Consider the following 103517-nt stretch of genomic DNA (forward strand, 5'->3'; position numbering starts at 1 on the left):
GCAAACAAACGCGCCTGCGCCAAGCCTGAGCTCGATGTCAAATTTCTTTCCGAGTCCCATCGCGTTATCGCCCAAAATACCGTATTCGCGCGCCTGCCCTATTGCCACTTCGAGGCGGTGCACCGCAATGGGATATTCGGCGCGAACGTATATGTATCCTTTTTCCGCTCCGATTGCGTAGCCCGCAATCATCATAGCTTCTATTACCGAATGAGGGTCGCCTTCGAGCACAGACCTGTCCATAAACGCGCCCGGGTCGCCCTCGTCTGCGTTACAAACAACATACTTCGTATCCGACACGGAGTTGTGAGCAAATTCCCACTTTGTTCCCGTAGGGAAACCGCCGCCGCCGCGTCCTCTCAGTCCGCTGCGCTTGATTTCGTCTATAACTTCGAGCTGCGACATTGTTGTCAGCACTTTCTCATAAGCCTTGTAGCCGTCGCGCGCAAGATATTCGTCGATATTTTCGGGGTCGATAAGTCCGCAATTTCTGAGCACAACGCGTTTTTGACTCTTATAAAACGAAGTTTCGTTTATCGCCTTATGCGCGCCGTCGGCGTCTTTTTCGCTGTGCAAAAGCCTTTCTACGGGTTTGCCGCCCTTTATGTGTTCGAACACGATTTCGCGCGCGTCTTCGGGTTTCACATGCTGGTAAAACGAACCTTCGGGATACACAACCACAATAGGACCTTTCGCGCAAAGTCCGAAGCAACCCGTCATAATGAGTTTAACTTCTTTATCGAGCCCCGTTTCAATAAGCGCGGCTTTAAGTTCTTCAACTATCTTTTTGCTGTTACCCGAAGTGCACCCCGTGCCTCCGCAAACGAGTATGTGAGCGCGCACGTCGGCGTCGGGAACAACTCCGTCGAATATCGCGCGGTTGCACAAACAGTTTTTCATGCGTTCGCGTATTTCCTGCAACTCTTGCAAAGTTTTCATAATATATCTGCTTCCTCCGTTACTTTTCGCGTCAGTCGTTATATTTTGCGAGAATCTTGTCTACGTCGTCAACCGTAACTTTGCCGTACACTTCTTCGTTTACGGTGAGCACGGGAGCGAGTCCGCAACAACCTATGCAACGGGTTGCGTCAAGAGTAAATTTGCGGTCGGGCGTGGTTTGCCCCGCGTCGATTCCGAGCTTTTCTTTAAACTTATTTAAAACGTCGCCGCTTCCTTTAACGTAGCAAGCGGTGCCCAAACAAATCCCTATAGTGTATTTGCCTTTGGGGTTAAGATTAAATTGCGAATAAAACGTGGCTATACCGTATATTTCTTCAAGCGGTACGTCGAACTTATCCGCTATGCGCGTTTGCACCTCTATGGGCAAATACCCGTAAATTTCCTGCGCTTTTTGCAAAGCTTTCATAAGAGGACCGGGAACGTTTTCAAGCTCCTTTAAAACCTCGTCGAACGCTTTGTCTTGCTCCGCCGTGCCGACAAAATTGTTACTCATAGTGACCTGTCTTCTCCTGATTAGTTTTTTAATATGCGCTTGCCGCGCTTTCGCAATAAAAAAGGCGCTGCAATGACGGCGCCCTTCCCATCATTTGCCATAAGTCCGAAAACACACAGCATTGATTAAATCATAACACAAACGGAGTTTTTTTTCAAGTATTTACGACATATTTTTTAATTTATTCGCAAATTCGTTCGTTTCTTTGCAAATTTTGACCGCCGTTTCGCACAGGGCGTATTTTACCGCTTGCGGAATGTTTCCGTCCGAACGCGCCAGAACGTCGAGCGACGCGCCCACCGACGTAAAAAGCGCGCTCAAATAATCGCTTGCGGCGGCGTCGAGCGCCTTACATTCTCTTGCGTATTCCTCGCACGCCACGCTCATTTTAAGAGCGGCGTATTGAGCGGCGGCTTCCGATATTTCCTTTGTGTCGGTTTTAACCGATATCGAATACAATTCGTCGAAAAGCGCGGCGGGACGGGCAAGCAAATCTTTTAAAAGCGTCGCGTTTTTCTTAGGTTTGTCTATTGCTATTTTCGGACAAGACACCGAAAAGACCGACGCGGTTTCGCCCTCGCCAGTAAGCCGTTCTTTAACCGAAACGGCGTCCGACTTATTTGCGTAACAACTTGCCGCAACGTTATATTTCTCGGCGCCGTGCAAATATCCCGCGCCGCCGGAATTTACAACCGCTTCGGCGCGCGAAGAAGCTTCGCTGAGTTCGGAATATTCGCCCATAGAAACAAACCAAAATTCGCGCGCGTCTACCGTAATCTTTCCCGCAGCGCGCGAAAACCACAAAATAACACCTACCGCTATTAAACTGAGCACCACCGTAACCGCAACTATTCTGCCCCAATACACCTTTCTTACGGTGCGCTTTTTAGTTATGATATAAGGTTCGTTGTCTTGCATATCGTCTCCCTTTGTGGTATAATAACGTTAGAGGGCGTATAAAAGCGCTCTAACGAGAAATTATTACTCCACTACTTACAAATATTCACGGAGAAGCACCGATATGCAATATCATATTCAAACCGACCCCATTTGGGAAGCGTTCAAAAGCGGATGCGACTGTCCTCTTTGCGAAATTTACGCTGCAAGCGAGGCGCGCCTTGTGGGGCAATACCTCGACGAAGCGGTTATGGCTCCCGAGTTTCGGGTGGAAGTAAACAAATACGGATTTTGCCGCGAGCACATAAGAAAACTGTTCGCGGGCAAAAACAAACTCGGGCTCGCTTTGCAACTGCACACTCGAATGCTATCGGTGCGTTCCGTTATTTCGCCTTGCAAATCGTATAAGCAAGCGGTTAAACAGGCCGACGAACTCGAAAAAACGGCGGATACCTGCGTTATATGCCGCACGGTAGACGAAATGATGCTCCGTTATGCGCGCACAATAGCTCAAATGTTTACCAACGAAGAAGAATTCCGCAACGTTTTTTCCAAAAGCAACGGATTTTGTATTCCGCATTACATTCTGCTTTTGCGCGAAAGCAACAAAGCGGGCGGATTAACTCAAAAATATCTTACCGAACTGACATATTTGCAAAACCGCTCGCTCGACCGCACGGCAAACGCTCTCGAACGATTTACTAATATGTTCGACTACAGAAATGCGGGTAGCGCCGTTAAGCCCGACCCCGAAACCGTTCCCGCCGCAATCAAAAAATTAAAAGGACGTGTTTTATAACGAACTAAACAGAATACGTCTTAAGCTCTTCGGCAATAGTTACCGACTCTAACGGCGAAACGTATTCAAGCTCGGGATTTAAATGCGACGCTATTACGGGCACAGATAAAGTTCTTGACAAATACGCGGCGTCCGCGAGCGAAAGATGGGGCGCCGACGAATTTTTTTCTTTTCCGCAATCGAGTAGCAAAAGGTCGCTCCCTTCCGAAAATTTGCAAAGTTGAGAGCAAAACGATGTATCGCCGCTGTAAAACAGCGTTTTTGTTCCGTCGCTTATTTTAACGGCGTAACTTTCAAGCGGGTGTTGCATTTTTTCAAAATTCAATTCGAACTCCCCTATTCGAATTTTCTCACGAAGAGGCACGGCTTCGAATCCTTCGAGGTCGGCAATTAAACTTTTTTGAAAGCAATCGGTTTGAGGAAACACAAGCGGCAAAGACATTCCTTTCGCTTTTAAACAATAGCTAAGCGGCAACAAATCGCAAATATGATCGTAATGCAAATGACTTAAAATTACGGCATTCACCGCGTTAAGTTCAGTAAAATTCAACAAGCGCCCAAACGCGCCGCTTCCGAAATCGAGCGCTATGCAAGTGCTTTCGCCTTTCACCAAATACGACGACGTTCCGCCGCCCTTTTTAGGATAAGGTCCGTATTTTCCGAGTATCGTAAGTTCCATTATTTTCTCCTTAAATTATTTGCAAACGTACATTTTTAAGTTGCCATTTCACAGTTTTTCGATTTTGTCAAGAGGTTTTACATAAATTTTTTTGAAAATATTTTTAAATACCTATTGATTTTTGCCTTTTTGTAGGCTATACTATATGTGTAAGGAAAAGAAATACATTTTCCTGCGATGTGCGACGGTATGTGTAATATTTAACCACAGAACTTATAAGGGATTGCTTGTATATGCGCAATATGTCGGGCCGCAACCGCGAATTTATTCGAACAACGGTTTTCCTCCAAATTCCAACTCGGAGCAAACAGCGGAAGACAGACGGCGCAATCGGCTTGCCCACCTGCCAAACGGCGGGTTAGAGTTAGCATACCGACGGCATACGCGGGTTTCCCACTGAGGACTGCAAACATAAAATTTGCAGTCCTTTTTTTCGGTTTTTTCGCTCACGCTTGCAAACGCCTTTTACACGAAACGCAATTTTTACACAGCGCGCAAACCGCTGAAATATCCCCTAACCTTTTCGAGCAACCCTTCGTCGTTGCAACCGCCGAGAAACCGCGCAACGTATTCGCGCTCTATTGCGTCGGCGGGAACACCGCGCCCGCACGCGATTTCGGCGTGTTTTAAAAACACTTCTTCGCCGTCGGCAAGTTCGGCGTACTTTTTCATTGCGGCTTCCGCTTTTTCATAGTCGCCGCTCTCTATAAAACAATCTATAAGCGAAGCTATAACGGCATCGTCCTCTTTAAGCGCAAGCGCCGACGCGATATAACGTTCGGCACGAGAATATTTTTTCTCTTCGAGCAACGCGAGTCCCGCCGCAAAAATATAGTAAGCGTCGTCGGTTTTTCGCAACTGCTTTATATACTTTTTGGCAAGCTTTTTGTTTCCTTCGGCAAGCGCCGCTCGAATCAACATGCAACAATATTGCGGAGTGTCGTTTATATGCTGAATAAGATATGCGTAATCGGTTACGGCGTCGGCATATTCGCCCATTTTAAAATACGATTCCGCTCTAACAAGATAACCGTATTCGGTTCGAGGGCGCCCCTCTATATAACGCGTCGCCCATTTTACAACGTTTTTAAAATTGAATAGCAAGCTATCGAGCGCTATGAGTTTTTCGAGCGCCGCAGGATAGTCGGGATTCACGTCGAACGCCTTTCGAGCCGCATTGTACGCAGCCGAAAAATTATTGTCGGCAAGGCAAATTTCGGCGCGTATGTCGTAATACACCTCGCTCGCTCTTCCTTCCAAAAGATATGTGTCGAGCACGTCGAGCGCTTCTTTGTGCCTACCTAAAAACGTCAGGCACAGCGCTTTGTCGAGGATAGACTCGTTAAGTTTGTAAGTGCTTATCAGCACATCGAGGTCGGAAACAGCTTTTTCGTATTCCTCGCATGCCATATAAATTTCGCTTCGCTTTAAATATGCGGTAGGGTCGGAAGGACGCACCGCCGCCATTTCGTCGGCAACGGCAAGCGCTCGGCGGTATTCTTTTCCGTCGCGATAAATATCTATTAACCCCGAATATGCTCCGCTGTAAAAAGTGTCGGAAAAATTTTTGGCTTCTTCGTATAGCCGCACGGCTTCTTCCGTTTTTCCCGATTCTCGGCAAATCGACGCCGCGTTGTCGTATAGCGACCAAGCGTGAGCCAAAAAGTTGGTTTCCGCTATTGTCGAACGTCCAACCGCTATCGCTTTCAAATAGTCGCAAAGCGCTTCGTCGAATTTTCCCGAAGTATGATACGAATATCCTCTGCGCGAATATGCGTTGAAAAGGGTCGCCATGTCCGCGTCGGCGCTCTCTATAACGCCTGTGTATTTTAAAATGCTGTTTTCTGCGTCGCTCTTTTTAGGGTCGGGCACATATAGCTCTTCTACGCCCACGTCGAATTCAAATTCGACCGTTTCGGTATCTTCGGACGGCGGATAGTCTACCATAGCGAAATCGCAAATAACGCCCGTAGGAGTTCCCTTTTCGTCGCACCCTATAAACGCCTTATATGTTCCCTCTCCCCACCCCGTGTTAAACACAGGAAGTTTCAATTCTTTAACGTCGCAAACCTGCGCGCAGCTTCCGTCCATATTCACGGCGCCGTCGAGAGGATGAAAAGTTTCTTCGCCGTCTTTAACAAGCTTAACGAATTCGTTGAGTTCTTTTTTGTCGCAAAGCGCTCCGAACCCGCTGCCGATTACCGTTCCCACAATTTCGTTCGGATTACGCAATTTAAGAATCTCGCGCTCGTCGGTAAACGCAAGTTTCCATTCCCGCGAATTTCGGGCGAAACCGCCGTCAAGCCCCGCAAGCGCCACTCGCTTTCCGTTGCTCGTTGACACCAGCATCATAAACGGACGGTATTTTCCTTTAACGAATTTAACTGTGAACGGCTTGCCGCCGCTCGGGCTGTAAGGGTCGAAAAAACAGACTTCTCCGGTTGAAACCTCTATAGGCTCGCAATCCACGCGCTCAAGCTTATAGCCGCTCAAATCGCCGCCCGAAAGCACGGCGGAATAATCCGTCTCACCGAAAAGTCTGTTTTTAAATATCCTCTCAACTTTTTTCATAATATATTTTTAGTTAAAATATATCCTTAAATCTTTTCATTGCCTCCGCAGTATTCTTTTCGTCGTTAAACGCGGTTAAGCGGAAAAATCCTTCGCCGTTGCGCCCAAACCCCGCGCCCGGAGTGCCGACAACGTTGGCGTTATGAAGCAATCGGTCGAAAAACGCCCAACTGTCGGCGCCGCACTTAAACCAGATATACGGCGAATTAACTCCGCCTGTATGATACACGTTCATGCTTTTGAGCGTGTCGGATATTAGAGCGGCATTTTTTTTGTACGATTCTATATTCTTGCGTATTTGAGCTTTGCCCTCTTTGCCGAAAACAGCCTCAGCCATGCGTTGAACAACGTAAGACACGCCGTTAAACTTTGTGGACTGACGGCGCAACCACATTTTGTTCAATTCTCCGAGAGCGTGCGGCACAATAGTGTAGCCGCAACGGGTGCCCGTGAAGCCCGCCGTTTTACTGAACGAGCAAAACTCGACCGCGCATTTTTCCGCGCCTTTAACTTCGAAAATAGAGCGGGGCAAATTTTCGTCTCCCACAAAAGCCTCGTATGCCGCGTCGAACAGAATAACGGCGTTGCACGAAAGCGCGTAGTCCACCCATACGGCGAGTTGCTCGCGCGTGTACACAGCGCCCGTAGGATTATTCGGCGAACATATATAAATTATGTCCGCTTTGGTTTTTCCGTCGGGAAGAGGTAAAAAACCGTTACCCTCGTGCGCGTCGGCATAAACTATTTTTCTGCCCTGCATAACGTTTGTGTCAACATACACGGGATAAACGGGGTCTGGCACAAGAACGGTGCAATCTTCCGAGAATAAATCGAGAATGTTTCCAACGTCCGACTTTGCCCCGTCGGACACGAACACTTCCGTTTCGTCAACGCTTATGCCGCGCTCGCGGTAAGCGCCCGCAATAGCTTCCGTAAGAAACGAATAGCCGCGATACGGTCCGTAGCCTCTGAAAGTTTCTTTAACGCCCATTTCCTCTACGGCTCGCTTCCCCGCTTCCACAACCGCAGAGCAAAGCGGAAGCGTTACGTCGCCTATTCCGAGCTTTATAATATTTTGAGCGGGGTGCTCCTTTTTATACGCCGCAACGCGGTTTTCTATTTCGGCAAAAAGATAACTGTCTTTTAAATCGGCAAAATGCTTGTTAAGTTTCAAAACTCATTTCCTCCGCATTTTTTATTTATGCGCATTCTCGCGGCGCGTGCCGCAAAAAGTTATTTGCTTTCCTTATTTTTGAGCGAAGCCGCTATAAACTCCACAAACAACGGGTGCGGGCGGTGCGGGCGCGACTTAAACTCGGGATGGTATTGCACTCCCAAATGGAATTTCTTTCCGGGAATTTCCACAGCTTCCACAAGAGTGCCGTCGGGGCCCGTTCCCACTATGTCAAGTCCCATATTTTCGAATTTTTCGCGGTAGGCATTGTTAAACTCGTATCTGTGGCGGTGTCTTTCCATAATACTCGGCTGTTTATATGCGCGGCTTAAAACGGAACCGTTTTTAATAACGCATTCGTAAGCGCCGAGACGCATACTGCCGCCCGTGTTTTCGTAGCCTATTTGCCCTTCCATAATGTCTATAACTTTGTTTTGCGACTCCATGTCGAACTCGCGGCTGTTGGCGTCGGCAAATCCCGCGACGTGACGGGCGAAGTCTATTACGGCTATCTGCATTCCGAGACATATTCCGAAATACGGCACGTCGTTTTCACGGCAATACTGCGCGGAATAAACCATGCCTTCTATTCCCCTGTCGCCGAACCCGCCCGGCACTATTACGCCGTCGCATTCTCCGAGAATTTCGCGGGCTGTGGCGGGCGTTATCTTTTCGGCGTCGAGCCAACGCAAATCTATTTTCGCGCCGTTTTCTATGCCAGCATGAGTGAGCGCCTCAACTATCGAAAGATAAGCGTCGAACATTTTAACGTATTTGCCAACAAGCCCTATGGTTACCGTTTTATTGCGAGAATGGGCTTTTCTGAGCATTTCTTTCCACACGGTAAGGTCGGGCGGATTGTCGTCGAGCCCGAGCTCGCGCGAAACGATTTCCGAAAATTTGCTCTCTTCGAGCATTATGGGAGCCTCGTATAAAATCGACACGTCGCGATTTTCTATAACGCAATCGGGCGGCACGTTGCAAAACATCGATATTTTTTTACGCGCCGATTCGTCTATCGGGCGGTTGCAACGCAAAACCACAAGATTGGGCGATATTCCCAAACTTTGCAGTTCTTTCACGCTGTGCTGAGTAGGTTTGGTTTTCATCTCGCCGCTCGAACTTATAACGGGAGCAAGCGTGACGTGAATAAACAAACAGTTTTCGCGCCCCACTTCGTTGGAAACCTGCCTAATCGCTTCCAAAAACGGCAGACTTTCTATGTCGCCCGTTGTGCCGCCTATTTCGGTTATAACGACGTCGGCGTTTATTTTTTTGCCAACCGAATAAATGAACTTTTTGATTTCGTTCGTTATGTGCGGAATAACCTGCACCGTCTCGCCGTTATAAACGCCTTTGCGCTCGTTGTCGAGCACGTTCCAGTAGACCTTGCCTGTTGTAAGGTTGCTGTACTTATTCAAGTTTTCGTCTATAAAGCGCTCGTAATGCCCTAAGTCGAGGTCAGTTTCGGCGCCGTCTTCGGTAACGTAAACTTCGCCGTGTTGATACGGGCTCATTGTTCCAGGGTCCATGTTTATATACGGGTCAAGCTTTTGAGCTATAACCTTTAAACCTTTGGCTTTAAGCATCATTCCTATGCTTGCCGCAGTTATGCCTTTGCCGAGCCCCGACACTACGCCGCCCGTAACGAAAATATATTTCTTTATCATAAACGCACCACTCCTTTGAAAATCTCGCAAGCCTCGCCCGTCATAAACACGGTTTCGTCGGTATAACGAATTGAAAGTTCGCCGCCGAGCAAACGCACCGACACTTCGGCATCCAAATCGCAATGCCCGCCGAGCACCGCCGCGACCACCGCCGCGCAAGCGCCCGTGCCGCACGCGTATGTCTCGCCCGAACCGCGTTCCCACACTCTCATTTTAAGATGGGTTCGGTCTATAATCTGCACAAATTCCACATTCACGCGCTTGGGAAACAACGGGTCGCATTCTATTGCTTTTCCTATTGCCGCAACGTCCACCTGCCCCGCGTTTTCAACAAACAGCACGCAGTGCGGATTGCCCATAGAAACGCAAGTTATTTCGTATTCCGCGCCGCCGACTTTCACTTTGCGCGCAACAATTTTATCGCCGTCGAGTTTTACGGGAATTTTAGACGGAGCAAGCGCGGGCGCTCCCATGTCTACCTTAGCGGAATTAACGTGCCCGCCGCGAACGAACAGCCATAGTTTTTTAACGCCGCTCTTTGTTTCGATTGTAATTTCGCGCTTATCGCCTATTTTACCGTAATCGTAAAGATATTTCGCCACGCAACGAATGGCGTTGCCGCACATCATGCCTTCGGTGCCGTCGGAATTGAACATGCGCATTTTCGCGTCGGCAATAGCCGACGGGCAAATGAACACGGCTCCGTCGCCGCCGACTCCGAAGTGGCGGTCGCTGAGGTTTACCGCAACCGATTCCATATTGGTTATATTGCGGGTTAAACAATCGATGTATATATAATCGTTTCCGCACCCCTGCATTTTGATAAAATTGAGTTTCTGACGCTCGGTGCGCATATCGTTTATATTCACAAGCTCGGTGTTATACGCCGAATAGCGCGATTTAAGCGAGAACGCAAGCGCCTTTGCTGTGTCTATACTCGTAAGACACGGCACGGCGAGCGAAACCGCTCTTCTTCTTAAACGCACGTCGTCTTCGGTGGGGATTCTTCCTTTTGTGGAAGTGGAAATAAACAAGTCTATTTTGCCGCCCGAGAGAAGAGTCATTGTATTGTTCTCGGCGCACTCGCTTATTTTCTTAACTTCGGTTACGGGGAAGCCGCTTTTTCTTATAACCTGCGCGGTGCCTTCGGTTGCGTAAATTTCGTAACCGAGCTCGCTGTATGCCTTTGCCACGTCGGCGATTTCGGGTTTGTCGGTATCGCGTACCGAAATAAGAATTCCGCCCGATTTCTGCATTTTGTAGCCCGCCGCAAGCAACCCCTTGTAAAGCGCTTCGTCGAGCGTTTTGCCTATTCCGAGCACTTCGCCCGTAGACTTCATTTCGGGTCCCAAGTGAGTGTCGAGGTCGGCAAGTTTTTCAAAACTGAAAATGGGAACTTTAACCGCCACATAAGGCGACGTTTTATACAGCCCCGTGCCGTAACCGAGCTTATTCAGTTTTTTGCCGAGCATACAAAGCGTTGCAAGCTGAATCATGGGAACGCCCGTAACTTTGGAAATATACGGAATTGTTCTCGACGAACGCGGATTAACCTCTATAACGTAAATACGGTTGTCGGATATTATATATTGAATATTCACAAGCCCTTTGGTGTTGAGAGCTTTGGCAAGCTTGTGAGTGTATTCCACCAACAGTTCGCGCATTGCGTCGGTAACGTTATGCGCGGGATAAACCGCAATGCTATCGCCGCTGTGAATACCGGCGCGCTCTATGTGCTCCATAATGCCGGGAATCAAAATGTCGTCGCCGTCGCAAATGGCGTCCACCTCTATTTCGGTGCCCATAATATACTTGTCGATTAAAATGTTGTTGTCTTCGTTTTCGGCAAGTATTATTTTCATGTATTCTTTAATGTCGGATTCGGAGAACGCTATTATCATGTTCTGCCCGCCGAGCACATAGCTGGGGCGCATAAGCACGGGATAGCCGAGCGACGCGCCCGCCGCGAGCGCCTCTTCGGTAGTTTTAACCGTAACGCCCTTAGGACGCGCTATTTGCAACTCTTCCAAAAGCGCGTCGAACCGTTCGCGGTCTTCGGCTCGGTCTATACTGTCGGCGGACGTACCCAAAATGCGCACGCCGTGAGCGCTTAAATGCTTTGTAAGTTTTATGGCCGTTTGCCCGCCGAACGCCACCACAACGCCGTAAGGCTTTTCGGTTGCTATAACGTTGTCAACGTCTTCGGGTGTGAGCGGCTCGAAATACAATCTGTCGGCGGTGTCGAAGTCGGTGGAAACCGTTTCGGGGTTGTTGTTCACAATGGCAACTTCGTAGCCCGCTTCTTTTAAAGCCCAAACGCAATGAACGGAAGCGTAATCGAATTCTATTCCCTGCCCTATGCGTATGGGACCCGAACCGAACACTATAACGCGACGCTTGTTCGACTTGCGCTCCGCCATAAAAGCCGTCGCCTCGTTCTCCGAATCGTAGGTGGAATAAAAATACGGAGTTTCGGCTTTAAATTCGGCGCCGCAAGTGTCAACCATTTTATATACGGCGCGAGCGTGCTTAGTCTGCTTTTTGCCCGTTATCGCCTCAATCGCCTTATCGGGATACCCTAATCTTTTCGCTTTAATATAAGTGTCGGAGTCTAAAACCTTACCCGCAATGCTCTTTTCGAAGCGCACAAGATTGCCTATTTTATTTAAGAACCATTTGTCTATTTTGGTTTTTTCGGCAATCGCGTCTACCGTGTAACCGCGCCATAGCGCTTCGAACAGCAAAAACAGTCGGTAATCCGACGCGGGCATAAGCCCGTTAAACACTTGCTCGTCAGTCCACTCGTCAAAACGGTCGGACTTTAAGGTGAGAAGATTTTCGGCGCCGCGCACCGCTTTTAGAAGCGCCGCTTCGAAATACGGCGCTATTGCCATAACTTCGCCCGTAGCTTTCATTTGAGTGCCCAAAGTGCGCTTTGCGTAAACGAACTTGTCGAAAGGCCATTTTGGAAGTTTAACCACCACATAGTCGAGAGTAGGTTCGAAACACGCGCACGTCTTTTTCGTTACGGCGTTCGGAATTTCGTCAAGCGTGTAGCCAAGCGCCAAAAGCGTAGCCACTTTCGCTATGGGGTAGCCCGTCGCCTTACTTGCGAGAGCGGAGCTTCTGCTAACTCTCGGATTAACTTCTATAACGGCGTATTCGAAACTGTTGGGGTTGAGCGCGAACTGACAGTTGCAACCGCCCACCACGTCGAGCGCGGAAATTATATTGAGCGCCGCGCTTCTAAGCATCTGAAATTCTTTGTCGGCAAGAGTAACGGTAGGCGCCACAACTATGCTGTCGCCCGTATGTATGCCCACAGGGTCGAGGTTTTCCATACTGCAAACGGCAATCGCGTTGCCCGCGTCGTCGCGCATAACCTCGAATTCGATTTCTTTCCAACCGTAAATGCTCTTTTCAACCAAAACCTGACCTATGGGGCTGAGTTCCAAGCCGCCTTTGGTAATTTCGCGCAACTCGTTCTCGTTTTCGGCAATGCCTCCGCCCGCGCCGCCCAACGTGAACGCGGGACGAATGATAATCGGATACCCTATTTCGCTCGCGAACTTTACAGCCGATTCCACGTCGGTAACAACGAGCGACGGAACGACGGGCTGCCCGATAGAAAGCATAGTGTCTTTAAACATTTGACGGTCTTCGGCGCGGTCTATTGTGTCAACCTTCATGCCGAGAAGTTTAACGCCCTTGCTTTCCAAAAATCCCGATTTTGCAAGTTGCATAGAGAGCGTAAGTCCCGTTTGTCCGCCGAGCGACGGCAAAAGGCTGTCAGGCTTTTCAAGCTCTATAATGCGCTCAAGCGTAGTAAGATTAAGCGGCTCGATATATATAGAATCTGCCATAGCTTTGTCCGTCATGATAGTGGCTGGATTGCTGTTCACGAGCACAACTTCAATTTTTTCGGCTTTAAGCGTTCTGCACGCCTGCGTGCCCGCATAGTCGAATTCGGCCGCTTGCCCGATTGTAATCGGACCTGAACCGATTACCAAAACCTTTTTTATATCCTTATTCTTAGGCATGTTTCTCTCACGTCTCCTCGTTATTGTTTTCGGTTGCGGTTTTGCCCGCAAAGCGCTTACGCCGCGTTCATTCGCTCATCAGTTCCATAAAGCGGTCGAAAAGAAAGTTTGTGTCGAGCGGACCGCCGCACGCTTCGGGGTGGAACTGCACGGAAAACGCGGGAATAGCGGAATAATCTATTCCCTCCGCAGTTTTGTCGTTCGCGTTCGAGTAGCGCAATTCAGCGTCGGCGGGAAGCGTATCGCGCACAACCGCATAGCCGTGATTTTGGCTGGTTATGTATGTGCGTCCCGTAACTGAATCGCGCACAGGCTGGTTTGCGCCGCGATGCCCGAATTTCAACTTCGAAGTGCTTGCGCCTCTGCTCAGCGCCAACAGTTGGTGCCCTAAGCATATTCCGAATGTGGGAATACGGTATTCGTTCACTTTTTTGAGTTCGGCGATTATATCGGTGTTGTCGGCAGGGTCGCCGCCGCCGTTTGTAAGCATAATTCCGTTGGGTTTAAGCTCGGCAATACGCTCCGCCGATGTGTGCGCGGGAACGCGAATTACCGTGCAATCGCGTTTTAACAACTCGCGCTCTATATTGCCCTTCGCTCCGAAATCCCAAAGCACCACTCTTTTGCTTCCGCTTCCGAGCGTTCGCTCTTCTTTGCAAGTTGTGCTACTAACCGCATCTTTCACTCTGTACGCTTTCAGTTCTTTGAGCTTTTCGGGCGTAAGCGTCTTTTTGGAAGTAATCGTTCCGTTCATAACGCCTTTCGACCTTATTTTTTTTGTGAGCGCGCGAGTATCGACTCCGCATATTCCCACAATGCCGTGTTTCTTCAAAAAAACGTCGAGTTCGCTTTCTTTACGGAAGTTGCTTCCCTCAAAACATTCCTCGCGCACAACGTAACCTTTCAGCGCGGGCGCGTCGCTTTCGGAATCGGCTTCTATGGCGCCGTAATTGCCTATAAGCGGAAATGTGTGCGCAACTATTTGCCCGTAATAACTCGGGTCGGTGAGCGTCTCCATATAACCTACCATAGCGGTGGTAAAAACCACCTCGCCAACTGTTTCGCCGTCGGCGCCTATCGCTTCGCCCTCGAACACACTGCCGTCCGACAGAATCAAATATCTCTTCATGCTCTTCTCCTTAAATACAGCCTCTTAACTCGTTGAACTCTCAAACATTTTTTAAACGTAAACTACGCAAAATAGCCGCGTTTTAGCCGCTTGCTCTTTTATACGTCGTCGAACGTGTGCTTGCCGCTTCCCACTACGGGAATGGGATATTCCCCCGTAAAACAGCCGCTGCAAAATTTAACGCCTTTTTCTTTTCCTATTGCCACAAGATTGTTTAAATCCAAATACTCCAAACTGTCGGCGCCTATTTTTTTGCAAATTTCTTCCACCGAAAGATGATTCGCAATTAAATTTTCGACGCTGTCTATATCTGTGCCGAAATAACAAGGGTGTTTAAACGGCGGGCTCGAAATTCGCAAATGAATTTCCTTAGCGCCCATTTGCCTGAGCGGGGCGAGCATACGGGCGCTCGTGGTGCCGCGCACAATGGAATCGTCTACGAGAACTATTCTTTTGCCCTCTATTTGTGCTCTCAAAGGATTTAACTTAACGTTCACCGTCCGCTCCCTCATTTTTTGCGACGGCTCAATAAAACTGCGCCCCATATATCTGTTTTTCACAAACGCGGGCGCATAAGGTATTCCCGATTCCAAACTATAACCGAGCGCCGCGTCAAGCCCACTGTCGGGCACGCCGCACACTATATCCGCCTCAATAGGCTTTTGGCGGTACAGGGCTCGTCCCATAGTAAGTCTCGACTCATACACGCTCATGCCGTCTATAAACGAATCCGAACGGGCTATGTATATCATTTCGAACACGCACAAACCTCTGCACGACAAATCTTTTTGCCGCATGTTTTTTTCTTTGCCGAACCTGTCTATGCTTATCAGTTCGCCGGGCTGCACATCGCGCACAAATTCCGCGCCTATGCAGTCGAGGGCGCAACTCTCGCTTGCGAACACCGTTGCGGAACCGAGCTTACCCATGCAAAGAGGACGGAAACCGCATTTGTCTCGCGCCGCAATCAATTTTTCAGGCGTTGCTATAACGAGCGAAAAAGCCCCTTCAAGAATGTTCATAACGTTAAGCACAGCTTTTTCTATATTGCGGCAACAAATCATTTGCTCTATTAAAAGCATGTTTATAATTTCGGAATCGTTTGTGGTGTGAAACACCTTTCCGCCTTGATTCACCATTTCGCTTCTGAGCTTTGCCGCGTTGGTTATATTTCCGTTATGCGCGAGCGCGCATGTAAGTTGCGAATGAACGGTTTCTATCGGTTGGGTATTCTCCACCGTGTTGTTTCCCGTAGTGGAATAGCGAACATGCCCTACGGCAACGTTAGTAGACGGAACGTGCCGCAAAAAATCTCCGAATATGTCGTTCACAAGCCCAACGTTTTTATGGCAAATAAGCGTGTCGTCGGTGTAAAACGTGGCAATGCCGGCGCCCTCTTGTCCTCTGTGTTGCAAAGCGAGCAGAGCGGACGCAGTCAAGCCCGCAGCCTGTATCGGCTCGGGACTTATTATTCCGAATATTCCGCATTCTTCGTTAATCTTTCTCATAATCGTTATTGTTAAACCTCGTAGGTTTTGAGTATGTCCATAGCCACTTCGGCACGCGTTCTGCGCATGTCCATAGCGCGTTTTTCTATGTGCTTGTGTGCCTGTTCTTCGGTAAAACCCATGTTTTGCATTAAAACCAGTTTAGCTCTGTTTATCAGTCTCATGTCGTCGAGCTTTTTTAAAAGGTCCCGCTTTTCTTCCACAAGTCTCGCTATCCGTCTGTTGGTGGCGTGCACCATTTTAATCGCTTGAAATAACGCGACGTGGCTCAAAGGTTTTCCGAGCACTATTATTCCGTCGTCTTCAAGTCTTCTGGCTATGTCGTCGCTATACAGACCCGCTTCGATAAGAATAACTCCGCCCCCGCGCGACGCGAACCCGCGCGCAAGTTCTCCGCTTCCCGAAAAATTGTCGGCGTAAACTATGGTAAGCCCGAAAGCTCTTTCGCTTGCCATTCTTTTAGCCGAAACGGCGTCGAAAGCAAGGGCGATATTTTCGGCGCCCGCCCTCTTTGCCGCCGACGCAAGAGCGGAAGATATTTGTTTGTTCGTCGCCACAATCAGCGCGTTCATTCGGCGTCTCCTCCGTAGGAACAACCCATTAAAACCGCGCGGCGCTCTGCGAGCGCGATTTTTGCACGCACACTTTTCATACGCTTATCTCTACGGATTTTTAGCCTTCCGCTCGGCTCTGAGTTCGCGCACATATTCGGAAAGTATTTCCTTAGGTATAACGGAACCGAGCCACTCCGACTTTTCGGCGCAATCGAGCGCGGCGGAAAGATTTCGAGGCAAATCCGAAACTTCGGCAACCGAACGGAGTTTCAGTTTTTTCTCTATACCGTACAGCCCCGCTTCGAGCAACAACGCGAACGCAAGAAAAGGATTGCACATGCAGTCGGCGCTGTTCACCTCTATGCCACGCCTGCCGTCCGCGTAATTCAAAACCCTTATGCCCGAAGCGTTGCCGCGCCGTTCGCTGTCGTGAGCGGGCGCTCTCAACTCGTCTAACAACACATAACTTTCGGCGGTGGAATACAGCACGGATGTTATGTCGTTCGCCTTAGAAAGAACTCCTTCCGAAAAAGAATCGAGCATCGCGGGCGCGGCGGGTTTATCGCCTATTCCGCGCAAAGTCAAAGTAATTCTAAGCCCGCTTCCCGCGCTGTTTTCGAGCGGCTTCGGCTCGAACGTAGCGTACATTCCGTTTAGTCGGCATACATTGCGCACCGCCGACTTAAAGTACAAAAAGTTTTTCGCGGCGCTCGAAGGCTCGGTAGGCATAAAGTCTATTTCGTTCTGTCCGGGTCCTTCTTCGTGATGGCTCGCCGTGGGTATTATCCCCATGTCTTCAAGATTAAGAATAATGTCGCGGCGCACGTTTTCGCCCTCGTCGTAAGGCGCGCAATCGAGGTAACCCGCTCTGTCTATCGGCACGGTTGTGGGCACGCCGTCGGAATCGAGCTTAAAAATATAAAACTCGCAATCGGTGGCAATTTCGCACGTTAGCCCGAGTTTATGCAACTTTTGGTTCGCCGCATCGAGAAGATGCAAAGTGTCGCCTTCATAAAAAGAGCCGTCCGGACGCTTTATATACGCAAGCAAGCTGATTACTTCTCCCATCTGCGGACGCCACGGGAGCACCGAAAGCGTTTTAGGGTCGGGGAAAAGAAGCAGGTCGCCCGCGCAATTCGTAAAGCCCCGAACGGCCGACGAGTTGAACAGGTATCCGTTTTCGAAAATCAACGGCAGTTGTTGCGACACCAGCGAAACGTTTTTATGCCGCCCGAATAAGTCGCAAAACGTGAGCTTAACGAACTTGACGTCGTTTTCTTCAACGTATTGCAATACTTCTTTCGCAGTACACTTCATACGGTTCTCCTCTAAACATAAAACGTGCGTCCGTCATTTTCCATATCCGCCGACAGACGCCATTATATTTTTTTCAGACATATTTATATTACTATATACCGCCCGAAAAGTCAATCAATCAACCCGAATTTATCGCAATATTAAAAAAGTATTCCTACGTTTGTAGGATATTTGAAAATCCGCAAACAGTTGTAGGAAAATATATATAAAGAGCATAATATTTTAAGGAGTATTGAAAATGAAAATTCCCACAATCAAATTCACGGAAAGATTCAACGAATATATTACTCATAATAACTTAACGATACGGCAAGTGGAACAGCAAACCGAAATCCCCAACCAAACGCTTTCGGCGTGGCTTTCGGGCAAGCGTATTCCGAACGCCTATTCTCTTTACGTTTTAGCCGACTACATGGGCTGTTCGGTCGATTATCTTTTGGGAAGAGTAGACGACGAATTCAGATAAACGGAAAGCCCCGCCGCTCCGACGGGACTTATTCAACCACATAATTTATGCGAACATTTTTTCCACTTGCTCGAACACCGCTTTAAAAATCTTTTCGTTTTCTTCGGGCGTTGAAGCCGCAGTAATATACAGCTTTATAAGCGGTTCCGTGCCCGACGGGCGCACGATTAACTTACTGCCGTTTTCAGCCTCGAAAGACAACACGTTCGACTTCGGCAAATCCGCTTCTGTTTGCGTAAGATAATCCACCGTTTTCACTATTTTGCTGTCGCCGAGTTTAGCGGGAAGATTTTTACGCAAGTCCGACAGAAGCGCGCGCATCTTGGCGTTTCCTTCGGCTCCCGGATATTCGTAAGACTTCAACTTATGTTCGTAAGTTCCGAATTTAGCGTACAACTCCTCTATGCGGTCTACAAGCGTTTTTCCCTCTTTAAGATAGTGCGCCGTCATTTCGGCAACCAACATACTTGCAACAACCGCGTCTTTATCGCGCACATAGCTACCCGAAAGATACCCGTAACTTTCTTCGAATCCGAGCACAAAACGGTTTTGTTCCCCTTTGCTTTCGAGCTCTCCTATTATTCCGCCTATATATTTAAAGCCTGTAAGCACGCTGTAAAACTCGGCGCCGTATTCCTTAGCCACTTTTTCGGCAAGCCCGGTAGACACGATTGTAGACACAATTACGGGCTTAGGCGGAAGAGTTCCGTTTTTCTTTTTGCAACAAAGAATATAATCGGTTAAAAGCACGCCTATTTCGTTGCCCGTCATAAGTCGGTAATTTCCTTTATGACGCACCGCAGTGCCTATTCTGTCGGCGTCGGGGTCGGTAGCAATCAAAATGTCGCTTCCCTTTTTTTCGGCAAGCGCAAGTCCGAGTTTGAGCGCTTCCGCCTTTTCGGGATTGGGATAACCGCATGTAGTAAAGTTGCCGTCCGGCATCGACTGTTCGGAAACAACGTCGATTTGCTCAACGCCCGCGCGCCGTAAGATTTCGGGAACAAGTTTGTAGCCTGTGCCGTTAAGAGGCGAATACGCCACTTTTAAACCATTTGCCGAACCCGTAGACTGCGCCGCAACGCAAGCAAGATATTTTTCGGTAATTTCTTCGGACGCGTATTCAATGTCTCCTCTTTTCAGATACTTTTCGAAAGATTCCGTTTTAACGTCGAAAGGTTCAACTTTATTTATATACTCAATCATTTCCCGAGCGGGCTCGTCGGTTAGTTGGCAGCCGTCTGAACCGTAAACCTTATAGCCGTTGTATTTTGCGGGATTATGACTCGCCGTAATCATAACGCCTATGTCGGCGCCGGTCTCGCGCGTTAAAAACGAAAGAAACGGAGTGGGCATTAGTTCGCGCGTAACTATGGCTTTAATTCCGTTCGCCGCCATAACGCAAGCTACTTTTTCTTTAAACAAATCGGAATTTATACGACTGTCGCACGACACGGCTACCTTGCGCTGTCCGCAAGCGCGCATACGCTCGGCAATTCCCTGCGTAACTTTCGCTATGGTTAAAACGTTAAGGCAATTAGTGCCCGCCCCCAACTCGCCGCGCAATCCGCCGGTTCCGAATTCCAAATCTTTATAAAAAGCGTTTTCTATTGCGCTCGGCTCGTTTTTCATACTTTCGAGCTGCATTTTAATTTGCGCGTCGGTTACCCTCTCACACCACATCTTATATTTTTCGGTTGCGTTCATATTTGTTTGTCCTCCCTTTTATGTTTATAAACAAACGGCTTTCGCTATGCCGTTTCTTCATACAACGTATACAGCGACTTATAAAGTCCGTTCAAAGCCATAAGCTCGGAATGTGTGCCGCTTTCGGTTATTCCGTTTTCGGTTATAACGTGAATTTTGTCGGCGTTGCGAACGGTTGTAAGCCTATGCGCTATTATTATGCTCGTTCTGTTTTTGCACAACTCGCCGAGCGACTTTTGCACAACTCTCTCGCTTTCGTTATCGAGAGCGCTCGTCGCTTCGTCGAGAATAAGTATCGGCGGGTTTTTAAGGAACAGCCGCGCTATGCTTATGCGTTGCTTTTGCCCTCCCGAAAGCCTTACTCCGCGTTCGCCGCAAGGCGTGTCGTAGCCGTTTTCAAGATTTTCTATAAACTCGTGCGCTCCCGCCGCCGTTGCCGCAGCTATTATTTCGGCGTCGGTAGCGTTCGGCTTTCCGTACAAAATATTTTCTTTCACCGTTCCGTTAAAAAGATAAACGTTTTGTTGAACTATTCCAACATTGCGCCTAAGTTCTCCGAGCGATATTTCGGTTACTGGCGTGCCGCCGATTGTAACGGCGCCGCCCTGAACGTCGTACAGGCGCGGAATCAGATTCGCTATTGTTGTTTTACCCGCGCCGCTCGGCCCCACAAGAGCCACGCTTGTGCCGCTTTTAATGCGCAAATCAAGCTTACTCAAAACTTCCTTTCCCTCTTCGCTATAAGAAAACGTCACATTTGTAAGTTCCACGTCGCCGCCGTAATCAACGTCTGACGCGGGAGAAACGGGCTCGGCAAGCTCTACGGGAACGTCCATAATTTCGATAAAGCGATTAAACCCCGATTTTCCCGTCTGAAACTGTTCGATATACGTTATAATCGTGTCTATCGACGAATAAAGCGTTTGTACGAACAAAACGTAAGTCATAAGGTCCACCCAGTTCAATCCGCCAATGCCGTTAGCTATAAACAACGTGCCCGCCACTATGGTTATAATATACAGTAATCCCGTAGAAAGAGTTACTTCGCTGAAAAACAGCCCCATGAGCTTATACGAGCGCTTTTTTATATCAACAAACTCTTTGTTGTCGCGCTCGAACTTTTGCATTTCGACGTTCTCGTTCGCAAACGAACGCACAACAGAAATGCCCGAAAGAGAATCCTCTATGTTGGAATTTATTTCTCCCACCTTTTTGCGTCGCGCGCGGAAATTCGCTTCGAGTTTGCCGTTAAGCACGAACGCAAGCAAAACGAACAACGGCATAGCCGCAAAAATAATTAAAGTGAGCCTCACGTTAATAAACATGAGGTAAACGAAAATCCCTATAATGCGCACCGACGCGATAAACAATTCTTCGGGGCAATGGTGCGAAAATTCGGTAATATCGAACAGGTCGTTATTTACCCTGCTCATAAGGTCGCCGACCTTGTTTTTATCGTAAAACGACGCGGGCAATACCATTAGTTTGCCGTAGAGCTCTCTACGCAAATCCGCCTCGAACTTTGTGCCCATAATGTGCCCGACTGTAATCATAAAATATCTGCATGCCGTTTCTATAAGTTTTACGCCGAGCATAATTCCGCCCACGCCGAGCACAGTTGAAACATGCACACCGCCCGCCGCTTCGAATCTTCCGAGCAACTCGCGCACGAGAACGGGAAAAGCGAGCCCCGCAACCGAATACAAAAGAGCGCACAACAAATCAAGCGCAAGCGTACCTTTATACGGCGCGTAATACGGTACGAATCTTTTAATAAAGCCCTTTTTGTTTTTCAAAGATTTTATGCCCGCTTCGCTTATTGAACGAACTATGCGAAAAATTCAATTTCCGCCTTGCGTCCGTTTTTTAGTATACACCATAACTTAGCGGTTTGTCAAGACAACAATTTAAAACGCAAGCAGACAAACGAGCATTGCTGCCACTATATCCAAAAAAGCTAAAAAATACACCGCAATAAATTTCGGTTTTCTGATTTTATGGCGGAACGCAATCATTCCCAACATACCGCCTATGCCGCCGAACAACAGCGCGAGCGTTAAAAGGCACGCCTCGCTAATGCGCCAACCGCCGGTAACGGCTTTTATTTTGTCGGCTCCGTAAACCGCGAAAACGCACAAATTCCATAAGCCCAAAATAAGCAAAAACCAAAACATATCTTACCAATCCTGCCTTCTGAGCGACTGCGACTTAACGTCGTCGTAAAAATCGAAATACTTTTTCTTTAACGCGTCAAGCTCTTCGAGCTTGTATCCGAGCATTTCTTCGAGCTCTTCGGGCGCAAAGTCCGACATCGAAACTTCTCCGTCGTATTCTTCGAACAACCGCATCAAATCTCTTTCGGTCATAAAGGTAACTACTTCCTTTCAAATATTCCGAAAAAGATTATAACACGCTATACAAACAAATGTCAAACGCATAAACCGCGAGAAAAATCGAGCTTTTGCGGCAATATAATAAAATAGTAACTCAACCGAAAAATTCGCTTTCGAGCATTGCGCACAAGCAATGATAAATCGGTAAATGCAATTCCTGCACCGCGTAAGTTTCGGTTTCGGGGACAATCAAAGCAACGTCGGCAACGCTTTTAAGTCTGCCGCCGTTGCCGCCGCCGAGAAATAACACGCTCATTCCCTTAGCCTTTGCCGCAAGCGCGGCAAGCACGCAGTTACGGGAATTTCCGGAAGTGGAAATTGCAAGCAAAACATCGCCGAGCTTTCCGAGCGCCGACAACTGTTGAGCGAACGCCGCCTCAGGATTTTTGTCGTTAGAAAACGCGGTTAAAAACGCGGTATGGCTGCAAAGCGACACCGCAGGCAAGCCGCCTTCGAGGTCGCGCGCCAAAATAGCACCGTCCTCTCCTAAATTTAACAGGGCGTCAACGTATTCTTGCGGCAAAGCGCGCTTTATGCGAAAACTTTTAAGAAGCTCGCCAACTATATGCTCGCAATCGGCGGCGCTTCCTCCGTTGCCGCACAAATAAAATCTGCCGCCGCTTTTAAAACATACACAAAGCGTTTTAAAAGCATTTTCAACCGCCGATTTCAACGATTCGGAAAGACAATATTTTTTAAAAGTATCGTTTAGTATTTTTTCGGTTTCGGTTTTCATTCTTCAAGTTCTCCCGAAATAAAAGCTTCCGCAACCGACAGCGCGGCATAATCGCCCACGTTTTCGCCGAGTGCCGCAGGTAAAATTCTGCAAACTTCAACGGCGCAACCGAGCGCCTCTCTTTTTACCGCTCTTAGCATTGCGTTTTCCATAAACTTTCGCGCGCGCATATACACTCCGCCGAGCACAATCGCTTCGGGGTTTAACATATCGATTATAACGCTTAAACCTCGCCCCAACATGTCGCCGCTTTTGCGAAAAATTTTTTTAGCGAAACGGCAGCCGCATTCCGCCGCCTCGTATAAACTTTTTGCGGTTACGCTTGCGAACCCTCCCGCCGCGCGCACAAATTCGGGAAGTTCCCTTTCTCGCTTTCCCATAATTTCCGCAAGGCGGGCAATTCCGCCGCCGCTGCAAAACCCTTCGAACGAACCGTTCTTACCGTAGCCGCGCGGCCCCGACCTTTCGAGCCTTATGTGCCCGACTTCGCCCGCATTGCCGTTCGTCCCGCCGTAAAGCTTACCGCCGAGTATGAGCCCGGCGCCGAGCCCCGTACCGAAAGTGAGAAACACCATATTGCGGGCGCCTTTGCCGGCGCCGAAACGCCATTCGGCAAGCGCGCATGCGTTGGCGTCGTTTTCCAGCCGCGAACGCAACCCGTAACGCTCGCGTAAATATTCAACAATATTAAATCCGTGCCAACCGCAAAGATTAGGCGGCTGAAGAATTTTCCCGCTTACCGAATCGAGAGGTCCGCCGCAACTTATCCCCACGCACTCGCACCTATATAAACGCAAAAAATTTTCGATTTGCGGCGCAAGTTCTTCGAGCGTGACGCGCGGCGAAGTTTTTGTTTCGGTCTGCGCGCGCCCGAGAAGTTCTATTTTATTACCGTCCGACGCACCCGCGCTTACAGCGCATTTAGTGCCGCCTATATCGAGTCCGAGCAAAAATTTGTTTTCAGGCTTCACGCTTTCTCCCCTCGTTTACTCGCTCCATTCGTCGGCAAAAGTTTTAACGGTTATATCGCTTTTATTTATGGGGAAATCCGCCTTAACCGTAACTACGCGTTCGTCGCCCTTTTCCATATCGAAATAATTGTCGTCGAGCACAACTTCGCAAAACGGCAAATCAATAAACACAGAACGAGCAAACTCGTTCGCTTTTATCTTCAAAGTTACCGCATTTTCGCTTTGTTGTTCTGCACAAACGGTTAAATCCGTTTTAAACGTCAAATCTTTCCATAAGTCGTAAAAATACAAGCTCTTATCCCAAACGCCGTCGCCCTCGATTTGAGCACGCAAATATCCGTTTTTGACGCTTTTATCAACGCTTATGCCGCTCAAAGTATAAACCGAATTGGCTTTCACCGTTATTTGCTTTTTATTTTTGCCGTAAGATTTTCCGCAAAGGCAAGATTGCCCGTATTCAAGGCGCAAGTTTAAATCGCGGCGCAAATCGTTCGCCACGCTCAAATTTATTTTTTCTCCGTCGAACCAAAAGAAAACGTGCGCGGGTTTGAACGCCGCTTTTTGGGCGTAAAACACAGGTTTCTTCTCGCCGTAAAAATCTATAACCGACCAAGTGCCGCACCCCCAAATGTCGTTATACATCCAGTTGAGAATGCCGTTGCACCTTTCGCTCGCCCTTGCGTATTCGATTTCGGAACGCATGATTTCGGAATGAACGCTCATAGCCTTTTTAACGAATTCGGGCAATGTTTCGGTTTTTCCGAACAACGCTTCCGACAACCTGAATTCTTTGGTTATAAAAGTTTCTTCCGGAACGCAAGCGTAAGGATTAAGCATAAAGTGCTCGTGCCAAACTTCGTTCACAGGCCAAAGCTTTTCGACGGGAATGAATTTTTTCAAACTGCGAACGCGGCAAGGTCCCAAAATAGCGCATTCCGTAGTGAACGGACTTTTGTTCTTGGCAAGATATTCGCGGAAAAACGGAATACGGTCGTCTATTAAAGCGGGGTCGTAGCAAGAAGTGTGCAAATCGCCCGAAGAATAGTCCATGTCGATATCCGTGCGACTGTGCGGGCTGTTGGGAACATACGCCGAATTGCGCGTCAGTTTTGCGTGCAGTCCGCGAAGCAACACTTCCCAAATATATTCTCCGTATTGAGGTCCCTTGCAGTCGAGAAATTTGCGACGTTCGTTTCCGCCGCACCACACGGCAATGCAAGGGCGATTTCTCAGCCTAATAAGCTGTTGCTCCGCTTCTTTATAAACCGTTTTTCTGAATTGAGAATCGTCGTCGGGCAAATCGGAACAAGCGAACATAAAATCCTGCCACACCATTATTCCCAGTTCGTCGCACAAGTCGTAGAATTTTTCGCTCTCGTATATTCCGCCGCCCCACACACGCAAAAGGTTATAGTTTGCCTCGTTGGCGGCTTTTATTAAGCGCTCGTACACAGAATCGGTAATAGTGCCCGTCATATTGCTTGCGGGCACCCAATTGGAACCTTTGCAAAAAATATCGGTGCCGTTCACATTCAACACAAAAGAAAGCGATTCGGAATCGAGCGGTTCTTCCTTTATAGTTACCGTGCGGAACCCGAATTTGCCGCTTTTGCTCGAAACCGTTTTGCCGCCGCGCTTCAATTCTATGGAATAACTGTAAAGATTTGCGTCGCCGTATCCGTTCGGCCACCACAGTTCTGCATTTTCCACAGCAACGTTTTGCAAAACGAACTGACCGCAAACTTCGGTTTCGAGTTCGTAATATTCTTTTAAATCGCAATTAGGGCGCTTACTTACGCGCAAGCAAAGCGAATAATCTTTCGGCTTATCTTTAAAGCTGTCGTCAAGACGGGTTATAAACGTGGCATTTCCTAAAACATCGCACGTTATTTCGGCGTCGGAAATATTGCAATAATCGCCGCTCACCAAATAAACGGGTTTGTAAATTCCGTAGCCGGGAAAATCGGGCGCCCAGTCCCACATAAAATGACACGAAGGCTTTCTGTAATATATACGGTTAGGGTGAAAAATCGACATATATTTCTCGTTCTTGCGAGAGTCGTATACTTTGTAAGGCGATTGCATTTTCACCGAAAGAACGTTGTCGCCGCTTTTGGCGAAACGTTTAACGTCGAAATCGTAACGTAAATACATGTTGTCGGTTGCGCCCACACGTTCGCCGTTTAAGAAAATTTCCGAGAAAGTATCGACGCCCTCAAAACGAAGTTCGAGCCGCTCCGCCGAAAGTTCGCTTTCCGAAATCGAAAATACGCAAGTATACTCCCACTCGGAATTAAGAATAAAACCGAGCTCTTTAAAATTTACGCCGAAAAGCGGGTCGGGTATTTTGCCGCATAAATACAAGTCGTTCGTAATGTCGCCGGGAACGTGTGAAGCATATTCGCCATGCGTTTCGTTTTTCACAGTCCAGCCGTCAGAAAGTCGCTTAATTGTTTCCATGTTATTTCCTTTAAAATCAGTTATTCAGTAAGTTTATTATTCGCTCCAACTCGGCGTTGGAAAGACGGTTGTTGCTCATCGTAACGGTTTGCCTGAGTTGCAAACTTTCCGCCACTTTTCTGAAAAACACGTCGCCCGTTATATGTCCGTCGCGTATGTCGAAGCTATAATTTTCGTCGTCGGTAATGCAACCGCATATCGCCTTGTTAAGTTCTTTTTTAACGATTGCCGCGCCCTTTTCAGTTCGTATTATTTCGCCAACGGTAGTATAGCGGTCAACTTTCGAACCGTTAGTAAGCGTTAGCTCCGCCGAAAGTATTTCACTCTCGGCATTGCGGCAAACGCATACCCCAAACCTCCCTTCGGGCAGTTTAAAGGCGTTATTATGCGTGTCGTAATACATAAATTCGCGCGTATCTATTCTAACGGCAACTTTTTTACGCTCGCCCGCGCGCAAAAAAAGCTTATCGAACGCAACGAGTTTTAGTACGGGCATGCCGCTTTCACCGCGAGTTTTAAAGTAAATTTGCACAACCTCTTTGCCGTTACGCGAGCCGATGTTCTCGATAAAAAATTCCGCCGTTACAAACTTTGTTTTTCCGTCCGCTCGGCACACGTCGAGCGTTAAATCCGAATATTTAAAGTTTGTGTAACTTAACCCGTAGCCGAACGGAAAAACCGTTTTCACTCCTTTGCGTAAATAGTAACGGTAACCAACGTTAACCCCCTCGCCGTAGCTTATAACGTCGCTATTTTCCTCTCCGTAACACGGGCTGTCTTTCAGCTCGGCAATAAAACTTTCGGCAAGTCGTCCGCTCGGATTCACCTTGCCCGTAAGCACGCGCGAAAGAGCATTTCCGAAAACTTCGCCCGCATAATAAGTTTCCAAAACGGCTTTCGAGTTAGCCGCCACCTCGCGTAAATCGAGCGCCGAACCGTTGCAAAGCACGCACACCGTGTTTTTATTAAATTGAGCGCATAGCGTCAAAACCGAACAGTCCGCAAAAATATTGTCGCGGTCGTAACCCTCGCTGTCGGGGCTTGTGCCTACAAACGCTATAACGGCGTCATACTCTGCCAGACATACGCCTGGCTTTTCTATGTAATCGCACTTGGCAAACGCTTCTTGCAAAGAAGAAAACACAGTTTTCGCGCCCGACGAATTTACTTCGGCGCAGCCGCCGCCCTGCGAAAGAGACGAAAGCGCAAGGCTTCCCACAACCGCTACGCGAGAAGTTTCGCAAAGCGGCAACAATCCGTCCGCATTTTTCAAAAGCACCATGCTCTCTTCGGCAAGACGGCGTGCATCTCTTTCAAACGGTTTAGTATCGCGTTCGGCGCAACAAAAATCGTGCAGTTTTTTAATTCGGCGAACGCTGCAATCAATACTATTTTCGCTAAGCTCGCCGCGTTCTACGGCGCTGAAAACTTCATTGTGGGTTTTCAAATCGGAGCCGGGCATTTCAAGGTCGAGACCGCACGCGTAGCTTAAAACGCGACTGTCCACCCCGCCCCAGTCCGACACAACGACGCCGTCGTAACGCCATTCGTTTCGCAAAATATCGAACAGCTTGCGGTTTTGCGCGGCGTATTCGCCGTTCACTTTGTTATACGACGTCATGAGCGACATAGGGTTCGATTTTTCGATTACTGTATAAAACGGTTTTAAATACACTTCGCGCAAAGTTCGCTCGTCTACTTCCGCCGAATAAGAATATCTTCCGTTCTCTCTGTTATTGCAACAAAAATGCTTTACGCACGCCGCAACGCCGAAACTCTGAACGCCGTTAACGTAAGCCGCCGCAAGCTCGCCCGCAAGATACGGCTCTTCCGAAAAATATTCGAAATTCCGCCCGCACAAAGGATTGCGTTTAACGTTTACGCCCGGCGCAAGAAGCACGTTCACGCCGTGTTCTTTCGCGTCGGCTCCGAGCGCCTTTCCCGCCTCGTACAAAAGCTTTCTGTCCCAACTGCACGCAAGCAAGTTAATATTCGGATAACAAAACGACGGCGTGCCGTCTCGGATTCCGTGAGGTCCGTCGCGCAACGTAAGACTTTTAAGTCCTATTTTGGGTTGGGCGCGAGTATGCCAAATATTTTCGCCCGACAGCAAACTTATTTTCTCGTTCAAATCGAGAACTTCTTGAATATTTTGTTCGTTCATAAGATTTATTCCGCCGTGACATCGCGCGAATCGGCGACTGCAAGCGTTGCTTTAATAACGCCGTATGTATGCCGCCCCACAAGCGAAATTTCCACTATTATATCTTCCATAGAGCCGTGAAACTCGGTGAGAGAAACCGAAAAATCTTGTTTCGCAACATAGCGGTAAGTGTTCTGCAAAGGCACCGAAAAGCTTACGCAATCCGTGCGCAATCCTTTGCCTGTGTACACACGAACGTCGGCCCAATGCGGAGAACGCGAAATGTCGGAGCAAATCAATTTAAGAGTAAAGCCGAATTTTTCTTCTTCCTTTATGTACGGAGCTCGCGCGTATTCGAGAACCGCCTTAAACGAAGCAAACTCTTTACATTCGCAATATTCGGGCAAACGCAAAAGCTCGTTAATATCGAAACGCTGTTCGCCGCGATTGCGCCACATATATTTTCCGTAAACCTCGTAAGGCGCGCGGAAAAGCTCTTTGCCCTCGTTAGCAACCAAAGAATACAATTTTTCGTTGGAAAACGTTATAAGCGGCTTGGCTGCATAATCGGGCTGTAAAAAGCGCGGAATATTAAAAAGAATTCTGTCCGTAAGCTCGCCTACGGTTTTAGGTAAAAAGAATCCCCATTCCGAAAGGTCTATACAGCAAGTGTTTATAACGCCGTCGAGCACTTCCGACCATTTTTTCGGGATGCCCGCGTTGCCGTAAATAATTCCGAGCAAAGCGCCAGCAAAGCCCGCAGAACAATCGGTGTCTTCGCCGCAATTCACTGCAAGGCAAATGCTTTTCCCGAAATCGCCGTCGCCGTACAAAAGCCCTATAACGGCTATCCCTATGTTGTTTGGCGCGTCGCAACCGGGACGGGCACGATAGTCGTTTTCAGTCCATTTTTCGAGCGGAAGAGTTTGCAAACCGAAACTTCCCGGCACTTCGCAAAACAGCTTTTCGCGCGTTTCTTTCCAACCGAGTCCGCCGTCGTAACATTCGCAAACAAGACGCACAGCCTTAGACACCAAACAGTTTTCGGGTATGTAGCTTAGCCCTATGTTTATTAACGTTCGAATATCGCTTTCGGCGAACGCCGCGCTTTGAACGGCGGCGCAAAAAACTTCGCCGTATGTGCCGTCGGTTGCATGGTCTACCGACGAATCGTGCCACGCGTAAACCGACGCGATTTCGGGATGACCGGGCGCCAAGCACGCCCAAATTTCGCTACGGATAAAGCTGCCGCAACTGTCTTTATACACGTTTTCTATTCGCCCCGAAATAGGCGGACGGAAGCCGCGAATCAAATTTGCTTTTCCCGCGCCGTATTCTGACCAGCGCGGATATATATAGGTAAGCCAATATTCGGCAAGAATTTCGCCGTTCACCGAAGCGCCGAAACGTTCAACCGCGTTAAGCCAAACGATTTGAAGGTCGAGGTCGTCGTTGGGCGGAGGATTGCGGTGAATATTTTCCTGAACGTAAAAGCTGACGTCGTTTATTTGCCGATAGCACTCGAACGGGGCGCCAAGCGTTCCGCCTATGTTTTTGCCGTTGAAACAGCCGAGAATTTTTTCTTTGAGTTCGTTATATGTTATTTGCATTTTCTCTAAATCCTATGGTTAGCTTTATATTCGTTTAAAAGAGAGCCCTCGCTGTAACGGGCGAATCCGAGTTCCGCAAGCTCGGCAAGAACACCGTCTACATACGCTTTATATTCCGACTGTTTATCCAAATAGTAGCCGTTGTAATTGTGCATAATCATAAATTTAACAGGCGCGCGCATTATTTTCAAACGTTTTATAAGAGTTTGCTTTTCGTCGTCCGCAAGTTCGCTTGCCGAAACGTAATCTATCGCTTCGTTCATAAGACCTTCCTGCCCTTTCAAAAAGCTTATGTCGTAATACTTAACGGCAGAACGGTCGGAGCCGAGCACAAGAGTATAATCGTCGAAACGCTCGAAAAGCGTGCGGTAATATAAGTCGGCGTCCGTCTTGTATTTAAGCGCGTAATCTTTGGCTATACCGTAATAGTAAGTAAAAAATTCGTTCACAAGCTCGTCTATATCGCGCTCGATATTCCACATAAGTTTAGACGCAACGTATGCTTCCATATTAGCCTGCCAACTCACCTTTTCGTTTTGAGCCGACTGCATTAAAACGTATTCGGCGCCTATAGATTTATAAAGCCGCAAATTTTCTTTCCAGGTTTGTATAGTGGGATAATAGTTAAAATAATTGTAGTAATCAATATGATAGTCCCACAGCATAAACTTGCTTGCAACCTTGCTCCAATTAGAAAGCAGAGTGCGGTATTTGGCTATTTGCCGAGAATCTTCGAGCGAATAATAACCGTTGCAAAAATAAGTTGCAAGACGAACGCTTACGTTGTCGGCGGCAACAACGGTTTGGTCTATGGGGCGGTATTCCCCGTTTTCGCCGAGCTCCACAGGAGGTTCTTCCGAATATTGATACGCAAACGTTATAACGTTCACTTCTCTGCCGTTCAACTCCTCGTTAGCCCACTTTTGCACCTCTCGCGCAAGAAGGTTAACAAACCTTATGTTTATTCCTCCCCTGCCGTATTTTTCGGTGTCGCGCATACAACGGGCGCAACGGCAAGGAGTTTGCACGTCTTGCTGCCCGAACATAAAATACGTTACGTCGGACTTTGCGGCGAGCACGAATTTTTTAAGCGACTCTATTGCAAGCTTTATGGGGCTGAGTTCCACGCCGTCGTCAATTTCGCCGCTTTCGGTGATTCCGTATGTTTGGCAAATTTCCACAGGTTTGCCGCCAACAAACGAAAACATTTCGGGCTCGCGCGACGCGTAACTTGTAGACACATAAGAAAGCGAATTGTGCGCAGGCGGACAATCGGAAGACGAAAACCAACCTATATTGCCGCCGAAGCGGTCCGCAACCGTGTGGTATTCGTTCACAAACCTCATGCGGCTCATATAAGCTTTGTCGTCGTTATAGCCCGCAACCATAAAGTTGCGGTACGCAAACGAAGGCGCCTGAACGTCGTCTATTTTGCCGAATTTGTATTCGTTCAGTTTAGGCGTGTAAGTATAATCGTAGGTTAAGAATTTAACTCCCAAATATGCGTCGAGAAATTCGTATACGCCGTAAAGAGTGCCTCTTCCGCTTCCGCCGTTTATAAACAAGTTCGAACCCGCAGTTTTAATAAAGAAACCGTCGTGTTCGAGTTCGGCGTTTATTCCCGCTTTTTCAATAAAGCGGGTGCCGCCCACCGAAATAATTTTGGCGTCGTCTGAGTAAGTTACGAATTTTTCCTGCTTTAACGAAATACTTGCGCCCGAAACTTCTTTAAAAAACTCTTTCAAAGTCGAAGCGGCATATTCTTCGGCTTCTGTTCTCTCGTCGGGATACACTATAGTATAATCGGTTTTTCCGTTTTCGAACAACGTCATGTCTTTAACCTCTTCCGTATTATTTCCGTCGGGCGCGTTTGTGTTGCCGCCGTCGGTGCAACCGAACGCCGAAAAAGCGAGCGCAAGAATAAGCGCGGCAACCGTTGCGAATTTGCTTATTTTTTTCATTTTCTCCTCCCCGTTACCCGTTTACGACTATTTCTTTAATTTTGTAATTTATGTTGCCGCTTCCGTCTATTGCATACACAATAAGTTTATACGTTCCGCACTGCTCGAACTTCACGCTTTTCCCCTCGAACACTCTAACCAAAAGAGTGTCGGGATTTCTCAAATATACGAAGTATTGCAAGCCGTCTTCTCCGAGCGAAGAATTATCGTCGGTCACTTTTATTTCCGGCACCGTAAAAGAATCGCCCGCAGTCGCTTTTGAAGGCATATTCCCTATTTCTATTTTCGGCGGCGTTACGTCGGCAACATGAACGCGATATGTGCGTTTTCCGGTGTTGCGTGCCCCGTCGGTAAGAGTGTATTCAAAACGGTAATAGCCGTAGCTGTCGAGCGTTACGGAAAGCTTTTCGTTTAACTCGGCGTCTTTTACTATCGCGGCGCCGCTCGGCGAGAACACCGAAACTTTTCCCGTTACCTTGCCCGAAAGAACGTCGGCAAAAACCGCTTCGGGAACTTCGAGCACGCTTCCCTTTTGGTATTCTTCCGCCGTTACGTCGCGCACAAGTCCCATAACGGGCATAATTTCATCGTAATTTTGAGTATACGACGTAAAACTTTGATTCGCAACAAGATTAAGCACAAACTTGGCGCTTGAATTCACGCCGCTAATCCTAAACGAAACGCGAACTTTTCCGCCGTCGAAGCCGCCGAAAACCCGCCCGGAATCGAATGCCGAAACCGCCGCGATTTCCGTTCCGTTTACGCTAATCATTCCATCGCGCGAGAACGACAAGCTTACGGCGTCGTATTTCTCGCCTTGATACGAACTTAAAACGCCGTATGTTCCGCTCTCGACAGCCGTCGTATATTCTTTTCCGTCGGCTTTCATAAGCGCGCTGCCGTTAAATACTGAGGAAAACGACAACGTAACTTCTTGTTCTTCATTGCGTGCGCCCGTCATTATAACGTCTATTTTATCGAACGCATTGCAGCTTTCGAGCACGGTAAACTTTAAGCTAAGCTCGTAATACGGAAGCGCGTAAGGCATAGCTATTTCCATATCCGATTCCGACGAGAAAGTGAGACCCGTTTCGTAAAATTCCGTTGATATGCTCTCGCGTTCAAACACGAGAAAATCGGCAATGCTCGAAGCGTTCGACGGTATTACTCTTATTCGGCGCATTTCCTGCACGGAGCCGTCGTCGGCTACAAAGGTCACGTTTATAAATTCTTCGGAAGTATTAACGGTATAGCCTTCGCTCAAATCGACCCTAACATCGTTCACATAAAGCGACACAGGGAACTCGAAACCGTCGGTTCCGTATTTGGAATAATCAAGTCCAGTAAATTCCGGAAGTTCGAGCTTTTCGCCGTTTACGCACGCTTGCGGCATGTTTTTAACCACAATAAATTTGCGTTCGGTGTTTATAGGCACCGAATAAGACGTTGTTTTAACAAAGCCGAGTTCGTCGCGCACTATAATGCTCACCGTTATGCTTCCCGCACGGTCGGCATATATTCTTTCTCCCGGTTGCATATAGCGGTACTTGCCGTCGAAACAAACTTGATAGCTCGTTTCGAGTTTTCCCGTGCCGCCGCTTACTTCGGCTGCGGGAAGAATAAAATCGGAACGCACTTCCACTTCGGCGGGCGCGTTTGTTTGCACGAATATGTCGTCGGGCAACTCCTTAACTTCGAACTCGTAAAATTTTTCAACCGACGAACCGAAATTGTCAAGCCCCGTAAAACGAGCGCGGTATTCGCCGCTTCTTTTCGGCATAAACACGTCGCCTTCTACCGCGCCTTCCGTTTTGCGTATTTTTCGGAAAACGCCTTCTTCGAAATATTCGAGAGTTCTCGTAAAGCCGACGTCGCCGAACAGCACGTCTTTTTCCTGAGCGCGAGGCAACAAATAGCCGTACCCCACAACTCCCGTTTGAATGTTGCTTTCCCGCAATATCTGAATAACTCCGTCGTTCACAAATTCTGCGGTGGAAGCATTCAGAATTTCTCCGCCTATTTCGGATATAACCACGCCCGCGTTGTTCGAAGCGGTCAGCTCAACCGAAAGGTAAACATCTTCGCCTTTAAATCCCCCGAAAGGCTTCCACGATTTTAATTCCGCAGTGTTGTCGGTGTCGAGAACCTTATAGTTTGGCGTAGACGAATTTATTGCCGAATACACTATTTGCCCGTCGTAATCGTATCGGAAATTAAACGGCGCGCACTGTTTGTTCGTAACGTTGTTAAACGTATGCTGCGTTACGGTGCCGTATTGATTGCGCACCACTCCCTTATCGGCGCTTTCGTTGGAAATCGCAATCGCCTGAGTGCCGTATTCCACAAGCATATAGCTTACTTCTTCGTTCCACGGGCTCATCCACCAGTATGCCGAAAGAGTGTTTTGCGCGTCGAGCGCATCGGTAAGAGTTACGCGCACTTCCGAAATGCTCGCTCCCTTTTTGGCATACGGCTGAAATTCTATGATTTTGGTTTTAGACTGTGAAAGTTCTTTTAAGTTGAGCGTTTTGGTGTAACGCGCAACCGCGCCTCCGTCGCCCGTGATATACACTCCGTTTTTCTCAACGTTCGCCGCCGACGGATAAGGCACGTCGGGCACCACCGATTTTATGTTTGAAGTAACGAAAAAGCTTTCCGTGCCGTACTCTACGTTTATTCGCGCCGTTTCGGTAAGTGTTTCGCCGTTTATTACGCATGTGAAAGTCAACTCGTGCAGTCCGTCGCATACAGGCGAAAATATTTTTTCTTCCAAAGAACGCGTTTTCAAGCGGTCTTTCAGTGTTACCGAGCATTCGTACATTACGCCGTTATAATAGCCGTATGTTGCGTCTATTCCAATGCTCGTGCCGAAAACCGCCGTTTCGGGGAATCGTTGCATAACTATAACCGGTTTATTCAAAGCCGTAATATCGGTTTTATATTCCGTGCGTTTTCCGAACACGTCGGTAAAAACGTAAATCGCGCTATATTCGCCCACTTTCGACAAAACGAACTCGCGCTCCGACGCTTTCAGCGTTTTAAACGGCTCGCCACCAAAATATATTTCAACCTCGTAATCGGTATAGTTCTTTATTTCGCTCTTTCCCGTAGCTACGGGAAGATACACAATTTCGCCCGCGCAATATTCGCTTTTTAAAGTTCCGTCGAGTTCAACCGTAACGGCGGGCGCAGTGCGGTAAACTTTAAGCACCGACACCGAATTTCCTTGCGTTATTATATAATCGCCCTCGAACGTCGCGCGAAACTTTCCTTCTTGAAGCGTAACGTTCTCGCCGCCCGGATTTGAAACTACGGTAGATTCGTCGGCATCGGGCACGGCGAACCACTCGCCGCGAAGCGCATACCACACGTTGTTATAAGAACTCTCCGCATCGGCAGAATAAGCGCCGCAAACGCAAGCGAGCGCAATGCACAGACACGCGGCAACTGCCGCGAATATTTTTTTCATTATTCTTTGAGTCCTCCAACCGAAAATTTAGACATAATCAAATTCTGAGAAAGCAAATAAAGCACTATGTTGGGTATTGCCACTATTGTGAATCCGGCCATAATAACAGGCATTGTGGCGCCGTATTTAGACGACTGCGATTGAAAATACAACATTCCGTAAGCAAGTGTCGGATAGCTCGGCAACCAAATTATAAACGTGCTGTAATCGTTCCACGCGCCCAAAAAGTTGAGAACGTAAAGCACTACGCACGTTGGCAAAACAAGCGGAAACATTATTTGAAACATAACTCTGTAATGCGACGCGCCGTCGATAAAAGCGGCTTCGGCGTAATTCCACGAAATATGTTTGAACGCCGCGTGCATAAGCATAAAGTGCACGCCCGAGAACACCGTTTGAGGCGAAGTTAAAATAGTGAGCCAAATATTGTTGTAAATTCCGAGCGCCTGCTTAACCTGCATTGCCGACGGCAAATTGCCGACAATGGGAGTAATCATAACGAATATGCCGAGCGCGTACAAAAAATTGCGTCCGAAAAATTTGTATTTGGCAACGACGTAAGCCACCAAAGTAGTGAAAAATACATTCACAAGCGAAGTTAAGAGCGCCCAAATAAGAGAGTATCCGAACATGTGCGGAAAGCGGTAAACCACTTCCGCCCCGTTTTTCAACGTTTTCATTTCAAATATTTTGAACATCTCGGAATAGTTGGAAAACCCTATCTTTCCTATCTGTTTCGGAAAAGCGAACGCGTCGACTATATATTCGAATTCCGTTTTAAACGACGTGTAAAGCATCCACACCAAAGTGAAAATAAGGCTTAGGCAATACGCGAGCATAAGCGCGAGTAAAAGCGCTTTGAACACGCCCTGCGCGATTTTCGTTCCTGTTTTTGCCATGCGCTAATCCTCCACAGGGTCGAGCTTATCGAGCGCGAATTTCACAAGGTAAGTTAGCGGAGCCGATACAAGAGTTAAAATAAGACCGCCCGCCGCAAGTTCGGGGTATTCTATCTTCTTTCCCGTCATAACCTTAGACACGAAATAATAGCCCATGTTGTATATGCCGGTGTCAGCCTCGTATAAATAGAATTCGATTAGAGGCCCGCAATTAAGGAAAATTCCCGCAAAACCCGTTATTAGGAAAGTTGACAGCGTGGGAAAAATAAGCGGCAGAATAATGTGCCTAAGCTCTTGCCACATGGTTTCCACTCCGTCGATTTGCGCGCTTTCGGTTATGCCCGAATCTATTTCTTTCATGGCGTTCGGATACACTATTAAGCTACCCGCAAACGAAATCCAAATCATATAAAACAGGCTTGTGGGAAACATCCATTTAACGTCTTTCAATAGGTTCGGAAAGTTCTTTATTCCCAACGATTTCATTAAATCCGGAAGCGCTCCGCCCGTAAAATTTTTAAACAGCATGCAAATAACGAATGCCGAAACCACTTGCGGAATCATAACTATAAAGCGAATGGTTTTGTGCAAAAAGCACTTTTTATAGAGCATGTACGAAAACAGAATGTAAAGCGGCAAACAAATAATAAGATTTATTCCGTACATTAAAAGCGAGTTTTTTATACTTGTGGCAACAAGCGAACCGCTTCCGCCGAACATTTTCAACAAATACTCTTTAAAGTTTTGAAGCCCGTAAAAAGTTTTGTTGCCGTACACATCTATTTTCTGAAACGCCATAATTATTGAGTTGGCGTTCACAAAAACATAGAACACGAGAAAGCACAACAACGGGTAAATAAGCACGCTGCCCACGAACAGAGATTTTCGCCATTGCCTTTTAAGTTTGTTCGTTTTTATCAAAGTGTTCTCCTAAAAATTCAAGCGGCGTAAAATCCTTGCGCTCTCGCTTTTTCCATGTAGCCGTTCCATGCGGATTGAGAAAAGCTGTTTTGAACCATGTCGAAAATTTGTTGCACCGTTTTGTTTTTTTCGAGCCAACTCACAACCACCGTGTCGGAGCCCATAATTTTGCCGCTGTCGTTAAACGGAAAAACAACTCCTTCGAGCGATATGTCGGTGGCAAACACTACGGGCGCTTTAAGGCGCTCTTGAAACGGGCGAACCACCGCTATGTTTTCGGGGTCGTTATACATGTTCCATACGTTACGCGAAAAAGGCGTCATCTTTTGCAAATTTTCTTCCGACACCGTGTAATCGAAAGCGCGCACAACGCCCGTTTCCACAGTGAATTTTTCAAGGCAGTCGTCGGAAAGGGTTTGCACGAGAAAATCGAGCAGCACTTCCGTTTTTTCGGTGTTCTTTTCTTTAACCACAAAGAACGAACCTGTGTCTTGCCCCGCAACAACGGAGCCGTGCCCTTTTCCGTCTATCCCCTTTTGCCCTTCTATGTTAGGCAACAGCATAAATCTGTAATCCCTCTTTCCGTATCCGCGCGAAGAATCCATTTGCTCTACTTGCGGGAACGAACTCTTTTTAGCTTCGTTCTCCCACCAAATTCCCTCGCATATCATAGCTGAGTTAGCTATTTTGCCGTCGGAAACGGGCGCGTAAAGAAAGTTCTTTTGAGCGTCGTAATGAGAGGTATTGCCTTTCGTAGAAGGGTGGGCGTTGTCCGACGTAAAATAAGTGTTCATGAATTCTATCGTTTGGTAAATTTCTTTCATTTTAAAATAGTCGTAACCGTTGTCGGGAGTTATAACTTTTTTTGTTCCGTCGCGCAGCTCCACTTCTTTACCCTTGCTGTCGAAAGCGAAATAGTTTTCAAACGCCTCTATTCCCGCAAGCTGAGCGAAAACCGCGTTTTGAACCATGCCCGTATAACTCAAAAAGTCTCCCGGCCATATAAACGGATAAGAACCGCTCGTAGACTTAATTCTGCCGAGCATATTGTTCCATTCGGCAACCGTTTGAGGTTGCCCGTCGTCGTAGGTGCCGAATTTGCCGTCTTTGCCCGCATGCAAAATTCTTTCGCCTTCCTCGTAGTAAACGCCGCTTCCTCCGCTCTTATAAAAAAGTCTGCCGTTTTGATTTTCGAATTCTATTCCCTGTTCGGCAAGCTCGGCGGTTACGTCGGAATCGTTGCCGTCGGCATAGCTCAGCCAACCGTTAGCAACAAAATCGTCAAAATCGAAAACAAGACCGCCCACGCTGTCGCTGTAAGGCAACAAATAGCAACCTTCGCCGTTTTTGGAAGCAAGTTCGAGCCAGCTCTCTTTTTGTTTGAGCTTGTCTCCGATTGTGCGCGTTTCGCCGCTTGCCGTTCGCGCAAGAAGCGACGAAAGGTCTACGAGTTTATCGGTGTAAATCAGCTCTTGAAAAGCCGCGTCAACCGAAAAATAGCACGATACTCCGTTGGTGGAGCCGGTAGAAACGGCATCTATAATTTCGGTTGCGCTCGACTTACCGTCGATAATATAAACTTGATACTTGTCTTCTGCGGCGTTAAATTCCTCAGCCGCTTGCTTTATCCAACGCGTGCCGGTGCCGCCGTTGTAAACGCTGACATATATTTGTTCTTTTTCTGGGTCTATCGTCTGAATAATGTCGTCGGGGTCGGGCGCGGTACCTGTGCAACCGAACGCAGTGAGCACGAACAGCGCCGCAAGCAAACAGCAAGCAATCTTTTTCATAAAGTTTCTCCTATCGAGTTTATGTCGCAAGCGGCGGCGCGCACGCGCCGCGCCATGCGACATTAGTTTTGTTCTTATTCGAAATGAAAATCCGTAAGCGTATAAGTTTGAGAACCCGTAGCGTTGCTCTCTATGCAAATTCTTTGAGGCACACCGCTAAACGCGAGAGCGCATTCTGTTACGCGAGTCTCCTGCCCGTCTACCGTAACTTTATCGCCCTGCCCGTTTATGCTTTTAACAGTGGGATTGCCGTCGCTGTAATTATGCGTATATTTTATTCTTATATCGTTCGCGTTCGAATTTTCGGCGTCGTAAGTCCATACGAATTTAGTTTTGCCGAAAAGTATAGCGTACAGTTGCCAGTCTTTGAGTTCGAAAGCAAAAGAGTTTTTACCGTCGAAAGTTATTTTCAAAGAGCCGTCGGTATAGTCTACCGAAGCTTTGTCGGTAGTTTTCCATAAGTCTTTAAACGTTTCGGCGGCAATGTTGGCTTCGTTCTGAAAAATATTGCGAACGTTCTCGGGCGCCTCCGCGACTAAATCTTTTTTGCGAACAAATTCCATGCTCTTTATATACGAGTCGCCCGTACCCGTCCACATTCCTAAATTCGTGTTTGCCGAGAATTTGTCGGTAATGCCCGCAAAAACAATCAGCCCGGTAACGTATTCGTCAGTCGAATAATTATCGTAAATATTTAACGCGTCCAAACTTCCCAAACGGTCCCACTCGCTGTTAAACATATACAACGCGAATCTGCCTTTCGCCACAAACTTAACGGCGTCAAAGCCCGCGCGGCTTGCTTCGAGAACAGCCGCCGTAGTTAAATGCGGAATAGCGCTTCCGCCGTTGCCTGTAAATTTCAACGCGTTTTCAACCGAATCGAAAGAAGTGTTTTCGTTGCCCCAATTTTCCCATTTTGCAACAAAGCTTTCGGAAGCCAAATTTACGGCAAGATGATTTGTTATTTCTTCCGAAGTATTGTCGGTAAACCACATAGAGCGCACTGTTAAGCCGCTACCCGCGTCTGAAACTACGGCAATATAAGATTCCTCCGTGAAATAAAAACTTCCGAACAACATAAGCTTTGCAACGTAATCTAACGAGTCTACGGTAACTTCTACCGAAGCGGCGGCGCCGTCGGCGGCAAAAATTTGTACCTTCCCCTTCCCTTTCGCAATAAAGCTCAACGCTTTTTTAGCGCCCTTATGTTGAGCTTTATCGAGAGCTTCCTCGCCGAAAGTATACGTTTTTCCTGCGGCAAACGCCATAGCCGAAGCTTGGGTATCGTATGCCGCGCCTTCGCTCCAAACGCTTTCCATTCCCTCGTCGGCAATGTTGGCGTCGTTATATACGCCCGCCTCTATCGCCACAACGTCTTTGGTATAAAATTTAAATTCGTACAACTCTATGTCGGTGTCGTTCACTATAAATGAAAATCCCGAAGTAAAATCTATCGCCGCAGAATTTGCCGCAACGTCGAGGTTAAACGACAACCGCCTATTCGTGTCGCTTGCGGGCAAATCCTTAGAAAATCCGCCCCAATCGCCGGTAGTGTCGTTAAACACGCGAGTGGTGCCCGCCCCTTTATAGCCTATAACAAGATACTTAAAACCGTTGTCGTAAGCTTCTTTAATAACGCGTTGACGCAAAGCGTAAACGTAACTGTTGCCGTTTTTGGGGAGAATCAAAGCGTTCTTTTCCTCGTTAAACGACGGAACGAAATTGCCGCCGTATTGCCAATACGGGAGCAAGTCTTTTCCCGCAAAGTTCACGTTCTCGATATCGTAAGCGTTAAACGCCGACGACTGCGACACGGTAAAAGATTTTATAAACAGATTTTCGGCACTCTCGATTTCAACCGAATTTATATACGAGGTTGTAAGCCAAACCGTTTTATATTCTGCGCTTTCAAGCTCGGTAGTGTCGGGAACAATATTGTCGCCGTCCTTTTTATCGAAAGTTACCGAACCGCTGCCCTTATATTCGATGCGCACAAACTTATACGCCGAATCGAGTTCTATAAGCGAAAGAGTGTGTTTCCCCGTAAAGCGAGACGCTTGCTCGGTTTCGTCGTAAGCTCCGCCGAGAACAGCGACAACATGTTCGGAAGCAAGATTCGCGGTTTCGAGGTCTATCACCGAAAAACTGCGGGTTTTGGTTTCTTCAACCGCGTTATTCTTATAAAAAGTCGCGGTGTAAGTGTAGCGTTCGGCATCTGTCGCAACAAACTTGTTGTTCGTAATTTGCATTGCCGTCCCTTCGGAATTTACGAGCGAATATTCCACTCTCGTATTCTGGATTGAAGCGGGCGATTTTGTAGCCGTAGGAAGCGACACTTCCACACCCGTTAAATAAACTTCTTTAATTAGCGTGTCGGCGTAAGTATAAGCGGGCGTAAGCGAATCGGTAAGAGTCATTTTGAATTCGGCTTCGTCAGTGCCGAAAACCGCTTTAACCGCATATTCCGTGCCGAGAGTAAGCGACAGAAAGTAATCGGGCTCGAATTCCAACAATCCCGCGTCGTAAACGTAATTTTGGGAATCCACAGCCGTCCCGTTCACCGTAATCTGCGTAAGCGCTTTCGTTATGTACTCTTGCTCTACGGAATCCTTATCGAAAAACGCTATTCCCGCAAGAGCGTTTTTATAGTCGATTGTAAGCATGCCGTCTTGAACAACGTCGTCGCCGAACATAACGCCTATGTTCAACTTTTTCGCGGGGTCGTCGGGCTCGTTTCCGCCGGGATTATCCACGTTCGGCGGCGGATTATCGGGCTTGCCGTTTTGTTTGCCGTCGCCTCCGCAACCGATTGCAAAAGCAATCAACGCGCCCACAAGGAGCATCAGTAACACCATTCTTAACTTTTTCATCTCTTTTCCTCCGTTACGAGATTTTTATTTCCGCCGCGTTTTCGCAGCGAATGGAATAACGATTCAAACGCTCACGCAACGTTGAGCGCAACGGTTACGCGAGCCGCGTTGCCCGCAAGGTCGGACGCAACATATGTCACGTCGTTTCGCCCCGTTTGAAGCTCTGAAACTTTAACGCCGCCTACTTCTATCGAATAGCTCACAACAACCGAAAATCCGAATTGGTCGGTAGCCGAAACCCCGTCGAGAGGGTTAGCGCCGCGCGATACCGTTTTCGATACGGCGCCCGCGATTACGGGCAGGGTTTTATCGTATACGAAAACATATTTCTCTATCTTGCTATTTCCGCACGAATACACGGCGGTATATTTTCCTTTTGTTCCAAACTCCACCGCCGAAAAGTCTGCCGACACATCGTATTTGCCGTCGCCGTTCAAACGGGTGGCGTAAATCCCCGATAAGTCGAGCGACGCGGCTGTTGCCGAAGCGCTCACATAAAAATCGCGAGTGCCCGTTATAACGTAATCGTATTCTATCTCCGCTGGCGGCTTCGGCACTTCGGGAGTAGGCTGCGGAGCGGGCTTTGAGGTTTTATCGGCGCAACCGAAAAGCATTGCAAGCGTTACTGCCGCAACGAGAGCCACAAGCGCAATCAACCTTTTCCATGCTTTCATAATTTCCGCTTCCTCATTTTTTAACTACCTATATTTTATCACCGAAAAGGCGCTATTTCTTGTTTTATTTCATAATTTATTTGTGTTTTTCTCTTATTTTTATAGTTTTATTTGTGTTTTTCTCTTGCCCTATTGACATAACCGCATACTTTTGATATTATATAAGAAAAACGGAAACTTATACGGAAAATGGACTCGTTCGAAAAACCGATTTTCACCGACATAGCCGTCCCGCGCGACCGCAAGGTAAACGTGGCGGATTTTCTGTTCTCTTCCCCGTGGGGCGATTGCGATTTGGCGTTCACATGGAGCCATTCCGATTTTAACGCGCCGCACACCCATAACCATTGGGAACTTTTCATTATAGTGGAGGGCACCGTTGTTCACTCTTTAAACGGCAAAGAATATTCCTGCGAACGCGGCGACGCCCAACTTATACGCCCAGCCGACCTACACTCGTTTTCGCGCGCGACGACAAAAGACTATCAGCAAATCAACTTTTTGATTAAAAGCGATTTTTTGCAAAGGTATTTTAACGTATACGATGAAACTCTTTATACACAACTCGAAAGCGGAGCGCTTCCGCTAAAATTTAAACTTTCGGAACCGCAACTGCAAAGCCTTTTCTACAAAATGCTCGCATTGCAAACCGTGTCAGACACCGACAACATAGAGCAAAACGTTTTTCATGCGAAAGTAGTATTTTCGTCTTTGATTCAAGCGTTTTTCGAACAAAACTTTTCGGAACCGTATTCGGCGCCCGCTTGGCTTAAAAACCTTTTGAACGAGCTGAATAAGCCGGGAGCGTATTTGCTGACGGCGCGCGAAATAACAAGGCTTACGCCGTTTTCATACTCTCGCCTCGCCTATCTCTTTAAAAAGTATACCAACAAAACTCTGAACAACTACATGCTCAATTTAAAATTGTTGCACGCGCAAGACAGGTTGCGTTTCACAAATTTAACTACGCTCGAAATTTGCAGTGAAATCGGTTTTTCCTCGCTATCGCATTTCAACCATATTTTCAAAAAAACATTTCAAATAACACCTTCGCATTACCGCGCGCAATTCAAATCACGCTCCGCCGATAATAAAAAAGAGCATTCGGAATAAACCGAACGCTCTTTTTTATTTTTCTCACTCCAAACACTCTATTAAACGCTTAGGCTGTTTTTTATTTTGTGCGACGCAATAAATTTGCTAATTTATTTACCAAACAAAATTGGCTTTCGCTTGTTCTCCGTTGTCTATAAGAATATCTTGCGCGGTCATGGAACGGTTTACAACGGTAACAAAATACGCCCACTCGGCAATTTCTTCGGGTTCCGCCCATTTCGGCAAAAGAGTTTCGTTCATTATTTGTTCCCAAAGCAAAGGGTCGGTCATAACGCGTTCGTTAAGCGCGGTTTTAACTCCGCCCGGCGAAAGGCTGTTCGCCGTAGCACCGTATTGCGCCGCGCGCAAAGCCACGTTTTTCATATACGCCACCATGCCGCCTTTGCTTGCGGCATATTCGGGGAACTCCGCGCCCGTACTCGCACTTGCCGACGCTATAAACAACACGCTTTTAATATTAGGTTGAAAAGCGTACTTCTCGGTTACTCTAATGCTTCCTTTAAGATTAACGTCTATATCTCTTCCCGAATCCTGCACGCCCGCGTTATTTATTAAAATTTCAACGTTTTCGATTTTTGGAAGTTCGCTCGAATAAATGTCGGCTATAAAATGCGTATAATGCGAATTTTCTATTGACGCGGGTAACACGTCTATTCCGCAAACTTCATGACCGCACAACAAAAACTTTTGAGCAATCGCCTTCCCTATTCCGCTACTCGTTCCCGTTATTAAAACTTTCATCGCAGTTCTCCTTTTTTCTTAAATCGAAATATTCTTTCCCGACACCGTCTTTTTTCCACCGCCGAGTAATTGCAAAGCCGGGATAGAAAAACACCGCCTCGCACAACAGTTCCACAACCATTCCCGTAGCCGCGCAAGTAAGACATTGCACGATAGTCCACCCGAAGAAAAAGTGACTTACAACAAGTGCGAACGTTAAATTATCCACAAACTGCCCGACTGCCGTCGAAACGTAAGAACGCAAAACGTAAGCGCCGAGTCCGTCGGGATTTTTTTTAAACAACTTCCCTATTCCGAAGTTTGAAAGATTGTTGACTATTGCCGACACCAAAAACGCGACGGTACTTCCGAGAACGACATACCAAGTGCCGCCGAACGTGCCGTTCAAAGCGTTGTTCAAAAGTCCTTCGCTTCCCTCAACATAAGCTTCGCCCCACATTCCGGGAATAACGCTTCCTATAAATAAAAGCAAGCAGAAAAAAAGATTTACTAAAATAGCAAGAACGGTAAACTGCGTGGCGGCTTTCGGTCCGAAATGCTTGGTTAAAATATCCATCGTAAAAAACGCAAACCACGACACAATTATTCCGCAATCGCACGCTAACCAACTTATGGGAATATCGATGCTTTTATTCGCCAATAAGTTCATCGAAAATACCGACACTACGAACAGCACGACTACAAGCGACGGAACGCTTTTCATCAACGCACGGAATTCTTGCCATTCTTTTTTAATCCTTTGTTTTAACATAAAATACCTCCCGTTCTTCGCAATCCGAAAGATATTCTATAAACAAAAGGGCGCACTGCGCCCATCCTTTCCATAGTTTTGTTTATAGACAGGATGGTTTCGAACTGTCTGTTTTTTTTACGCTATTATATAGCGTATTTTGGTGCGGAGGATGGGATTTGAACCCACACGAGAATTAACCACAGGCGTCTGAAACCTGCGCGTCTGCCAGTTCCGCCACCTCCGCAAATCTTAAGCCGTCGGTATCGGGAACCGACCGTTGAATATTATACAACAATCGAGGCAGGTTGTCAACAGTTGACAGATATTTATTTTTGTTCTATAATTTATGCGGATAGTATTCACTTAAACTATACAAAAAACTCACGAGGTAAACTAATGGCAAACTATCGGCTCGGACTCGACGTTGGCTCCACCACTATAAAAACGGCGGTGCTCGACGAGAGCGGCAAACTCGTTCATTCGAGTTACGACAGACATTATTCCGACATAAAAGCCACGCTTGCAACGGTGCTGCGCGGCGTGCTTGAAAAATACGACGATTTCACAGTTATGGTAACGGGCAGCGGAGGCATTTCGGTTTCGGAATGGCTGGGCATACCGTTTATTCAAGAAGTGATTGCGGGAGTGGAGGCTATAAAAACTCTGATTCCCGAAACCGACGTTGCAATAGAACTCGGCGGCGAAGACGCCAAAATAACGTATCTTACGGGCGGCGTGGAACAGCGCATGAACGGCACTTGCGCGGGAGGCACGGGAGCGTTTATCGACCAAATGGCAAGCCTGCTTAACACCGACGCGGCAGGACTGAACGAACTTGCGAAAAGCCACACTATTCTCTACCCCATAGCATCGCGTTGCGGAGTGTTCGCAAAAAGCGACATTCAGCCGCTCATAAACGACGGCGCTAAAAAGCCGGACATTGCGGCTTCGATTTTTCAATCGGTTGTCAATCAAACTATTTCGGGGCTTTCGTGCGGCAAGCCCATTCGCGGCAACGTCGCCTTTTTGGGCGGACCGTTGCACTTTTTAACAGAACTCGGCGCAAGATTTGTTGACACGTTAAAACCCGCGAAAGCCATATTCCCCGAAAACAGCCAAGTGTTCAACGCAATAGGCGCCGCTATTTCGGGAAACAAAACGTTTAAAGCGGCGGAACTGCTTAAAAAGCTCGACGCGCTCGGCAGCATAGACTCGCACGAAGTGGAAAGACTTCCAGCGCTGTTTTCGTCGGCGGAAGAACTCGAAGAATTCCGCACGCGTCATGCAAAAACGAAAATTCCGTTTGCGGATATTAAAACACACAAAGGTCCCGCCTATCTCGGCATAGACGCGGGCTCCACAACAACGAAAGCGGCGCTCATAAACAACGACGGAGCGCTGTTGTATTCGTGGTACGGCAGCAACAGCGGCGACCCGCTTAAATGTATTGTGGGAGTGCTCAAAGAAATATACTCTTTATTGCCTGACGGCGCGTTCATAGGTAGGAGCACAATAACGGGCTACGGCGAGGGCATGCTCAAATCCGCTCTGCATATCGACGCGGGCGAAATCGAAACAATGGCGCACCAAACGGCGAGCAACGCAATTTTGCCCGGAGTTGAGTTTATACTCGACATAGGCGGGCAAGATATGAAATGTCTGCGCATTAAAAACGGAGTTATAAACGATATTCTATTGAACGAAGCATGTTCGTCGGGTTGCGGAAGCTTTATAGAAACGTTCGCGCATGCGCTCGGGCTGAGCGCCGAAGAATTTGCGCAAAAAGGGCTTGAATCCACATCGCCCGTAGATTTGGGCAGCAGATGCACCGTGTTTATGAATTCGCGCGTAAAACAAGCGCAAAAAGAAGGCGCCACAGTTTCCGACATTTCGGCGGGGCTCGCCTACTCGGTTGTGAAAAACGCTCTGTTCAAAGTTATAAAACTGCGCGACAGCAGTCAAATGGGACAAAAAGTTATAGTGCAAGGCGGAACTTTTTTGAACGAATCCGTTTTGCGCGCGTTCGAACTCGTTTCGGGGCGCGAAGTTGTGCGTCCCGATAAAGCGGGTCTTATGGGCGCTTACGGCGGAGCTATTTTGAGCCGCAACAACTACGCGGGCGGCGAAAGCACGCTACTGAAAGCGGACGAACTCGACGGATTCTCCGTTTCAAAAACCAACAAACGTTGCGGAAAATGCGGAAATAACTGCTTGCTCACAGTATCAAAATTTAACGACGGACGCGAATACATAACGGGCAACCGATGCGAAAAAGGCGCGGGCGAAACGCAGAAAAAGCAAGATTTGCCGCCCAACCTTTTCGCCACAAAATACAAACGACTGTTTTCGTATTATAAACCGCTCGACGAACAAGACGCTCCTCGCGGCAAAATAGGTATTCCGCGAGTTTTGAACCTTTACGAAAACTATCCTTTTTGGTTCACGTTCTTCACTAAGCTCGGCTACCGCGTGGAGCTCAGTCCGCGCTCGACACGCGCGATTTACGACTTAGGCATAGACACAATGCCGAGCGAATCGGTTTGTTACCCCGCGAAACTCGTTCACGGGCATATTACCGCCCTTGTGAAAAAAGGCGTTAAACTCATATTTTATCCTTGTTTGCCCTACGAAATGGAAGAAGACAAAAACGCGGACAACCATTACAACTGCCCCGTTGTGGGAACTTATCCCGAAGTTATACGCAATAACATGACCGAAGTTTTCGGCTCCGACGTGAAGTTCATGGCGCCGTTCCTCTCTATAAACAGCCCCGAGCGACTCGTTAAAAGAATGCGCGAGGAATTCCCCGATATTCCGTTAAAAGAATTGAAAGCGGCGGCGAAAGCGGCTTATGCGGAAAGCGAAAAGTTTAAAGCCGAAATCCGCAAAGAGGGCGAAGAAACGGTAGCTTATTTAAATAGAACGGGCAAACACGGCATTGTGCTTGCGGGACGCCCCTATCACCTCGACCCAGAAATAAATCACGGCATACCCGAAATGCTCAACGCCTACGGTTTTGCGGTGCTCACCGAAGACAGCATTTGTCACCTTAAAAGGGTGCAGCGTCCGCTCAGAGTAGTTGACCAGTGGACTTATCATTCGCGGCTGTATTCCGCCGCAGAATACGTTCGCACATCCGACTGCCTCGACCTTGTGCAACTAAACTCGTTCGGATGCGGACTCGACGCCGTTACAACCGACCAGGTGCAAGAACTTCTCGACGCGGCGGGCAAAATTTACACGGTGCTCAAAATAGACGAAGTGAACAATTTGGGCGCCGCAAGAATAAGAGTTCGCTCTCTTATGGCTGTGCTCGACGAGCGCAAAAAACGCAATATACACGCGCCGCTTTCGGTGAACGCGCCCGACGGCAGAATACTTTTCACCAAAAACATGAAAGCGAACTACACTGTTATAGCGCCGCAAATATCCCCTATTCATTTGCGCATTCTCGAACATGCGCTTCACAAATTCGGCTATAATATAAAGGTTCTTCCCGAGAGCGCAACGGCAGTGGAAACCGGCTTAAAGTATGTGAACAACGACGCTTGCTACCCCACTATTTTAACTGTGGGACAGGTTGTTGACGCGTTGCAAAGCGGGCAATACGATTTGAATAAAACCGCCGTAATGCTCACTCAGACGGGCGGCGGTTGCAGGGCTACAAATTACATAGCTCTGCTTAGAAAGGCGCTCAAACAGGCTAATATGGCGCAGGTGCCCGTAGTTTCGCTTAACTTCGCGGGGCTTGAAAAAAATCCCGGATTTAAAATTACCATACCGCTAATGCTTAACATGGTTTATTCTATTTTATACGGCGACCTGTTTATGCGGTGCCTTTACCGCGTGCGCCCGTATGAAAAAGAAGCGGGCGCGGCTAATGCCGTATATGAAAAATGGAACGCTATTGTCAGCGAACAGATGGAAAAAGGCGACACAAAACCTTTTGCGAAAAACGTTGCGCAAATCGTTAAAGACTTTAACGATATTCCCACTCTCGACATTAAAAAGCCGCGCGTGGGCGTTGTGGGCGAAATTCTTGTTAAATTCCACCCCGCCGCAAACAACCGACTTGTGGAGCTTATAGAACGCGAGGGCGGCGAAGCCGTTGTGCCCGACCTTCTCGACTTTTTTATGTATTCGTTCTACGACGACACGGTTCGCTACGAATTGCTTGACGGTTCACGAGGGCAAAAACGAAAATCCGACTTTTATATATGGTTTATAGAACGATTGAAACGCCCCATGTTAAAAGCGCTCGAAGGCACGAAATTCGGCGCACCCACTCACATTCGTGAAATGGCAAAACTTGCGAGCAACGTTGTGTCTATCGGCAATATCGCGGGCGAGGGTTGGTTCCTAACCGCCGAAATGCTCGAACTAATCGAGCACGGAGCAAGCAATATAGTTTGCGTGCAACCGTTCGCGTGCCTGCCCAATCACGTCACGGGCAAAGGCGTAATGAAAGCGCTCAAAGCCTACAACCCGAGCGCCAACATTGTGGCGGTAGACTACGACCCGGGAGCAAGCGAAGTAAACCAAGTGAACCGCATAAAGCTTATGATGAGCGTGGCGTTCTCTAATTTGAGAGGCGAGAAAAAAGAACTTCCGCCAAAACTCGACGAACAAGACTCCTCATGTTGCTATTCTTGCCGAGAAGCGGCGGCAACAAAAGAACAAAACGATTAAAAAACGCAAAAAAAGATTCGGACAAAATTCCGAATCTTTTTATTTATATTTACTTAATTTGTTAGGTTTTTCAGCCCTGAGGCGGCTCGTATAAAATCGCGCTTTTAAGAGAATCGTTACTTGTGCCCACTTGCACTCTCGCCCATAATTCTTCGGTGCCGATATAATGAACTTTTTCGAGAGCGTTACAGTTATTAAAAGCTTCGCTCTCTATTTCTATGCAAGTGGTGGGCAATGTAAATTCCGCAAGCGACGAACATCCGTAGAAAGCCGCGCCTCCGATATTCTCAATCTCGCCGAGTTCGAGAGTTTTAAGCGACGAGCAATTCATGAACGCTCTGTAACCTATTTTTCTCACTCCTACTTCGAACGTAACTTTTTCAAGCTCGGCGCAATTTTCGAAAACGCTACTTCCCATATATCGAACTTTGCCCGGCAGGGTAACTTCCTCGATTGAACTTCCGTTAAAAAGTTCTTCCGCCAAACCTACCGTATCGGCGCGGAACGAAACCGTCTTGCCATTAAAATTCCTTTCTTTCGAAACCGCGCACTTCCCCAAATATATTATGCCGTTTTCCGCTTCGCCGATTTCGCCGCAACCGAAGAACGCGCTCCTATTCACTTTCAAAAGAGACGAAGCGTCGTCGATATTCGAAAGTTTTTCGCACAAATAAAACGCACTGTGCTCAACCGTCTCAACGTTTTGGAAGCCCGATACAGAAGCAAGGTTTTTGCACCAAGCGAAAGCATAATAGCCTATTTCGGTAACTTCGCCGCTCAAATTTACTTTCGTAAGTTTGTTATATTTTTCAAACGCGTATTGTTTTATCTTACTTAAGCCGTTAGGCACGGTAATTTCGGTTACAAGTTTTCCGTCTATATAAAGCTCGTTGTCTTCGTCAAGCGGATTTGCGTTCAAACCGAAATTTATATCAAGCCAATCCCCGATTGTTCCCGTATAGTTGATTTTAGGCACGGTGTAAGAAACGAACTTGTTCACCGTTTTAAGATTTTTACCGAACGTCAAGCTTTTTATACCGTCCACGCCCACAAATTGATAACTTATTTTGGTAGTCGAATCGGGCACGACTATATCGCCGCTAACTTCCTTACCGCCAACAAAAAGCGTATGCGTGCCATACGGCGTTTGATTACCGAACTTAACGCCGCACCATTGCTCCATCGTTCCTTCGAAAATAAAGTCGCCGCGCCCGCCCACGCTCTCGAAAGCATAGTCTCCTATTTCGGTAATCGACGACGGCAAAACGACAGCCGTTATTCTATTTAAGCCTATATTATCAGTCGATTCTTTGAACGCCGAATACGCAATTCTTTCAACGGGCAATCCTTCGTGTTCGGCGGGTATTCTCAATGTGTCGGTATTGCATTCGCCGTCCATTCCCGTAACTACATAAGCCGTTTTTTGAGCGTTAAGCTCGTATTTCAAATTTGGCGTAACTCCCGCCGTTGTTCCGCCGCAAACCGAGCAAGAACCGTCTTTCCCGAGAGTGTCATGCAAGCCCAAGTCTACATAAAGATAATCGCGGACGCACGTTGCGTAGCGACGATGCGCAACGCCGTTATGGCTGAATTCTTCGGAATAGGGATGATTTTCGGTAGCGGGTATTGTAAAGTTCTCTTCGCTCGACGGCATTTTCGCATCCGCGTCGGCAAACGTTTCATAACAGTAAGTGCAAACATAATACTCTGTGTGACCCGGAAAATCGCAAGTAGCCTCTTCGGCGCTCATTTTTTCAAGCGGGAAAGTATGTTTCAAAAATTTCGCGTATAACGTCACGTCCTTAGTCGGCGTATAACTTTGGGTATATTTTGTTCCCGAAAAATCCGAAGATTCATACCACCCGTCGAAAGTAACATCTTCGCCGTCGCGCAAAAATTCGGGAAGATTTATGGGGTCTCCTTTGTAGCACTCTTGCGGTTCGAAATTTTCGTCGCAGTTAGTTACAAACGTTACCGTGCAAAAACGCTCGTCTACAGGCTCACGGTCATTATTGTTGGAATTGCCTCCGCCTCCGAAAAGGTCGCACGCAGTGAGCGACAAAGCGCAAACGAGCGCGGCAATAACGGCAAAAAATTTTTTCATAATTTTTTTTGTACTCCCGTATGTATGATATTATTTAATTTAGCTAAATAATATCATACATACCCCCCCCGTCAAGCGTTTGCGCCGCCCGATTTTCATTTTTTTTATTTTTCGTCTTTTAGCTCTTTTTTTCGGAAAGTTCTTCGGCGGAAGCTTTTTCGCGTTTGCTTATTCTCAGCCAATTAACAAATCCTATAGCGCTTATTACCGTAACTATGCTCTGAAGCCCCGCAACGGCAAGCCCTTCGCCGCTTTTAATAAATTGCACCGTCCAAAGCGCCACATATAAAAGAGCGGAAAAAAGATTGAACAACCAAAACTCTCTGTAATTTTTAAGCATTAAAAACGCGGTTATAACGCTTATCGCAAGCGTTGCCGCATCCAAAACGGGCTGAGCGCCTCCCGTAGCTTTCAACACAAAATACAGCGCCGTTATTGCCACGCCTATTGCGGCTACGCAAACAAACCATTGCCAAAGCGAAAGCGCTCCCACTTTTGTGTTTTGCGGTTTGTTTGCGGTAACAAATCGATAAATACCTATCGGCGCAAGCAAAGCCGCATGATAAACTGCGCTCGCATAAAGTCCCGCGTAAAAACTCGCGGCGCCGTGCGCTAAGCCGAAAACGGCGCACAATAAAAACGCGAACCGTTTGCCGTCCGACATAAGCAACAAGTACGTTACTGCAACTACCGAAGTGGCTATAAAGTACCATTTGTCGCCACCCGAAACGCCCAACACAGCCACCGCTACGGGCAAAAGTAAATACAGCGCGATTTTTAAAATGCGCTTTATCTTCAATTTTTCCATAATTAAATATGCCCTAAACTATAAACCTTGCACAGTTTCATCGTCGGCAACGTTTTTCTCGCCGCAAGCGAAACGGGCAAGAGCGCTCCCCGCAACCGAACCGAGCAATTCCATTCCGTCGTTGTTATAGTGTCCCGCCGCATACGGGTTCAAATACCTTTCGTCTCGGCTGAGCTTGCCCGCCAAACGTGTAAGCATAACAAAATCGTCGTCGAACGCCGAAACGTCTTCCTGCGCCGCCATAATCGCGCGGTCGCAATAATCGTCAGAAGAAAAAAAGCCGACGCGTATTATTCCGAAACCGTCTATTTTCAAATCGCTTTTCAGAGCGTTTTTATACTTTGTAATAGCGTCCGCATAGGCTTTGCGCGACGTGCCCGCAAGAGCGTCAGACTCGCCCTGTAACCAAACATAATATACTTTGCCAACCTCGTCGTGTCTGCGAACCCAATCAATAGCGGCTTTCGCTTTTTTAAGCGCGAAAGCGTATCTTTTGCCGCTCGGTGCCCAATCGGAAAGCGTCGTTGCGCCCTTAGCCGCATGCACAGCCAAAGTTTTAACGCCCAAAACTTTTGTATATGCGCGGCAAAACGCAGGAACAAGCGAACCGTTCATTTCATGAGCGCCAAGCAACAAATCGCCGAAGTCTTCGCCCACAGGGTGAGCAAGAGGAACAATAGAATCGGTTTTATACTTATATTCAAAAGCCGACCGAACAAAACCGTAATTCGGGCATGACTCCGTTTGCCCCTGCATATTGCTTTGTCCGCCGAAAATCAAAATATCCATTATGTTTTCTTACCCTCTCCCGAGTTATCCGAGCTTCGTCTGCCGAAGTTATCGGGGCTTACTCCCGTTTCTTTTTTGAACACAACCGAAAAATAGTTGCAATCCGAAAACCCAACCATTTTCGCTATATCTTTCACAAAATACTTTTTGCATAAAAGCAACCGCTTGGCTTCTATCATGCGTATTCCTTTGAGCGCTTCCATAACCGTCTTTTGCGTCACGCTTTTATATACCGCGCTCAAATAGTTCGGGTGCCGCCCCAAATGAGCCGCAACCGCTTGCATATCAAGCTCGGGGTCGGAATAATTCGCATATAAAAAATCGTTTATTTTATCGGCGTAATAACGGTTTCCGAGCAATTCGTCGGGCGCCGTAACCGAATCGTAAGAAAGCGACAAAAGCAACCTGATTATGCTTTGCGCGCACCTCAAATTGGAATATTCTTTATAAACGTGCTTGCTTTCGGCAATAATCTGCCTGCCGAGTTTGTCGGCTTCCTCGTTTACTTTGCCGAACATAGGCACGAACAAATTTTCGATTTCAACCAAAACGGTGTTGTCGGGTTTGTCGAAAACGATTTCGCTTTCTTCGCAAATCCGCGTGTCGCATTCCAAAAAGAACGCAATACTGCTGTGCGTGCAATCGCCGCGCACCTCCATGCCGTACAGAACTCCCGCAGGCGCAAAAAAGAACTCGCCGTCGCGCACAATTCTGTCGGTTCCGAACTGCTTCATTTTTACGCGCACTTCGCCTTTTTCCACAAAGGTAAGCTCGTAATACTCGGTTTTTCGCGTTTGCGAATTGCCGCGTATTGTGCAACGGTGCGCAAAGCAAATGCGCGGAAGAGAGGTGAATTTTAAATTAACGTATTCCATGCTCACTCCGTAAACACGAATAAATTTTTACCCTTGCGCAAATCGATTCTCCTCGATTTTCCGAAACATTTAACATACGCGGCGGGGCAATCGAACTCGCTTTCCACCGTTATTTCAGCATGCGAACCGTAACGCGCGAGCAAAGAAAATCTTCCGAAAGAGCACGCCGCGTTGTGCCACTCTATGCGCTTCCCCGCCTTTTGCCAAGAATCGGGCACTCCGTGCAAAAGAAACAGCTCGCCGTCTTTGTCGTAAAAAAGCATAGAGAGGGTGCGCATTAAAAAGCAAGCCTGTTCCGACGTTTTGTGCGGAGTCGCCAAAAAATAGTGCTCCCAAAACGAATATGTTTCTCGGTCGGCAAGAGTTGCGAAAGCCGTGTAGTATTCGCGCAAAAACGCGTTCGTTTCGCCGCGCCACAAATTCAAAAAAGGAATAGGGCTGTAATACGGCTGACTGTATCCCGTGTTTTCGTCTAAAAACATATCGGCAATATAGTTGATTATAACACGACTTTGCTCCGCTTCGCAATCAAAAACGCCCATATACGGCAAATAAGCTACGGATAAAAGCGAATCTTTTACAATATGCGAAGCGTGGGTGACACAAATTTCGCCGTTTAAATGCAGCGCCGACGCTCCGCGCCCTTCCGCCCACGACGGAACTGCGGGAACCCATTCGCCGTTTTTAAGCGGCGCGAGAGGCGCGCGAGTGCATGACTCTTTAAACGCCGCGAGCACCGACGCTTTCAATTCGTTCGCAAGAGCTTCCGCCTCGCAAGCATAGTCGTCGGACAGCGCGCGCAACATTTCCGCCGCGCCCATAAGTCCCGCATACGCCAACGCGTTCAGCATGTAAGAGCGGAACGGGTCGGCGGGGTCCGCCACCTGCCCGTCGAGCATTCCCTTTCCTCCGCCGCGCTCGTCGGAATTTCTTTCCCGCCATCTTTTTATGTATTCCACAGATTTTATTATGCCGTCGCGGCAAGAAGCAAGCCAAGCGGTGTCTCTCGTACATTCGTAGTGCTTTGCCGCAGTGTAAAGAACCGCGCCGTTTTCAAGCATGTAGCCCGTCATGTTCTGCATAAATCCGTCGGGGTGTTGCTTTGCGAAAAAGAAATTCATACTTTTGCGCGCAGTTTCGAAATCGCCTACTGCGGTTAAAAAACGTATTACGTTAGAACTTTCCCATCCTATCGCGCTATACACTCCCACGCAAGGCGAAAACACGTTCGAGCCGCGCTCTCCGTAACAACTTTCGAGCAAATGAAAGTAGCCCGTTTTTAAAGCCTCGTCTATGCACTTTTCGGGCAAATGCCATTTTTCGAGCGAACCGAGCCGAAAACGCCAATATTTTTCGGCGGCTTCGAGCCGCTCCGAAAAACGGGAAGTCGAAAATTCTTTCGCACGCTCTACCGACACAGGCGAATGAAATAACACAAGCTCCGTTTCGGTGCGCTCGCCCGGCGCGAGCATTATGGAAAATTCTTGCGCCGCCGACGGCTCGCCGTCGGTTGACGCAAGCATATAAACGTTATTTCGGTAGTAACCCGTTCCGTTCTCGATTTTAACCGGCAACTTGTTGCTTTCAGACATAACGGGAGTGTTCACGTCCGGCAATCGGAAATACGCGTACCTACCTGTGCTCGCGGTATTAACCGCACTAATCTTCGCCCTTAAAACTGTGGGAACAATTCTTTTTTCGGCTTTCTCCCGCTCGGCGTCTTGTTCCTCCGTTATCGCGTGCGCCGCAGAATGGTAGTCCGCCACCAAATACGGAGTTCCCTTATCTTCGGCAATGTCTTTTTCCACACTGTCGCAAAAAAAACAACCCTCGTAGCGAACTCCGTTTTCAGTGAACGACGCCTGCAACGCGGGCAAAAAGCCTTTGCGGTTGCGCCTACGCAAGCGGTGTCTAAACCCCATGCCGCGCCCCAAAAGATAGCGGTAAGTAATGCGCGGAGCATCGCTGTCGAAATCTATTCTGTCCCAATTCAATCGGGGAACAATCCAGTCGTAAAGCTCGAAATGCTGTTTTTCCTCTATCGGCTCTCCGCGAAAACCAACGTTCCAAATGCAAAGGTTTCCCGGCACCGCCAAAAATGTGTTGCACGGTCTGGCGGGCAATTTTTTTGCGGCGGCAAGCGTTTGTTGCGGTTCTCGCTCGAAACGCTCTCTGTCGGTTAAAAGCCCGAGCGACTTTATATGTTCGGCAATTTCGCCATAGTCTCGCCCGTCGCTCGGCTCTGTTACGACAACGCCGAAATACGGCGCGTAAATAGGATACTCGGCTCTTACGTCGGCAGGCTTAAACGAAAAACCGCTGTCGCCGTAACGCAAAGTAAGCACGCAGTCGCAACTGCCGCGAAAGCTGCGGCAACAAACTTTTGCAACGTAACCGCCGCCCGTTTTTTCGAATTTTAAAAGTTCACCGTTAGTTATTTCGGGCTTGGCGTCGGCGCCGTCGCACAGAATTTTTATATCGAATACAGTATCGCTCATATTATAAAAAGCCTTTGCCGCAACGGGCTCGTTATAGCTCTATTAAAGTTCCGTCGCTCGCTTTAAGTTCGAATTCCCTCGTCTTTCCTTTATGAGTCAGGCGCGCCGTAACGCTATCGGAAAACGAAAGATTCACCACATACGCATATTTGCGAGTTCCGCAAGAAAACACGCCGACAACGAAATTGCCGCCCTCTAACGTGAAATCGGGTTTAACGGTTGAACGGTTAATATATTTGTCGCCGAAAAAAGCCACTCCTTTGTGCGTAAGTTTAAGCAGCGTTTTCCCCACCGCTTCCACTTGTTTGTTTATGCTTTGCGCGTAGCCGTAAAGCTCGGTTATTTTCTTTTCTTTGTCTACAAGCGCGTAGCCGAATCCGTCCTCGTGCACAACCTGACGGTAAGTGAAATAAAGCAAGCCTTTCGCGCCGTAAGCAATGTTCGTGTGAGCTTGAAAACGCAGTTCGTTTTCTGTGGGAATAGGATTTTTGCAAAAAGACGAGCTTTGCAAAAACGACCAAAAATCCAAACCGTGCTTATCGCAACACGTGCGAATCGCCGCCAAATTATCGAAATACTCGTCGGCGTGGAAACCGTCGTAATAAAACGGATAATGGTCGAACGACAACATTTTCGGCTCGCAATGCTCCACGAAATAATCGAGATATTCGGCGTATGTAAGCCCGTCGCGCTGACTTGCGCAGTCGGAATAGTTGGGGTGCAAATTCACATAGCCGAAACAATCGGGACGGTTTTTTTGCACTTGGCGGTTAATAAGCCCGCAAACGTCCATCATTGTGGGCGACGGTTCGTCCCAAACGAAAACGCCGAGAACGGCGGAACTGTCGGCATATTCGCCAACATATTCGTCTATTTTGGATATATTCGAAACGTTGGCGTAAGTAACGCGTTCGTCGCTTACAAGCGCGCGCAAACCCGCTTTTTCAATAAGTTCGAGCTCCTCTTTTTCGCAAGAAAGAGTCGGCACAAAATTTATTCCGCATTCGCGTATGCGTTTAAGCGTTTGAGCGTTCAGTTCGTCTTTATAATAAGGCACCCACGCGCCTATCGGGTATGCGCCCAACTTTTTGTCGATAATGTTTTGAAATTCTCCGTTCATCCTTTAACTCCTCCTACGGTAGTATTTTCCATGATAGTTTTTTGAAATGCCGCAAATACCGCAATTACGGGAATTATCGACATGATGAGCACCGCAAACAAAAGCGGATAATTTTGCCTGAACTGCATTTGAGTGACAAGACCTTGAAGCCCCACCGCAATAGTTACCTTAGACGGCGCGAACATATAAATTGTGAAATAATCGTTCCACACGCCTATCGCCGACAGTATGGCAACCGAAGTAAGACCCGGCAACGCCATAGGCAACATAATTTTGAAAAACACTTTGTAATGCCCCGCGCCGTCTATAAACGCCGCTTCGGCATAGCTCCAATCAAGGTTTTTGAAAAAACCGTAGAGCAATATAAAGCTCGAGCCGAAGCCGCCGAAAGCGCCTATGAAAATACCGGGATAAGTGTCGTATAGCTTTAAATTGTTATATAGCTTGTAAGTTGCCGCCATAGAGCCCACCGACGGAATCATCATGAGCACAAGCGCGGTAGTATAGAAAAGAGAGCTTCCTTTAAAAGGATATTTGGATATTATGTAAGCCGTCATCGCCGACATCAATATGCTTATCACGGTGTTTACTACCGTCATGAGAATACTGTTACCGAACATGCCGAGAATGTTCACGCCGTTCACCGAAAGCGCGAACGCATCGCCCCAATTACCCCAACGCCAAACCTGAGGAAAGCCCCAAACGTCGGAAAAAAATTCGCGGTTGTTTTTAAACGAATTATAAAAGCACCACACGAACGGAAAAATCAAAGTAAAGGCGTAAATCACAAACACGGCAAACACCACCCATATTACAGCCTTTTCGCCTTTACTTAAATGCTTTAATCCTTTAAACATAATATTGCCGTTACTTCCTATAAAAAATCGAACGCGGCTTGCGGAGCGCGCGAATATTACGCACTCCGCACCGTCTCGCTTTACTTGTTAATTTTCTTTTTTGCTTTTGCGCACACGCACTGCGAACACCGTTCCCGCAAGCAACAACACCGCAACGGGTAACGCCACCGAACCGACTGCGTTAGAGCCGCAGCCGCACTTTTTGTCTTTCTTATCGTCTTCGGGCGTGACAGGCGGTTTTTCTTCTTTATCCGAAGAGTCACCCCCCCCCCGCAACCGTTATCGTAACCGATTCGCTTTCGGCGCTGTCGGTGTAACCCTCTTGCGTGGTAATCGCCTTAACGGTAATCACATAATCACCCGCGTCGGTTGCGGCAAGCGTGTAGCTTGTTTCGGTTGTAGGCTCTTCGGCTTTGCCGTTTACCGTAACAATATAACCCGTAGCGTGCTCGACTTCGTTCCAACTCACTTTCTTTTCGTTTAGCGAAAGCACGGGTGCCGAGAGGCGGACGGGAGCCGCTTCGTCGGCAATATCTATAAAGTTTTCATAAGCCGCAAGCTGTTCGTCCGTCCAACCGTCTATGTTGGTTACACGCAAATTGTCGATACCGAAGTAGCCCGCTTCGTCGGTGGAGAACGATATATAGCCCGTGCAATTTTCATAACCGAATTCGGCTAACAAAATATGTTCGCCCTGAGGCTCGCCGTTTTCCATAATCACGCCGAAAACTTTAAGACTTCCGTTTTGAGCAACGATTTTAAAGTTCACCGTATTTTCGTATAGGTCGAGCTTACCCTCTTGAATTGCCTCGCAATCTTCGGGAGTGGTAAATCCGCGCCCCATAGATACGGTGTCGGTTCTGCCGCCCTCGTCGCTGTTTATAAACTGAATAACGTTCAAGCCGTCGAACAAACGCAAAAGCTTTGTTTCCGCCCAACCTCCCGTAGGGGTAACTTTGCCGAACGCTATGCCGAGCGGACTGTATAGCTCGACCGCTCTGCCGTTTTCGGGCTTATCTTTGGCAAGCACGGTACCGTCCTCTTTGGTAGGGCGGTCTTCCCAAGCGTAGTTTATCCAATCGAATTGAAGTATGAAATCGGCGTATTTACCGTTAGTAATCGCAAAATGTGTTCCGTTGCTCGTACCCGAAAATTTCAACACTCCGTTTTCAACGATTATTCCCTTTCCGTTTGCGCCGAGCGAAGTGGAGTTGTGCGTGTCGTTCTCGTAGTTATCGGGGTTAATGTATCCCGTGTTAAAATTATTCGCAAGAGTTTCTCCGTCGCCGAAATCTGCGGCGAACGTATCAACCGTAAACGCGGGTTTGAACGATACGGACGCCCCCGAGTTGCCGTCGGTTACAAGAGCCAAATATCCGTCGAAGTTTTGCTCATTATAAGTGGCTTTAAGTTCGCCGTCGATATACACGAGCATACTTTTGTCGCTCTTTCCCTCAATCTTAATATCGTGAAAGTCTTGCGACATCAACGGTAAATCAACCGCCGTTTGCGCCTCGCCGCCTTTCATAACGTTGAGCGCGGTTTTATCCGCAAAATTCTCGAAATAAACGAACGTTACGCCTTCGGCATCGATTGCCGAATTTTCTTCGGGAAGTCCGAAAGCTATGCCCGCTTTGCCCGCAGTGCTTTCCACCTTTAACGAAGCGTTGAGCACAACCGCCGTTTCGAGCGACGGCGAAGTTTCGAGCTTGCCGTAAGTTACAAGACGGGTATTTTCGGAAACCCCGTTCATATAGAGGTAAGTATCTTTAACCGCCTTACCGTCGGACGCATAAAAGTTTTGCGCGCCCACCCAATCGCCTATCGTCACGTCCGACGCCGAAACAAAGTCGGTCTCCGCAACAACGGTGCCGTCGGCTTTTTTCACAACAAGGTTGTCGATTGTTACGGAACCCTCGAAGTAAAGTGTGGCAAGGTGCTCTTGCGTTTCGTCAACCGTTATGAGCTGTTTTGCTTCGAAACGCATTCCCCACTCGGCATTCTCGTCTTGCAACGACTTGCGCTCCGCTATAACGTCGATAAGCTTAGGGTCTTCTTCGCTAACCGCATAGGTAAAGCGGTAACGGTAGCCCCCGTTGAGGGTTATATTCGTTCCGTTACATTTTCCCGAAGCTATATATTCTTCCGACCACGCGGTGCCCGCACCGGGGTCTATGCCGAGCGCGCTAATAAAAATATTACTCGTGGCGCCGCTATCTATATTAGACGGCATTCCCGACAGATTGATTTTGGTTGTGGCAGGATTCGTTTTCAGCACGTCTACTTCCATACTGTAACCTTCGCCCGCAGGAATAGGCGTTTTAGCCACCAATCTGTCTCCCGGAAAAGTTTTGTTTATTTCAAAAACTTCGCCGTTGTCCACTATTTGCGTTTCGTTTCCGTCGTCGTACACATTCCAATCGGCAATGTTTACCTTGCCTCTCGTTGTCAGCAGGCTTGTTACTACCGCCGTGCGTTTCACAGCCGCGTCCGCCGATTTCGAAACCGTGCTCGGCAATAAACATATTGCCAGCAAAAGCGCCAAAACGAGCATTGCCGCGCAAGTTATTTTGCGCGCGTTCTTACTTGTTGTTTTCATCTCTTTCTCCTCTCCGTTTAAAAAATTTTTAATATTCGTAAGCGGGAAAAACCCGTTCCACGACTTTGCGTAAAACCATTACTATCGGAGTGCCCACTAAGGCGCAAAGCACGCCTACCGCCGCTCCCATAGTAAGATTTCCGTTGTTGCGGATTGCCGTTACTATATACAAAGCTATCGTATACGTTTCGCCGTCAGGTCCGCCGTTGGTTATTAACATAGGCTGTAAAAACAGCGTGAATATCACGGGCACGCCCATCATCATGAGAGTTGCGAGCAACGAGCCGATTAGCGGCAACGTTACGCTCCACATTTCTCGAAAGAACGACAACCCGTCGAGCCGCCCCGCCTCTATCATTTCGGTGGGAATACGGCTCATAGCGCCCGATATAAGAACAATATTCGAACCTATGCCCACCCAAATGCAGTACAAAAGCAAAACGGGCATTGCGGTGTGCCTGTCGCCGAGCCATCCGAGCTCGGGAATTTTGCCGCCCAAACCGATTGCGCGCATAATGCTGTCTATTATTCCGATTGAACTGTCGAACATAAAGGTGAACAGCATTGTGAGCACAACTGCCGAAATAATGCTCGGCAAAAAGAATATTACGCGGAACACGTTCGATAGCGGCATTTTTTTGTACATGAAGAACGCCGATAAAAACGCCAGCGGCAAAAGCACGAAATCGTTGAGCACAAAGAACAGTAGCGAATTTCGAATCGCCTTGCCCATAACGCTGCCGGGCGACGTAAACCCGCGAAAGAAGTCTCTGAAATTCCTGAGCCCCACCCACACATATTTTCCGGTATTAAGATTAAACGACTGAAAGGCGAGCGCCACAGTGTCTATATTAGTGTAAACGGTAAACACCAAAAAATGCAGCAAAGGTATTGCTATAAAAGTTGCTATAAACAGCGAACGCCGCCACCGCAAGCTTCGTTTTTTTGTTACTTGTCTTTCCATTGAGTTCCTCACATGCTGTCGGCAACCCAAGACGCCCAATTCTCGTCGGCTTCCACATATTCGGTATTGCAGAATTTGCGCGCGTCGGTCTCTTTGCGCACAAGCGACGAATAAGGCTGCGAACCTATGTATTTTTGCGCGTGCGCTTTAACCCAAAGCGGCGAACGAGAATAGTCGAACAAGCGTTCGGATTCTTCTCTTAAAGTAAGAACATCTTTTACGAACGTAGATAATCCTTCGATTTTGAGCGGCTCGTAGTCGAACGGACGCGGCGAACCCGTTTCGGCCGTGTAAAGCATAAGCATTTCGTCACTGTTCATAAAATTCAAAAACAGTTTGGCGCCCTCTTTGTTAGACGTGCTTTTGGGAATAATGATATAGTCGGGCGCGGTGGAATAGTTCACCTTTATGTAGTTGCCGTTCTCGTCCTTTTTTGCGGTTGCAAGATAAGGCACCCGCATCATTCCCATTTCGAATCCTTCGGGAGCGCTTGCCGCCATTTCGCATTCCATCCAGTTGGCGTTCACAATCATTGCGGCTTTTCCGTTCATAAAGTCCATTTGCGCGGTAATGTGGTCTTTACTCATGCTACCCGCAATTCCGTAACCTTTGTCGATTGCAAAGAAGCGGGAAAACTCGTTGAGAGCCTCGTATTTTCCTTTGGCGGGATGTTTAGTAAGGTTATACACTTCGGGCGATTCGAAGTTGAAAAATTCTTTCACTCCGTCCACACCGCTCGATTGCAACCACCAAGCGGAGCCGATATAATCGAAGTATCCGCCTAATTTTCCGGGATACGCAAACGGCTTGATTCCGTTCCCTTCGGCAAGTATCTTTTGGCAAAGAGTTTCGAGTTCGTCGGTGGTTTCGGGAATGCTCCACCCGTTCTCGCGGAACATTTTAACGTTATAAACTATACCCGTAACGGTATCGTTCCACGGCATTATGTAGTAATGTTGCCCTTCCGCCGACTTGAAATTCGCGTAAGCGCGGTAACTCTCGTCTATCTTTTCGGCGTTGGTTTTGCCGTCGTCTCCATCCGGCTTCATGGCGTAAACGTCGTCGAGCGGTTCGAGCCATCCGCGAGAAGCATAGGTTTCCCATGCCGAATTCAGCGGCATCATTATGTCGGAAAGATTTTTGCCCGTTTCGAGTTTGGTTTGGAGCGAATCGGCAAGCTGCGGGTCGCCGTCGAGCACAACTTTATACTGCGGATACTTTTTAACGAAATTCTTCGAAATCCGAATGAGCCAATTGCGCCCGAGTCCCGCTTCGGTAAACCCTATTTTCAATGTTTGCAGGTTTTCGGCATTCTCGACGTATATGCCGCCGGTGCCGTTGTTTTCAATAACCACGCCGTCCTCAACCTCGCGCGAGCCCGTGCAACCAGCAAGCGAAAACAGCATGATTAAAGCGGTAATCATCAACACAAATCTTTTCATAAGTTTAATCCTCCACAATATTAAGCGGAATAACGAACGCACCGTCGCCCGCCTTTAAGTTCAACGCTATTTTTCCGTTTACCACGCCTAATTCGGTTCTCTCGCCGTTTATATAGCACACAACTTTCGTACAATCGGCAAAAGTAATTTCTACCTTGTCGGTATCCGCCGACTGCGGCAAATCGTAGTTCGCAACCATAAAGCCGTCGCGCCCGTCTCCGTCTTTAAAGCAACCCACAACGGTATCTTTCGTTGCGGCAAGCTTTTTAATGCGCGCGTGAGTGTTGTCGGTTTCGTAGTAATTGAAAGCCGCGTTCTCCCCTCTCGAATTTTCGCTCCCCACTATGTTCATAGCCTTTTGCCAAACGAATTGCTCGTACACATGCTCTAAGGCGTGAATTTCTTCGTTTACTTTTTTAACCAAATCGTATTTCGCGGTCTTTTTGCCGTCGAGCGCGATTATAGCGGGAGTAAAGTTTTCGCCGCCGCCGTATTCGGGCGAGAAGTAACAGAACCACTGCACCGCCTTCGTGCCGTAAGCAAGCGCGGCGTTAGCCTGAATCCTGAAATCGGCTTCGGTGCTCGGCTCTTTGCGGTTGCCGTATCCCATTGCCTGCAAAAACGTCCAAACGTCGGCGTCGCTTGCGTTCTGCGCCATTTGAAAGTTATATAAAAAGGTATCGAGCATTTTACCGCTGTTCAAAAGCGGATATGTGTCGTAACACAGATAATCGAGTCCGATAGAAGTATACTCGGCAAGATACGTTTCGTAGTCTTTGCATTTGAGTTGCGTTTCGGAGTTGGCTTCAACAGGGTAAAGATTAAGATAAAACATTTTGTCGGGCAACACTTGCTTGTAGCGTTTTGCCGCAATCTTCAAAGCGGGAAACTCGTCGAACGTAGGTTCGTCGGTAATCATATTGCCGTAAAACGAATCGTAATCGCTGTATTCCATAACAATGCGTCGCGCCTGACGAACGGCGTCGTCGTCGGTAAGTTTTGTGTTAAGTAGCACGCCGTTAAGACGCTCGTCCCACACAAGTTGTTTTATTCCCACCTTTTCGGCGGTTTCGAGTTGGTGAACGATATGCTCTACCGTAGAGGTACCGAGCGACGCTGTGGCAAGATTAAAGCCCGCTTCCTTTATCCATTGATATTGTTGCAAAAACTCTTCTTCCGTCCACTTTTGCGTGCCTACAATCAAATCGTTCTCATCGAGAAGAGTTTTGTTTTCGGGAATACCTACCCACATTCCTACGGTAAACGGGTTAGTAGCTTCCGCGTTTAAATAGTCGGGCACGGTTTCGGCGAGAACTACGGGCGGCTCGTTTGTTCCGCCCTGATTATCGTTGTCGGCGCCGCCGTTTTCACCGTTTCCGCAACCGCAAAAACATAGCATAAACGACAGTGCCAAAGTTATGATTCCAAAACGTTTTCTCATAAATTTTCCTCCTGAACAAATACATTTTAGTACCCTTTTATTATGAGGTAGGAACGCCGAATTGTCAATATGAAATTTTTCATATACCTTTGTTTTTCTAAGATAATAAAAAACTCTCGAAATTTTTATTCGAGAGCTTTTGCCGCATAAAAAATCCCCTCTTATGTTAGAGGGGATTAAACCGTTTTATTTGTTTTTAAGATTTTTCAGTTCTTCGGTGAGCTTTCTCAGATTTTCTCGCTCGGCGTCGATTAAAGCGGTGAACACTCTGAAATACTCCGAGTCGGTCGCGTCGGGCTTGGTGTTGTTTATTACAGCCGCCAAAAGCGCCGACTGCGAGCGCGCCCGTTTTTGTTCCAACGCCTCTATTTCTCTTTCGCTGTTTGCAATCGCTCTTTTCAAATCACCTTTTTTAGACATGCGCTTAACCTCCCGATTATTCTTTCGCGGTTGCCGCCGCCTCTTTTAAAGGCTCGGCAGTTCCGTCTTGCGCGGCTTCCTGCTCGGCGTTTGCGGACGCCACCGCAGCCGCCGCTTCGGCTATTTCTTCGTCCGAAACAGTGTATTCCTCGTCGGAAAGTTCTTCTTTATCCACCTCGCGTATTTCGAATGTGCGCGTTGTGGAGCTAACCACGCGCTTTATAAGCCCTTTGCGAATAAGCCCCATAGTGCCTTCGTAAGGTATAAAATAATCTTTTTCCTCATAGCCGGGTTGCTTGCCTACCGAAAGTTCTTTCATTATTCCCGCAATCATTTCAACCGCGTATTTTGCGCGGCGCGCACTTTTAATGCGATACATCGTGGGAGTGTCGGCAGAGCTTGCCACGTTAGACACGTCTTCAACGGCATACTTAGTTCCCGCGTATCCGCTCGGCTCTACGGCAAGCATTAGGCAAAGCGTTTTTCCGCGCACAACAAAACGCGCTATCTTCATTCTTCCCATCTGAAAACTTTCGCGGCGCCAGCTTATGCGCGAGCGGACTTTTTTATACGACAACAACTCGTTTTTAACGGTTGTGTACCACTCTTTTGTTTCGTCTTTAAGCTGAATAAGCTTAGCCTCGAAACTGCGGTCGTAACGAACTTTGTCTTGCCCTTCGGTTACGAACACGGTGTCGTCTTCCGCCGCAGCGTCGTCGTCATCGGGCGCGGGTTCGGGCTCCGCTTCGGGTAATGGCGCGGGCGGCGCGGGGCTTGTAGGCTCTCCCGCCGCAACAAAGGGCACTGCGGGCGCGAGAGGCTCTTCTCTCGGCGGCGCCATAATAACCTTAACTACGGGCGCGCGCTTTCTGAGCGCCACAATAAAAACAATACCGAGCACCGTTAGCAACACGATAAAAACGATTAACACCGCCATTAAAATCAAGAGAGCGGTTTTATTACTTAAACACAACAACGTTAACATTGTTTGTACCTCCTTACGGCAAATATAATTACCACTACGGCAAACGCGCACGCTATAACTCCGAGCAAAATATTAAGCATAACCAAAGTTATGTCGAATGCGGGAGTAACGGTAAATTTATACTCTGCTTCAAGCGTTTCGTAACCGTCCACTTCCACGCGGGCAACGAGTATGTATTCGCCTTCCTCAGTGGGCGCGCCGCTCAAAACGGTGCCGTCGAGCTTTTTGTAAATATATTGAATTTCGCCGTATATGGCTTCTCCCGTAGGCAAATTAGGTCCTACTTCCGCCGACCAGTCTTTTATTACGGGCGCGGTAAGCCAACCGTTTTTAGACAGCCACACCGAAAAATCTATATACGCCTTTATAGGCTCGCAATATTTCGCGGTGGCAGTTACAATCATAACGTATTCTCCCGGCTCGTTAGGGAGTTCTTTAACCGCAAGAGAATCGTCGTAGCCTTTCTTTTTATACAGAATTGTCAGTTCGTCGGCACTCGAATACAGCGCGCTCGCAACGGGCTTGCTCGGAGCGTCGCCAAGATACCAACTTTGAATACCGGGCGCATCTTTCCATTCGTTCACGCGGTAGAAAATTTCGAACATAACCTCTTGATTAAGTTCGTCTTGCGGACGGGCGGGATTGCTGACGTGAGCGCGCATTATGTATTTGCCGGGCGCGCTCGGAACAACCTCTCCGAGCTCTTCAACGGTAACGTATTTCCCGTCTTTAAGCTCCACCCTGCGATAAGTGAACTCTTCTATTCCGCGCAAAGCCGCGCCTTGCGGAACGGACGCGGAACTTCCCGCAATCCAACTCTCGATAGACGGAATAGTCACCCAATAGTTGGCGGGCATATCTACGCTACTCAAAAACACTTGAAATTCGAAGCCGTTTTTAAGCCCCGTATAATTGTCTCCGTCCGCTACTTCGGCGGCGAGAACATACCAACCGCCGAGCGCCTCTATAAGTTTGTTTTCATTTTCCGAAACGGTTCCGTCCGACTTATGCAACGCGTCGTAATAAACCTTAGAATCCGCTTTGCTCTTAACGGTGATACGAACGTCGCCGTATTTGCTCGCGGCAACGGGAGTGTTGTTCGCCGCTTTCCACTCGTATTCCGACCAAGTGGCTACGCTCGGCGTGCTAAGCCAACCGTTGGTAGCTTTCGTAACTCTGAACTCCACGTCTGACGTAAATGCGTTGTAGTTAGGCATTGCGCCAACGTTCACTCTCAAAACGTAAGTTGCGGCGTTAAGTTCCGAAAGCTTTTTCGTAAGCGTGCCGTCGGCGTCCGCTATTATGCCGTCTTTATTAAGCTCGATATTTTCAAGTCCCATAACGGCGCTCGTTCCCGAAAGCACCGTAAACGTAACCTTGCCGCCCGTTGCGGGAACAGCCGCGAACAAATTCACCGATTTGTCGTATTCGCGCCACGTCCACCCGACGGCGTGCGGATTTACCGAGAATGTGCGGTTATCCGCTTTCAGAACGGCGAACTTCACGAATTGTTCGGTTATGCCCGAATAGTTCCCCGCAGAGTCGGTGGCAACGCTGAACCCTACCGCATAGTTGCCCGCGTTTACGGGCATAACGGTGCCGTCACCGAACAGTTGCATCGTTTCGGTGCCGCCGCTATTGCTAACCGTATAGTAGCGCACAAGCACGTTGCCGTATGCCGACTGCGCCGACGGCGAGCCGGATTCGGAACCGTAGTTCCAACTTGTTTTAGACATAGACGGACTGCCGCCGTTTATCCACTTATTAACCGCTTGCTTAACGCTAAACGACAGAATTTGTTCATGCCCCGCATAGTTGTTCTGCTGAGCAACAGAGGCGCGCACGGTGTATTCCCCCGCTCCGAGCGACTTGAACACGGCTTTAACTGCGGAGGCTTCCGCCTGAGTTAAGTTGCCGCTCGCGTCGTAGTGCAATTCTATATAAATCGAATCGGATGTTCCCGATTTATCGGTTACGGTTAGCGCCACAACGTTTCCGTGCTGCGGCATGGGAGCGTTCCAACCCAAATCGGAATCGGAAAGCGACGGATTCCAAAACCACGAACTTGCAATGGTCATATTCTGCAACGCATTGGGCGCGCGACGCACAGTAACCGTAAGGGTGTCGTTCAGCCCCGCATAGTTGCCGCTCTCCGGCACCGTAGCAATGAGTGTGTACGTTCCCGCGTCAAGCGATTTCAGTGCTTCGTTTATTTTGTCCGCAGTCAGCCCCGAAGCTCCCGCAACTCCGCTCACCGAAAATTCGGGAGAACCGAATTCAGAGCCGAGCGGAATCCATGACGCGTTCGAGCCGTCCTCAGTCCATTCCCAACCTATGTTTTGAAGGCTTCCGCTCGTCCAGGAATTCGAAGCCTTAGCGATTTCGAAAAACGCGACGTAGCGCAACTCGTTATAGTTCGCGTTGCCGTCTACGGCGGTTACATAGGCATATCTGCCCGCATCGATAGGCGCCGCCGAGAGCGGGTCGCCTTCGGTAACGTAAGCGTTTTGAGCAACGCTCCAAACCGACTTATAGTATTGCCTCGAAACGTTTTGCCCCGTCCAAGTATAAAGCGGAGAACCGTCGGACGGCGAAGGCGTTGCCGTACCGTTATAAGTCAAATCTTCAACCGACGGCAAAGCGGAATCGAGCCAAGCGTTATTCGCCTTGCGCACGTTGAACTTAATCGTTTCGCTAAGCCCCGTATAGTTCACTTCGTCGCCGTTTTTATCTTCGTTTACCTTAACCGAAAGAGTGTGTTCTCCCGCGTTTAATTTTGCAAGCTCGGCGTTCAATTCGGTGGCGGCAAGCGGTTTTCCGTCAAGCTCAAAGTTCGGCGTACCGTAGGCGGACTGCGGAGCCGTTACGCTAACCGAATCGCCGAAAGTCCAATCTTCGAGCAAAGGCGCCGCAATCCAACTGTTCGAAGCGGTTTTAACCTCGAACTGCACCACCGATTCCACCTTAGAGTAGTTGTTTTCCACACCTTCGGTAAGAACGTGTAAATAGTAGCTACCCGCGCCCAAAACTTTCATTTTGTCGGTTACGGTATCAACGTCGGTAATATTTTCGAACTCGGCGCCGGAGAGCACGCCGTCTTGATACGACTTATAAACTCCGTATTTAACCGAATTTCCGTGAGCGGCTTGCCCCGCGACAAAGTTCGCTTCCGAGCCGAAGCCGTTATACGTCCAACTTATAACGATAGGCGTTTGAGTCCAACTGTTCGCCGCAACCGTAATTTCGAACGGAATCAAATCGAGCGAAAGGTCGGCGGCAAAATCGTGGTTTAAAAGGTCCTCCACATAATTCAAGCCGTAGTAGCAATCGGTGTCGGCTACCGAAGCGAGAAGATAATAACGCCCCGCGCTCAAACCGTTGAGCGCCTGTTTAACGGCTCCGTTCACTTTGCCGCCCGCAAGCGCAAAGCCCGCAAGATTTTGCCCCGCCAAAACTTTGTCGGAGTTTAGCACGGTGAAAAGAACTTTGCCGTCGAGCGTTTCGCCCGCGCCCAAAACGGGATACAGCGGAGTTGCGGTAAGCAAATTGCTGTTTTCGTCGTAAGATCTCCATGCCCACCGAATAACGTTAGGCGAAGAAGTCCAACGGTTTGCAGCTTTACCAACTCTAATTCTGTTGTAAAGATTCGAATCGGTGGAGAAAGATTTAACGTTTCCTTTTTCGTCGGCGCTCACCCAACTGCCCAAATAGTATTCTCCGGGCGTAAGCGAATTGAGCTTTTCAGCCACCCATTCGGGCACGCGTCCGTCGGCTTCGAGCATAAAACGGTTTCCGTGTCCGTCGAAGTCAAGCCAGTTAAAGCCGCCGTCGGAGTTTTTTGAGCCTATGCCGAACTGAGTTTCGGCGGAATACTGCAATAAAGCCGACACTGTGTTTACACCGCGATTAAAACCGTTATAAGTCCAGTCCGAAATTTGAGGAGATGACAGCCATCGGTTTTCCGCCTGACCGATTTTAAACGGCAACGTGGCGATTTCGTTTTTCTCTCCGCTCAACGTCACACCTTGCGGAACTTCGCTCCAACGCGAAAGCACGCCGTCGGTAAGCGTAACGGTAACAGTGTAATCGCCCGCATCGGTATAGTTTTCGCTTTCGTTGAGCGAATAAACGTAGTATTGATTATACGGAACGTCAGGCGAAATTCTGCCGCCGTTATATGTAACGCTCGAAAGTACGGGAACCGAAATTTCACGGTATATAACGGTTGCAAAACGGTAGTCGCGTCTGCTTACGTCGTCGGCTCCGCCGAGCGAACGGTAATTTGCCGCCGACAGCGAATAATACACTGTGTATTCGTTTACCTCGCGCGGCGCGAACACGCCGCCCGCCGCCATTTCGGACGCGGTATAATAGCGGCTGCTTTGCATTCTGTCAAGATTATACGCAAGCGACAGCGACGAATAATAGCCGTCGTATTTCTGAGCGCCCCACACAGTGTTCTCGCCTTTTCTCAACGGGTGCATATCCGTTTGCAACAACGAGTTTATTGAATCGAACGAGTCGTGCAAAAACAACTCGCCGTTATACGCTTGCTCGAACAGCTTTCCTTTAAGCGCCTCGTTGAGCGGCGCATACAGCGCCTCTTCCATCTGTTTCGGCGAAACCGACAGCGTGAAACGTTGATTTATTTCCGAATATGCGCCTACGGCGTCGGCGTGAATGGAAACCGAATACGTTCCCGCAGGCATAGACGGATTTATATATTCCTTAAAATCCGAAGCGGGCGCGTCGGTTACAATAGGAGTGTCGCCGTAAGCAAGCGTAAACGTTATATTTCCGTTGCCCGCTCCCTCCACTGTGAACGCGAGCGCGGGAGAATGAACGGTAACAGTCGTGTCGCCGTATGTCCAGCCGCTCACCGTCTTGCCGTCTTTCTCGGCAATAGAGAAACTCGGAGCGCCGTATTCCTCGCCCTCTTTGTCGTTGTTTGTGAGCCAGTTCGACTGATTCACTATGTACCAACATTTAGACAGTGTCACAACTGTGTTGTTGTCGCTCAAACTAATTCCGCTTATTCCGCGCAAAACAAAATCTTCGGTAGTTGTGCTGTTTAAAACGAAACGATAATTCAAATTTTCGGTTACAAGAGTAAAACTTGTGTAATACTGCCCCGATTCGCTTTTATCCACATGATTGCCGAATTCTCTAACGGTAAAATGCCGCGACGTTGTGGGAATGTCTATATTAAACACTCTGCCGCCGTCCACACGCACATAAGAATTAGTAACGTTTTTCGATTCGAGCGGCTCGGTGTCTTTCGAGCTCAGATACCACCCGTCGGAATACTTATACAGCGGAGTGTTGTCGCCTTCGAGCTGTGCCGCCGCGCCTTTAACCGTCCAAACAAGTATTCCCGTCTCGTTTAAATTTATTTCGGCTTGACGCACCGTTACCGTAGTTTCATACTTTTTCGCGTTCTCGGCAGTCCACACGCCCCACTTTTCGGCAAGCTGAGCGCGCACCGTATATTTCCCTGCAACCGAAACGGACACCGGCCATTCGCTTTGAGGAGGAGTAGAGTTCGAAGGGTCGGCATACCCCGTAAGCTCGCCCGTGTAGTCCTCGCCGAAATCGGCGGCGTCGGTAAAAGAAACGTCGAGCGACGGCGAATATTCGTATTCGCGCGGCGCAATGTTAGGCGCTCCGAGTTTTCGAGAATACAGCCTGACTTTCTCAACTCCATTAACGTTAAGCGCTTCGCCCACATACTTTACGTCGGCAACCGACGCATAGTCGTTTTGCGTGTACCATACGGTCGATTCGTTGCCCGTTATATTGGGAAACGCCACCGACTTATAAACGTCTAAAAAAGTTCCGTCGGAGTTTTGCACGGTATCCGACCACGTTCCGTCGTGATTCTCGGTGCAGTTATAGCCGTAATTTCCGAAAAGTCTGTAACCGAAAATTTCAGTAACGGTATTATCTCCGTCCTGCACAACGGTTTCAATAGGCACACGGTAAGTAAACGAAATACTTGTCGACAAATCCACGTTTCTGTCTGTCGATAAATAAACGTTTTTGCGCTCTATTTCTTTATCGTATACCGCCTTGTTTTCAAAAATTACCCTTCTCGAAAAATTCGCTTGCGGCGCGCCCCAAGACGAGCAAGCGTCGAAAGCGTAGTCGCCTATGTGCAAAGCAGCGTTCGGGTCGGTTTTGCGCAAATAGTAATGCTGAGTTACGCCGTGATTGCTACCCTTAAACGCAAGCTCGCCTATGTGCGTAACGGTTTCGGCAATATCGGCGTTGCGAACGTGCGAATTGTAAAACGCCCTGTCGCCGATTACTTTCACCGCTTCGGGTATAAACACCTGACGCGCCATAAAAGCGTCGCGGCACGCATACACGCCTATGTCGTAAGAAGTGACCTTTCCCGTTAAATTATTTTTAACCTTTTTACCTTCGTCGTTAAGATAGTCCCACGCAACCGTTTCGCGCGCCGCCGACAAATCGATTTCGTTGGGAAAAACGTAGCGCGTTACGCAGTTTTTATCTTCGAGCCCCGCAAGCCCCACAAAATACCATTTGTTTATCTCATAGTTCTTATTCGCGCCGCTTATTGTGGCAAGTCTTTGCTCGCACAAATTATTAAGCGAAAATGCCAAACTGTTGTCTCCGTCGTTCGTCAAATACAAATACGAACGCGTTTTCACCGCGTCTATATTCGGAGTCACGTCGGGAAATTCGGCGTTGAATTTGGCGACGTCGTAATAAATATTCATTGCGTAAGGAAAATACGACGACACCGACGTTGTATCGGTTATTAAAGCCACGTTGGCGTTGAATTCCACGTCGCACAAGCTGTGAGTTTCCTCAAAAGCGTCGGAGGCAATGCTCGTCACCGAAGTGGGAACGGATATGTGGCACAAGTTCGAGCAACTCGCAAAAGCCCTTGCGCCGAGCGACACAACGCCTTCGGGAACGATAATATCGCGGAGCTGAGAACAACCTTCGAACGCCGACGCGCCTATTGTAAAGTTCTTTTTAGGCAATCTGCAAAAACGCATATTATTGCAGTCTTTAAAGCCGACGTCAATGCTCGTAAGCGCGCTTTCGTCTTGAAACCATACGCCCACGAGAGTTTCCACAATCGCGCCGTTCGAGCTGAAAGCAATGCCGCTTTCCTCCGCTGACTTAGCCTCAACTTTTTTAACGCTGTTCGGAACTATCAAAACGGATTTAATGGTGGTGTTGGTCCAATTAGACTTCCACCCTTTTAAAACGCCGTTCGCGTCTATTTTCAAAAGCTCGTCGGCGTTGTAATCGTAGCCGTTGGCTTTGCCGCCCGGTCCTATTGTGGCTACAATTCCGTGCCGCTCTATAAGTTCGTCGAGAGTTACGGGTTGAGCCGAAACGGTTGACGCGTTTGCAGAACGCTCCGAAAAAAAGCCGGTGCAAACAATACCGCTCGCGCACAGCATAAGGGCAACGGCTAAAACCACAAACAATTTTTTCTTCGATACGGACATTTATCCACACCTTCTTTGAAGCGTTACGTTCGCTCCGACAAAAAAATAAGCCGCAAAAAATTTTCGGCTAAAACATGTAGGCTAAATATATATATATTAAGTGTGTTATTATGATAATCCCCCCCCCGAATTTTGTCAAGTATTTTGTTGCAAATTTTACAATTTGCGTGTTCGTTTTGTGAATTTCGCCTAAATTCGCATAGTTTTTTCGTAAAACAAAAACACGCTCCCCGAAAAACTCGGAAAACTCACACACGGTTTATAATTGCCGTGCGTAAAAAATTCGGAGTTATCCACAACCGTTAGAGAGTTAGCGCAGTATTAAATACCCAAAATACGCGCGGCGTTGCCGCCCATTATCTTATTAAAAACCGCTTTGTCCTCTATTCTCGCTTTCATCATTTCCACGTCGTGCGTTTGGCTTTGCCACGGGCTGTCGGTGCCGAACAAAATTTTATCGTTATCGTGCTCGCTCAAAAATCTTTTAAGTTGCTCTTTTGTAAGCCACCCGAAACCGTAAGATGTATCAACGAAAACATCTTTGCCGCAAACGTATTCGAAAACCTCGTTCCACATATCTTGCCCGCCGAGATGCGCGCCCACAACCGTAGCGCCGCGAAAGTCGTGCGCAACGCGCGCGAACGCCTTAGGGATGCAGTTGTATTTTGCACGCGGGTCGAGGTCGTGCCCGCAATGAAAGAGCATAATAAAACCGAATTCGGCAACTTTTTCGTAAAGCGGATACATTCGCCTGTCGTCAACCTCGAAATCCTGAAAATCGGGATGAAATTTTATGCCGAGTATGCCGTTAGCTTTAAGTCTTGCAAGCTCCGAAACAACGTTTTCGCTATCGGGGTGAATCGAACCGAACGCAATAATTTTTTCGTCGGCGTTCGCCTCTATCGCAAAATTGTTCACGTTTTCGGTTTGCTTCGGATTAGTGGCTATATTCAGCACCACCGAGCGGTGTATTCCGGCGCGGTCCATAGACTCTTTAAGCGCGCTTAAAGTGCCGTTCAAGCAAGGCGGATAAACTGAAATTCGCGTAAGATTTTCCATTGCGCGCGGCGCCAGAAAATCGGGAAAACAATGTGTATGGAAATCGACTGTCATAACCCGTATTGTAAACCTTAAAAGCAATATTGTCAAATGTTATAGGCAGCCCGCTATTATGTTGACTGTTTTTATAGAATATGATATAATAGATAAGTATTTTCATTTTCGGAGGTTTGGCAAATTATGGCTGTTACCGCGCTTGTCGGCGCACAGTGGGGCGACGAAGGAAAAGGCAAAATAATCGATATTTTAGCGGAAAAGTCCGACATGGTTGTTCGTGCGCAAGGCGGCAACAACGCGGGGCACACCGTTGTTGCAAACGGCATAACGTATAAACTGCGGTTGATTCCGAGCGGCATACTGTATAAAAACACGGTGTGCGTTATAGGCAACGGAGTTGTTGTTGACCCTGCGGTTATTTTAAGCGAGATGGCGGACTTAACGTCGAAAGGCATAGACGTGTCGCGTCTTAAAATAGACGCTCGCGCGCATGTGATATTCCCGTATCATATAGCGCTCGACGAACTCGGCGAAAAGGCGCGCGGCGCGGGCGACATAGGAACCACTAAACGCGGCATAGGGCCTTGCTATATGGATAAGGCGGAGCGCATAGGTATTCGCATGTGCGACCTTATAAACCCCGAAGTTTTCAAACAAAAATTAGAGCGCAACGTAAAATTCAAAAACGAAATTATAACCAAAATTTACGGCGGCGAACCCGTTTCTTTCGAAAAAATACTGTCGGACTACAACGGCTACGCGGCAAAACTCGCCCCTCACGTTTGCGACACTTCGGTGCTTGTTTACGACGCCGTTAAAAGCGGCAAAAACGTTCTTATGGAAGGCGCGCAAGGAGCGCTTCTCGACCTTGACGTTGGCACCTATCCGTATGTTACGAGCTCGCACCCCATATCGGGCGGCTTCTGCGTTGGCGCGGGCATAGGACCTACGCTTATAAAAGATTGCATCGGCATAGCCAAAGCGTATACCACTCGCGTGGGCAAAGGTCCTTTCCCTACCGAACTCGACGACGAAATAGGCGAACGAATCCGCAACGTGGGCGCGGAATTCGGAACGGTTACGGGGCGCCCTCGCAGATGCGGTTGGCTCGACGCAGTTATTCTTCGTTTCGCGGTGCGCGTTAACGGACTTACGGGTATTGCGTTAAATAAGCTCGACACTTTAACGGGGCTTGAAAAACTCAAAGTTTGCGTCTCCTACACCAAAAACGGCAAAACTCTTAAAGACTTTCCTTCCGACATTTCGGAATTAGAGGGTTGCGAGCCTGTGTATGAAGAATTCGACGGTTGGACGGAAGATATATCGGCGGCGAAGAGCATTAAAGATTTGCCTAAAAACGCGGTAGCTTACTTGCGCGCGGTAGAAAAATTCGTTGACTGCAAGATAAAAATGGTGGGCGTAGGTCCCGACAGAACGCAAAACTTTGAAATATAAAAGTGCATTTTAGCCGCAAATTTTCACATCGACATTGAGGTTAGCGGTTAAAAACAAAAATTCAATACGCTAAACCACTTAAAAAAGGAATACGCTTTAAAACGTATTCCTTTTTCAATATCAAACAAAATTTATTTTTCTGCTCTCTCTTTTGCCGCACCTATAAACGCCGTTATTAGCGGATGGGGATTATCGGGGCGCGACTTAAATTCGGGACGGTACACTACGCCGACATAAAACGGATGTCCCGGAAGTTCGTAAGCCTCGTAAAGTTTACCTGCGGTTCCTTTAACCGAGAACACAAGCCCTTCTTTTTCGAGTTCGCGCTGAAAAGCGGGATTAAATTCGTATTTATGACGGTGGCGCTCCGAAATTATGTCTGTGCCGTAAATTTTATGAAGCAACGTGTTCTTTTTAACAGACGCGGGTTCGGCTCCGCACCTAAATCGCGGCGCTTCGAACGGCGAATACACAACGGGATAAGCCGTTTTCTTATCGAACTCGGTGCTGTTGGCTTTTTCCATGCCGCATTTTCTTGCAAACTCAACAAGCCCCGCCTGCGCTCCCATGCCGAGCATAAGCGCGGGTATGCCGTTTTCGCGGGCGAAACGCGCAGCGTTAACTTTTCCTTCGAAACCGCGTTCGCCGAATCCTGCGGGAATAACTATGCCGCTCAGCGATTGAAGTCTTGAAACAGCGGCGGGCGTAACTTTTTCGCTCGGAATCCAAACAATTTCCACGCAAGTATCCATAGCAATGCCGCTGTGGTCGAGAGCTTCGGTAAGCGACACATAGGCGTCGTGCAACTCAACGTATTTGCCCACAAGCCCTATGCGCAATTTGTTCTCGCTCGAATGAACGCGTTGCGCTTTCTCGCAAAATTCGCGCCACGAGTCAAGGTCGGGCTCGCGCTCTTCAAGACGCAATTTTCGCGCGGCAACGCGGGCAAGCCCTTCTTCTTCGAGAGCGAGCGGCACTGTGAAAATATTGTCGGTGGTAAGATTTTGAATAATGCAATCGTGGTCAACGTTGCAAAAAAGTCCGAGTTTTCGCTTACTGTCGGCGCCTATCGGATAATCGGAACGGCAAACAATAACGTCGGGTTGAATACCCACGTTTTGCAATTCCTTAACGCTGTGTTGAGTGGGCTTGGTTTTTTGTTCGCCGCTCATTTCTATATACGGCACAAGCGTAACGTGGATATACAGCACGTTGCCCTTGCCCGCTTCCACTTTAAACTGCCTGATAGCTTCCAAAAACGGATGACACTCTATGTCGCCCACAGTGCCGCCTATTTCGGTTATAACAATGTCGCTGTCGGGCGTATCGAGCGAATAAATGCGCTCTTTAATTTCGTTCGTGATGTGCGGAACAACTTGCACGGTGCTTCCGTTATAATAGCCGGTGCGCTCTTTGGCAATAACCGACGCATAAATCTGCCCGCTCGTAACGTCATTTTTAATACCCAAGTTTTCGCCGAGCAAACGCTCGTAATGCCCAACCACCAAATCAACTTCGCCGCCGTCTTCGGTAACGTATACTTCGCCGTGTTGGTAAGGGCTCAAATTAGAAGTGTCCACGTTAAAATACGGGTCGAATTTTTGAAGCGTAACCCTGTATCCTCTCGCTTTGAGCAAACGCGCCAAACTCGCCGCAGTCACCCCTTTGCCGAGTCCAGACACAACGCCGCCCGTAACGAAAATAAATTTCGCCATTTTTTCCATAGCCTCCTTAATCGGTAAATGTATCTTTAAGCTTTTATCACGGTAAAACCCGTTTCTTTCAGCTTTTTTCCGTTGTAGTTTATTATTTCGCATAAACGGTCGAAAATGCTTTTCGCCGTAGCTTTGTCGCCTATTATGCGGCTGTTTCCGAGTTCGGTGTTGTCGGAATGAGCGTAAAAGTTCCGCTTTTCAAAATACTCGCAATATAAAGCGCTCATAACTTCGGAATAAACGATTCCGTTTTTGCGGCGATAGCACTGCTTTAAAACGTGCTTTCCGCTGTCTTCCTTTTCGTATGCCTGCCCTATCATTTTAACGGATATCGACTTTGCCTGTTGCAAATCGAAAATAAATCTTTCAAGCCCCCGATAAGGCGGCACAAGCAAAACGGAATAATCGCTTAGGCGCACTTCGCTATTGCCTATGTCTATCATGCCTATTCCCAAGTCTATTTTCGACTGCTCGGAAAGTAAGTCGAACGCGTCGGGCAAAAGCTTTTTCAAGCTGCGCTGAACCGCGCTCATGCGCATTTGCTCGCCCGTAAGCTCCATGTGCGACCCAACCGCTTCCGAAAAGCCCGAACCGCTGCTTAAAATAACTTGCACTTCTCCGAAAAGATTACTCCGCTTGCCCTGAAGCTGAACGGTTTGCTTGCCCGTTGTGTACCGCAACAAGCACTTTTGCTTAGTGTTACGTTCCGATATTGCGTAGGTAACAATTTCTTTTCCGGAGTCGCCCGTAACGCTAACGCCTTTCAGCGCGCGTATACGTTTTAAAATTCCGTCCAGCCTTTGCCGAGAGCACTTTTTAATAGAATAACCGTTTTTATATTCGGGCGTCTCCGTTTGCTGAACAGCGGGCTGTGCGGGCGACGTTTTTTCGGGCGCGCTCTCTTTTTTCATGGTTTTCGAGCTCGCTTTTTTTTGCGGTTTTAATATCGCGTTTTCAACTGATTTTTTCGCGGATTTTTGCGCGGGCTTTTCCGCCGTTTTCCGACGTTCACTTTTAGGCGACGCGGATTGCCGTTTTTCTTTGCTCTCGCGCTTGTTTTCCGCGCTTTCGGCTATCGGCAAATCGGCAACGCTCTTATAGTCGGCGGCAATACCCGACGCCGCAACAGCTAAATCCAACAGCTCGCGCTTTGCCGTGAAAGAAAATATTTGCGCTTTCGTATCGTACACAATGCCGAGCTTGCCGAACGGATGCGCAAAATTATAGCGCTCGAAATGGCAATTATCCGACACGGGAAAAAAGGATTTTAAAGAATATCCGTTCGCCGCTTTAAGAGCCTCAACGCACTTTTCTTTTTTATCTGCCGTAACTGAATCGAAACGCTTGTTTTCCTTTTCTTCCGACACTTCTCGTCTCCTTTACTCGGTAACCGCGAATAGCTGACTACAAATATAAAAGCGGCAAAAATATCGCCGCTTTTAATTTTTTACTCGCCCAAACGCACTGAGTTTTTATTTGCTTTTAACCTTGCGGAATCTTACGAAGTAGAGAATTACGCCCGCAATCAACAGCACGCCAACAATAATAAGAATGGTGCTTATTATCTTAGTGGAAACGGGGTTGTTCACCTTTGCCGCGCTCACGTTGATTGTGTAAGACGTTACCGACGAGTTGCCGACTTTGTCGTACACAACGTATTCAACTGTGTAGTTGCCCGTTTTGGTGAACGTATAACCTTTGTTGGTATCGTCCATTGTTTTGTCGCGGTAGGTGTCGCCTCTGCCGTCTACGGTGTACACCGCAGTGCCGTCGGGAGCTTTAAGAGTCTTTTGATAGCGTATGCTGCTCTTAACGTCGCTCTTAAGGTCTTCTTCGCTCGTTACGGTTACGGCGCTGAACTTGAACACGCTGTTTTCGGTTGCGCGAGCTGCGGGTTCCGAAACGGTGAACGTGGGAGCCACAACGTCGCCCGCCTTAATCGTGTAAGACTGCGTCATCTTTTGGCTGTCGCCGTAAGAAGCGGTATAGGTCACGGTGTAAGAACCGTCTTTCTTAGCCTTAAATTCATATTTGCCGTTGCGGAGAACAACGTTGCCGTTTTCGTATTCGGCGTCCAAATCTTTGTTAGCGTCGTCTTTCACAACATCCAACGCTTTGCTGTCGGGGTCGGTTACCGAAACTTCTATTTTAGCGTTCGCGTATTGCGACGAAGCCACAACTGCGGGAAGCTCTACCTTAGCGTTTTTCGCTTTGTAGGTGGGCATCTTACCCATTACCTGCCAAACGGGCGTTGCGCTCTCGCTAATTGCAACGGTATACGAAGGAACCTTGCTAAGCGGAGTTATATCGCTCGAACCGGTTTTGTAATAGCCGTCGGTGAAAGTGAACGAACCTGCATTGTAAGCGGTGAACAAAGAACTCATAAGGCTGAATTTGCCTTTGCCTTCTATTTTGCGCACTACATACAATTTATCGGGGGCTATATCCTCAGGCTTGGAAACGTTCTTATTGCGAAGCAGATACGAAGTGTAAACGTTGCCCGTAGTGCCCACGTCGAGAGCGGCACCTATGTTACCCGAATCGTCGCTCTTGCCGTCGGTTTTGTAATCAACCTTAATGGTTTTGCTAAGCCCTACAACGTTGAACACTCGGAAATACATGGATATATTGTCGCTCTTAGGCGGAGCTACGGTAATATTCTGAACATGCAAGTTAGTTCCGTCGTAGAAAGTTTCAAGCGAAACGTCGCCCGTGTTCCAAACTTTGCCGTCTACCGTAAAGCTGATTTCGAAGCCTACGAACTCACGAATAGAGCTATCAACCGCAAAAGTAATATCGCCTAAGGGATTGTCTACGCCCTGTTTGAGTACCCATTCTTGTTCGGGACCCGTTTCGCTTTCTTTAACTCCGAAAGTTTCTTCCAACGCCGTAGTATCAATTTCGGGAAGATTCGTAAACTCAGTAGCCGAAGAATTTATAATTTTTATAGGCTTATTCTTGCTCGCATCGGCGTTGTAGTTTGTTTGACGGTATTTGTTTCCCGCGTCGTCGGTGGCGTCAACAGTGTAGTAACATTCTACGTTCGCCTCGAACACAAGCGTTTCGTTTTTAGTTGCATCGAACTTGTTTTCCAACGTAATCGTGGGCTTGTTGTCGGTATTAAGTTTAAGCTTAACGGTATCGCCGCCATTTACGGGAATAGACTTGCTTCCTTCCGCATCGGGAGCGCCTGCCCAAAGTCTGTATTCGACAACGGGACGGGTGTCGGTTTCGTCGGTTATTACCGGAGTGGGAAGAGTGAACTCTTCTTCGTCGGCAGTGAAAAGGAAGTAATCGTCGCCGAAGCTAAGTTCGCGAATCGACGGAGCCGTAGTATCGTTGAAATTTTCTTCAAGAACAATATCGTAGGTTTTGGTGGTGATATTGTTCACGGAATCGCGCGCTTGATAGCTTACGGTATACGTTCCCGTATAGCTTGTTCCTTCGCCTTCCACTTTTTCGATACTATTTTTGTAAACTCCAAAGTCGAAGTTCTTTAAGCCTTCCTTAGTAAATTCAAGCTTTTCGCCGTCTTTCGCGCCGTATATACCGCTGCTCTGCTTGCTCGCGTTGTAGCTGTATTTGGCGTTGTCGCCCGGTGTTCCGTCTTCGTTTTGGTCGTAAATGTTTTCGAAACGAACAACGGTTTTGTTGTTTACCGTGTCTTTGATTTCGAACACAACGGTTATGTTTTCTTTATCGAAGTTGTCAACGTAATTCGGATACGGGAACGTAATTTTCGTATCAACCGATTCCGTTTCGTTAGAAGTTGTTCCCTCTTTTTTCTTGGTTACGTTAATTCCCCATTTGGTGGGTATTTTCTCGTCTTCGATTTCTTTAAGAACGGGAGCGGTTCTATCTACCGCTTCGGTCTCGTAGTTATGAATTGTGGAAGGGGTTTTGTTGTTGGGATTATCGTCTACAGCCGTGTAAGTTATTTTATATTTGCCCTTTTGGGTGGGATAAAAGCTGAGGTTGTAGTCGTTTTCGAACAACACGTCTTCCGTAAGAGTTTCAACGGCGTACTTATCTTCGCCGAGTTTAACGCGCTTAACGGGATTGCCGTCGGGCGCTATAACCGTTACCAACACTTTAACGTTGCTGTCGTAGTTGTCGGTTGCGGTAGCCTTAGGAAGAGTGATTTTTGTGTTAAGGCTAATTTCTTTGGGAATGTTCACAACGTTCAAAGTGGGAACGGTGGAATCGTTGAAATGAGCCTGCACTTTAACGGTATAATCTTTAAAAAGATATTTGTTTCCGCCTTTAACGGTGCAGTAATAGTGCACGGTATAAGTTCCGGGTTTTTTAATCACAACTTCGGAATCGGTTGCTGCGGAGCCGTTTTGCACGGAAACGACGTCGGTACTATTGACGTTTTCGCCGTCGATTTCCCATTTAACTTCCATATCGTCCACTTTAATATACTCGTAGTCGGAAGCGGAATCGTCGGTTTTCGCCCAAACGGCGGCATTGGGCACGGTAAGCGTTTCGCCCGCCTGCATATAGGTGGCGATATCCGCGCCGTTGTGAGCAACGCGCAATTCGTAGTCTTTATCGAGAACGCAAGGCACAACATAGCTGTAACCTTCGCCGTAATACACCGTGTAAGCACCTATTTCTTTGGGAGTGAACGTTGCAAGCGACGTGATTTCCTCTCCGCTCGGAGCAACTACTTTGGTAGCTCCGCTGAATTTGTCGGTTTCTTTCCCGTAAGACAATTTTTTAACGAACGTCACATTCGAACTCTGAAAGCCGTTATCTACTCCCAAAGCGAATGCGCCGATAGTGGTTGTCCCCATCAGCATGGCAACGGATAATATAACCGTAAGTAATGCCATCCAAATGCCTTTGCGTTTCTTCATCAATCGAAATCTCCTATGGTGTAGTGGAATTTTTAATGCTAACAGCACAATTATATAATAAGATAATTGCATTTGTCAAACAAAATATGCGAATTTTGGCAAACAATTAACATTTAATGCAAAGTTCGCGCCGTTTTCACAAATCGCAACCGCTTGGCTTTAATGCAAAGTTATTATTTTAACAAAATCTTTTTTTTATGCAACCGTAAGCCCCTCTTTCGGGCTTTAATCGCAAGCCTTTTTTAAGCTGTGTATTTAAACGTTACAAACAACGTATAAAACTGTCTATACTGCGAACGGGCGCAAGCTTTTCTATTTTGGAAAGCGCTTCGGTTACGGCTTTTTCGCTCGCCGTATGAGTTAAAAACTCTATGCTCGCGTGCTCGCCCACGCTTCCCTTTTGCAAAATAGTGCCGATTGACACCCCGTAGTCGCCGAGAATTTTCGCCACCGACGCCAAAACGCCCGCGCGGTCGCACGCCGTGAGCGAAATATAATACTTGGAACTGAAATCGGTTGCGAGTTCTATTCCCGCGTCGGCTTTGTTGCTTATGCCGAAATCTGTGTAATCGTGAGTTTTGCGTTTCGCGCAAAAAATCACGTCCGACACTATGGCGCTTCCCGTAGGTCTTGCGCCCGCCCCCCTGCCGTACAGCATAATGTCGTCTACATAATCGCCGGTGAGAAGCACCGCGTTAAACGAGCCGCGCACTCCCGCGAGCGGGTGGTCCTGCGGCACAAAAGTGGGATGCACTCTCGCTTCCACACGGTTTCCGTCGCGCCTGCCTATTGCGAGCAGTTTTATAACGTACCCCAACTCTTTCGCGCTCTTTATATCTTCGGCGGTTATGCGGCTAATCCCCTCGCGGTAAACGCTTTCGTAAGGAATAGACGTATGAAACGCGAGCGAAGAAAGTATACTGAGCTTGTACATAGCGTCGTAGCCGTCAACGTCCGCCGACGGATTAAATTCCGCATAACCGAGTTGTTGAGCCTCGCGAAGAGCGTTTTCGTAGCTTATTCCGTCTTCTGTCATTTTGGTTAATATATAGTTGGTGGTGCCGTTTATTATTCCGTAGAGTTCGCAAACGCGGTTGGCTTGCATACTTTCGGTAAGCGTGCGGATAACGGGAACGCCGCCCACGCAACTCGCCTCGAAATACAGCCCCGCCCCGTGCGCTTTCGCAACAGGTTCGAGTTCGTACCAACATTTGCTTATAAGTTCTTTGTTTGCGGTTACAACGCTTTTCCCGCTTTCGAGAGCTTTTATTATAAACGTTTTCGCAGGCTCAACGCCGCCCATCGTTTCTATAACTATATCGATTTCTTTATCGGCGGCAATATCGTCTATACTTTCGCAAAACGCTTCGGCGGGAACGCCCTTTCCGAGCACTCTTTCGCGGTCGCGGTCGAGCACGCGCCTAACGCGCACGTCCACGCCTTGCGTGCGTTTGATATGCTCGTGATTTTCGGTTAAAATGTCGTAGGTGCCGCCGCCCACAGTGCCGAGTCCCATTATTGCCACGTTTACTTTTCTCATATTTATATCCTTTAACGTTTTGTATATGTTTATATTGTAAAGATTGCCGCTCCGCTCGCGTTACCATATAACACAGTGCCGTTGCAAGGAGCCGACAGACTACGCGGCAATCACCCGTTGCTTTATTTCGCTTTATGTTTAATAATGCCGCGCTCGTTTCACTCTCTCGCAGTAACGAAATCACTTTTGCGTATTCAGCTTATATATAATGTTCAGTCCTCTTAAAGTAAGCGTTCTGTCGAACACGTCTATCGCGTCGCCGTCGGCTCTTATTAGCTCGCTGAGCCCGCCCGTTGCAACCACTTTCGCATCTTTATAGCCCGTTTCTTCTTTTATTTTCTTTATAATATGTTCCACCATGCCGCGAAACCCGTTTATTATTCCCGACTGCATGTTCGTGATTGTGGTTTTGCACACAATGCTCGGGGGCGAAACAAGTTCTATTTTGGGTAATTTCGCGGTGTTGCCCGAAAGCGCGTCGGCGCTCGTTTTAAGTCCGAACGATATTAGCCCGCCCAAAAATTCGCCTTTTTCGCTAATCACGTTAAAAGTGGTCGCGGTGCCGCAGTCTATAACAATTACGGGTCCGCCGTAGGTATGATAAGCCGCCACCGAATTAACTATTCTGTCGCTTCCGAGCTCTTTCGGGTCGCCGTAACGAATGTTTAATCCCGTTTTTATACCTGCGCCCACAAGCATTGGCTTAACCTTAAAATAATAGCGCACCATGTGTTCGAACGTGTAATTAAGGTTGGGATTCACGCTGCTCATAATAACCGCCGTTATGTCGGCAAGCGCGATTCCGCCCGCAGTAAGCAAATCTTTAACGTTCAAACCGTATTCGTCGCTTGTTTTGCCCGTAACGGTGGCAAGACGCAACGACATAACGATTTCGTCGTTGTCGAAAACCGCCATTTTAATGTTTGTATTTCCTATGTCTATTACAAGAAGCAAATTTTTTCTCCTTAACTCGATTTAAATTCGCCGAGCGTTTTCGCTCGCGGCACAATTTGTTTCGTTACTTTCGCAAATATCCGACTTTTCTCCGTCGGAAACCGCGCAATTTTCGGCGTTCGTCGCCGCCTTTTCGAGTTTTCGTTTGGGCTCGTAACCATCAAGCCGCAACGCTTTTCCCACCGCGAAAGCGAGCGACGGCACCACGCTCACCGCAACGGCAAGTTCGATTGCCCCCGAAATCAAAGTTTCGGTTAAAAGAATAGCGCGAGTCATTTCGTATGTTCCGAAAAGCATACCGCCGCGCCACATAAGGCAAGGCACAACTGTGACGGTATTTAAAATCGAACCTACCGCGCAAGCCGCCACAACGGGAAGCGCTCGCATAAACTTGCTTTCGCCTTTGCATACGCGCCTAAGCCCGACATACGTCGCGTGGCACCCCAGCCCCGCCACAATTCGCGGAATAATGGGAATCCACGGGTTTGCTATGAAAGCCGCCGCCACGAAAGAAGCGGGACTCATAAACGCATACAGCAGGCTGAGCACGCCGAAGCACAGCGATTCGAAAAAAGTCATTCTCCAACCGCGCGTTACACAGGTGAACAGTAACGGTATAAGGAACACATACGGCAACAATCCGAGCACCGCCGTAAGAGCAAGCGTTACCGCCCCAACAGTAATCAGTTTTACGTTCGATTTCATTTTTTCTCTCCGCTCGACTTTTTCATATAGAAAATAGCCGGCATAATATAGTATTTAACATTTTGCTACGGTTTACAATCGCAATACCGTGCGTTTTTTTGCCGCATTAACGGACTTATTTGCGCTATCTTTTTTTAGCTTTTTTAACGGTGGCGGCTTTTTTCGTTTTCGAAGCCGTTTGCTTTCCCGTTCCCTTGCCCGCCGCGAGCTTTGGTTGCGCGGCTTCGAGCAACGGTTTGGCAAAATCGTTCTCGCCGGGCTGCAACTTTTGCTGTTCTATACCGTATACGGCAAACAAAAGCTCGTTAGTCGGCACGATGCCGTCGGCATCGAGGCGGTCTTTTCGCAACCTATACAATTCGCTCAACGCTCTGAAACGTTCGGAATCGGTGGCCTCGTGAATCAATCTGTGGCAATGAGGGCAAAGCGCCGCATAGTTTGAAGCGCGCTCTATGCTAACGTCGAATTCGCCCGCATAATCGCGCGGAATTATTTGGTGCACTTCAAGATACGGCATTCCCGTGTCTTTATCCGTAAAATATCTGCAACGGTTAACTCCGTCGAGCTCGCATTTATACCCCGTTGCTTCTTTCGCCGCAACCGAAAACATGGAGTTTATTTTTCCCAAAAGTTCGAGCGTTTCGGTTGTGGTGTAGTCGAGCGGTTCAATCAAAGCTTTTTCAAGGTCGTCCTCTTCGAATTTTTCTTTCGCCGCAGCTATTATTTTATCGTCGAGCTTAAATTCGCGCGTATCCGAAAAAAGATTTAAGTACGTCATGCGGAACACGTCTTCGTACATCATTATAAAATTCATAACGCGTTTCGCGTTGATTCTGTAAAAACGAGTGTAAGCCTCTTCGAACGTATCGAGCATATCTTCGAGGCTTATGGGATTGCTTCCGTCTATGTAGTGCGCGAAAAACAAAATTTTCGCGTCGTCAAGCACAGTTTCGCAATCTATTAAAGCGCCGGGCGCAAACTTCGAAGTTACTATGCAGTTATAACGCCCTTTGGAATAATTGTCCACAATATATTCGTGCAACGCGTTTTTTTCGAATTCGTTGCTGTCGCGGTACGCACGCAAAAATTCGGGAAAGTCGCGGAACGTTATCATTATAATATATTCCGTTCTGAGGAATTCCTCCATAGACACGTCGTGCACGTTAAAAAGATATATAAGCGCGTTATAAATTTGCCCAACCGTGTAACCCGCTTTTTCCCACGCGTCGAACACTTCGCGCGTTCTCGAAAATATGTAGTTGGTTTTAAGCGAAAAATACGAGTCCGCCACAAAAAGAAAGTCTATAAACCACCGGTCGTCGGGGCTGAGCCTTTCGCCGAGAAATTTTTCGAATACTTCGCCTTTAACGGTGAGCACAGGTTTTCCGCCTCGCGGAACAAAAAGCTTGGTGCGAATCATGTTGTTCACAAAACTTTTCGCTTTTTCGGGGCTTTCTTCCATATATGCCTGACGTTCTTCTTCCGTCATTTCGCCTATTTTTTTAAACGTGCGGAACCCCTCTTCCACGCTGTGAAGGGTTCTGAAATTTGTGGTAAAATCGAAAAGATACATATCTTTTGCCGCAAAAGACGCGTTCTGCGGATTTATTTCGCCGCTTTTTTCAAGATACAAGTCGAGTAAAGACATTTTTTCCTCCTATTTGCCGAATTCCGCAAAAGAATACCGCGTAATTGCGGTTACGGTTACTCTTTGGGTAAGCCCCTCGAACGGAACGGGCGCGGGCAACGCCGTAAACGTTACCGACTCCGTTGAAACTCCACGCTCGGTTGTGGATATATCAACCGACACGCTTTCGAAAAAGAGCGGGTCGAGAAAGCTTTCGTACAGCTTGTCGTCGGGCGAATTTTCCGACGCGGCAAACCATGATTTAAACGAGTATTTTTCCGCGAACAAGTCGAAAAACTCCGAATACTTTTCAGACGACACCTCGCAAGTTATTCCGTAAACGTCAGGATTTTCGCTCAATCCGCCCGTAAACGTAGAAAAAAGTTCGGCGGGATACGGAAATATATTTTGAAGCGCTACGTCAAACGAACGGGAATCGGCGCAATATTCGTCAAACGAGTTCCACACCGCAACGGGCGGCAAATCGTCGGGAATTTGAAAATCCGGAAATTTCACGCTCGAAACGTAAAGAGAATTTTGCACGAACGCTTTGAGTTCGCTAACATAAACGGGCGCGACGTTTCTATCGGAGAACACCGCTCTGTTTTCCAAAACGCGCGAACGGATATTTTCGCGTTCGCTCGCGTCGAAGTAATACTCCCTGCTTTCAAGCGTGGGATACGCGGGTTTTCCCGCGCCGTCTAAAACCGAGTTCAATTCGGGCACGAAAACAGAAACGGTTTGCGTCATGTTAAATTCCGCAATATTATCGAAATCGAAAGCTTTGCCGTTTGCAACTGAATAGGCGCGCGCGTATTCCTCTTGCGCCGACTGCGGAAAAACGAAAGACGGCGGCGAATCGGTTTTATTTTTATCCGCGCAGCCGCATATTACGGCAAAAGCCGCGCACAGCGCCGCAAAAACGGCAAAAACTCTTTTCATGCTACCTCCCGACTACAAACGTTATGTATCAGTATAGCACGCAAACCGCGTTTTTTGCAAGCGTTTGCCGCGAATTTCGCCCGAAATTACGAAAACGGAACCCGATTGAACGAATTCCGTTTCGGTGGCGGCTGCCACATAAGTTTCGGCGGAGTTACCGCCAGTATATAATTCGCGCCGTATGGCGCGGTTCCGTCGTTTTTCCTACCGCTTATTTGCAGCAGACGTCTCTTCCGCCGCAGCAGCAAGAGAGCAATAAGTACCACAACAGCATATCGGAGCAATCGCAGCCTTTTTTCTCGTAGCATCCGCAGCCGTTATCCCGTCCGCCGCAGCAGCAAAGCAGAAGGATGATTAGGAACATATCGTTCCCGCAGTTGTTGAACATTGCCGTTCCTCCTTAAATCGATTTGGTTTTAATTCGAGCGACGCAGGTTGCCGCAACGCCTTTGCCGCCACCGGTATGCGGCGCAAACGGTGCGGCAAGCCTTCCGTCACTTTTTGTCTTGCGTATTTCTCTTCGTTCGTGGGGCACGTCGAGACTTTTTTTCGTTTGTTTGAGAGGCACCTCTAATTTATAATATGATATATAACGGGCTGTGTGATAAAAAAGTTGGGTTATAATTAAACGAAAGCGAAAATCCGTTCGAATATAAAATGCCCCGCTTAAATTGACAAACGCTTTTTATTATGGTAAAATTTAATTTAGCAAAAAGGAGGAACGATTTCGTTATGAGCAACGGCAAATCGGAAGGCAATTTAATAGAAAGAATGTTGTCTATACTAAGCCTTTACGAGAGCGACGCGTTTCACGACGAAGCCGAATCCCCCGCCGCCGTTCGCAATTCCGAAATGGCGAAGCAAATACAAGCTTTTATCGACGAAATACCCGGCGGATTCCTAATATACCGCGCGGGAGCCGACGAACAAATAATATACGCAAACAAAGCGCTTATAAAAATATTCAAGTGCAATAATTTGGCGGAATTTCGCAAGCTTACGGGCAATTCCTTTAAAGGAATGGTGCACCCCGACGACCTCGACACGGTTGAAAAAAGCATAGCCGAGCAAATCGCAAGCAGCCGTGACAACCTCGACTATGTTGAATACAGAATAACCGACAAAAACGGCGTTGTGCGTTGGGTGGAAGACTACGGCCATTTTGTGCACACCGAAACCGCAGGCGACGTTTATTATGTGTTTATAGGCGACGCCACCGAAAAAATCACGCGCAGAATGTCGGAAACCGCAGCGCTTTTAAACGAAAAACTCGAAAAAGAAAAAAAGCTTAAAAACATAATAAAAGAATACGACAAAGAGCGCAAACTCATAACGCAAGAGCATTTGCAGCGTTTGGAAGTTATAGAGGGATTGAGCGTAAACTACGACTCCATTCTTTACGCCGACCTTAATGAAAACATGGTTTTGCCGTACCGACTAAGCACACGGCTCGAGCGGCAGTTCGAAAAAAAGTTGCAAGTGCGCGAATTTAACTGGTTTGTTTCCGACTATTTGAATGTTTGGGTTCACCCCGAAGACCGCGCGCTTGTGGCGAAAATGACTTCGTGCGAATCCATTATAGAAAAGCTTGCCGAAAGCCCCACCTACTATTTGAATTACAGATGCATTCAAAACAACGAAGTGCAATACATTCAACTTCGCATAGTAAACGTGGGAAGCTCGGAAAACGTTTCGCAGATAGTTATGGGCTATCGAAACATAGACGAAGAAATTTTGCAACAAATAAAACAAAAGCAATTTCTCGAAGACGCTTTGAACGCTTCGAAGCTCGCTTATGTGGCAAAAAACACTTTTCTTTCAAATATGTCGCACGATATGCGCACTCCTTTGAACGCCATTTTCGGCTATACCTCTCTCGCGCAAAAAAACGCGCAAAATCCCGCGCTTGTTACAGAGTATTTAAATAAAATCGGCGCGGCAAGCAATCAGATTCTCGAACTGACAAACAAAGTTTTGGAAATTACATATTCGGAATCGCAGGATTTCCATATAAACGAAACGGAATGTAACGTTTTGCAAATAATCGGCGAAGCGGTTAGTTCGGTTTCGGCGCAAGCAAACCAAAAAAATATATCGGTTAACGTTATAACGCCTCAAATCGAGCACGCCGACGTTTTTGCCGATAAAGACAAGTTGCTTCAAATTCTTTCGCACATTGTGAACAACGCGGTTAAATACACGAAAAACGGCGGCTCCGTGAGTCTTTCCGTAAGCGAGCAACGCAAACCGAACTCGGAATTTTCAACTTACAAGTTTTCGGTGGAAGACACCGGAATAGGCATAAGCAAAAAGTCGCTCAAACGAATTTTCGAGCCTTTCGAGCGCGAGCACAACACCACTTTATGCGGCGTGTACGGCTCGGGGCTCGGTCTTACTATAGCCAAGCACATAACCGAAATGATGGGCGGAACAATTAAGGCACAAAGCACGGTTGGCAAAGGAAGCGTCTTTACCGTTATATTGAGTTTCAGGCTTCGGCAAAAAACGCAGTCGCCACACGCTCGACACGACGAACCGAGCGAAGAATTGCGCGGCAAAAAAATACTGCTTGTGGAAGACAACGAAATAAACCTCGAAATCGAAACCGATATTTTGCAAGACATGGGTTTTTGCGTAGACACAGCCGAAAACGGGCAAATAGCCGTAGATAAAGTTGCGGCGTCTTGCGCGGGCGATTACGACTTGATTTTAATGGACATACAAATGCCGGTTATGGACGGATTAAAGGCAACAGCAACTATACGCAAACTTCCTAACCCCGCCCACTCGCGCATTCCCATTATAGCGCTGTCGGCGAACGCGTTCGAAAGCGACAAGCGCACTTCTATGGAAATAGGAATGGACGCGCACCTTACAAAACCGCTTGACGGCGCCGAACTCATCGCGTCGGCGGCGGCAATACTGCGCGGACGCAAGGCGGAAGCGTGAAAGGCGTTTCAACTTATGCAAACGCTTGACGAACAAACTGTTTTTTATTAAAATGAAAGATACACAAACAAGGAGCTTACAACAAAATGGCTGATAAGAAAAACGCGCTCACTATGGATAAACTTGTGGCGCTGTGCAAAGGACGCGGATTCATTTTCGCGGGCAGTGAAATTTACGGCGGGCTTGCCAACACTTGGGACTACGGTCCGCTCGGCGTGGAAATGAAAAATAATATAAAGAAAGCTTGGTGGAAAAAATTCGTTACCGAATCCCCCACCAACGTAGGCGTAGACTGCTCTATTCTTATGAACACTTCGGTGTGGGAAGCCAGCGGACACGTCGGCGGCTTTTCCGACCCTCTTATGGACTGCAAATCGTGCAAAACCCGCCACCGCGCCGACAATCTTGTGGAAGATTATATAGAACGCAAAAAAAAGAACGTTAAAATAGCGGGATGGAGCAACGAAGAACTTTCGAAATATATTGCCGACAATAAAATTCCCTGCCCCGTTTGCGGAAAATGCGATTTCACTCCCATAAAAAAATTCAACCTTATGTTTAAAACGTTTCAAGGCGTAACCGAAGACAGCGCCGCTACGGTGTATCTTCGTCCCGAAACGGCGCAAGGCATATTCGTAAACTTTAAAAACGTTCAACGTTCCACTCGCGCGAAAATTCCTTTCGGCATAGGTCAGGTAGGCAAATCGTTCCGAAACGAAATAACTCCCGGCAACTTTACGTTCCGCACACGCGAATTCGAACAAATGGAACTCGAATTTTTCTGCGAGCCGGGCACAGACCTCGAATGGTTCGACTACTGGGAAAAGTTCTGCCGAGAATGGCTTTTGGGGCTTGGAATCAAAGAAGAAAATTTGCGGCTCAGAAAGCACGAAAAAGAAGAACTCAGCCATTACAGCAAAGCAACTACCGACTTCGAATTTAAATTTCCGTTCGGATGGGGCGAGCTTTGGGGAATTGCCGACCGCACCGACTACGACCTTAAATGCCACCAAAATAAATCGGGACAAAGCATGGAATACACCGACCCCGTCACTGGCGCGAAATACGTTCCTTACTGCGTTGAGCCGAGCTTGGGAGTTGAGCGCGCTATGATGGCGCTACTGTGCAACGCCTACGAAGAAGAGGAACTCGAGGGCGGCGACACCCGCACCGTTTTGCACTTGCACCACTTCCTCGCCCCGTATAAAATCGCCGTTCTCCCCCTTCAAAAAAATCTTTCGGAAAAAGCCGACGCGCTTTACCGCGAGCTTTGCAAAAAATTCGTTTGCACCTACGACCTTACCGGTTCAATCGGAAAACGTTACCGTAGGCAGGACGAAATCGGAACCCCTTATTGCGTAACGGTAGACTTCGAAACTTTGGAAAACGACACCGTTACGGTGCGCGAACGCGATTCCATGAAACAAATAAGACTTTCGCTCGGCGAACTCGGCGCCTACTTTGAAAAAGCGCTCGAATATTGAGTTTATTGAGCCGAAAAGCCTTAAAACGCGATTTGATAAAAAAACTCCGTTTTAACAGCGGAGTTTTTTAAGGAGACACTATTTTGAAAAAACGTATTACGCGTATAATCTGCCTTTTAATAACCGCCGCAATGGCGCTGATTGTTGCAACGGGTTGCGAAAAAACGCCCGAACCCGCACGCGAACCCGATAAACTTGCGGCGGAACTTTCCGCGTCGCTCAAAACGTATTTAAATTCGCAAGAATTTTCCGAAGTCGTGCAATCGGCTCGCTCCGCGCGCGAACGCACCGAACTCATGTATCTTAAATACGTTGACGGAGTTTTTTACGGAACGGACAACGTTGTTCAATTAAAAACATATCTTAACTTTATAAACTATATAGTAGACAATGGCGCGCTTTCCGACAGCAAATTCGTTTCTTCCCCCGCTGCGGAACAAGGTTGGTACGGCATTACCGACTTTTTATACGGTTGGTCGTATATATACAATCAATATCTTCAATATTGCGCGGCGGCAAACATAACCGACACTTCTTTTAGCACATATTTGCCGATGATTAAAAAATATTTACAAAATGTCGATTCGTTCTTAGCGGGAAACCCCGTAGAAGAAGAGCCTGTTGTTAAAGTGGCATGGGGATATTCCGCAACCAACGTTTTGCCGATGACCGCCGCAAATCTCGGAATAGAAAACGCCACTCCTCACTGCGACGAAGTAATGCTTTCGTATTACGAAAAAGACGGCGACGGCAATTTTATAAAAGAGGGCGACACGCCCGACTGGGTGGGCTTTTCGGGCAGACCCATGTGCGCGTCGCTTTACCGCAACAGCGAAAAATACAGCGCGGCTTATGAAAAAACAATGCAAGGCTATTTCCCGTTCACCGACGGCTGGGACCAACCGCTTGACGAAATGGTAAACCTCGACAGACTGTGCGACTATTATAACCAAACGCTTTCGTCGGGCGCGGGCGCAGTTCCCGAATACGCTTTGCTTACGGGAATGATGCACGGAATAAATATGGAAAGTTACGTTAAGGAGTCGCCCGCCACAGGAGAAAATGCGGACGAACGTTACAACGTTATAACGCTGTGGAGAAACGGGCTGCAAACGGACGAAAACGGCAACTATATTATAAACAATCTCACCGACATGGCTGTGGCAATCGCGTATATAGCTCAAACCGAAGGCGTGTCGGCGCCCTCGCCGCTCGGCGCGTACAATCAAAATTCGGCGGTTATAAAACTGTGAGGGCGGGCAACGTGCGTAAACGCTTGACTATTGCGGCAATAACCGCTATACTCGTTTTATGTTTTATGGCGCTGAGCGGTTGCGGCGAGCTTTGGTTTAAAGACAAGCAAAGCGAATCGCCCGACTACCACCCTTCCGACGCGGACCAAACGCAATACGCAAGTTTCGTACTTGAATTGCGTATGCCTAACGGAGAACAGCAAACCGAAGAGTGGGATTCTTTCCCTCATTCAAAGCTCGACGGCGACATTATAGAAAGTTGGGAAATTCCGTATTTTGGAAACACGGTATACGAGTCGGTTAAAAAATTTTTCGCGGAACGTTCCGACAGTATAACTTTCAGAGCGGAACAACACAAGTTCTATATGTTTCACGAATGCGTTCTCCAAGACGGAACACGCTACAATCTTGAAACGGCGTATGTTGCGGTAGACGGCAAATATTCGAGTTGCGCGAATTACCAAACTCTATTCGGAACCGACGGAATCGCGGGTACCGACGACGACGTTAAACTCGTTATAATAGTATACAACGGTTGGCTGAATTAGCCCGCTATAAGGAGCAATAAAAAAATGAACAATCTTATGAGCGAAGAAAAAGTTAAACGGCTTGCTCAAACAAAAGGAATAAAAGGTTTTGTCGCAATGTTCGTTTTGCTCGGAGCAATGTGTTTCGACCAATTTATTCTCGACATTCCTTTTGCGAACGTCGTGTTCCCCATTTTAATTATTTGCGCGGCAAGCATGAACGTTGCGAAAAACGTATTGCTTGTTTCTGTTTATTCCGTTTTGTTCGAACTCAGTTGCCTTGCGTGGTTTCCCGCAAACATATTGCGCGTTCAATGGTGGCTACTCGAAGTTTGGCTCGGATACATGATGCCGTTTTTCGTGTATAAACTATTAAACCGCAAACATAAAAACGTAAGCGTATGGTCGTATGCGGCTATGGCGGCGCTTTCCGAGCTTTTGTACTTTTGGGTGTCGGTGGTTGCAACGATAATAATTTGGGGCGTGCATCCCCTTGCATACGTTCTAAACGATTTGCCTTTCGAGGCAATAGGTTGCGCGGCAACTTTTGTTTGCGCTCTTCCCGTAGCCGCGCTCTACAAAATTTCTACGGGCGAACTCGCAATACCCGCGCTACTTAAAAAACGCAAAGCCGCAGCAAATTAGCGTACAACGTTTTAACAGTTAAAGCGACGCCACAAACAATGGCGTCGCTTTTTTTAATCCGATTTACTTTTGCAAAAAGAAAAACGACTGCGCAAACTACACAATCGTTTTTAATGAAATGCGGCAATTACCTACTCTCCCGGCTCGTTGCCAAGCAAGTACCCTCGGCTCCACGAGGCTTAACTTCCGTGTTCGGTATGGGAACGGGTGGGTCCCTCGCGATATGGTCACCGCAATGGTACTGTGAACTTTGAACTCACAGCTTAATTATTCTATCATAAGCGCATGGTAATTGTCAAACGTTTTAACAAAGCTTTTCATAAAAACATTATAATTTTATAACACGCAACAAAAATACATATACTACGTTGCGAATATATGCGCATAATAATTATACAAAAACGTAAGATTACCCACATATCATAGCGGCGCTATTTTGTTGCATTGACAAAAATAATATAGTATAATATTCGTATTCGGAGCAGATATGAAGCAAAAAATCTTAAACGCTTTAAAAACAAATTATCTTATATTTGCTTTTTGGGCAGTTTCCTTAATTATAGAGCTCACCGCCGTAACTGTTACGGGCGGAAAATTTTTTATACGCAAACCGTATATATACCTTTCGATAATGCTTGTGTTCACAAGCGTTATGTACTCCGTTAAAAATCAAAACGGTCGTTTTTGGTTCGCTTTCGCGTTGCTCGCCTTTCAATTTGCGGTAGACCTCGTGTTTATTATTATTTTTGAAATGACGGACACAATATTCGACTTTTCTATGCTAAATCTTCGAAAAGACGGTATGGCAATCATTGAAAGCATACCTATAAACTTCGTTTATGTGCTCGTTTCGGGAATAATGCTGAGCGCCTACGTTCTTTTCGGGCGTTACTTTATTAGAAGAGTGCCCAAGCCGCCAAAACCCGCAAAACTGCCGCTTGCGCTCACCGCCGCAGCTATGGCATGCACTCTTATTCTGCACGGCGTGTTTGCTTACGTCTCTCACCGAAACTACGACCCGAGCAACACCGTTACAAAACTACACCGCACCGACACTTCGTCTTATGCCGATAAAGGAATTATGGGCAACTTTATAGACGAGCTATATAAAGGGGCGTTTTTCAGCAAAGTGAAATTAGGCGACACCGACGAACTCGAAAACTTTGTCTATTCGCAAATTTCCACTCAAACCGACATGTTCGGAATCGCAAAAAATTATAACGTTGTAACTGTGCTCGGCGAAAGTTTCGAATGGTTTTCGTTTATTGCCGACGCCGCCAAATTTCCGGGCGGTTTCGACGCAAGCGAAGAAACGCTCAGACAGCTTTATCCAAACCTCTACGAGCTTTACGATTCGGCGGTGGTAATGAATAATTTCCACGCGCGCGAAAAAACCGACATATCCGAAAACCTTTCTATAATAGGGGCGTACCCCACCGACAAATTCACCAACTACGACTATCCGAAAAACACAGTAGTCACTTCCCTTGCGCGCACGCTCAAAGCGTTCGATTCCTCCGTTGCGGCTAACTCGTTCCACAACGGCACGGCTTCGTTTTATAACCGCAACGAATATTTAACTCACGGGCTGGGGTTCGATTCGTTTAAAGCCGCCGACGACATGACTAAAATGGGAATGCCCGACTATCTTTGGAACGGGGAACGAAATCTTGACAGCGACATGATTAAAACGTGCGCCGAAAGCATGTTTCCAACCGACCGCCGTTTTTATACTTATATAACCACAATTACGCAACACGGACAATACGAACCGCGCGAAAATTTAAAAAAATATTACGATAAGCTCGACGCATACGGCGTTGCTTCTCTCCCCGACGAACACGACAAAAACTATAACGTTAAAAAAGCTTTCCGCACATACGTTGCCGCCGCAATGGAACTCGACGCCGCCATAGGCGAAATCAACTCCGAGCTCAACAAACGCGGACTTGCCGATAATACCGTTCTTGTGCTCTTCGGCGACCACAACGCCTACTATTCTTCGCTTTCGGGCGAGGTTAAAGGCATAACCGACGGAAAATACGATTCCGAAAACTATACCGGACTATACCGCGTGCCGTTTATGGTGCGCATAGGAAACGGAAACGACTTTAAAAAAGGCGGGAAATTCGAAAACAGACGCATAATAAATAAATTCACTTGCACCGCCGACATACTCCCCACGCTATACGACTTACTCGGAATAAAGACGTTTTCAAATCTTTTATACGGACACAGCGTGTTCGAAGATACCGAAAGCGTTTTGTATTCGCGCGCATACGACGTGTTCGTAACCGACAAAGTGTATTTCTCGTCGCTCAATAAAATACGCTATAAGGCGCAAGACGCCGACGAAGCATATATGGAGCGAACGGAAAAAGAAGCCGTGCTTCTAATGCAAAAAGTAAGCCATACAAACAGAATATTCTACTACGATTATCTTTCGGGCGAAAAAGAGAGCGAATATTACGAAAAATTGAAATCGATACAATAAACAAAAAACAGGTAAACGAAAAAAGCGTTCGCCTGTTTTTATTTGCTTTATTCGGAGTATTTTGTTCCTATTCTTTCGCCGCAAAGCACTGCGGTTTCGTAACCGTCGGCTGTGTTTTGCAAAAATTCGGAATCGGGAACCACTTTGTCGCGCTCAACAAGCACAACTATTGTGGAGCCGCCGAATTCGAACCTGCCTTTTTCCTCGCCGCGCGAATACCGCCCCGCATTGTGATTGTTCACAATACGCCCAACCATCATAGCGCCCACCTCAATCTGCGTAACGTCGCCGAAATTTTCGGTGTGCATAACAGTGTATTCACGGCAATTTTCGGCAAAAACCCGCCTTCTTTCAAGAGCTACGGGTTGAACGGTATGAAGCCGCCCCTTAATAAACACGTTGTTTTCTTTTTCGCAGTTGTCAAGGTAAAAATATCGGTGATAATCCGATACCGCAAGTCTGAATACAAAGCAATAGCCGCCCTCGTACTTTTTTGCGAGCTCCGAATTTTTTAAAAGAGTTTCCGCCGTATAGCGAAATCCTTTTACTTCAAAAGTAGAGTCGGAATCCAACTTATATAACGATAACTTCGCGTCGCACGGCGAAACGAACGCTTCGGACGCTTCGGCAAAAGGGCGAAGTTCGGGGCGTATTCTGCGGGTGAAAAACGCGTTAAAACTGCGGTAATCTTCGCTTATATACTGCGACATATCGATACCGTTATTTTTAACGTACTTTTTAATTCTGCGGCGTGAAAGTCTGCCGTCAAGATACTTGCCAACTATTTTCGAAATAACCCTGCCCGACAACAAACGCAACAGCGGCGCGCCTAACCTGCTGCGGTATAAAAAACGCAAACTTTTCGGCGGCGTAGGCTCTTTATATTTCTCTCTCATAAAAACGGAATGTCATGGCGACGGGGCGGCTTTACCTGCCTAAAACACAGTCCTTTAACTAAAAGCAGAGCCAAAAGCAACGCCGCCACTATGCCTATTGCAATCAAAATTCCTCTTGTTCTCAGCTTTACTATACGGAATCGGAGCACGAACAGCACAGCCATAAGAACAAGTCCGGCAGCCATTATTATTCCCGATATAAAAAAGTATTTTTCGGAATGCCAAAAAAAGCTCGCCACCATCCAAAAAATCGGATATGCCACAGCGGCGCTCGTTACGGGCAACCCCTCGTAAGATTTTCGAGGAGCACCCCCCCCCGCGAGTTCTTCGTTTCGCCGCAATTCTTCCGACACGTTGAAATGCGCCAAACGAATAAGCGCGCACAACACAAAGAATGCAAACACGGGAACATAATACCATCTATCCATTCCCATGCCGAATCCGAGCATAGCGGGCGCAACCCCGAACGCGATTAAGTCGGAAAGCGAATCGATTTGCTCGCCGAACATACGTTCTTCAATAGTGCGGTTTTTCCGCGTTTTCGCCACCGTGCCGTCGAACGCGTCGCACACGCCCGACACGAGCAAGCATATAACGCCCACCCAAGTATGGTGCACAACGGAAAAACAAATTCCAACAACGGCGGCAATAACCGATAAATATGTAAGTATCACGCCGTAATGATATTGTCCGAGTATTTTTTTACCTTTCATCATCAGTTCCTCGTTCTTTTTCTTCCTGTAATTCGCCGTCTATTTCTTCGTTTGAATTTTTTTCGTTAGTAGCTACGGGTTCGATTGCGGCGCAACTTTCGGAATTTTGTTCACCGTTCGCTTCCGTCTTTATTTCTCCGTCATGTTCAATAGCAAGCTCTGTTTCAGCGCAAGTTTCTTCTGTTAAAGGCGATTCCGCTTTCTTTCGCCTCACTAATCGCCCGTGTTCCGCAAGCGTAATAACTCCCGATATTATCAAGCTCAAATAATAAGATATTGTGCGCGTAACCATCATTGCCACAACAATGAAAGAATCTTCGAAGCAAACGCAGTACACGTTCATATACATATATTCGAAAGCGCCTACGCCGCCGGGAAGCGGCACCGAATTGTAACCGAGAGTAACAAACGCCTGCAACGCTAAAATCGTAAGAAACGAAGTGTCTATATTCACAGAAGTGCACACAAAGCAAGTAACAAGCATTTGCGACGCACGTTGCATAATATTGAATAGCAATACCGCAATAAAAAGCGCTCTGTGTTCGCGCAGAGCCGAAAGACAGCTCTTGTATTTTTCAACGGCGCCCGTAAGCTTTCCGCGCCATTTTTCTTCTTTTTTAATTAGCTTGATTTTTATAAAAAAGGTTATAAAGGCGTTCCCGCATTTTAAAACAGCGCGGTGGCAAAACATGCAAGCCGTAAAGAAGGCGAGTAATAAACACTGCACCGCTATCCCGAGAATTATCAGCAACTTAACTAAAAAGCCGAATTGCAAAAACATTGCGGGACGAATAGCGAACGCGGCGGCGCCGAGCACTATTATTGCGCCCGTATACGCTATAAGGTTGAACACAAGCGAAAACGTTGCGGTGCCCGCGCTCATCCCGTCTTGCACCATATAGTAAGCCGAAGCGGGTTGTCCGCCCGCCGCGCTCGGCGTTATGGCGGAATAATACACGTCGGCAGCCGAATACACTACGGACTTGCGGAACTTGCATTTATGCCCGAAAGCTCGGCTTATAACGTGCAAACTCAGCGCTTCGAACAAAATATAGCCGAGCATGCAAACAAACGCAAGAATAAGAAAAAGCGGATTGCTTGCTCGCAAAAAATCCCAAATGCTTCCGAAATCAAGTTCGCGGTTGCTGAGGAACAAAATAACCAAAGTAACCGCTATAAGCGCCAAAAGGACAATCAAATTGATTATCTGCTTCTTTGCTCCTTTGGTTAGCTTGCGTCTCATTTGCCTTTCGCTCCGTTGCATTGCCGATTGCGTTACGTTTAAAATTTTTTAAACGCTCAACCGCTTAACGCGTTTTTATTATACCACAGTTTAACGCACGTTGTCAATATCGCTTGTTTTTATCGCAACGCCAACATAATTATATCAAATAATATCCTACTCGGTCAAACGTATACCAACATAAAAACTCCTTACATATTCGTAATAATAAAGATTATACGCCACTCCCCGAAACAAACCCGGTAAATCGGTTACGGCGAGGCTCATACAATCCCTAAGCCCATAAATATTTAGGCTTGTAAATATAATACCATACTTCCCCCCCCCGCAAGCAATTCGAGGTAGTTTTTTAAATTTTCTTCAAAACTATTTAACAACAAAAGAAAGCCGCTCAAACGAACGGCTTTCTTTGTGTTGTTAAATTTGTGTTTCAAAAAAATTATTTACCAAAATGTCTCGGTATTCTTCCGGTATGGTCTCACTACCCATTCGCTGAATATGAAGTCCTTCTGACGTAAATATGCCAACAAAATTAACGTCCAATGAAATTACATGGAATGCATCTTCAAAAACCAAACGAACACACCAACCTTCCGGCATATTCATCTCTTCTTCCGCATACAAAAATCGGATTTCGGAATAAATTCGCAAAAAGTCATCTACTTTTTCTTCCGCTAAAGTTTCTACTATTTCCATATTTTCAAATTTAAACGGAATATATTTGTTATTTGAAACATTTGACGATTTTCTTGGATAATAAACAGATTGCTCTTCCGATTCGGCACATTTTATCAACTCAACTTTTGTTACCCCTTTTTTTAAATTATCATAATCGAAATGATTCGGCGGAGTGCAAGCAAAACAACCAAAAGCTATTAAACATAAAAGCATTAAGGTAATAATTTTTTTTAACATTTTTATCTCCTTTGTATTTAAAATTTTGCTTTTATCCCAAAACTTATTTTACCACAGCTATCATGCTACTGTCAAACATAACAAAAGAAAGCCGCTCAAACGAACGGCTTTCTTTGTTTTGTTAAATTTGTGTTTCAAAAAAATTATTTACCAAAATGTCCCTATATTCCGGCGTTATATTTAAACTTCCTAATTGAGTTGCTATTCCATCATCTCTATATATCCTAGCAAACTTAACATCCAATGAAATTACATGAAAACTACGACTCCGTATCAATCTAACGCACCAACCTTCTGGTAGACTCATTTCTTCTTCTGCAGACACAAACTTAATTTTACAATATACTTTTAGGAAATCGTCTATCTTATCCGCAGATAAAATCTCCACAAGCTCCATTTTTTCATAATCGAATGATTTGTATTCTTGCTTAGCTCCTTTTCTCGGGTACCAAACAGACTGTTCTTCCGATTCGGCACATTTTATCAACTCAACTCTTATTACCCCTTCTTTCATATCTTCATAATCAAAATAATTGGGCGGAGTACAAGCAAAACAACCAAAAGCTATTGAGCATAAAAGCATTACGGCAACAACTCTTTTTAACATTTTTATCTCCTTTGTATTTATGTTGTAAAATCTGCTTTTATCACAAAACATATTTTACCACAACAAAACCGTTGCTGTCAAATATACAAAGAAAGCCGCTCAAACGAACGGCTTTCTTTACTTTTGTTAAATTTGTGTTTCAAAAAAATTGTTGACCAAAATATCTCGGTATTCAGGCGTAATATTCAAACTGCCTAATTGGACTGATATACCATCATCTCTATATATTCTAGCAAACTTAACATCTAATGAAATTACATGGAATGCATCTTTATAAAGCAACCGAACACACCAACCTTCCGGTAGGCTCATCTCTTCTTCTGCAGACACAAACTTAATTTTACAATATACTTTTAGGAAATCGTCTATCTTATCCGCAGATAAAATCTCCACAAGCTCCATTTTT

Annotated in this window: 72 protein-coding genes, 1 tRNA gene and 1 rRNA gene (1 of these 74 only partly in view); 11 read left to right on the forward strand and 63 right to left on the reverse strand. The window is 47.4% G+C overall.

Going from position 1 to position 103517, the window contains the following annotated elements:
• From nuoF to NFR62_RS08500, 3 genes are all read right to left on the reverse strand, one after another.
• A protein-coding gene (nuoF, locus tag NFR62_RS08490; RefSeq protein WP_251617433.1) for an NADH-quinone oxidoreductase subunit NuoF crosses the window boundary here: on the reverse strand, positions 1 to 939 show its 5' portion. The gene continues 939 nt to the left of window position 1, outside the view; 939 of the gene's 1878 nt are visible here — the first part of the coding sequence; the start codon lies at positions 937 to 939; its stop codon lies off the left edge, out of view.
• A gap of 31 nt (positions 940 to 970) precedes the next feature.
• Complete coding sequence (locus NFR62_RS08495; protein ID WP_251617435.1) at positions 971 to 1453, reverse strand: NADH-quinone oxidoreductase subunit NuoE family protein; 483 nt, start codon at positions 1451 to 1453, stop codon at positions 971 to 973.
• A 162-nt stretch (positions 1454 to 1615) separates the two neighbouring features.
• On the reverse strand, positions 1616 to 2371 hold the full coding sequence (locus NFR62_RS08500; protein ID WP_251617437.1) for a hypothetical protein: 756 nt from the start codon (positions 2369 to 2371) through the stop codon (positions 1616 to 1618).
• Between the two features lie 103 nt (positions 2372 to 2474).
• Between NFR62_RS08500 and NFR62_RS08505 the strand changes: the two genes are divergently transcribed.
• Positions 2475 to 3149 carry a DUF6062 family protein gene (locus NFR62_RS08505; protein ID WP_251617439.1) on the forward strand — a complete coding sequence of 225 codons (675 nt, stop codon included), beginning with the start codon at positions 2475 to 2477 and terminating at the stop codon, positions 3147 to 3149.
• Between the two features lie 4 nt (positions 3150 to 3153).
• Here the strand turns inward: NFR62_RS08505 and NFR62_RS08510 are convergent, their stop codons facing one another.
• The 9 genes from NFR62_RS08510 to NFR62_RS08550 all read right to left on the reverse strand — a co-directional run bounded on the left by NFR62_RS08510 (position 3154) and on the right by NFR62_RS08550 (position 17791).
• On the reverse strand, positions 3154 to 3828 hold the full coding sequence (locus tag NFR62_RS08510; protein ID WP_251617441.1) for an MBL fold metallo-hydrolase: 675 nt from the start codon (positions 3826 to 3828) through the stop codon (positions 3154 to 3156).
• Between the two features lie 483 nt (positions 3829 to 4311).
• Positions 4312 to 6399 carry a DUF4241 domain-containing protein gene (locus NFR62_RS08515; protein WP_251617442.1) on the reverse strand — a complete coding sequence of 696 codons (2088 nt, stop codon included), beginning with the start codon at positions 6397 to 6399 and terminating at the stop codon, positions 4312 to 4314.
• Between the two features lie 13 nt (positions 6400 to 6412).
• On the reverse strand, positions 6413 to 7573 hold the full coding sequence (locus NFR62_RS08520; RefSeq protein ID WP_251617443.1) for an LL-diaminopimelate aminotransferase: 1161 nt from the start codon (positions 7571 to 7573) through the stop codon (positions 6413 to 6415).
• A gap of 59 nt (positions 7574 to 7632) precedes the next feature.
• Positions 7633 to 9243, reverse strand: a complete 1611-nt coding sequence (locus NFR62_RS08525; RefSeq protein WP_338049908.1) for a CTP synthase — start codon at positions 9241 to 9243, stop codon at positions 7633 to 7635.
• Positions 9240 to 13283, reverse strand: a complete 4044-nt coding sequence (gene carB / locus NFR62_RS08530) for a carbamoyl-phosphate synthase large subunit (RefSeq protein ID WP_251617444.1) — start codon at positions 13281 to 13283, stop codon at positions 9240 to 9242. The genes NFR62_RS08525 and carB overlap by 4 nt, the downstream gene beginning before the upstream one ends.
• A 67-nt stretch (positions 13284 to 13350) precedes the next feature.
• Positions 13351 to 14412 carry a carbamoyl phosphate synthase small subunit gene (locus NFR62_RS08535; RefSeq protein ID WP_251617445.1) on the reverse strand — a complete coding sequence of 354 codons (1062 nt, stop codon included), beginning with the start codon at positions 14410 to 14412 and terminating at the stop codon, positions 13351 to 13353.
• Positions 14413 to 14510: 98 nt separating this feature from the next.
• Positions 14511 to 15920 carry an amidophosphoribosyltransferase gene (gene purF, locus NFR62_RS08540; protein WP_251617446.1) on the reverse strand — a complete coding sequence of 470 codons (1410 nt, stop codon included), beginning with the start codon at positions 15918 to 15920 and terminating at the stop codon, positions 14511 to 14513.
• Between the two features lie 11 nt (positions 15921 to 15931).
• A complete protein-coding gene (locus tag NFR62_RS08545; protein ID WP_251617447.1) occupies positions 15932 to 16492 on the reverse strand; it encodes an ANTAR domain-containing response regulator in 561 nt (186 codons plus the stop codon).
• Between the two features lie 90 nt (positions 16493 to 16582).
• On the reverse strand, positions 16583 to 17791 hold the full coding sequence (locus NFR62_RS08550; protein ID WP_251617449.1) for a glutamine synthetase family protein: 1209 nt from the start codon (positions 17789 to 17791) through the stop codon (positions 16583 to 16585).
• Positions 17792 to 18029: 238 nt separating this feature from the next.
• Here NFR62_RS08550 and NFR62_RS08555 point away from each other — a divergent pair, with 238 nt between their 5' ends.
• On the forward strand, positions 18030 to 18257 hold the full coding sequence (locus NFR62_RS08555; RefSeq protein WP_251617451.1) for a helix-turn-helix domain-containing protein: 228 nt from the start codon (positions 18030 to 18032) through the stop codon (positions 18255 to 18257).
• Between the two features lie 45 nt (positions 18258 to 18302).
• Here NFR62_RS08555 and NFR62_RS08560 read toward each other — a convergent pair whose 3' ends face one another.
• The 16 genes from NFR62_RS08560 to NFR62_RS08635 form a co-directional block, all read right to left on the reverse strand.
• The gene (locus NFR62_RS08560; RefSeq protein WP_251617453.1) at positions 18303 to 19961 is read right to left on the reverse strand and encodes a phospho-sugar mutase; all 1659 of its coding nucleotides are present in this window, start codon (positions 19959 to 19961) and stop codon (positions 18303 to 18305) included.
• Between the two features lie 44 nt (positions 19962 to 20005).
• Positions 20006 to 21757 (reverse strand): ABC transporter ATP-binding protein, encoded by a 1752-nt coding sequence (locus tag NFR62_RS08565; RefSeq protein WP_251617455.1) that lies wholly within the window; start codon positions 21755 to 21757, stop codon positions 20006 to 20008.
• Between the two features lie 111 nt (positions 21758 to 21868).
• Positions 21869 to 22135, reverse strand: a complete 267-nt coding sequence (locus NFR62_RS08570; protein ID WP_251617457.1) for a DUF1294 domain-containing protein — start codon at positions 22133 to 22135, stop codon at positions 21869 to 21871.
• A 3-nt stretch (positions 22136 to 22138) separates the two neighbouring features.
• Positions 22139 to 22327, reverse strand: a complete 189-nt coding sequence (locus tag NFR62_RS08575; RefSeq protein ID WP_251617459.1) for a hypothetical protein — start codon at positions 22325 to 22327, stop codon at positions 22139 to 22141.
• Positions 22328 to 22448: 121 nt separating this feature from the next.
• Positions 22449 to 23090 carry a D-sedoheptulose-7-phosphate isomerase gene (locus tag NFR62_RS08580; RefSeq protein WP_251617461.1) on the reverse strand — a complete coding sequence of 214 codons (642 nt, stop codon included), beginning with the start codon at positions 23088 to 23090 and terminating at the stop codon, positions 22449 to 22451.
• Positions 23087 to 24061: an ROK family protein gene (locus tag NFR62_RS08585; RefSeq protein WP_251617463.1), complete on the reverse strand. Its 975-nt coding sequence runs from the start codon at positions 24059 to 24061 to the stop codon at positions 23087 to 23089. The genes NFR62_RS08580 and NFR62_RS08585 overlap by 4 nt, the downstream gene beginning before the upstream one ends.
• A 15-nt stretch (positions 24062 to 24076) precedes the next feature.
• Positions 24077 to 26521 (reverse strand): beta-mannosidase, encoded by a 2445-nt coding sequence (locus NFR62_RS08590; protein ID WP_251617465.1) that lies wholly within the window; start codon positions 26519 to 26521, stop codon positions 24077 to 24079.
• A gap of 16 nt (positions 26522 to 26537) precedes the next feature.
• Positions 26538 to 28685 carry a beta-glucosidase gene (locus NFR62_RS08595; RefSeq protein WP_251617467.1) on the reverse strand — a complete coding sequence of 716 codons (2148 nt, stop codon included), beginning with the start codon at positions 28683 to 28685 and terminating at the stop codon, positions 26538 to 26540.
• Between the two features lie 5 nt (positions 28686 to 28690).
• Positions 28691 to 30274: an ADP-ribosylglycohydrolase family protein gene (locus NFR62_RS08600; protein ID WP_251617468.1), complete on the reverse strand. Its 1584-nt coding sequence runs from the start codon at positions 30272 to 30274 to the stop codon at positions 28691 to 28693.
• A 5-nt stretch (positions 30275 to 30279) separates the two neighbouring features.
• Positions 30280 to 32235: a DUF4838 domain-containing protein gene (locus tag NFR62_RS08605; RefSeq protein WP_251617469.1), complete on the reverse strand. Its 1956-nt coding sequence runs from the start codon at positions 32233 to 32235 to the stop codon at positions 30280 to 30282.
• Positions 32236 to 32248: 13 nt separating this feature from the next.
• On the reverse strand, positions 32249 to 35704 hold the full coding sequence (locus NFR62_RS08610) for a hypothetical protein (RefSeq protein ID WP_251617470.1): 3456 nt from the start codon (positions 35702 to 35704) through the stop codon (positions 32249 to 32251).
• A complete protein-coding gene (locus NFR62_RS08615; protein ID WP_251617471.1) occupies positions 35704 to 36603 on the reverse strand; it encodes a carbohydrate ABC transporter permease in 900 nt (299 codons plus the stop codon). Before NFR62_RS08615 ends, NFR62_RS08610 begins: the two co-directional genes overlap by 1 nt.
• A 3-nt stretch (positions 36604 to 36606) precedes the next feature.
• Positions 36607 to 37524, reverse strand: a complete 918-nt coding sequence (locus NFR62_RS08620) for a carbohydrate ABC transporter permease (protein WP_251617472.1) — start codon at positions 37522 to 37524, stop codon at positions 36607 to 36609.
• Between the two features lie 17 nt (positions 37525 to 37541).
• Complete coding sequence (locus NFR62_RS08625) at positions 37542 to 39314, reverse strand: hypothetical protein (protein ID WP_251617473.1); 1773 nt, start codon at positions 39312 to 39314, stop codon at positions 37542 to 37544.
• 74 nt (positions 39315 to 39388) lie between these two features.
• Positions 39389 to 42184, reverse strand: coding sequence for a hypothetical protein (locus tag NFR62_RS08630; protein WP_251617474.1), 2796 nt, complete (start codon positions 42182 to 42184; stop codon positions 39389 to 39391).
• A 71-nt stretch (positions 42185 to 42255) separates the two neighbouring features.
• Positions 42256 to 42858 carry a hypothetical protein gene (locus NFR62_RS08635; RefSeq protein ID WP_251617476.1) on the reverse strand — a complete coding sequence of 201 codons (603 nt, stop codon included), beginning with the start codon at positions 42856 to 42858 and terminating at the stop codon, positions 42256 to 42258.
• A 189-nt stretch (positions 42859 to 43047) separates the two neighbouring features.
• Between NFR62_RS08635 and NFR62_RS08640 the strand changes: the two genes are divergently transcribed.
• Positions 43048 to 43971 carry an AraC family transcriptional regulator gene (locus NFR62_RS08640; RefSeq protein ID WP_251617478.1) on the forward strand — a complete coding sequence of 308 codons (924 nt, stop codon included), beginning with the start codon at positions 43048 to 43050 and terminating at the stop codon, positions 43969 to 43971.
• A gap of 96 nt (positions 43972 to 44067) precedes the next feature.
• Here NFR62_RS08640 and NFR62_RS08645 read toward each other — a convergent pair whose 3' ends face one another.
• The 3 genes from NFR62_RS08645 to NFR62_RS08655 all read right to left on the reverse strand — a co-directional run bounded on the left by NFR62_RS08645 (position 44068) and on the right by NFR62_RS08655 (position 45692).
• Positions 44068 to 44715: an SDR family NAD(P)-dependent oxidoreductase gene (locus NFR62_RS08645; RefSeq protein ID WP_251617480.1), complete on the reverse strand. Its 648-nt coding sequence runs from the start codon at positions 44713 to 44715 to the stop codon at positions 44068 to 44070.
• The gene (locus tag NFR62_RS08650; protein ID WP_251617482.1) at positions 44687 to 45466 is read right to left on the reverse strand and encodes a VUT family protein; all 780 of its coding nucleotides are present in this window, start codon (positions 45464 to 45466) and stop codon (positions 44687 to 44689) included. The genes NFR62_RS08645 and NFR62_RS08650 overlap by 29 nt, the downstream gene beginning before the upstream one ends.
• A gap of 140 nt (positions 45467 to 45606) precedes the next feature.
• A tRNA-Leu gene (locus tag NFR62_RS08655) sits at positions 45607 to 45692 on the reverse strand.
• A gap of 152 nt (positions 45693 to 45844) precedes the next feature.
• Here NFR62_RS08655 and NFR62_RS08660 point away from each other — a divergent pair.
• On the forward strand, positions 45845 to 50137 hold the full coding sequence (locus NFR62_RS08660) for a 2-hydroxyacyl-CoA dehydratase (RefSeq protein ID WP_251617484.1): 4293 nt from the start codon (positions 45845 to 45847) through the stop codon (positions 50135 to 50137).
• Positions 50138 to 50207: 70 nt separating this feature from the next.
• On the opposite strand, the gene NFR62_RS08665 is transcribed toward NFR62_RS08660, so the two are convergent.
• The 16 genes from NFR62_RS08665 to NFR62_RS08740 form a co-directional block, all read right to left on the reverse strand.
• Complete coding sequence (locus NFR62_RS08665) at positions 50208 to 52241, reverse strand: leucine-rich repeat protein (protein ID WP_251617486.1); 2034 nt, start codon at positions 52239 to 52241, stop codon at positions 50208 to 50210.
• 118 nt (positions 52242 to 52359) lie between these two features.
• Complete coding sequence (gene pnuC, locus NFR62_RS08670; RefSeq protein WP_251617488.1) at positions 52360 to 53049, reverse strand: nicotinamide riboside transporter PnuC; 690 nt, start codon at positions 53047 to 53049, stop codon at positions 52360 to 52362.
• 18 nt (positions 53050 to 53067) lie between these two features.
• The gene (locus NFR62_RS08675; protein ID WP_251617490.1) at positions 53068 to 53838 is read right to left on the reverse strand and encodes a sialate O-acetylesterase; all 771 of its coding nucleotides are present in this window, start codon (positions 53836 to 53838) and stop codon (positions 53068 to 53070) included.
• Positions 53838 to 54713, reverse strand: a complete 876-nt coding sequence (locus NFR62_RS08680; protein ID WP_251617492.1) for an AraC family transcriptional regulator — start codon at positions 54711 to 54713, stop codon at positions 53838 to 53840. The genes NFR62_RS08675 and NFR62_RS08680 overlap by 1 nt, the downstream gene beginning before the upstream one ends.
• A 2-nt stretch (positions 54714 to 54715) precedes the next feature.
• Entirely contained in the window at positions 54716 to 57211 is a 2496-nt protein-coding gene (locus NFR62_RS08685; RefSeq protein WP_251617494.1) for a glucosidase family protein, read from the reverse strand.
• A 31-nt stretch (positions 57212 to 57242) separates the two neighbouring features.
• Positions 57243 to 58331 (reverse strand): beta-galactosidase, encoded by a 1089-nt coding sequence (locus NFR62_RS08690; RefSeq protein WP_251617496.1) that lies wholly within the window; start codon positions 58329 to 58331, stop codon positions 57243 to 57245.
• Positions 58328 to 59188 carry a carbohydrate ABC transporter permease gene (locus tag NFR62_RS08695; RefSeq protein WP_251617498.1) on the reverse strand — a complete coding sequence of 287 codons (861 nt, stop codon included), beginning with the start codon at positions 59186 to 59188 and terminating at the stop codon, positions 58328 to 58330. Before NFR62_RS08695 ends, NFR62_RS08690 begins: the two co-directional genes overlap by 4 nt.
• Before the next feature lie 87 nt (positions 59189 to 59275).
• A complete protein-coding gene (locus tag NFR62_RS08700) occupies positions 59276 to 59464 on the reverse strand; it encodes a hypothetical protein (RefSeq protein ID WP_251617500.1) in 189 nt (62 codons plus the stop codon).
• Positions 59448 to 61787, reverse strand: a complete 2340-nt coding sequence (locus tag NFR62_RS08705) for a DUF1080 domain-containing protein (RefSeq protein ID WP_251617503.1) — start codon at positions 61785 to 61787, stop codon at positions 59448 to 59450. Before NFR62_RS08705 ends, NFR62_RS08700 begins: the two co-directional genes overlap by 17 nt.
• A gap of 28 nt (positions 61788 to 61815) precedes the next feature.
• A complete protein-coding gene (locus NFR62_RS08710) occupies positions 61816 to 62751 on the reverse strand; it encodes a carbohydrate ABC transporter permease (RefSeq protein ID WP_251617505.1) in 936 nt (311 codons plus the stop codon).
• An 8-nt stretch (positions 62752 to 62759) separates the two neighbouring features.
• The gene (locus tag NFR62_RS08715) at positions 62760 to 64193 is read right to left on the reverse strand and encodes an ABC transporter substrate-binding protein (protein WP_251617506.1); all 1434 of its coding nucleotides are present in this window, start codon (positions 64191 to 64193) and stop codon (positions 62760 to 62762) included.
• Between the two features lie 4 nt (positions 64194 to 64197).
• Positions 64198 to 65634: a hypothetical protein gene (locus NFR62_RS08720; protein ID WP_251617508.1), complete on the reverse strand. Its 1437-nt coding sequence runs from the start codon at positions 65632 to 65634 to the stop codon at positions 64198 to 64200.
• Positions 65635 to 65820: 186 nt separating this feature from the next.
• A complete protein-coding gene (locus NFR62_RS08725; protein ID WP_251617510.1) occupies positions 65821 to 66054 on the reverse strand; it encodes a hypothetical protein in 234 nt (77 codons plus the stop codon).
• 16 nt (positions 66055 to 66070) lie between these two features.
• Complete coding sequence (locus tag NFR62_RS08730; RefSeq protein WP_251617512.1) at positions 66071 to 67039, reverse strand: hypothetical protein; 969 nt, start codon at positions 67037 to 67039, stop codon at positions 66071 to 66073.
• Positions 67033 to 74529 (reverse strand): leucine-rich repeat domain-containing protein, encoded by a 7497-nt coding sequence (locus tag NFR62_RS08735; protein WP_251617515.1) that lies wholly within the window; start codon positions 74527 to 74529, stop codon positions 67033 to 67035. The genes NFR62_RS08730 and NFR62_RS08735 overlap by 7 nt, the downstream gene beginning before the upstream one ends.
• Positions 74530 to 74850: 321 nt before the next feature.
• On the reverse strand, positions 74851 to 75588 hold the full coding sequence (locus NFR62_RS08740; protein WP_251617517.1) for an amidohydrolase family protein: 738 nt from the start codon (positions 75586 to 75588) through the stop codon (positions 74851 to 74853).
• 180 nt (positions 75589 to 75768) lie between these two features.
• Here NFR62_RS08740 and NFR62_RS08745 point away from each other — a divergent pair, with 180 nt between their 5' ends.
• Positions 75769 to 77040 (forward strand): adenylosuccinate synthase, encoded by a 1272-nt coding sequence (locus tag NFR62_RS08745; protein ID WP_251617519.1) that lies wholly within the window; start codon positions 75769 to 75771, stop codon positions 77038 to 77040.
• Between the two features lie 131 nt (positions 77041 to 77171).
• Here the strand turns inward: NFR62_RS08745 and NFR62_RS08750 are convergent, their stop codons facing one another.
• From NFR62_RS08750 to NFR62_RS08790, 9 genes are all read right to left on the reverse strand, one after another.
• Positions 77172 to 78755, reverse strand: coding sequence for a CTP synthase (locus NFR62_RS08750; protein ID WP_251617521.1), 1584 nt, complete (start codon positions 78753 to 78755; stop codon positions 77172 to 77174).
• 35 nt (positions 78756 to 78790) lie between these two features.
• Positions 78791 to 80122, reverse strand: coding sequence for a hypothetical protein (locus tag NFR62_RS08755; protein WP_251617522.1), 1332 nt, complete (start codon positions 80120 to 80122; stop codon positions 78791 to 78793).
• A gap of 105 nt (positions 80123 to 80227) precedes the next feature.
• Positions 80228 to 83617 (reverse strand): COG1361 family protein, encoded by a 3390-nt coding sequence (locus tag NFR62_RS08760; protein ID WP_251617524.1) that lies wholly within the window; start codon positions 83615 to 83617, stop codon positions 80228 to 80230.
• A gap of 262 nt (positions 83618 to 83879) precedes the next feature.
• Positions 83880 to 85157: a homoserine dehydrogenase gene (locus tag NFR62_RS08765; RefSeq protein ID WP_251617526.1), complete on the reverse strand. Its 1278-nt coding sequence runs from the start codon at positions 85155 to 85157 to the stop codon at positions 83880 to 83882.
• Positions 85158 to 85337: 180 nt separating this feature from the next.
• The gene (locus NFR62_RS08770; protein WP_251617528.1) at positions 85338 to 86111 is read right to left on the reverse strand and encodes a type III pantothenate kinase; all 774 of its coding nucleotides are present in this window, start codon (positions 86109 to 86111) and stop codon (positions 85338 to 85340) included.
• Between the two features lie 21 nt (positions 86112 to 86132).
• A complete protein-coding gene (locus tag NFR62_RS08775) occupies positions 86133 to 86816 on the reverse strand; it encodes a hypothetical protein (RefSeq protein WP_251617530.1) in 684 nt (227 codons plus the stop codon).
• 124 nt (positions 86817 to 86940) lie between these two features.
• Complete coding sequence (locus NFR62_RS08780) at positions 86941 to 88464, reverse strand: hypothetical protein (protein WP_251617532.1); 1524 nt, start codon at positions 88462 to 88464, stop codon at positions 86941 to 86943.
• A 9-nt stretch (positions 88465 to 88473) separates the two neighbouring features.
• A complete protein-coding gene (locus NFR62_RS08785) occupies positions 88474 to 89385 on the reverse strand; it encodes a hypothetical protein (protein WP_251617534.1) in 912 nt (303 codons plus the stop codon).
• 211 nt (positions 89386 to 89596) lie between these two features.
• Positions 89597 to 89773 carry a hypothetical protein gene (locus tag NFR62_RS08790; protein WP_251617536.1) on the reverse strand — a complete coding sequence of 59 codons (177 nt, stop codon included), beginning with the start codon at positions 89771 to 89773 and terminating at the stop codon, positions 89597 to 89599.
• A gap of 344 nt (positions 89774 to 90117) precedes the next feature.
• Here NFR62_RS08790 and NFR62_RS08795 point away from each other — a divergent pair, with 344 nt between their 5' ends.
• From NFR62_RS08795 to NFR62_RS08815, 5 genes are all read left to right on the forward strand, one after another.
• Positions 90118 to 92334 (forward strand): hybrid sensor histidine kinase/response regulator, encoded by a 2217-nt coding sequence (locus NFR62_RS08795; RefSeq protein ID WP_251617538.1) that lies wholly within the window; start codon positions 90118 to 90120, stop codon positions 92332 to 92334.
• Between the two features lie 86 nt (positions 92335 to 92420).
• Complete coding sequence (locus NFR62_RS08800) at positions 92421 to 93818, forward strand: glycine--tRNA ligase (protein WP_251617540.1); 1398 nt, start codon at positions 92421 to 92423, stop codon at positions 93816 to 93818.
• 83 nt (positions 93819 to 93901) lie between these two features.
• Positions 93902 to 95071: a hypothetical protein gene (locus NFR62_RS08805; RefSeq protein ID WP_251617542.1), complete on the forward strand. Its 1170-nt coding sequence runs from the start codon at positions 93902 to 93904 to the stop codon at positions 95069 to 95071.
• On the forward strand, positions 95068 to 95619 hold the full coding sequence (locus NFR62_RS08810; protein ID WP_251617544.1) for a hypothetical protein: 552 nt from the start codon (positions 95068 to 95070) through the stop codon (positions 95617 to 95619). Before NFR62_RS08805 ends, NFR62_RS08810 begins: the two co-directional genes overlap by 4 nt.
• A 24-nt stretch (positions 95620 to 95643) precedes the next feature.
• A complete protein-coding gene (locus NFR62_RS08815) occupies positions 95644 to 96243 on the forward strand; it encodes a hypothetical protein (protein ID WP_251617546.1) in 600 nt (199 codons plus the stop codon).
• 118 nt (positions 96244 to 96361) lie between these two features.
• Here the strand turns inward: NFR62_RS08815 and rrf are convergent.
• Positions 96362 to 96478 (reverse strand): 5S ribosomal RNA (gene rrf / locus NFR62_RS08820).
• Between the two features lie 252 nt (positions 96479 to 96730).
• On the opposite strand from rrf, the gene NFR62_RS08825 reads away from it, so the two are divergent.
• Positions 96731 to 98737 carry an LTA synthase family protein gene (locus NFR62_RS08825; RefSeq protein ID WP_251617548.1) on the forward strand — a complete coding sequence of 669 codons (2007 nt, stop codon included), beginning with the start codon at positions 96731 to 96733 and terminating at the stop codon, positions 98735 to 98737.
• Between the two features lie 47 nt (positions 98738 to 98784).
• Here NFR62_RS08825 and NFR62_RS08830 read toward each other — a convergent pair whose 3' ends face one another.
• The 6 genes from NFR62_RS08830 to NFR62_RS08855 form a co-directional block, all read right to left on the reverse strand.
• Positions 98785 to 99633 (reverse strand): phosphatidylserine decarboxylase, encoded by an 849-nt coding sequence (locus NFR62_RS08830; protein ID WP_251617550.1) that lies wholly within the window; start codon positions 99631 to 99633, stop codon positions 98785 to 98787.
• Complete coding sequence (locus NFR62_RS08835; RefSeq protein ID WP_251617557.1) at positions 99630 to 100349, reverse strand: CDP-alcohol phosphatidyltransferase family protein; 720 nt, start codon at positions 100347 to 100349, stop codon at positions 99630 to 99632. The genes NFR62_RS08830 and NFR62_RS08835 overlap by 4 nt, the downstream gene beginning before the upstream one ends.
• The gene (locus NFR62_RS08840) at positions 100336 to 101589 is read right to left on the reverse strand and encodes a lysylphosphatidylglycerol synthase transmembrane domain-containing protein (RefSeq protein WP_251617559.1); all 1254 of its coding nucleotides are present in this window, start codon (positions 101587 to 101589) and stop codon (positions 100336 to 100338) included. The genes NFR62_RS08835 and NFR62_RS08840 overlap by 14 nt, the downstream gene beginning before the upstream one ends.
• A 417-nt stretch (positions 101590 to 102006) precedes the next feature.
• Complete coding sequence (locus tag NFR62_RS08845; RefSeq protein ID WP_251617561.1) at positions 102007 to 102504, reverse strand: hypothetical protein; 498 nt, start codon at positions 102502 to 102504, stop codon at positions 102007 to 102009.
• A 121-nt stretch (positions 102505 to 102625) separates the two neighbouring features.
• Positions 102626 to 103111, reverse strand: coding sequence for a hypothetical protein (locus tag NFR62_RS08850; protein WP_251617563.1), 486 nt, complete (start codon positions 103109 to 103111; stop codon positions 102626 to 102628).
• 126 nt (positions 103112 to 103237) lie between these two features.
• The coding region (locus tag NFR62_RS08855; protein WP_251617565.1) for a hypothetical protein at positions 103238 to 103517 on the reverse strand (280 nt) is incomplete at its 5' end.

Origin of the sequence: Pumilibacter muris, assembly GCF_943193045.1 — a bacterium.
GTDB lineage: Bacteria > Bacillota > Clostridia > Christensenellales > Pumilibacteraceae > Pumilibacter > Pumilibacter muris.

What these genes read in the sequence shown, in the direction of transcription:
- NFR62_RS08495 (WP_251617435.1), bottom strand. Translation starts at nt 1,453, where the DNA reads ATGAGTAACAATTTTGTCGGCACGGCGGAGCAAGACAAAGCGTTCGAC.
- NFR62_RS08500 (WP_251617437.1), bottom strand. Translation starts at nt 2,371, where the DNA reads ATGCAAGACAACGAACCTTATATCATAACTAAAAAGCGCACCGTAAGA.
- NFR62_RS08505 (WP_251617439.1), top strand. Translation starts at nt 2,475, where the DNA reads ATGCAATATCATATTCAAACCGACCCCATTTGGGAAGCGTTCAAAAGC.
- NFR62_RS08510 (WP_251617441.1), bottom strand. Translation starts at nt 3,828, where the DNA reads ATGGAACTTACGATACTCGGAAAATACGGACCTTATCCTAAAAAGGGC.
- NFR62_RS08515 (WP_251617442.1), bottom strand. Translation starts at nt 6,399, where the DNA reads ATGAAAAAAGTTGAGAGGATATTTAAAAACAGACTTTTCGGTGAGACG.
- NFR62_RS08525 (WP_338049908.1), bottom strand. Translation starts at nt 9,243, where the DNA reads ATGATAAAGAAATATATTTTCGTTACGGGCGGCGTAGTGTCGGGGCTC.
- carB (WP_251617444.1), bottom strand. Translation starts at nt 13,283, where the DNA reads ATGCCTAAGAATAAGGATATAAAAAAGGTTTTGGTAATCGGTTCAGGT.
- NFR62_RS08535 (WP_251617445.1), bottom strand. Translation starts at nt 14,412, where the DNA reads ATGAAGAGATATTTGATTCTGTCGGACGGCAGTGTGTTCGAGGGCGAA.
- purF (WP_251617446.1), bottom strand. Translation starts at nt 15,920, where the DNA reads ATGAGAAAGATTAACGAAGAATGCGGAATATTCGGAATAATAAGTCCC.
- NFR62_RS08545 (WP_251617447.1), bottom strand. Translation starts at nt 16,492, where the DNA reads ATGAACGCGCTGATTGTGGCGACGAACAAACAAATATCTTCCGCTCTT.
- NFR62_RS08550 (WP_251617449.1), bottom strand. Translation starts at nt 17,791, where the DNA reads ATGAAGTGTACTGCGAAAGAAGTATTGCAATACGTTGAAGAAAACGAC.
- NFR62_RS08555 (WP_251617451.1), top strand. Translation starts at nt 18,030, where the DNA reads ATGAAAATTCCCACAATCAAATTCACGGAAAGATTCAACGAATATATT.
- NFR62_RS08560 (WP_251617453.1), bottom strand. Translation starts at nt 19,961, where the DNA reads ATGAACGCAACCGAAAAATATAAGATGTGGTGTGAGAGGGTAACCGAC.
- NFR62_RS08570 (WP_251617457.1), bottom strand. Translation starts at nt 22,135, where the DNA reads ATGTTTTGGTTTTTGCTTATTTTGGGCTTATGGAATTTGTGCGTTTTC.
- NFR62_RS08575 (WP_251617459.1), bottom strand. Translation starts at nt 22,327, where the DNA reads ATGACCGAAAGAGATTTGATGCGGTTGTTCGAAGAATACGACGGAGAA.
- NFR62_RS08580 (WP_251617461.1), bottom strand. Translation starts at nt 23,090, where the DNA reads ATGAAAACCGAAACCGAAAAAATACTAAACGATACTTTTAAAAAATAT.
- NFR62_RS08590 (WP_251617465.1), bottom strand. Translation starts at nt 26,521, where the DNA reads ATGGAAACAATTAAGCGACTTTCTGACGGCTGGACTGTGAAAAACGAA.
- NFR62_RS08595 (WP_251617467.1), bottom strand. Translation starts at nt 28,685, where the DNA reads ATGAACGAACAAAATATTCAAGAAGTTCTCGATTTGAACGAGAAAATA.
- NFR62_RS08600 (WP_251617468.1), bottom strand. Translation starts at nt 30,274, where the DNA reads ATGCAAATAACATATAACGAACTCAAAGAAAAAATTCTCGGCTGTTTC.
- NFR62_RS08605 (WP_251617469.1), bottom strand. Translation starts at nt 32,235, where the DNA reads ATGAAAAAAATAAGCAAATTCGCAACGGTTGCCGCGCTTATTCTTGCG.
- NFR62_RS08610 (WP_251617470.1), bottom strand. Translation starts at nt 35,704, where the DNA reads ATGAAAAAAATATTCGCGGCAGTTGCCGCGTGTCTGTGCATTGCGCTC.
- NFR62_RS08615 (WP_251617471.1), bottom strand. Translation starts at nt 36,603, where the DNA reads ATGGCAAAAACAGGAACGAAAATCGCGCAGGGCGTGTTCAAAGCGCTT.
- NFR62_RS08625 (WP_251617473.1), bottom strand. Translation starts at nt 39,314, where the DNA reads ATGAAAAAGATTGCTTGCTGTTTGCTTGCGGCGCTGTTCGTGCTCACT.
- NFR62_RS08630 (WP_251617474.1), bottom strand. Translation starts at nt 42,184, where the DNA reads ATGAAAAAGTTAAGAATGGTGTTACTGATGCTCCTTGTGGGCGCGTTG.
- NFR62_RS08635 (WP_251617476.1), bottom strand. Translation starts at nt 42,858, where the DNA reads ATGAAAGCATGGAAAAGGTTGATTGCGCTTGTGGCTCTCGTTGCGGCA.
- NFR62_RS08640 (WP_251617478.1), top strand. Translation starts at nt 43,048, where the DNA reads ATGGACTCGTTCGAAAAACCGATTTTCACCGACATAGCCGTCCCGCGC.
- NFR62_RS08645 (WP_251617480.1), bottom strand. Translation starts at nt 44,715, where the DNA reads ATGAAAGTTTTAATAACGGGAACGAGTAGCGGAATAGGGAAGGCGATT.
- NFR62_RS08650 (WP_251617482.1), bottom strand. Translation starts at nt 45,466, where the DNA reads ATGTTAAAACAAAGGATTAAAAAAGAATGGCAAGAATTCCGTGCGTTG.
- NFR62_RS08660 (WP_251617484.1), top strand. Translation starts at nt 45,845, where the DNA reads ATGGCAAACTATCGGCTCGGACTCGACGTTGGCTCCACCACTATAAAA.
- NFR62_RS08665 (WP_251617486.1), bottom strand. Translation starts at nt 52,241, where the DNA reads ATGAAAAAATTTTTTGCCGTTATTGCCGCGCTCGTTTGCGCTTTGTCG.
- pnuC (WP_251617488.1), bottom strand. Translation starts at nt 53,049, where the DNA reads ATGGAAAAATTGAAGATAAAGCGCATTTTAAAAATCGCGCTGTATTTA.
- NFR62_RS08675 (WP_251617490.1), bottom strand. Translation starts at nt 53,838, where the DNA reads ATGGATATTTTGATTTTCGGCGGACAAAGCAATATGCAGGGGCAAACG.
- NFR62_RS08680 (WP_251617492.1), bottom strand. Translation starts at nt 54,713, where the DNA reads ATGGAATACGTTAATTTAAAATTCACCTCTCTTCCGCGCATTTGCTTT.
- NFR62_RS08685 (WP_251617494.1), bottom strand. Translation starts at nt 57,211, where the DNA reads ATGAGCGATACTGTATTCGATATAAAAATTCTGTGCGACGGCGCCGAC.
- NFR62_RS08690 (WP_251617496.1), bottom strand. Translation starts at nt 58,331, where the DNA reads ATGAACGGAGAATTTCAAAACATTATCGACAAAAAGTTGGGCGCATAC.
- NFR62_RS08695 (WP_251617498.1), bottom strand. Translation starts at nt 59,188, where the DNA reads ATGTTTAAAGGATTAAAGCATTTAAGTAAAGGCGAAAAGGCTGTAATA.
- NFR62_RS08705 (WP_251617503.1), bottom strand. Translation starts at nt 61,787, where the DNA reads ATGAAAACAACAAGTAAGAACGCGCGCAAAATAACTTGCGCGGCAATG.
- NFR62_RS08710 (WP_251617505.1), bottom strand. Translation starts at nt 62,751, where the DNA reads ATGGAAAGACAAGTAACAAAAAAACGAAGCTTGCGGTGGCGGCGTTCG.
- NFR62_RS08715 (WP_251617506.1), bottom strand. Translation starts at nt 64,193, where the DNA reads ATGAAAAGATTTGTGTTGATGATTACCGCTTTAATCATGCTGTTTTCG.
- NFR62_RS08720 (WP_251617508.1), bottom strand. Translation starts at nt 65,634, where the DNA reads ATGAGAAAACGTTTTGGAATCATAACTTTGGCACTGTCGTTTATGCTA.
- NFR62_RS08725 (WP_251617510.1), bottom strand. Translation starts at nt 66,054, where the DNA reads ATGTCTAAAAAAGGTGATTTGAAAAGAGCGATTGCAAACAGCGAAAGA.
- NFR62_RS08730 (WP_251617512.1), bottom strand. Translation starts at nt 67,039, where the DNA reads ATGTTAACGTTGTTGTGTTTAAGTAATAAAACCGCTCTCTTGATTTTA.
- NFR62_RS08735 (WP_251617515.1), bottom strand. Translation starts at nt 74,529, where the DNA reads ATGTCCGTATCGAAGAAAAAATTGTTTGTGGTTTTAGCCGTTGCCCTT.
- NFR62_RS08740 (WP_251617517.1), bottom strand. Translation starts at nt 75,588, where the DNA reads ATGGAAAATCTTACGCGAATTTCAGTTTATCCGCCTTGCTTGAACGGC.
- NFR62_RS08745 (WP_251617519.1), top strand. Translation starts at nt 75,769, where the DNA reads ATGGCTGTTACCGCGCTTGTCGGCGCACAGTGGGGCGACGAAGGAAAA.
- NFR62_RS08750 (WP_251617521.1), bottom strand. Translation starts at nt 78,755, where the DNA reads ATGGCGAAATTTATTTTCGTTACGGGCGGCGTTGTGTCTGGACTCGGC.
- NFR62_RS08760 (WP_251617524.1), bottom strand. Translation starts at nt 83,617, where the DNA reads ATGAAGAAACGCAAAGGCATTTGGATGGCATTACTTACGGTTATATTA.
- NFR62_RS08765 (WP_251617526.1), bottom strand. Translation starts at nt 85,157, where the DNA reads ATGAGAAAAGTAAACGTGGCAATAATGGGACTCGGCACTGTGGGCGGC.
- NFR62_RS08775 (WP_251617530.1), bottom strand. Translation starts at nt 86,816, where the DNA reads ATGAAATCGAACGTAAAACTGATTACTGTTGGGGCGGTAACGCTTGCT.
- NFR62_RS08780 (WP_251617532.1), bottom strand. Translation starts at nt 88,464, where the DNA reads ATGTCTTTACTCGACTTGTATCTTGAAAAAAGCGGCGAAATAAATCCG.
- NFR62_RS08785 (WP_251617534.1), bottom strand. Translation starts at nt 89,385, where the DNA reads ATGAAAAGAGTTTTTGCCGTTTTTGCGGCGCTGTGCGCGGCTTTTGCC.
- NFR62_RS08790 (WP_251617536.1), bottom strand. Translation starts at nt 89,773, where the DNA reads ATGTTCAACAACTGCGGGAACGATATGTTCCTAATCATCCTTCTGCTT.
- NFR62_RS08795 (WP_251617538.1), top strand. Translation starts at nt 90,118, where the DNA reads ATGAGCAACGGCAAATCGGAAGGCAATTTAATAGAAAGAATGTTGTCT.
- NFR62_RS08800 (WP_251617540.1), top strand. Translation starts at nt 92,421, where the DNA reads ATGGCTGATAAGAAAAACGCGCTCACTATGGATAAACTTGTGGCGCTG.
- NFR62_RS08815 (WP_251617546.1), top strand. Translation starts at nt 95,644, where the DNA reads ATGAACAATCTTATGAGCGAAGAAAAAGTTAAACGGCTTGCTCAAACA.
- NFR62_RS08825 (WP_251617548.1), top strand. Translation starts at nt 96,731, where the DNA reads ATGAAGCAAAAAATCTTAAACGCTTTAAAAACAAATTATCTTATATTT.
- NFR62_RS08830 (WP_251617550.1), bottom strand. Translation starts at nt 99,633, where the DNA reads ATGAGAGAGAAATATAAAGAGCCTACGCCGCCGAAAAGTTTGCGTTTT.
- NFR62_RS08835 (WP_251617557.1), bottom strand. Translation starts at nt 100,349, where the DNA reads ATGATGAAAGGTAAAAAAATACTCGGACAATATCATTACGGCGTGATA.
- NFR62_RS08840 (WP_251617559.1), bottom strand. Translation starts at nt 101,589, where the DNA reads ATGAGACGCAAGCTAACCAAAGGAGCAAAGAAGCAGATAATCAATTTG.
- NFR62_RS08845 (WP_251617561.1), bottom strand. Translation starts at nt 102,504, where the DNA reads ATGTTAAAAAAAATTATTACCTTAATGCTTTTATGTTTAATAGCTTTT.
- NFR62_RS08850 (WP_251617563.1), bottom strand. Translation starts at nt 103,111, where the DNA reads ATGTTAAAAAGAGTTGTTGCCGTAATGCTTTTATGCTCAATAGCTTTT.